Annotated in this window: 74 protein-coding genes and 2 tRNA genes (2 of these 76 cut by a window edge); 32 read left to right on the top strand and 44 right to left on the bottom strand. The window is 50.6% G+C overall.

Translation table 11 applies throughout. From position 1 onward, the window contains the following. The 3 genes from truA to DEV76_RS23365 all read right to left on the bottom strand — a co-directional run. Positions 1 to 33, bottom strand: partial view of a tRNA pseudouridine(38-40) synthase TruA gene (gene truA, locus DEV76_RS23375; protein WP_109700371.1) — the 5' portion only. Its footprint begins 720 nt before the window's first position; the window shows 33 of its 753 coding nt (coding positions 1–33); the start codon lies at positions 31 to 33; the stop codon falls past the left edge of the window. Positions 34 to 116: 83 nt separating this feature from the next. Beyond that, on the bottom strand, positions 117 to 1,685 hold the full coding sequence (locus DEV76_RS23370; RefSeq protein ID WP_109700370.1) for a DUF4476 domain-containing protein: 1,569 nt from the start codon (positions 1,683 to 1,685) through the stop codon (positions 117 to 119). 20 nt (positions 1,686 to 1,705) lie between these two features. Beyond that, the gene (locus DEV76_RS23365; RefSeq protein WP_109700369.1) at positions 1,706 to 2,212 is read right to left on the bottom strand and encodes a biotin/lipoyl-containing protein; all 507 of its coding nucleotides are present in this window, start codon (positions 2,210 to 2,212) and stop codon (positions 1,706 to 1,708) included. Between the two features lie 125 nt (positions 2,213 to 2,337). Here DEV76_RS23365 and DEV76_RS23360 point away from each other — a divergent pair, with 125 nt between their 5' ends. The 6 genes from DEV76_RS23360 (at position 2,338) to DEV76_RS23335 (ending at position 10,581) form a co-directional block, all read left to right on the top strand. After that, positions 2,338 to 4,929 (top strand): M1 family metallopeptidase, encoded by a 2,592-nt coding sequence (locus tag DEV76_RS23360; RefSeq protein WP_109700368.1) that lies wholly within the window; start codon positions 2,338 to 2,340, stop codon positions 4,927 to 4,929. Positions 4,930 to 5,045: 116 nt separating this feature from the next. Beyond that, positions 5,046 to 6,374, top strand: coding sequence for a gluconate:H+ symporter (locus DEV76_RS23355; RefSeq protein ID WP_109700381.1), 1,329 nt, complete (start codon positions 5,046 to 5,048; stop codon positions 6,372 to 6,374). Between the two features lie 623 nt (positions 6,375 to 6,997). Beyond that, the gene (locus DEV76_RS23350; protein WP_109700367.1) at positions 6,998 to 7,462 is read left to right on the top strand and encodes a RidA family protein; all 465 of its coding nucleotides are present in this window, start codon (positions 6,998 to 7,000) and stop codon (positions 7,460 to 7,462) included. 7 nt (positions 7,463 to 7,469) lie between these two features. Then, positions 7,470 to 8,564: a D-TA family PLP-dependent enzyme gene (locus tag DEV76_RS23345; RefSeq protein WP_109700366.1), complete on the top strand. Its 1,095-nt coding sequence runs from the start codon at positions 7,470 to 7,472 to the stop codon at positions 8,562 to 8,564. Positions 8,565 to 8,590: 26 nt separating this feature from the next. Further along, positions 8,591 to 9,667: a dipeptidase gene (locus DEV76_RS23340; protein ID WP_109700365.1), complete on the top strand. Its 1,077-nt coding sequence runs from the start codon at positions 8,591 to 8,593 to the stop codon at positions 9,665 to 9,667. A 62-nt stretch (positions 9,668 to 9,729) separates the two neighbouring features. Beyond that, positions 9,730 to 10,581, top strand: coding sequence for an alpha/beta fold hydrolase (locus DEV76_RS23335; protein WP_157963071.1), 852 nt, complete (start codon positions 9,730 to 9,732; stop codon positions 10,579 to 10,581). An 83-nt stretch (positions 10,582 to 10,664) separates the two neighbouring features. Here DEV76_RS23335 and DEV76_RS23330 read toward each other — a convergent pair whose 3' ends face one another. From DEV76_RS23330 to DEV76_RS23310, 5 genes are all read right to left on the bottom strand, one after another. Next, entirely contained in the window at positions 10,665 to 11,132 is a 468-nt protein-coding gene (locus tag DEV76_RS23330; RefSeq protein ID WP_109700363.1) for a CHRD domain-containing protein, read from the bottom strand. A 48-nt stretch (positions 11,133 to 11,180) separates the two neighbouring features. Continuing rightward, positions 11,181 to 12,122 (bottom strand): hypothetical protein, encoded by a 942-nt coding sequence (locus DEV76_RS23325; protein ID WP_109700362.1) that lies wholly within the window; start codon positions 12,120 to 12,122, stop codon positions 11,181 to 11,183. Between the two features lie 86 nt (positions 12,123 to 12,208). Next, the gene (locus DEV76_RS26305; protein WP_109700380.1) at positions 12,209 to 13,021 is read right to left on the bottom strand and encodes a TPM domain-containing protein; all 813 of its coding nucleotides are present in this window, start codon (positions 13,019 to 13,021) and stop codon (positions 12,209 to 12,211) included. Between the two features lie 12 nt (positions 13,022 to 13,033). Further along, entirely contained in the window at positions 13,034 to 13,489 is a 456-nt protein-coding gene (locus tag DEV76_RS23315; protein WP_109700361.1) for a TPM domain-containing protein, read from the bottom strand. 87 nt (positions 13,490 to 13,576) lie between these two features. Then, positions 13,577 to 14,155 (bottom strand): LemA family protein, encoded by a 579-nt coding sequence (locus DEV76_RS23310; RefSeq protein WP_109700360.1) that lies wholly within the window; start codon positions 14,153 to 14,155, stop codon positions 13,577 to 13,579. A gap of 332 nt (positions 14,156 to 14,487) precedes the next feature. Between DEV76_RS23310 and DEV76_RS23305 the strand changes: the two genes are divergently transcribed. Beyond that, positions 14,488 to 14,952 (top strand): response regulator, encoded by a 465-nt coding sequence (locus DEV76_RS23305; protein WP_109700359.1) that lies wholly within the window; start codon positions 14,488 to 14,490, stop codon positions 14,950 to 14,952. Positions 14,953 to 15,185: 233 nt separating this feature from the next. Then, positions 15,186 to 16,559, top strand: coding sequence for a dipeptidase (locus DEV76_RS23300; RefSeq protein WP_109700358.1), 1,374 nt, complete (start codon positions 15,186 to 15,188; stop codon positions 16,557 to 16,559). A gap of 69 nt (positions 16,560 to 16,628) precedes the next feature. On the opposite strand, the gene DEV76_RS23295 is transcribed toward DEV76_RS23300, so the two are convergent. Then, complete coding sequence (locus tag DEV76_RS23295) at positions 16,629 to 17,825, bottom strand: phosphoglycerate kinase (protein ID WP_109700357.1); 1,197 nt, start codon at positions 17,823 to 17,825, stop codon at positions 16,629 to 16,631. 96 nt (positions 17,826 to 17,921) lie between these two features. Next, positions 17,922 to 18,938 carry a type I glyceraldehyde-3-phosphate dehydrogenase gene (gene gap / locus DEV76_RS23290; RefSeq protein ID WP_109700356.1) on the bottom strand — a complete coding sequence of 339 codons (1,017 nt, stop codon included), beginning with the start codon at positions 18,936 to 18,938 and terminating at the stop codon, positions 17,922 to 17,924. A 141-nt stretch (positions 18,939 to 19,079) separates the two neighbouring features. On the opposite strand from gap, the gene DEV76_RS23285 reads away from it, so the two are divergent. Then, positions 19,080 to 19,154, top strand: a tRNA-Glu gene (locus DEV76_RS23285). 170 nt (positions 19,155 to 19,324) lie between these two features. Here DEV76_RS23285 and DEV76_RS23280 read toward each other — a convergent pair. Further along, positions 19,325 to 20,092: a CHAD domain-containing protein gene (locus tag DEV76_RS23280; protein WP_198652192.1), complete on the bottom strand. Its 768-nt coding sequence runs from the start codon at positions 20,090 to 20,092 to the stop codon at positions 19,325 to 19,327. A 246-nt stretch (positions 20,093 to 20,338) separates the two neighbouring features. On the opposite strand from DEV76_RS23280, the gene DEV76_RS23275 reads away from it, so the two are divergent. Beyond that, the gene (locus DEV76_RS23275; protein ID WP_109700354.1) at positions 20,339 to 20,839 is read left to right on the top strand and encodes a hypothetical protein; all 501 of its coding nucleotides are present in this window, start codon (positions 20,339 to 20,341) and stop codon (positions 20,837 to 20,839) included. A 187-nt stretch (positions 20,840 to 21,026) separates the two neighbouring features. Here the strand turns inward: DEV76_RS23275 and DEV76_RS23270 are convergent, their stop codons facing one another. The 9 genes from DEV76_RS23270 to DEV76_RS23230 form a co-directional block, all read right to left on the bottom strand. Continuing rightward, positions 21,027 to 23,741 carry a hypothetical protein gene (locus DEV76_RS23270; RefSeq protein WP_157963072.1) on the bottom strand — a complete coding sequence of 905 codons (2,715 nt, stop codon included), beginning with the start codon at positions 23,739 to 23,741 and terminating at the stop codon, positions 21,027 to 21,029. A 94-nt stretch (positions 23,742 to 23,835) separates the two neighbouring features. Next, a complete protein-coding gene (locus DEV76_RS23265) occupies positions 23,836 to 25,275 on the bottom strand; it encodes a RagB/SusD family nutrient uptake outer membrane protein (RefSeq protein WP_109700352.1) in 1,440 nt (479 codons plus the stop codon). Positions 25,276 to 25,287: 12 nt separating this feature from the next. Continuing rightward, a complete protein-coding gene (locus DEV76_RS23260; RefSeq protein WP_109700351.1) occupies positions 25,288 to 28,404 on the bottom strand; it encodes a SusC/RagA family TonB-linked outer membrane protein in 3,117 nt (1,038 codons plus the stop codon). A gap of 543 nt (positions 28,405 to 28,947) precedes the next feature. Then, positions 28,948 to 30,210, bottom strand: a complete 1,263-nt coding sequence (locus tag DEV76_RS23255; protein ID WP_109700350.1) for a hypothetical protein — start codon at positions 30,208 to 30,210, stop codon at positions 28,948 to 28,950. Next, positions 30,170 to 32,638 (bottom strand): DUF2339 domain-containing protein, encoded by a 2,469-nt coding sequence (locus tag DEV76_RS23250; protein ID WP_157963069.1) that lies wholly within the window; start codon positions 32,636 to 32,638, stop codon positions 30,170 to 30,172. Before DEV76_RS23250 ends, DEV76_RS23255 begins: the two co-directional genes overlap by 41 nt. Positions 32,639 to 32,758: 120 nt before the next feature. Continuing rightward, a complete protein-coding gene (locus tag DEV76_RS23245) occupies positions 32,759 to 34,273 on the bottom strand; it encodes a DUF5689 domain-containing protein (RefSeq protein WP_109700348.1) in 1,515 nt (504 codons plus the stop codon). Positions 34,274 to 34,299: 26 nt separating this feature from the next. After that, a complete protein-coding gene (locus DEV76_RS23240) occupies positions 34,300 to 35,820 on the bottom strand; it encodes a SusD/RagB family nutrient-binding outer membrane lipoprotein (protein WP_109700347.1) in 1,521 nt (506 codons plus the stop codon). Between the two features lie 11 nt (positions 35,821 to 35,831). Then, entirely contained in the window at positions 35,832 to 39,089 is a 3,258-nt protein-coding gene (locus tag DEV76_RS23235) for a SusC/RagA family TonB-linked outer membrane protein (protein WP_109700346.1), read from the bottom strand. 646 nt (positions 39,090 to 39,735) lie between these two features. Then, positions 39,736 to 40,110: a winged helix-turn-helix transcriptional regulator gene (locus DEV76_RS23230; protein WP_109700345.1), complete on the bottom strand. Its 375-nt coding sequence runs from the start codon at positions 40,108 to 40,110 to the stop codon at positions 39,736 to 39,738. Positions 40,111 to 40,203: 93 nt separating this feature from the next. Between DEV76_RS23230 and DEV76_RS23225 the strand changes: the two genes are divergently transcribed. From DEV76_RS23225 to DEV76_RS23205, 5 genes are all read left to right on the top strand, one after another. After that, on the top strand, positions 40,204 to 41,460 hold the full coding sequence (locus tag DEV76_RS23225; RefSeq protein WP_109700344.1) for a serine hydrolase domain-containing protein: 1,257 nt from the start codon (positions 40,204 to 40,206) through the stop codon (positions 41,458 to 41,460). A gap of 3 nt (positions 41,461 to 41,463) precedes the next feature. Further along, positions 41,464 to 42,633, top strand: coding sequence for an MFS transporter (locus tag DEV76_RS23220; protein ID WP_109700343.1), 1,170 nt, complete (start codon positions 41,464 to 41,466; stop codon positions 42,631 to 42,633). Positions 42,634 to 42,952: 319 nt separating this feature from the next. Then, positions 42,953 to 43,552 carry a GNAT family N-acetyltransferase gene (locus DEV76_RS23215; protein ID WP_109700342.1) on the top strand — a complete coding sequence of 200 codons (600 nt, stop codon included), beginning with the start codon at positions 42,953 to 42,955 and terminating at the stop codon, positions 43,550 to 43,552. 46 nt (positions 43,553 to 43,598) lie between these two features. Beyond that, a complete protein-coding gene (locus tag DEV76_RS23210) occupies positions 43,599 to 43,907 on the top strand; it encodes a GNAT family N-acetyltransferase (protein ID WP_109700341.1) in 309 nt (102 codons plus the stop codon). Between the two features lie 5 nt (positions 43,908 to 43,912). Beyond that, positions 43,913 to 44,215: a GNAT family N-acetyltransferase gene (locus DEV76_RS23205; RefSeq protein ID WP_109700379.1), complete on the top strand. Its 303-nt coding sequence runs from the start codon at positions 43,913 to 43,915 to the stop codon at positions 44,213 to 44,215. Here DEV76_RS23205 and DEV76_RS23200 read toward each other — a convergent pair whose 3' ends face one another. From DEV76_RS23200 to DEV76_RS23165, 8 genes are all read right to left on the bottom strand, one after another. Then, on the bottom strand, positions 44,216 to 44,845 hold the full coding sequence (locus DEV76_RS23200) for a class I SAM-dependent methyltransferase (protein ID WP_109700340.1): 630 nt from the start codon (positions 44,843 to 44,845) through the stop codon (positions 44,216 to 44,218). A gap of 66 nt (positions 44,846 to 44,911) precedes the next feature. Further along, positions 44,912 to 46,705 (bottom strand): TlpA family protein disulfide reductase, encoded by a 1,794-nt coding sequence (locus DEV76_RS23195; protein ID WP_157963068.1) that lies wholly within the window; start codon positions 46,703 to 46,705, stop codon positions 44,912 to 44,914. Next, positions 46,695 to 48,080 (bottom strand): RagB/SusD family nutrient uptake outer membrane protein, encoded by a 1,386-nt coding sequence (locus DEV76_RS23190; RefSeq protein ID WP_109700338.1) that lies wholly within the window; start codon positions 48,078 to 48,080, stop codon positions 46,695 to 46,697. Before DEV76_RS23190 ends, DEV76_RS23195 begins: the two co-directional genes overlap by 11 nt. A gap of 20 nt (positions 48,081 to 48,100) precedes the next feature. Beyond that, positions 48,101 to 51,304, bottom strand: coding sequence for a TonB-dependent receptor (locus DEV76_RS23185; RefSeq protein ID WP_157963067.1), 3,204 nt, complete (start codon positions 51,302 to 51,304; stop codon positions 48,101 to 48,103). Between the two features lie 165 nt (positions 51,305 to 51,469). Further along, positions 51,470 to 52,657 carry a FecR family protein gene (locus DEV76_RS23180; RefSeq protein WP_109700336.1) on the bottom strand — a complete coding sequence of 396 codons (1,188 nt, stop codon included), beginning with the start codon at positions 52,655 to 52,657 and terminating at the stop codon, positions 51,470 to 51,472. A 90-nt stretch (positions 52,658 to 52,747) separates the two neighbouring features. Beyond that, on the bottom strand, positions 52,748 to 53,356 hold the full coding sequence (locus tag DEV76_RS23175; RefSeq protein ID WP_109700335.1) for an RNA polymerase sigma-70 factor: 609 nt from the start codon (positions 53,354 to 53,356) through the stop codon (positions 52,748 to 52,750). 341 nt (positions 53,357 to 53,697) lie between these two features. Next, positions 53,698 to 55,551 (bottom strand): M1 family metallopeptidase, encoded by a 1,854-nt coding sequence (locus DEV76_RS23170; protein ID WP_109700334.1) that lies wholly within the window; start codon positions 55,549 to 55,551, stop codon positions 53,698 to 53,700. Positions 55,552 to 55,585: 34 nt separating this feature from the next. After that, complete coding sequence (locus tag DEV76_RS23165) at positions 55,586 to 57,214, bottom strand: beta-N-acetylhexosaminidase (RefSeq protein WP_109700333.1); 1,629 nt, start codon at positions 57,212 to 57,214, stop codon at positions 55,586 to 55,588. Between the two features lie 75 nt (positions 57,215 to 57,289). Between DEV76_RS23165 and DEV76_RS23160 the strand changes: the two genes are divergently transcribed. After that, positions 57,290 to 58,330: an aminotransferase class I/II-fold pyridoxal phosphate-dependent enzyme gene (locus DEV76_RS23160; protein ID WP_109700332.1), complete on the top strand. Its 1,041-nt coding sequence runs from the start codon at positions 57,290 to 57,292 to the stop codon at positions 58,328 to 58,330. Here DEV76_RS23160 and DEV76_RS23155 read toward each other — a convergent pair whose 3' ends face one another. The 3 genes from DEV76_RS23155 to DEV76_RS23145 all read right to left on the bottom strand — a co-directional run bounded on the left by DEV76_RS23155 (position 58,331) and on the right by DEV76_RS23145 (position 61,346). Beyond that, positions 58,331 to 59,155, bottom strand: coding sequence for an RteC domain-containing protein (locus DEV76_RS23155; protein ID WP_157963066.1), 825 nt, complete (start codon positions 59,153 to 59,155; stop codon positions 58,331 to 58,333). Between the two features lie 32 nt (positions 59,156 to 59,187). Next, complete coding sequence (locus tag DEV76_RS23150) at positions 59,188 to 60,351, bottom strand: hypothetical protein (RefSeq protein WP_157963065.1); 1,164 nt, start codon at positions 60,349 to 60,351, stop codon at positions 59,188 to 59,190. Positions 60,352 to 60,503: 152 nt separating this feature from the next. Then, positions 60,504 to 61,346: a hypothetical protein gene (locus DEV76_RS23145; protein WP_109700329.1), complete on the bottom strand. Its 843-nt coding sequence runs from the start codon at positions 61,344 to 61,346 to the stop codon at positions 60,504 to 60,506. Positions 61,347 to 61,614: 268 nt separating this feature from the next. On the opposite strand from DEV76_RS23145, the gene DEV76_RS23140 reads away from it, so the two are divergent. Continuing rightward, the gene (locus DEV76_RS23140) at positions 61,615 to 62,739 is read left to right on the top strand and encodes a FecR family protein (RefSeq protein ID WP_109700328.1); all 1,125 of its coding nucleotides are present in this window, start codon (positions 61,615 to 61,617) and stop codon (positions 62,737 to 62,739) included. Between the two features lie 111 nt (positions 62,740 to 62,850). On the opposite strand, the gene DEV76_RS23135 is transcribed toward DEV76_RS23140, so the two are convergent. Continuing rightward, positions 62,851 to 63,591, bottom strand: a complete 741-nt coding sequence (locus tag DEV76_RS23135; RefSeq protein WP_109700327.1) for a 3-oxoacyl-ACP reductase family protein — start codon at positions 63,589 to 63,591, stop codon at positions 62,851 to 62,853. Between the two features lie 134 nt (positions 63,592 to 63,725). Between DEV76_RS23135 and DEV76_RS23130 the strand changes: the two genes are divergently transcribed. Next, the gene (locus DEV76_RS23130; RefSeq protein WP_232827027.1) at positions 63,726 to 64,013 is read left to right on the top strand and encodes a winged helix-turn-helix transcriptional regulator; all 288 of its coding nucleotides are present in this window, start codon (positions 63,726 to 63,728) and stop codon (positions 64,011 to 64,013) included. Positions 64,014 to 64,088: 75 nt separating this feature from the next. Then, positions 64,089 to 64,160, top strand: a tRNA-Glu gene (locus DEV76_RS23125). 35 nt (positions 64,161 to 64,195) lie between these two features. Here DEV76_RS23125 and DEV76_RS23120 read toward each other — a convergent pair. Beyond that, positions 64,196 to 65,284 (bottom strand): PDDEXK nuclease domain-containing protein, encoded by a 1,089-nt coding sequence (locus DEV76_RS23120; RefSeq protein ID WP_109700325.1) that lies wholly within the window; start codon positions 65,282 to 65,284, stop codon positions 64,196 to 64,198. 313 nt (positions 65,285 to 65,597) lie between these two features. Between DEV76_RS23120 and DEV76_RS23115 the strand changes: the two genes are divergently transcribed. Both DEV76_RS23115 and DEV76_RS23110 read left to right on the top strand, forming a co-directional pair. Further along, positions 65,598 to 66,659: an endo-1,4-beta-xylanase gene (locus tag DEV76_RS23115; protein ID WP_109700324.1), complete on the top strand. Its 1,062-nt coding sequence runs from the start codon at positions 65,598 to 65,600 to the stop codon at positions 66,657 to 66,659. Positions 66,660 to 66,808: 149 nt separating this feature from the next. Beyond that, positions 66,809 to 67,555, top strand: coding sequence for a sulfite exporter TauE/SafE family protein (locus tag DEV76_RS23110; RefSeq protein ID WP_109700378.1), 747 nt, complete (start codon positions 66,809 to 66,811; stop codon positions 67,553 to 67,555). A 151-nt stretch (positions 67,556 to 67,706) separates the two neighbouring features. Here DEV76_RS23110 and DEV76_RS23105 read toward each other — a convergent pair whose 3' ends face one another. Further along, entirely contained in the window at positions 67,707 to 68,321 is a 615-nt protein-coding gene (locus DEV76_RS23105) for a hypothetical protein (protein ID WP_109700323.1), read from the bottom strand. Between the two features lie 278 nt (positions 68,322 to 68,599). On the opposite strand from DEV76_RS23105, the gene DEV76_RS23100 reads away from it, so the two are divergent. After that, on the top strand, positions 68,600 to 69,382 hold the full coding sequence (locus DEV76_RS23100; RefSeq protein ID WP_109700322.1) for a hypothetical protein: 783 nt from the start codon (positions 68,600 to 68,602) through the stop codon (positions 69,380 to 69,382). A 485-nt stretch (positions 69,383 to 69,867) separates the two neighbouring features. Next, positions 69,868 to 70,170, top strand: a complete 303-nt coding sequence (locus DEV76_RS23095; RefSeq protein ID WP_109700321.1) for a DUF1330 domain-containing protein — start codon at positions 69,868 to 69,870, stop codon at positions 70,168 to 70,170. Between the two features lie 66 nt (positions 70,171 to 70,236). On the opposite strand, the gene DEV76_RS23090 is transcribed toward DEV76_RS23095, so the two are convergent. Further along, entirely contained in the window at positions 70,237 to 70,740 is a 504-nt protein-coding gene (locus DEV76_RS23090; RefSeq protein ID WP_198652190.1) for a DUF4268 domain-containing protein, read from the bottom strand. 75 nt (positions 70,741 to 70,815) lie between these two features. On the opposite strand from DEV76_RS23090, the gene DEV76_RS23085 reads away from it, so the two are divergent. Together DEV76_RS23085 and DEV76_RS23080 are read left to right on the top strand one after the other, a co-directional pair. Next, on the top strand, positions 70,816 to 71,781 hold the full coding sequence (locus tag DEV76_RS23085) for a dimethylarginine dimethylaminohydrolase family protein (RefSeq protein WP_109700319.1): 966 nt from the start codon (positions 70,816 to 70,818) through the stop codon (positions 71,779 to 71,781). Positions 71,782 to 71,911: 130 nt separating this feature from the next. Next, positions 71,912 to 74,359, top strand: a complete 2,448-nt coding sequence (locus DEV76_RS23080) for an outer membrane beta-barrel family protein (protein ID WP_109700318.1) — start codon at positions 71,912 to 71,914, stop codon at positions 74,357 to 74,359. Between the two features lie 65 nt (positions 74,360 to 74,424). Here DEV76_RS23080 and DEV76_RS23075 read toward each other — a convergent pair whose 3' ends face one another. From DEV76_RS23075 to DEV76_RS23065, 3 genes are all read right to left on the bottom strand, one after another. Further along, the gene (locus DEV76_RS23075; protein ID WP_109700317.1) at positions 74,425 to 75,582 is read right to left on the bottom strand and encodes a PepSY-associated TM helix domain-containing protein; all 1,158 of its coding nucleotides are present in this window, start codon (positions 75,580 to 75,582) and stop codon (positions 74,425 to 74,427) included. A 71-nt stretch (positions 75,583 to 75,653) separates the two neighbouring features. After that, positions 75,654 to 76,871: a hypothetical protein gene (locus tag DEV76_RS23070; RefSeq protein ID WP_157963064.1), complete on the bottom strand. Its 1,218-nt coding sequence runs from the start codon at positions 76,869 to 76,871 to the stop codon at positions 75,654 to 75,656. Between the two features lie 18 nt (positions 76,872 to 76,889). Next, positions 76,890 to 79,247 (bottom strand): TonB-dependent receptor, encoded by a 2,358-nt coding sequence (locus DEV76_RS23065; RefSeq protein ID WP_109700315.1) that lies wholly within the window; start codon positions 79,245 to 79,247, stop codon positions 76,890 to 76,892. A 304-nt stretch (positions 79,248 to 79,551) separates the two neighbouring features. Between DEV76_RS23065 and DEV76_RS23060 the strand changes: the two genes are divergently transcribed. Both DEV76_RS23060 and DEV76_RS23055 read left to right on the top strand, forming a co-directional pair. Then, positions 79,552 to 81,699, top strand: coding sequence for a GH92 family glycosyl hydrolase (locus tag DEV76_RS23060; RefSeq protein ID WP_109700314.1), 2,148 nt, complete (start codon positions 79,552 to 79,554; stop codon positions 81,697 to 81,699). Between the two features lie 19 nt (positions 81,700 to 81,718). Then, positions 81,719 to 82,195 carry a hypothetical protein gene (locus DEV76_RS23055; RefSeq protein ID WP_157963063.1) on the top strand — a complete coding sequence of 159 codons (477 nt, stop codon included), beginning with the start codon at positions 81,719 to 81,721 and terminating at the stop codon, positions 82,193 to 82,195. Between the two features lie 5 nt (positions 82,196 to 82,200). Here the strand turns inward: DEV76_RS23055 and DEV76_RS23050 are convergent, their stop codons facing one another. Continuing rightward, on the bottom strand, positions 82,201 to 82,674 hold the full coding sequence (locus DEV76_RS23050) for a GNAT family N-acetyltransferase (protein WP_109700312.1): 474 nt from the start codon (positions 82,672 to 82,674) through the stop codon (positions 82,201 to 82,203). A 181-nt stretch (positions 82,675 to 82,855) separates the two neighbouring features. On the opposite strand from DEV76_RS23050, the gene DEV76_RS23045 reads away from it, so the two are divergent. Together DEV76_RS23045 and DEV76_RS23040 are read left to right on the top strand one after the other, a co-directional pair. Further along, positions 82,856 to 83,293 carry a nuclear transport factor 2 family protein gene (locus DEV76_RS23045; protein WP_109700311.1) on the top strand — a complete coding sequence of 146 codons (438 nt, stop codon included), beginning with the start codon at positions 82,856 to 82,858 and terminating at the stop codon, positions 83,291 to 83,293. A gap of 39 nt (positions 83,294 to 83,332) precedes the next feature. Next, positions 83,333 to 83,584, top strand: coding sequence for a hypothetical protein (locus DEV76_RS23040; protein ID WP_198652188.1), 252 nt, complete (start codon positions 83,333 to 83,335; stop codon positions 83,582 to 83,584). Positions 83,585 to 83,645: 61 nt separating this feature from the next. Here the strand turns inward: DEV76_RS23040 and DEV76_RS26035 are convergent, their stop codons facing one another. From DEV76_RS26035 to DEV76_RS23025, 3 genes are all read right to left on the bottom strand, one after another. Next, positions 83,646 to 87,395, bottom strand: coding sequence for a glycosyltransferase (locus DEV76_RS26035; protein WP_198652186.1), 3,750 nt, complete (start codon positions 87,393 to 87,395; stop codon positions 83,646 to 83,648). Positions 87,396 to 87,407: 12 nt separating this feature from the next. Beyond that, positions 87,408 to 88,748 carry a glycoside hydrolase family 2 TIM barrel-domain containing protein gene (locus DEV76_RS23030; RefSeq protein ID WP_109700310.1) on the bottom strand — a complete coding sequence of 447 codons (1,341 nt, stop codon included), beginning with the start codon at positions 88,746 to 88,748 and terminating at the stop codon, positions 87,408 to 87,410. Between the two features lie 168 nt (positions 88,749 to 88,916). Next, a complete protein-coding gene (locus DEV76_RS23025) occupies positions 88,917 to 90,347 on the bottom strand; it encodes a Gfo/Idh/MocA family oxidoreductase (RefSeq protein ID WP_109700309.1) in 1,431 nt (476 codons plus the stop codon). A gap of 132 nt (positions 90,348 to 90,479) precedes the next feature. Here DEV76_RS23025 and DEV76_RS23020 point away from each other — a divergent pair, with 132 nt between their 5' ends. The 3 genes from DEV76_RS23020 to DEV76_RS23010 all read left to right on the top strand — a co-directional run bounded on the left by DEV76_RS23020 (position 90,480) and on the right by DEV76_RS23010 (position 92,826). Then, complete coding sequence (locus DEV76_RS23020) at positions 90,480 to 91,142, top strand: hypothetical protein (protein WP_109700308.1); 663 nt, start codon at positions 90,480 to 90,482, stop codon at positions 91,140 to 91,142. A 75-nt stretch (positions 91,143 to 91,217) separates the two neighbouring features. Further along, positions 91,218 to 92,282: a tetratricopeptide repeat protein gene (locus DEV76_RS23015; protein WP_157963061.1), complete on the top strand. Its 1,065-nt coding sequence runs from the start codon at positions 91,218 to 91,220 to the stop codon at positions 92,280 to 92,282. Positions 92,283 to 92,295: 13 nt separating this feature from the next. After that, positions 92,296 to 92,826: a metalloprotease family protein gene (locus tag DEV76_RS23010; protein ID WP_109700306.1), complete on the top strand. Its 531-nt coding sequence runs from the start codon at positions 92,296 to 92,298 to the stop codon at positions 92,824 to 92,826. Positions 92,827 to 92,830: 4 nt separating this feature from the next. On the opposite strand, the gene DEV76_RS23005 is transcribed toward DEV76_RS23010, so the two are convergent. Next, positions 92,831 to 93,913 carry a family 10 glycosylhydrolase gene (locus DEV76_RS23005; protein ID WP_109700305.1) on the bottom strand — a complete coding sequence of 361 codons (1,083 nt, stop codon included), beginning with the start codon at positions 93,911 to 93,913 and terminating at the stop codon, positions 92,831 to 92,833. After that, positions 93,906 to 94,829 carry the 3' portion of a carbohydrate-binding family 9-like protein gene (locus tag DEV76_RS23000; RefSeq protein ID WP_157963060.1) on the bottom strand. Its footprint extends 147 nt past the window's final position, so 924 of the gene's 1,071 nt are visible here — the last part of the coding sequence; the start codon falls outside the window, past its right edge — the gene reads right to left on this strand; the stop codon is at positions 93,906 to 93,908. The genes DEV76_RS23005 and DEV76_RS23000 overlap by 8 nt, the downstream gene beginning before the upstream one ends.

Below are 94,829 nucleotides of genomic sequence, written 5' to 3'. Positions count from 1 at the left end.
CATATAAGCTACTTCAATAAAATACCTGGCCATAATGCGCGAAAGTAGACATTTTTAAAAAGACAAATGGTGAACAGATACCTCCGTTCACCATTTGCAATATTCATGTATCATTACTACCGTTTCAACATAGCCTTGAACCGGTTCTTATAGTAACTATCCGTCAGCAGATCCGCCAGCTTTGCGAAATTGTCTGAATCGTACGTCCGCGCATAAGCCGCATCCATCAGCTGGTAACGATTCTCATCTGTCGAGATCAGTTGGGTCAAAGCCCTTACCTGCTCCGTACTCACACAGGTATTGCGCGTACCTTTCCTGAAGGCGTCCACCATATCCGCATCCGTTTTCCGGCTGTTCATGGTACGCAGCAACTTACGGAACGCTTCAGTTTCCAGTACTTTCGGGCAATCGCTGTTCACCATTTTCAGGTCATCCTTCTTCTCTTCTTCTTTCTTCTCTTTCGCTGCCGGTGCAGTTTCGTGCCAGCCTTCATTGGCTACACTGTCACGCGCCAGGGCGGCGCGGTCTTCCGCTTCACGGGCAGCTTTCCGCTGCTGCCTGCGGGCTTCCCGCGCATCTTTGGCACTGCTGCCTCCTTCTTCCTGCACCGCTTCTTCAGCAGCCGGAATGGTTGCAGGAACCGTTGCGGGTGCAGTAGCAGGCACTGTAGCGGCGGGCGCTGTACCGAAATCTATAAACTCAGGCTCACTGCCTTCCTTCTTCTTTTTGGCTTTCTTCGGCTTTTCTGCAGGCGCCTTTTCTTCGGCAGGCTGCTCTTTCACCGCTTCTTCCACTGCCGGAGCAGCCTCTGCTTCTTTCAGGGCTTCATCAGCCGCAGCACGCTTTTCATCCTCCAGCACGGTACTCAGCAGGGCCTTTTCCTCTTCCGTCAAAGGTTCCCGCTCCCCTTTCTTCCGCTTTTTAGCAGGTTTTTCTGCTTCAGCAGGCGGTGCCGATGCATCAACCGGCACTTCTGTTACCGCAGCGGGCTTGGGCTTGGGAAGCTCCATTTCTGCCGGCCGGTCGTCCGTCACCACTTTATCGAGCGATTCCGCGAAGCTGTTTTTCTTCTTCGGCACAGTGCCTGGTTCTGTTTTCGCTACCACGGGAGTGGTATCGGCAGGTATTTCGGCTTTAGGTGTTTCAGCTACAGGCTTTTCTTCTGCCGGAGCAGCTTCCCCTTTCTTCGCCAGGGCTGCTTCCACATCGGCCTGTACGTTATTGATAAGTTCTTTCTGTTCGGGTGTGGCGCTGTCGCTCGAGATGCGGGTGACGGCCACTGCTTCTCCTTCGGCGGGCTTTTCTGCCGGTTCAGCACCTCCGGCTCCGGAAGATTTAAGGGAGGCGAACGTCTGCAGGTCGTACAGCGCCCAGTCCTGATCCCCGGTATTTTTCAGCAGGTAGCCATAGTCGCGGTTACCGGCGAGGCGGATGGTAAATTGCTGCTCCCCGCCTTCCCCTTTAGGGAAACCGATGGTAACCGGAATCTTACCGGCTTCCAGCTTGGGAAGGATTACATACCCTTTCACGGAGGAACTATGCAGTTTCCCGTCCAGTTTCACGTAAAATGGCTGCTGCTTCTCGTGCTGTATATATACAAAATACGACGCATCCTGCGCGGCAAGGCCCGTGCAAGTCAGCAGGCCGCACGCCAGATACAACAGTTTCAGTTTGATTGATTGCATAATGATGTCTGATACAAATATTATTCCAGCACAATAAGGACTTCCCCTTTTTCCACGGCTTTTCGCTCGGAAACCCGGATCTCCTTTACCACCGCATCTGCGGTGGATTTAAATACATTCTCCATTTTCATCGCTTCCAGGATGAGGACGGGATCCCCTTTCTGGATGGATTGCCCCGGCACCACGAGTATTTTCAGGACCATGCCCGGCATGGGAGCCTTGATATCGTTTACCTTCCTGGTGGCAGCTTCGCTGAGGCCCATGGATGCCAGGAGGCGGTCCATCGGCCCTTCGAGCCCTACTTCGTAAACGGATTGCCCGATACGGAGGGTTACTTTTTTCTCCGTGCGGTCGGTACTCACCACTTCCGCCACGAAGCTCTTGCCGTCCATCAGCACGCTGAACCCGCCCGAGGGCAGGGGTTCCGCGCTCCAGGATACGGCCTTTCCATCGCATACAGGCGAGCCTTCTGCGCCGGAAGGGATTATTTCATACGGCTTGCGGCCGTTAACGGTAGCTTTGATCATATAAAAAACAGGTCCTATCTGTACAAAAATAACAATTTTAACCGCTTGCGTCGTTTTTGGGCCATTTGTTTAAATTTGACCCCTGCCCTCCCGGAGGGCGCTTATTTTTGATCAAATCGTTTTGCATGTATTTAAACTCAACAAAAATTCCTGCGCTTCTTGTGGCCGGAATCGCCATGATGGGACTTTACTCACCCGTCTTCGCACAATCCGCCCCCGAAAAGGAGGATCCGTTACTCAAAATCTACCGGGCATCCCCTACCAAAATCAACAATGTAATCCACACCAAGCTTGACGTTCGCTTCGATTATGCCAAACGCCACCTCATCGGCAAGGCATGGATTACGCTTAAACCCCACTTTTACCCGACCGACAGCCTGACCCTCGACGCAAAAGGTATGGACATCCGAGCCGTATCCCTCGTACAAACGGCAGGCGCCTCTGTAGCAAAGTTCCCTACAGACGGCCTTCTTAAAACCGCGCGCACTACGCCGCTTCAGTACAAATACGACGGACAGGAGATCCGCGTAAAGCTTAACAAAACATACAGCAGCAACGATTCCTATATTGTTTATGTAGATTATACCGCCAAGCCCGACGAACTGAAAGCCGAAGGCAGCGAGGCGATCACCGATGCCAAAGGACTTTACTTCATCAACCCCGATGGCACCGATCCCAACAAACCTGTTCAGATCTGGACACAGGGCGAAACAGAAGCTTCTTCTGCCTGGTTCCCCACTATCGACAAAACCAACCAGCGCACCACTTCGGAGATCTCCATGACGGTAGACAAAAAGTATGTTACTCTCTCCAATGGTAAACTGGTGAGCCAGAAACCCAACGCCAACGGCACCCGTACCGATACCTGGCGCATGGAACTCCCCCACGCTCCCTACCTGTTTATGATGGCAGTGGGCGACTTCGCCGTTGTGAAAGACAGCTGGCGCGGCAAGGAGGTGAACTATTACGTGGAAAAGGAATACGCTCCCCACGCTAAAGCCATCTTCGGTAACACACCCGAAATGATGACCTATTTCTCCAAAATTCTCGGATACGACTACCCCTGGGTGAAATACAGCCAGATTGTAGTACGCGACTATGTTTCCGGGGCTATGGAGAACACCACGGCAACCATTCACGGTGACTTTGTACAGAAAACCGACCGCGAACTGCTCGACGATGACGACCGCCTCGGCGAATCAGTGATCGCACACGAACTGTTCCACCACTGGTTCGGCGACCTCGCCACCTGTGAATCCTGGAGCAACCTCACCATGAACGAGTCTTTCGCTGACTACAGCGAATACCTCTGGTTCGAACATAAGTTCGGTAAAGACGCGGCAGACGAGCACGGGTACGCTTCCATGCATAACTACATGGAATCTGCCCAATACCGTGGCGATCATCACCTCGTGCGTTTCCACTACAACAACAAGGAAGAGATGTTCGACGCCATCACTTACCAGAAAGGCGGCCGCATCCTCCATATGCTCCGCAACTACCTGGGTGATGAAGCCTTCTTCAAGGCCATGAACCTTTACCTGAAAACGAATGCCTTCAAAGCCACCGAATCCCACCATTTCCGTCTGGCTGCAGAAGAAATATCCGGACAGGACCTGAACTGGTTCTTCAACCAATGGTATTTCGGACAGGGCTACCCTACACTCGATATCTCCTATGATTACAGCAAAGCCGGCGAGGCCGTTGTGAACATCGAGCAAAAGGGTGATAAGATCTTCGATCTGCCAATTGCCGTTGATGTGTATGAAGGTGGTAAAAAGACCCGCCATGCTATCCGCATCAAAGAAAAGACCAATCAGTTCAGCTTCCCGGTTAGCGGTAAGCCCGACTTCGTGAATGTGGATGCCGACAAAATCCTCATCCTCGAAAAAACGGACCGCCGCAACCTGGCCACTTATGTGTTCCAGTATAAAAATGCGCCTACTTACCGCGACCGCCGCGAGGCTATCGAGGAATGCCTGAAGCAGCAAACCAGCAATGCAGATGCCCGCGCTACCGTGATTGCAGCCATGAAGGATAAGTACGAAGGCCTCCGTGCACTCACCATCGCAGGCATCAAAATGGATAATAACGACGTTAAAACCGCCGCCCTTCCCATTCTGCTCGACCTCGCGAAAAACGATCCTGCTGCACCGGTACGCGCCGCTTCCCTCAAGCAGATCAGCAAGCTGAAAGACGCACAATATGCTTCTCTCTTTGAAGCCGCGCTGAAAGACCGCTCTTACCTCGTGGAAGGCGCCGGCCTCGTTGGCCTCGCCGACCTCGACATTAAGAAAGCCTACCCGCTTGCCAAAGCCATGGAAAAAGACGCGCGTGGTGCACTGGGTACCGCTATCGCCAATGTGTATGCCCAGAACGGCAGTGAGGAAGATGTAGCTTATTTCGCTACTAACCTCGCCAACAGCACCGGCCAGGAAAAAATCGGTGCCGCCATCCTTTACCTCGGCATCCTTGGCCAGGTAGATAATACCGCACTGGTGAATAAAGGTGTGGACCAGGTATTCGAAAGCATCACCCAATTCAACAACAGCTGGGTGAACAACTACATCGTAAACCTGATGCAGCCTATCGCCAAGAAGAAACAGGAAAAAGCAGCAGCGGCTTCTACTACCGAGCTCCGTAACGAACTCAGTAAACAGGCTACGCACATCCTGCAAACCGTACAGAAAATCAAAGAAAACACGAAGGAAGACTAATACTCCCTTCCTATTTCTTATTCCTATTGAGCAGCTCTCCAACCGGGGAGCTGCTTTTTTTTGTGGTTTTTCTTCCCGGCGATCATTATCTTCAGTGCAACAAATTCCACCGGCTGATGCTATCACCCCTGTTGCTCGTACTGCTATCCATCCTGCTGCTGATCCTCCTGATCATGTGGGCCAAGCTCGACACCTTCATTTCCTTTATCATCGTCAGCATCCTGCTGGCTATGGCCTGCGGACTGAACGGACCTGCCATCGGCAAATCCATTACCGGCGGTATCGGCGCCACACTGGGTTCGCTCGTCACCATCCTTGGCTTCGGCGCCATGCTGGGCAAGCTGGTGGCTGACAGCGGGGCAGCCCAGCGCATCACCTCTTCCATGGTCAGTATTTTCGGAACCCGTTATATTCAATGGGGTATGGCACTGGCCGGATTGCTGGTGGGCATCCCCATGTTTTACACAGCAGGCTTCGTTATAGTGGTGCCCCTTATCTTCGCCACGGGCCTGTCTACCCGGCTGCCCCTCCTCTACCTTGGTATCCCCATGATTTCCGCCTTATCCACCGCCCACGGGTTTCTGCCGCCACATCCCTCACCTACTGCTATCAGCCAGCAGCTGGGGGCCGATCTGGGAAAAACGCTGGTATACGGCCTCATCATCGCCATACCTACCATCGCCATTGCCGGACCGCTATTCGGCAGTACACTCCGCAAGATGGAAGTAACTCCGGAGCAGGGTTTATTGCAAATCACTCCGCGGACCAATGCAGAGATGCCCGGTCTCGGCATCAGTCTTTTCACGGCATTGCTGCCACTCATCCTTCTGACCATCACTACCGCCCTCGATCCCGTTATGGGAGCAAACAGTGCACTCAGGCCGGCCATTTCCGTTATCGGTGATCCCAATATCGCCATGCTCCTGTCTGTACTTGCTGCCATATACTTCCTCGGTCTGCGCCGCGGGCAATCCATGAAGCAGGTCATGAAATCCCTCGAAACTGCTTTTAAGGATGTAGCACCCATCATGCTCATCATTGCCGGCAGCGGTGTTTTCATGCAGGTAATCAAAGATGGGGGCATCAATACCTATATCGGTGAATCCATGCGGGGCCTGTCTTTATCACCCATCGTACTCGGCTGGCTCATTGCCGCTGCCATCAGGGTTTGTGTAGGATCTGCCACGGTAGCCGGCCTCACCACGGTAGGCATCCTCCTCCCCCTCATCCAGCAACAACACGTACACCCTGAACTGATGGTGCTCTCCATCGGCGCGGGCAGCCTCATGTTCAGCCATGTAAACGATGGCGGCTTCTGGCTCTTTAAAGAATATTTCAACCTTACCCTCAAACAAACGTTCGCTACCTGGTCGGTCATGGAAACGATCGTATCCGTTTGCGGGCTCCTCGGTGTACTGGCACTTCAACAGTTTTTACCGGCATAAACTGCCGCCCCGCATGGGTGATTTTGTGGTAAGTAATGTCAAGATTAAGGAATCTATAGGGCGGGTGAAGGGAGAAAGCTTGTCAAATTAGCAGAAGGTATATACTCCAATGGAAATCGAAAATGAACAGAATGAACAGGTAACAGTTTCGGAAAACCATGATGATCGTCATTTCCCAAAGGCCCGCATTGCCTTAGTTTCGATCTGGTACCTGTACAATTTTTTTGCATAGGGCCTCTATTATTCACCATTTCCGGAATTCGGACACCAAACGGGGCATAAAGGTATACTTAAGGTCAAAATCCTCCAGCTTAAAGGGTCCTTAATGGGTACTTAAAGGGTACTTAAAGCGTACTTACTGTATATATACAGTATATAAATAGTATGGAAAACCGCTACAGTATTGAAAGAAGTACAGTTATAGCTACTTAACATATACATTACAGCAGGTACGGAGTATGTATGTATTATATCAGGCTTTACCGTAATGATGCTATGCATATACCAATAATTGCCAAAACTGCAATAAATAAATCGTGACAAATGCAGAATTATTGCAAATACTGCAAATAATTCCATTGGAAATGCAAAAAATATTAAGTTAACTTTAAACAAATTTCGTGATGACCGCAGCCGACAATTTCGCAGCACTGGGTATGGTTTTACCACCTCCACCCGCGCCCAAAGGGGTTTACAAGCCATTACTGATCGTAGACCGCTTCGTTTACGTTTCCGGCCATGGCCCTGTTTTACCCGACGGCTCACTTTTGCATGGTAAAGCTGGCGTAGACGTAAATGCCGACGGTGCGAAACTGGCCGCCCAGCAGGTAGGGCTCACCATCTTATCCACCCTCGTTTCCCAACTCGGATCGCTCAACCGCATCAAGCGGGTCATTAAAGTGCTGGGTATGGTGAACGCCACCCCGGAATTCGGTACCCATCCCCACGTAATCAATGGTTGCAGTGAGTTGTTTGCCAAAATCTGGGGACCGGAAAATGGCATTGGCGTACGCAGTGCGGTAGGCATGGGATCTTTGCCCGATAACATCACGGTTGAGATTGAAGCTATTTTTGAATTATCAGACTAATCTTTTCATGCAACCTGTCGAACAGCCAACAATCCATTCTCCGGCGGAGCTTCCCTCTCCGGCTCTCCTCGTTTTTCCTGACCGGATTGCTGCCAACATCCGCCGGATGATTGACATAGCCGGTGGTCCTGAAAGGCTCATGCCGCATGTGAAGACCCATAAAATGGCGCCCGTTGTAAAGATGCAGCTGGAGCAGGGCATTACCCGTTTTAAATGCGCCACACTGGCTGAAGCCCGTATGGTGGCAGAAGCCGGTGCTTCAGACATACTGCTGGCTTATCAACTCAATGCTCCAATGGCAGCGGCTTTCGTAGATCTGCAACATGCATATCCAACTATTAAGTTCGCCTCTCTGACAGACAACCTCGCTTCGGCCCGGCTGATGAACGACCTGCATGCTACCTACCCGGGCAGCAAAGCCAAACTGTACATTGATATAGATAATGGCATGCACCGCACCGGTATTGCTCCGGATAAAGCGGCAGACCTCTGGCATGCGCTGCAGTCGCTCCCTAATGTAACACCTGCCGGTCTCCACGTGTACGATGGCCATATCCGTGATACAGACCTCACCCAGCGTACCCGCGTTTGCGACGAAGCTTTTGCGCCGGTAGAAAAACTGGCCGCCGAAATAAAAGCACCGGAAATTATTGCCGGCGGCACTCCTACTTTTCCCATTCACGCCCGCCGGAAGCAGGTGACATGCAGCCCCGGTACCTGCCTGCTGTGGGACGAAGGTTATGGAACCGGCCTCCCCGACCAGCCTTTCCTTGTAGCCGCACAGCTCATTACCCGCGTGATCTCCAAACCACAGGACGGATTTGTTACGCTCGACCTGGGACACAAAGCCGTATCGGCCGAAAACCCAATCGGCAAACGCGTCTTTTTCCACGGCCTGCAGGATTATGAAGTGATATCTCAAAGCGAGGAACACCTCGTCGTGAAAACACCTGCCGCCACTACGTTGCAGGTAGGTGATGTACTCTACGGCACCCCCTGGCACGTATGCCCCACCGTGGCATTGTACAACGAAGCTATCGTGATCGAGAACGGAGAAAACGGCGGCTCCTGGCCTATCGCACGCGGACGAAAACTTATTTAAGACACTATTTCAACCAGAATAAACCTATGCAATCATTGATCTTCGACGCGCACCTGGACCTTAGCATGAATGCCCTGGAGTGGAACCGCGACCTTACCAAATCCGTACAGTCCATCCGCGACCGCGAACATGGCCTTACCGATAAACCCGACCGCACCCGCGGCACCGTTTCCCTTCCCGAAATGCGCAAAGGCCGTGTTGGCCTGTGTGTGGCTACGCAGATAGCTCGATATGTGGGGCTGGATAATCCCCTCCCCGGCTGGCATTCGCAGGAACAGGCATGGGCGCAGACGCAGGGACAGCTGGCCTGGTATCAAACCATGGCAGCACGCGGTGAAATGAAACAAATCACCAATGCCGACGAGCTTTCTGCCCATATCAAACTCTGGGAAAACGCAGAAGATACCAGCTCACTCCCGGTAGGCTTCATCCTTAGCCTCGAAGGAGCCGACTCTTTTTATGAACTGGCCTGTGTGGAAAAAGCCTGGGCTTATGGCCTCCGCGCCATCGGTCCCGCGCATTACGGGCCGGGTGTGTATGCATACGGCACCGATTCTACCGGTGGCCTCGGCACCAAAGGCCGCGCATTATTGAAGGAAATGGACCGCCTCGGTTTCATCCTCGATGCCACCCACCTTTGTGATGAAAGCTTCTCAGAAGCCATGGATATTTATACCGGTCCGGTTTGGGCCAGCCATCATAACAGCCGCGCCCTTGTGCCACATAACCGCCAGTTCAGCGACGAGCAGTTTTCCCTGCTCATTCAGCGTGGTGCTGTGATAGGGACTGCCTTTGATGCGTGGATGCTCATCCCCGGGTGGCAGCGTGGTGTAAGCACACCGGAAAGCACCGGCGTATCGCTGGAACATGTGGCCAACCACATCGACCGTATCTGCCAGCTGGCAGGGAACAGTCAGCATGCCGCCATAGGCTCTGATCTCGACGGGGCTTTCGGTACCGAACAATCTCCCAAAGACCTCGGTACTATCGCGGGCCTGCAGAAAGTACCCGACATCCTGCGGCAGCGTGGATATAAGAATACCGATATCGATAATATCATGTACAAAAACTGGATCCGCTTTTTGCTGGACGCCTGGAAATAACATTAATAGCAACGGCTATGCTTCACAGCATGGCCGTTCTTCTTCATCCCCAATACCAAACCATGTCAGCAACCCCATTGATCGATACTGTAACGATCCATTACAACAACAAACCTTTCCGGATCGAGTATTTCCACCGGCCCGGTAATAAAGGCGAGATCCTTTTCGTGCATGGCCTTGGCGGAGCAAAAGAAAATTACTGGGAAGCCTGCAAATCTCCCGCCCTGGCAGGTTATTCACTCACGGCATTTGACAACCCGGGCACTGGTAACAGCACTTACTACAATGACATGCCGCTCCAGGTCGATGATCTCGCTGCCATCACGGCACAATTCATCGATGCGGTTGGGCTGCAGCAATTCCTATTGACCGGCACCAGTATGGGCGGCCTCACTACATTACTGTACCTCCGTACACCAGGCCTTTCCCGGGTAAAAGGATATGTGAATATTGAAGGAAACCTTTTACCGGAAGATTGCATGTTTTCCAGTAAAGTCGTGCAATTTTCGCATGCAGAATTCGTGGATGTTGTTTTCCCGAAAACGATCCGGGAAATGAAAACCCGGGGGAACACCGGCTACCATATTATTGCCAATAACCTGGAGTTAAATACAAATTCCACAGCGTACTATCACTATTCTTTCCAGACAGTTCAGTATTCTGCAGACGGTGGTTTGCTACAGCAATTCCTGCAACTTCCGGTACCACGCATCTTTATTTACGGAAGCGAAAACCGGGCGCTTTCATATCTCCCGCAACTGACTGCTGTGGATGTAGCCATGGCTGAAATCCCCGACAGTAATCATTTTGTGTTTTATGATAATCCTGCACAGCTTTACAGGGTGATCGGCTCATTCGCAGACAATTTGCTGGTCCGAAGTACTGGCATGGCGATACAGCAAAGTGGGGACTGAAAAGATCAGCCCCCGTTGCTTCTTTGGGGTTTGTACCTGTTTTTCGAGTTACCGACGTGTCTTTTAATGGTATAGGCTATGTGTTAGTAAGTCAGTTCGATTTGTCCACGTATTTCACCGCCGGGATGGGCAGCTGTGTGGATATTCACATACCATTTCCCGCCCAGCAGGTCTTCTTCCTTCTGGTTTGTTCCATTGAGGGTAAAGCTGGTGGAAAATGATCCCGCTGGTGTGAGTGAAAGAATGGGGGTGAAATTCTGCAGAACACCTGCATTTGCCCCTTTGGCCGCCGGGCCGTGAATGTGGGCAAGGGTGGCATTACCGCTGAGGCCCTGCCAGCGAACGGTAATGGTAAGTTGTTTGGAATCGCGGTTGTACGATGCATCGAAGCTGCCGGTGGCAGTGGTTGTTACGGCAGGAAATTCCTGCGCACCGCTCATTGGGGCGTTATTCACGGTGTAGAGGTTATCTTCTTTATCCTTTTTACAGGATATCACCGGCAGGGTGCAGGCAACGAGCAACACGAATGCCCAGGCTTTCAAGTTTTTCATATCGCATTTTCGGTGAATACGCAGCCTGCGGACAAAAGGTTGCCTGCGCTATACTTTCACCACCCGGCTTTCTTTGTTGCTCCAGCGCCAGGGCGTACCATCGAGCGGTATGCCGCCGATCCAGGAATTATCTGCCGGAGCATAAGCCAGGAATGCCTGCTCACCCCGCAATACTTCGCGGCCAAGGTCTGTAAGCCGGATCATTTCATTATCGCGCTGCAGCACTCCGGCTCTTGCCATGCGCTGCAGGGTAACGTCGAGCTGGAAGTCGCCGAAGCCATAGATCTTCATTTCGTTCCAGAACTGGCTGTAAAGGGCACGTTCGCTGAGGGGGCCGATTGTTATTTTTTCGAGGAAGAAGTGTTCTATACTGTTAAGCCCTGTTTCGAGGGAAGGAAGTCTTTGCAGGTGTGCCTGTATAGCCCCTCCAAGAAAGGGGAGATTGGGCGCGGCGCGATGGGTAAGTGCTTCCAGCGCCAGGGGATCGCGGCCGGTATATGCTTCCCATGCTGCGGATGCCAGCTGCCAGTCGGCCGCTTCGAGGTAGCTTCTCTTTTCGAAAAGCGCAGGCAGATGTTCCGGTTTCAGCATACCCAACCCTTTGAAATCCGGGACTTCGGGATGGTTACCGGGCTGTACCACGCTCACGCGGGGCATGGGCGTATTCAGTTTGAGCAGGTAAGTGATGAGGAAGATGAGGTTGACCTGGCAAAAAAGGTCGAATTCGAACCAGAGCACGATTTCTTCATAACGGGGGGCATGCTGGATGGTTTTACGTGCGCCGGCAATGTCTGCCTGGTAGGTTTGGGCATTGATCCCGTATTTTTCATGAAGATATGCCGCTCTTCTTTCAAAAAACAGGCTTATGTCACAGCCGGGCGGGGTCAGGCCTTCGCTGAGCATTTCGCGCCAAACAAGCGCTTCTCCGGGGATACCACTTTTATCAAAGACAGTGCGTGTCGCGTCGCCGTTCAGGATTTGGAGTAACATAAAAAACGGATTTTCAGTCAGATAGCGAATGTAACGATTCTTTCACTATACGCCTGCTGAAAATCCGTTGAATTATTTATACCGGGTTACCAGCTTCCACTGGCGCCGCCTCCGCCGCCGGACCCGCCGCCAAAGCCGCCAAATCCGCCGCCGCCGAAGCCTCCGCCTCCACCGCCTCCCCAGCTGCTGCCACCGCCGCCACCAAGGCTGCTGCCGATCATGCCACCGAGGATACCGCCGAATACACTATCGCCCCGGCGGGACATTACCCTTCCTCCCCTGCCACCTCCGCCGCCACGGCTGCCGAAGATGATGAGGATGATGATAATGAAGATGATAATCCCGAAGATGCTGCCGCCACCACCGCCATCGCGGGAGCTGCGGGGGACACCTTTATATTCACCGGCCGCTGCAGCAATGATCTTATCCGTAGCTTCATCCAGCCCCTGGTAATAATGCCCCTGCTGGAATGCCGGCTTAATAACTTTGTTAATAATCCCGAAAGCCACGGCATCGGGGATGGAACCTTCCATACCGTAACCGGTTTCTATTCGGATGCGGCGGTCGTCCATGGCGGCCAGGATGAGCACGCCATTGTTCTTTTTACTGCCGATGCCCCAATCCCGAAGGATCTTCAGACCATATTCGGAGATATCGTAGTCGCCGGTAGTTTTCACAATAACGATGGCGATCTCGGTGGAGGTGCTGTCGTTATAAGCTACCAGTTTCCTTTCCAGTTCGTTAATTTCTGACTGAACGAGAATACCCGCATTATCGTTGACGAGCCTGGGCGGCACGGGTTTCGGGGGAATTTCCTGTGCGGAAGCACCAAGCCCGAGCCAAACAAGCCCCAGGGCGAGGAACCAGCGAAGAAATAATATGTTTCGTTGCTTATGCATCATTATCCGTATCTACTTACCAAAAACAATATCATCCGGCAGCTCGTTGGAATCGCCGGATTCGTAAGGGAAATGCCGCAAGAGGGATTCCCCGATCTCTTTCACGCATACCTCGATGCCTTCCACGATGCGCTGGCCGGAAAAATGGCTGCGCAGGAGGTCGGCTTCGTGCTTCCAGAAGTCGTCGCCCACTTTTTCGTGAATCCCCTGGTCGCCCAGGATGGCGAACTGATGGTCGCGCAGGGCGATGTACAGGAGTACGCCGTTGCGTTGTTTTGTTTTTTCCATACCGAGGGAGAGGAAAGCTTCGCGGGCACGATCCATGGGATCAACATATTCGCAATGGCTTTCCACGAAGAGGCGGATTTCGCCTGAGGTGAGCCTTTCGGCGTGGCGGATAGCCCCGATGAGGCGGTTCTTCTCATCGTCGGTAAAGAATTCTCTTTTCTTAAAGGGGAACAGTTTCATAAGAAACGTATGTTAGGCATCCTGTAAAAAGACGGCCGGGGGCAGTGTTAGCTGCCCCCGGGCCGCCCTTTATGGAGGCGTTATGTACTAGAATTGGACCTTGGGTGCCTTTTCAGCGCCTTCAGCCGCTTTGAAGTATCCTTTCTCTTTGAACCCGCCGAGGCCGGCGATGATATTATTGGGGAAAGTGCGGATACTGCTGTTGAAATCGTTCACGGCAGTATTGAAATCGTTGCGGGAAACGGCGATCCTGTTCTCCGTGCCTTCGAGCTGAGCCATCAGTGTCTGGAACTGCTCGGTAGTACGCAGCTGAGGATATTGCTCCACGGTTACGAGTAAACGGCTGAGTGCGCCGCCGAGCTCGCCCTGAGCCTGCTGGAATTTAGCCACATTTTCAGGTGTCAGGTTATCTGCATTTACCTGAACGGAAGAAGCTTTGGAACGGGCTTCAATCACTTTGGTAAGGGTTTCCTGCTCGAAGTTGGCAGAGCCTTTTACAGTGCTTACCAGGTTATCGATCAGATCAGCCCGGCGTTGGTATTGGCTCTCTACGTTGCCCCATGCTTTTTTCACTGATTCTTCGCTCTTAACTATTCCATTGTACTTGCTGCAACCGAAAAAACCCAGGAGTACCAGGAGAATGATCACAATGATTCCAGTTTTCATATTGATTCTATTTTAAATGAAAATAACGGGTATGCTCAAACCTACAAGAAATAACGGAAAGCACAAAAATAGGTTTAGTGTAAAAGCGGTTACTGCCCAACTTCCAGCGGTTACGAAAACATTAACAGCGATCGTCAGAAAGTTGGAAGTGGGATAACGAAAAATATCTATGTTTGAATCGGTTTTCCTGCCGACACCACTGAAAAGAACGGCCGCAGGAAATTTGCCGGAGAATGCATTAACTGTGTACATTATTTTGACACAGGCATAACAGTTCGTTGTTGCTAACTCGCTTATTTTTATTAACTTACTTAAAGTCTACTGCATACAGAATGAGTGCACAACATATTCACATCCTCTATATAGATGATGAGATTCACAATCTGAATGCTTTTAAAGCCTCTTTCAGAAGAATTTATACGGTGCAGACCGCAGAATCGGCCGAAGACGCGTACAAACTGCTGGAAGATCATGAATTTCACATCATTATCTCGGATCAAAGGATGCCCAGAATGACGGGTATCGAATTTTTCGAGTCGATTCTGAACAAGTACCCGGAACCCATCCGGATTTTGCTTACAGGATACGCCGATATCAACGCGGTGATCGACGCGATTAACAAGGGACAAGTATATAAATACTTCTCCAAACCCTGGAATGATGAAGAACTGCGGCACAATATCGAGAAGGCATATGAAGTGTACGCCCTCCGTAAAGAAAACCGCGAACTGACAGAAAAGCTCCTGAGCGTAAACGAACAACTCGAGTTCCTCCTCCGCCAGAAGCTCATTTCCTAGCGCAAACAATTCCATTATACCGATGAGGAAGGGTAAACGCCCTTCCTTTTTTTATGCCCCACAGCCCCGGATACACTGCCCGGCAGCCCCACAGCCGTACAAGGGAGTGACACAACGGCGGCCCGGGCAGCATACAAATGCCGGCTCCAATCATCATTTTTCCTGCCACGGAAACGGGCCGTCTGCCTATTTCCTTTAAATTGCGTCCATTGTGAACGTTTAATAGCTCAAAAATGCAAGTTTGGAAAGATTACCAGGCCCAGCACAAAGACCGTTTCCTGAACGAGTTGCTGGAACTGTTGAGGATCCCCTCCGTTAGTGCGGACTCCCGCCATAATGATGATACGAAACGCTGTGCCGAAGCCGTAAAGCAAAGGCTCATCGAAGCCGGTGCTGATAACGTAGAGGTATGCCCAACTGCCGGTCATCCTATTGTTTACGGTGAAAAGATCATTGACCCCAAGCTCCCTACCGTACTGGTTTATGGCCACTATGACGTGCAGCCGGCCGATCCCCTCAACCTGTGGGACAGCCCTCCGTTTGAACCTGTGATCAAAGACGGTAAGATTTATGCCCGCGGCTCTGCCGACGATAAAGGACAGTTTTACATGCATGTGAAGGCATTTGAAACCATGTTCCGCACCAATACCCTTCCCTGCAACGTGAAATTCATGATCGAAGGCGAAGAAGAAGTAGGCTCCGGCAACCTGGGTAAATTCCTCACCGAAAATAAAGACCGCCTGAAATCGGACGTGGTACTGATCTCCGACACCGCCATGATCAGCCTTGACACGCCTTCTCTCGACACAGGGCTGCGCGGCCTGGCCTATATGGAAGTGGAAGTAACCGGCCCTAACCGCGATCTGCACTCCGGTGTTTATGGCGGCGCAGTGGCTAACCCTGCCACCATCCTCGCCAAAATGATCGCCTCCCTCCACGACGAAAATAACCACATCACCATCCCCGGCTTCTATGACGACGTGGTGGTACTCTCCGAATCAGAACGTACCGCACTTAACAGCGCGCCGTACGACGAAGCGGAATATAAAGAGGACCTCGGCGTTAACGAACTCTGGGGCGAGAAAGGATATTCCACTTTCGAGCGCACCGGCACCCGCCCTACCTGCGAAGTAAATGGCATCTGGGGTGGTTACACCGGCGAAGGAGCTAAAACCGTACTGCCTTCCAAGGCTTTTGCGAAGATCTCCATGCGCCTCGTACCTAACCAGGACTGGGAAACTATCTCCAACCTGTTCGCCAAACACTTTGAATCAATTGCCCCGGCATCCGTTAAAGTGAAGGTAACGCCCCACCATGGCGGCGCTCCTTATGTTACGCCTACCGACCATGTGGCATTCAAAGCTGCCTGCGAAGCCATCAACTCCACCTTCGGCAAAATGCCCATCCCGGTACGTGGCGGCGGTTCCATCCCCATCGTAGCACTGTTCGAGAAAACCCTCGGACTGAAAACAGTACTCATGGGTTTTGGCCTCGACAGTGACAATCTGCACTCTCCTAACGAGAAATACGGGCTCGATAACTATTATAAAGGCATCGAAACCATCCCTTACTTCCACAAGTTTTTTGCGGAAATGAGCGGTAAATAAGCATCCCGTAAACGAAAAAGCCCGGCATGGATAACTCCTGCCGGGCTTTTTTATGGTTTATAAACCTTACTATTTTCTAACCGCCGCAATACCGGGCAGCTCTTTACCTTCGAAGAACTCCAGCATAGCACCACCACCGGTGGATACATAGCTCACCTTATCGGCCAGGCCGAACTGGTTCACTGCCGCAACAGAGTCTCCACCACCAACGAGGGAGAAAGCACCCTTTTCAGTAGCTTTTACGATAGCATCAGCCACTGCCTTGGTTCCACCCTGGAAAGCAGGCATTTCAAAAACACCCATAGGACCGTTCCAGAGGATGGTTTTGCTGTTGGCGATCACTTCGCTGAACTGCGCAATGGATTTCTTTCCGATATCCAGGCCCATCCAGCCGGCGGGGATATTGTCGTTAGACACTTCCTGGGTATTGGCATCGGGAGCGAATTTATCTGCCGCGATGGAATCTTCAGGAATGAGGAGCTGTACGCCGAGAGATTTGGCTTTGGCGAGCAGTTCGTTTGCCAGATCGAGCTTATCATTTTCCACGAGGGAATTACCGATCTCTTTACCCTGGGCTTTCAGGAAAGTATATGCCATACCGCCGCCAATGATGATGTTATTGGCTTTGGACATCAGGTTTTCAATGATGAGGATTTTGTCAGACACCTTAGCGCCTCCGAGGATGGCGGTAAAGGGTTTCTCCGCGCTGTGGAGCACCTTTTCTGCGCTGGCGGTTTCTGCTTCCATGAGGAGGCCGAACATCTTTTTATCTTTAGGGAAGAACTCAGCGATCACGGCCGTAGAGGCGTGGGCGCGGTGCGCGGTGCCGAAAGCATCGTTTACATAAACACTGCCCAGTTTGGAGAGTTTTTCTGCGAAAGCTTTGTCGCCTTTCTCCTCTTCTTTATGGAAGCGGAGGTTTTCCAGCAGGAGCACTTCACCCATCTGGAGGTTATCAGCCGCGGTTTCAGCAGCTTCGCCGATGCAGTCTTCCGAGAATTTCACGGTAGTGCCGTCGAGGAGCTTGATGAGGCGGTTTACGAGGTGGCGGAGGGAATATTTCTCGGTGGGACCATCTTTCGGGCGGCCGAAGTGGCTCATGAGGATCACGGCGCCACCATCTGCCAGTATTTTCTTAATGGTGGGTACGGCGGCCTGCATACGGGTATCGTCGGTAATTTCGCGCTGATCATTGAGGGGCACATTGAAATCTACGCGTACCAGGGCTTTCTGGCCTTTAAAATTATGCTGGGAGAATTGGCTCATGTTGGGTGAGTTTTAGGAGAGTAAGACAAAAAACCCTCCGCACAGGCTGGAATGCAGCATGATGCGGAGGGTTGGCTGATATGTTCGTTGGCTTGATTATTTGGAGATCAGGCCTGCGAAGTGTTTCACGGTGCGTACGAGCTGGGAAACGTAAGACATTTCGTTATCGTACCAGGAAACGGTTTTCACGATTTGAACGTCGCCCTGCGTCATCACTTTGGTCTGTGTTGCGTCGAACAGGGAACCGAAGTGGATGCCGATGATGTCGGAGCTAACGATTTCGTCTTCGGTGTAACCGAAAGATTCGTTGGAAGCTGCTTTCATGGCGGCATTGATTTCTTCTGCAGTCACCTTCTTGTTAAGGATGGTGGTGAGTTCGGTGAGGGAACCGGTGATGGTGGGAACGCGCTGAGCGTTACCATCAAGTTTACCTTTCAGCTCAGGCAGAACCAGGCCGATGGCTTTAGCAGCGCCGGTGCTGTTAGGCACGATGTTGGCGGCTGCGGCACGGGCGCGGCGGAGGTCGCCTTTCGGGTGCGGTGCGTCGAGCGTGTTCTGATCGTTGGTGTAGGCGTGGATGGTGGTCATCAGGCCTGTAACGATACCGAACTGGTCGTTCATCACTTTCGCCATGGGGGCGAGGCAGTTGGTGGTGCAGGAAGCGCAGGAGATTACGGTTTCGCTGCCATCAAGGATATCGTGGTTTACGTTGAATACAACGGTTTTGAGATCACCGGTAGCAGGAGCGGAGATTACCACACGCTTAGCGCCTGCAGTGATGTGTGCTTCTGCTTTGGCTTTATCTGTGAAGAAGCCGGTGCACTCGATTACCACATCGATATCGTGGTTTTTCCAGGGAATTTGGGAGGGATCCTTCTGAGCATAAATCTTCACTTCTTCGCCGTTTACAACGATCGCGTTGTCGGTGTGCTTCACATCCTGTCCAAATCTGCCTTGTGCAGAATCATATTTCAGCAAATGAGCTAATACCGCGGGGCTGGTCAGGTCGTTGATCGCAACCACGTCGATGCCGGGCATATTGTAAATCTGGCGGAATACCAGGCGGCCGATGCGACCGAAACCATTAATACCAATTTTAAGAGAAGTTCCCATTTTACACTGTAGTTTGTAGATGAAAAATTGAGTAGCGAAATTACAAGGTTAACGGGGATTAATCAATAGATATTTACTTTACACAAATTTATTTTGGAATTATCAAAATGGGGATTACCTTTGCAATCCCAAACGGGAAATGCCGCGTTGGTCAATCGGCTAAGACGCCTCCCTTTCACGGAGGAATGACGGGTTCGACTCCCGTACGCGGTACCATAAAAAAGAGCTGTCAATTTTGTCAGCTCTTTTTTATTCCCTTAATTATTCCCCACATAGCACCGTCCACCAACTTCCTCCTGTTGAAAAAGCCCCACGAATCAAAAGCCAGCTTTTTTACTTATACTTTCATCGGACTACGACTGCGTTTCAAATATGAAGAAGGGCACTCAGCCTGTTACCTTACACCAAAAATCCTGGCTGGTATCGAAAATAGCCGCACCAGTTTGATCACGCTGTGCCCGTAACTTGTCAAGACCTTTCTTATTTTCTGTATTGTGTGCATCCAGCAACCTGACCGCTACATCCGCATCATGCCATTTACCTATAAGATCCTGCAACTGGTCCAGATAGTCAGCATTTAGCGCTAACCTGGCCTTCAGGCGATTAGAACATATCTCATATATATATCGCAGATTCTTTATTCTCTTTCTGGCTGAATGAAGCTGGTCTGTCTGCACTATTGTTACAACTGCCGCAATCTTTTTTAATTGCCGGTTCACCCAACCTGTTAGCTTCCTGTCCCGCAAAGGGCGCAAAAGCTTCTGAAGCGATCTTACCATATCCTTTATGATTTCATCATAATGAGATACATGGGATTGGAACTTTCCCGGCTCCTGCCGGAGTATAAGCCCGGCCCTGGCTTTAACAGCAGGCTGACTGATATGAAACTGTTTCATCATTTGCAGGTTAAGATCTGCTTCTCTGATAATACCTGCGTGATGGAATAATTCCCTGATTGAGCGCAAGTGTATGGTAACCTGTTTCCTACCCCTGTATAGCTGTACCAATTTTATGAAAGCCTTTATTCTCTTCAGCTCAACACGCAGTTTATGTAATTCCTGCTGATCTCCGGAGCGGGCAAAGGCAGATAAGCTGCTTCTCACCTTACGCCGCCTTTTTATAAGATACTTACATTGCCTTTTCCGTTTAAGCATAACAGGTACTTTGTAACTAAAGTTAAGATTAATCAGATTGATAATCAATATGTTTAATGCTTCCCTGCCTTTTCATTTGTTATTTCCAAATATCTCCCGGGCAAGGCATGCACCCTTACTTTAACCACACTGTTGCTGTACCTCTATCTTACCGTTGCTCCCTGCATCCACTCTGCAGCATGCCAGCCTGATCCAATATTGCTTATATTTGATTAAACCTCATTCCTTAACTCAATTTTACAGCTTATGAAAACTTCTGTTATATTCTATCTGGTATTTTCATCTTCCTTCCTTATTCAGCAATCATTGTATGCACAACAGGGATGTGATGAAATAAAAAAAGAAAATGAATACCTTAAAAATGCTTTAAAAATAACCACCCCAGTCAAAACTGCTTCCGCAGCCAATATTGATTTCAATATTATCAAAGTGGAGGGAAATACGAAAGATCAAACAGTTACATTGGTTATGACGTTTGTAAATCATAATGCGAATGAAGCCATTCAATATTATAATACCCGGGCTATTGATGTAGAAGGCAATGAATATAAAGGTTCCGATCATTCAATTGGCAGTGAAGGAACGAGAAATACACTTTATACGGACACCCCTATGAAATCTACTGTTACCTTTACAAAGGTCTTACCTTCCGTAAAAATACTCAAGCTGGTACCTATCAATTTCCTTTATAACAAACCGTTAAATGTGGATATTGAATTTAAGGACCTCCCTATCACATGGAAATAAAGTTGGAGCATTGCTCATTCGTGCAACAATTGCCGGGAGGCACATTGATAATGCCTGCGTAATGGTAAGATTCCATTACTGTGATTCCTGATGTAGTAACTATTGAATACGAACTTTGGAAATCCTGAATATAAAAAAGCCCGGCGCTTCACAGCAACCGGGCTTTATATCTTCAACAGGTAAATTCTTACTCTACATCCTTCGCTCCATACACTCTTCCGGGAGTAACAGTATACTTCCCTGCACCGGCTGTGAAATGCACTGTATTCTTACCATCTACTACATTGGTATTAAATTTCAACTGGTCTCCCTCCTGCCGGATGTTCCAGAAGCCTGGCTTCAATCCTGCAAGCACCACCTGCCAGGATGCACCTGCAGGAACCTCTATGGTAAATGCTTCCTGCGCAAATTCAGCTCCTGCACTCATACAAACAATACGGTCGGCCACCCTGATCTGGTAAACACCTCCATTCTCCCGGAAACTCACCGGCAATGGTTTGGCATCCCCTTCCGCCATTTGGAATACCGTCAGGAAGCGGTCGCGGGCATTGGCCTTATCAGGTGTCACCATCATCCGGAATGCACTTGCCTCCGGCTTGGCAGACTTCACTTCGAAGCGGGTACCAAATGTACTGTTGGCATCCGGGCCGCCGAGCACCTCCAGCTTACGGTCACCGGCAGCAGGGAGCAGCATCTGCACATGTGTTTTACCTTCCTGTCCATTCAGGGAATTGTGCAGCACCCAGCGATCGCTATCCGTCTGAGGTTTATTCAGTGTATTGATCTGCCAGTATTTTTTAAATGCCGGATCAGCTGTTGTCATATCATCGGTCAGGATGATAACGGCAGGCACATCGTCCCGGAAAAGATTCAGGAACATAAACCCACGGGAATACTGTGCCATCTTAGATGAATACGCTCCCGTAAGGTCGGCTTTGAAATAACTGAATGCAGGCTTCTGTTTAGAAGGACCAAAATCCGCAGCCATCACCTTCCCGTAATCGAACCATGGATCGGTTGTAGTTTCTTCCTTGCTCTGCGGGAACCGTTGATTGAAACGCGTACCGCCATCCTGTAGCTTTGTACGGAAGCGAAGCTTCTCATTCGGATCTACTGCCAGCATCATGCTGTGCGCAATAGATCTTTTATTAAAATTGAAATCGTACGGAGGGCCGTAGGATAGATACAACCCGATATCCCCCACCTGTATGCCGTGGTGATATATCTGCAGCGCACCGGCGTCGGCATGCTGATGGTTGGCAAAATGATACCCGCCGCCCTTGATCTCTGCAATTACATCCTTGCTCTCCGGTTTATTATTCCAGCCTGTACGGGCTACCACACCACCGAGCACTTTGCCGAAGTCCATGGTTTGCGGGAGCTTCGACAAGTCATGGTCTGCAGGAAGTGCAGGATCGTTCACCAGTAAAAACAATACAGGATTATCCGGCAGTCCGCCCTGACGCTGGAATTCCCCTTTCAGCAACGGGTCATTCGCATAAGCGTAACTCAGCAGCATCTGCATGGGCTGCTTCCAATACAAGGGCGCATTGGTACCTCCTTTAACGGAAAACATGTCTCCATCGCGGAGCATGTAACCGTCGGGCAGGCGCATATAGAGCCAGTAGTAAGGCAGATGCTTTATGTTATCATCGAATACAGGATGCCCGGTCATGCGGTAGAACAGCCATACGGCATGCATCTCCCATCCCAGGCGGTAAGCGCCATAATCCACACCCTGGTTGTGGCGGGGCGATTCATATTCAAACTTCCGCATGGGCACCAGCTCTTCCAGCACCGTATAGGCGGTGTATTTGTAGGGTAAAGGATCTTCGTCGTACAGGGCTATAGACATGGCCAGCAGATCGCGGCTCACCTGCGCTTCGTTACCATGCCCATTGATGATGCTATCCATAAAGGGCGGCCACCCTATTTCCATATCCCGCGCAAGGCGCAGCATATGATGACGAAGATCGGCCAGCTCGCTTTCAGAAAGTAGATCATAGCACCAGTCGTATACCAGTGCCGCTACATAAATAGACCGGCCTATTTCACGGGTAATATCGCCGTAGGTGACGTTCCCGAATTCCAGGACGGAAAGGTAGTCGCGCATCAGCTTAGACGCTTCGCGGCCTACGGTTTTATCACCGGTCATCAGGTAATAAAAGGCTTTTGTCTCTACCGCCTTCTCCACATCTTCCCGGTAAAAAATTTCTTCCTGTGGATTAAAGTCGAAGCGGAAGGGCACGATGGCCGAGGCACGCACCTTATCCCATGCTGCTTTATTCTCACCCTGTGTAAGCCTGGCTTTAATGGCAGGTAAAGTTTGCGGCGTTGTCCATATGCGGGGATGGCTGGCGGGAGGCTTGATAGCAGGAGTATACCGCTGCGCCTTTTCAGGAATGGCAGGATCGTTGGCATTCTTCCATTCGATATAGCGGAGGCGCATACCCTGCGGGAGCCATATCTTCACCTGCTCTTCCTTTGCTTCCATCTCGAATTTACCGGCAACCTGATGGCCGCCATGGTAACTATCGAACAGGATACGTTTTGTAGGACGGCGGTTACCAATCTGAATCTTTACATGCTCCGGGCCGGTAGCGCCTTCCGCAACAGGAATTGCTTCGGTAGACAATTCATAGAATCCGGCAGCAGGTACTTTAATGGTAAAGATGAGGTCCGGAGCGGCAGAAGCATCAGCATTAACGCCTTTCTTCCACCCCACCAGCTTATCCTTTCCGGTACCACTTACCACTTCCACCGACTTACCGAGCTTAGCACGCGCAGCCGGTTGCCGGTTTACATACTTATCCCCCACCACAGCCGGATAAGCCTGTGAGAAAACTGCCACTGAAACGAAGTTCAGTAACGCCCATAGAACAATTCCTTTTTTCACTTTCATATGCATTTGCTGTACCATCTCTCTTCTGATATGTAAAGCCGGATTCCCCGGAGCTTGTGCCCACGGGGAACCGGTAAAAACTACAGTGCTTTTCTTAATATCCCAGGTTTTTCGCCATATTCGGATTAGCGGCTAATTCCGTTTCTGGAATGGGCTGCAATCTTCTGAAGTCGGTTGTTTTCACTTCCACATAAGACGAGTGTGCCTTTGCGCCCATATTGGGCCTGTTAAAGGTAACATTCATCCGGAAGAGATCGAACAGGCGGAGCCCTTCGAAAGCCAGCTCCTTCCGGCGCTCCACGATTACCGCATCTACGAGTGCCTGACCCGTGTAAGTATACGCTGTCAGGTTCGGGTCGCGGTTTTGGGCTACCATGTTGAGGTATTTCAGTCCTTCAGCGGTGTTATTGAGGCGCGCTTCCGACTCTGCAAGGATGAGCAGCACCTCTGCATAACGCAGCATCTTGATCTCATCACGGTCGGCATTAGCCACATTCTGATATTTATTCACGTAATGAACGGTATTGGTTCCGCGTGCTGCATCTACGATCAGGCTGCGGCGGCGGTCAGTGGCAGTATATAGATCATACAGCTCATCGGTTGCCAGCATATCACCAAGACTTTTAGAAGAGTAGATTGCGTCCAGCCCTTCCACACCCGCATTGGCAGCGGCATTATTATTCAATTCAAAAAGCGTCTCCTGCTTGTCTGTCCGCATAACGTTCGATGCCCAGTAGGCAGTGAAAGCCGCTTCGGTAGCTGCGAGTGTATAACCGCCTTCGTCCACCACCTTTTTCGCTGCATCCCGTGCTTTGGCGTAATCACCCATATAGAGATAAGCGCGGGCCTGAAGCGCCTTTGCGGCGTATTTAGACAGGAAGTTAGTATTGTAAGGATGGATCGACATTCCGGCAGCCGGCATCAGATCGAATGCCTTGTCCAGATCGGAAATAATCTGCGCATACACTTCCTTCACCTTGTTGCGGGCTGGCTTTATGAGTGAGCCACCCACGCTGGTAGGCAATGTAACCACAGGCACACCATTCGCCTCAGGATTTACAGCGTAAGGTGTAGCATAGAGGTTCACCAGGTAGAAGTAATTCAGCGCACGTAATGCATAAGCTTCGCCCAGCATGTGGTTTACATTACTGGTGGCAGTCAGGTTTGTGTTGATAACACGGTTAGTCTGCTGGATAACGAAATAGGCCGACGACCAGATATTGGCTGCTTCAGCGGAAGAACCCACGAACGTATAATTGTTCATAGGTATTAGGCGGCCGGAATTCTGGCTGGAGAGATATACGTTATCCGCCAGCAGATCCCCGAACAGGGGAACGTTGCGTCCGAAATACAGGGAACCTGTCATATTGCGGTACGCACCATTCATAGCTTCCAGCATGCTGCCTTCGGAAACAATGGCGTTACCTACAGACACGCTCGTGGAAGGCTCTTCGTCCAGGAAGCTCTTCCCGCAGGATGCCGCTGCAAACGTTGCGGCAGTTAATATGGCGATATATGCTTGTCTTTTCTTCATGTGTCAGTGTTTTTAAAGTCCCACGTTAATGCCGATAGTAAACGTTTTGTACTGGAACATATCCTGCGAGTCCAGACCGCTGTAAGAAACTTCCGGATCAAACGGCAGGCGCTTGTCGAAGGTTTTGGTGAAGAGGTTGGTAGCCCTTCCGTACAGCGCCAGTTTGGAAACACCCAGTCTTTTCACGAACGCCAGGTTATTGAAATCATACCCCAGCTGGATATTCTTCAGGCGGATGTGATCGCCTTTGTAGAGACGGTAAGTACTCACTGTAAGGTCCGACTTGGTGGTGAACTTCGGCACATCGGTGATCTGACCGGGAGTAGTCCACCGGTTGTCGTAGATGTACTGGTATTTGTTATTGATATAATAGTTACCCAGTGTGAAGTACACGTCCTGCGAGCTGAGGATGTAATAACCCAGGCTGAAGTTGAAATCTATCCCGAGTGAAATTCCCTTGTACGTGAACATATTATTGAAACCACCGGTGGCTTTCGGAACAGAAAGACGGTCAAGCGGAATCATCTTCGCATCGCCCGGCTTATTGGTAGTAGCGGAATGTGTTTCATCCGTATAGTATAAAGGATCACCATTCTGAGGATCCACGCCGGCATACTCACGCATGTAGAATGTATTAAAGCTGTAACCTTCTTTCAGATAGAAGTTACCATTCAGCACGGGGGTATTGGCAGGGAGCTTGGTGATTTCGTTCCGGTTGAGAGCGGCATTCATATTAGTGTTCCAGGTGAAGTTCTTTGTACGGATCACATCGCCACGGAGCATAAACTCCCATCCTTTGTTAGCCATAGCCCCCACGTTCTGCAATACGGAACCAAAGCCGGTAGTCAGCGAAGTAGGTACGCTGCGGATCAGTCCGTCGATATTGTTATAATAGTAGTCTACAGAGAACATGAACCGGTTATTGGCAAATCCGAAGTCGGCCCCTACGTCGAACTTACGGGAAGTTTCCCAGGTGAGGTCGATGTTACCGATCACGTTATACGCCTGCCCGATCACACCGCCGTAAGAAGAACCCTGTCCATAGCTTACCTGCGGCAGCCATTGGTAGTTACCCAGACTGGCATTGCCTGTTGTACCGTAAGAAGAACGGAGTTTCAGTGCGGAGAAGACAGACTGCTTTTGGAAGAAAGCCTCTTCATGCAGGTTCCAGGTACCGCCCACCGACCAGAAGGTAGCATAGCGGTTATTGGATGCAAAGCGGGAAGAACCATCGCGGCGGAGCGATGCATTCAGTGCGTATTTGTTTTTATAGTTGACGCTGGCATTACCGTAGGTAGAAACAAATGCATAGTTGCTGTAATCAGCATACACGCCTTGCGGGGTACCTGCGTTACCCAAAGCCGAAAGACCGGGGTGTGATGAAGGGAATCCAATACCATCGGCCGACATCTTGTACTCTTTCGAACGTTGCGCTTCGTAACCTACAGAAGCATTTACATAGAAGTCGTTGGATGCGTCGATATCATACCTGTAATCGAACTGGTTACGGGTAAGCCAGTTGAAGAAGCGTGAGTAATAGTTACGGCTGCGTCCTTTAAGGGTACCGCCGCCATCGCCCATCACGGGGTTCAGGTAAGTCGTTTCTTCCAGGGTATTATAATCAGCGCTCACATAGGTAGTGAAGAACAGCTTATCCCAGATGTTATATCTCAGTTTGGCATTACCCAGTGCTTTGAACATGGAAAGGAAGCGCTTATCGTTCTCCGTCGTCCAGAGTGGGTTATAAATACCGGGGAAGTTGGTATTGCCGGAAGTGGAGTTGTTGATAGAACCATCGTCGTTATACGCCAGCTGGAACGGGCGGAGGCCGCGCGCAGCCCAGATGGGGTTCGACGAGAAGTTGGTAGTGGTAGGCGTGTTCTGCCCTACGTTAGAGATATTAAGACCTACGGATAATTGCAGGCGCTTATTGATCTGATGATCGAGATTGAGCAGGCCTGATATTCTTTTCATATCGGCACCGATGGTGGTGGCTTCCTGTCCGAAGTAGCCCGCAGAAGCGAAGAATTTAGTTTTCTCTCCGCCGCCATTAAGGCTTACGTTGTACTGCTGCTGCTTGCCTGTGCGAGTGATCAGATCGTACCAATCGTTACTCTTACCGCTGTTGAGGCCGTAGCTGTTGGCGAGATCTTCTACCTGAGTGGGGGTACTGCCACCATTGGTGAGGGCTTCACGGAACATAACCGCGTATTGCCCGGCATTCAGCAGGCGCCCTGCTTTCGGCAGTTTTATCTGGCTGGAAACACCGCCCTCAGCATCTACACGGATCTGGGTTTTGCCCGACTTACCGCGTTTAGTAGTGATAAGGATAACACCTGCTGCGCCACGGGAGCCGTATACCGCTGTAGCCGCTGCGTCTTTCAGCACATCGATGCGCTCAATATCGTTCTGGTTAAGACCGGCAAGGGCATTGGAGGTAGTGGAATAGGTGGTGAGCTGGCCGGAGTTCACAATCATCCCATCGATCACGATGAGCGGGTTGTTACTCAGCTGCAGAGAGCTTACGCCGCGAATACGGATATCCATATTGGCACCGGGCTGGCCGCTGGTGATGGGTGCGGTAAGACCAGCTACCTGGCCCTGCAGCGACTGTGCAAAGTTAGCGAAGGGTTTATTCTCGAGGGAGGTACCATTTACTGTGTTGATAGAACCGGTACTGGTAGAAGAAGTGAAGTTGCGGTAACCGTCGGTAATCACTACTTCCCCGAGGGTTTTAATGTCTTTCTCCAGTTTGATGTTGATGACAGCCTGATTAGCCGGCACCTGGCGGGTTATGTAACCCACCATCTTAAAGGTAAGGGAAGCGCCTTCAGGCACGTCTTTAATAATATAGGCCCCCGATGCGTCTGTGATTACTGCTTTGCTGGTGCCGGTGATGGCAACAACTACGCCCGGCATAGGGGCGCCTTCGTCGTCAGTAACGGTGCCGCTAACCACGATGGCAGCATAAAGCGGACTGGCAGTAACTGCTGCCGGACGGGCCTTAGCCGCATCGGGCAATGCACTCATGCTCATCACTGCAATGCATAGCGCTGCAGCTTTTAACACTGCCGAATTGCAGGCCGGCACCTGACGTGCTTTTTTCCCGATATGAATTGTACGATCCATACTTCAGTGAAATAGAAGATTAAATAATTGAATAATTACCGTATGCTCCTTTGAATAACCGCAGCGTTACATACGGAGAAATATGCCGCTGCCGCTTCCTCAATGTCTAATGATGTATCATAGGCTATCTTTAAGCAAACCCTCCCCTTCGGCCGGTTAAGGAAAAACATCCCCTGTCTGGCCATGTGTCCAAATCAAAAAATCAGTCATCGAATTTGAAAATGATAAGATGCGTACCCGTCTCCCCTTGACGCCTCTGGTGGAATTTGCGTTTTACTTTTGGCTGAATGACTATGTAAACAAATATATTACTTTTATGTAAACATTCTAGCCTTTCGGTTGATTTCTTTTAAAAAATATCTTAACCATACTAATTCACTGTATTTCAATTGTATTAAACGAAAGTACGGTTTAAATGTATACAATAACTGACTTATAAAGTAAACAGGAGGAATGGGAATATACTTCAGCTTCAGGCATTAAAAAAGCCTGTAGCGAACGGTTGATACCATTTCCTACAGGCTAATCCCTATTAATTGAAGACTAGTTTTTCTCTTTCTTCATGTCTTTAAGCATACCTCTTACCACAAAAGCAAGCAGCCCCACTACTATAATAATCCCCGCCCATATCCAGTTCCGCGTAGTGAAAAAAGTAGGTGAAGCCTCTGCAACCTCATTGCCCTTTACTACCACAGGATCACCAGGCACCAGATCCTTCCCGGCCTGCCGGTGGTATGCAGTGGAGAAGTAGGTAACGTCATACTCCGGCGTATGCAGGCCGGGCGCACCTCCTTTCATATTATAATTACCCGGTTCCAGTTTGGCCACCAGGCACCAGGCGCTTTGCCAGGCCTTTACCTGCTCTGGCTCCAGCGGCGGACTATCACCATTCTCCACAATCATCACCAGACTATCGTATAGCATACCCTCATCCAGTGAAAAGGAGTTAACACCGGCATCGGAACGCAGTGTTTGTGAGCCGGCAGATTGCTCTTTCCCGTTTTCAAGAATCCACAGCGAAGCTTCACGATGGTATAATTGCGGACGGGCAATGGAAAGCGAAAGTTCTTTCAGCGGATATTGCTGTGGCAGGGTAATCAGGAAGCGGTCGCTCCGCCGGTCTTTACCTGCCAGTAATTTCACTACCGCACCGGGCACTTCCTGCAACAGAGGCCTCTCCTGTTTTTGACTACGGAAGCCTATACAGTTGATCTGCAGGGGTGCACTGGCCGAATCATCAATCACCAGTTTATAATATTTGAACCCGGATGCAGGTATCGTAATCGTTTCTTCGAGGATCGTTTCTTTCCCGGGAACAGGCATGGCGGAAGAAGGATCAAGCAGGAATGGCGGGCGGATGGCATACCACTGTATCTGGTCGGGACTACCGGTCAGCACTACCTTTTTCGGCACAGCCGTATTGGCGTACCGCAATCCGAATTCCCTGATGGTGGCATGCGGCTCCTGTTCGAAAACAATAACTGTTTCCTTACCCGCATGCGATTCCAGCACCGGGGTGGGATAAGCTTTGAAATCGCCCGGAGATATGGTCTTAAACGATTGTAATGCCACATACGGCACTTCTGCCGAATCTCCGAAAATCCTTACATCCCATGCGCCGTTACGGAAAGCTTTTGCGCTGAGTGCCGGTGTTACGGGTATACGATAGAAGCCGGGAGAATCTACACGCGGTAGTTTCGCCTCCCAGGTAAATGCCGGGGCTTTTTGTGCTATAGCGGCCGGAAAGCAGGCCATGAGCCCGATGCTAATCAGGCAGCTTCGTTTCTTCCTGAACAGGTTGATCATCCGTGAGAATTATTTTTTTCAACCGCTGATACATGAACGATATCAGCAGCAAGAGAATACCTAAAGAAATAAATGCCGCAATCTTACCGCCTTCACCCAGGCCCCGTAAATCGAACAGGAAGAGCTTCAGCAGGGTGATCCCGAATACGGCAATGGCCATGATCCGCAAATCGCGCGACTTGATACGGATACCGATAAACATAAGTACAAATGCAAAAATACCCCACAGTAATGCATATCCCGTACGGTGAATCATTGACAATGTAACTGATGCCACCTCAGGCGCGCGGAGGATAACAGCGATATGATCGAGTTCCGCACTCAGGAGATAAAGCGCCATGAATGGCAGAAACCAGTTGAAGGCAGTTTCTATTGCATCCTGCTTAAACTCTGGTAATGCCTTTCTCATTTCAATGAGCAGCCAGCACAGTAAGCCTACCTGTATATAATGTGCCAGGAATGCCAACATTGGCAGCTCACCTTTCAGCACCGCCGTACGGACCTGGATCACAGCGGGATTGTAATACGCCAGATATGCCAGTACGGCCAGCATGCCCAGTACAACAAGCACCCCGGCTCCTTTATCGTTCCGGCGGCGGGCAATCCATAACAGTACAGCCAGGTAAGCATAGTTGAAGCAACCCGCTACCAGCGCAGTAAGCCCGCGGTGGTAATTACCCATATGCTCGCTGATCTCTAATATTATCACACAATACAACAATACTAAAAATAAGACCTGCAATACCCGGGCGGTCATTTTACGGGATACTCCCGGGAACAGATCTCCATCTTCCGCAATACTCCTTACCTGCCGCAAGAGAAGATACACTGCCGCCACGGCTACTATCCCGGTAATGAAAGCTTTATTGATAACCGGCACTTTTACCGGAGCTATGAAATACAAGTGGCCCCAGTCCATTACAAGACTAATGAGCATGAGCACCAATACAGCCATGGAGGCGTACTTCATCTGTACAATCCCGGATTTGCGGTAGAGCCAGAAGATCAGTACCGCCTCTGCCGCCCAGAAGAGGGTGATATAATTCCCCTCCAGCTGCACGGGTGCGGCAAGACTCATAAACGTAAGCACCAGACCTATGAGCAGGTAAACCAGTGTACGGTCTGCCCGGCTATTACGGAACAGGAACCATGCAAATACACAGTTAAATATTGCTAACAGTGCAGTGAAAAGGCCCTGCCAGCCGTTCCAGCCGAGTGTATGGAGCAATACCATCCCCGCACCATAATATAAGAAGGTGTTACTCAGCAATATCCCGATTTCCAATGCACCGAAACGCATGCCGTTGCGCACATTGTTAATCACATTCATGAGGAAGAACACGAAGTAGTACAGCGTTGCAAACAGCAGAGCGGTTCGCACATCAGCCAGATCCACGAACTCTTCTTCCAACGCGCCAGACATCATCCATCCGCCAAACAGTAATACGGTAATGCCATAGCATATGATATTGACAATATTCCATTTCTTGAAATACGCCAGCACCAGCATACCACAGTTCAGGATCAGCAACCATGAGAAGAATATCGGCAGATTGGCCTTGCCTGTTGACACCATGAACGGTGCGCCAAAGCCTCCCAGTATGGCTACTACAGCCAGCTCTACCCTATTGTAACTAATGGCCAGGAATACCGTAAATGCCGTAATCAATATGGAAAGCAGGAACGCTGCCGTCTGACTGATCAGGTGATACTGATGGAAAGCAATAGCTACGGTGATATACAGGATCGCCACACCGCCGCCTACCAGCACAGAGCTGAAAGCTGCAAATGATTTGCGCATCCGGTGGGCAAGACCAATCAGCACACCGCCGCACAGGAAACCAATAAAGGTGCGGCCAATTTCGTTGATCCAGTTTTTATCGATGGCGAACTTGAGAAAGAAACCAATACCTAAAACGAGAATGGCGATACCGATTTTATTGAACAGGTTTTCACCGATGAACTTCTCGATATCGGGGTTCTTTTCCATGAATTTTTCCCAGAAAGAAATTTCTGGTTCAGCAGGCTCAAACTTCTGTTGCACCTTTTCTTCTGCTGCTTCATAGACGGATTTCATCTCTTCAGCAGAAATAGTCTTCATGGTACCCCACGATTCCTGCGTTTCCAATACGGGCTGCTCTTCTTTTACAGGGTGTGGCTCCGGCTGAGGAGGAGCAGGTTGTTGCACCGGCTCAGGTGCAGGAGGTTCAGGTTGTGAGGGAACGCCATACAGGGTTCCGGCATCCAGTGAAATTTTGGGCGGACTTTTACGTTGTACGGTTTGAACATCTTCCTTATTGTCCAGCTCACGGCGCAGGCGTTCCAGCGCTGCCGTGATTTCAGACAATCTCTCCGAGGTCCTGCTCTGGTTCAGAATCACAATGATTAAAATAGCCAGGCATAACAAAAAGATGAGTGACATCAGCATAGGGTGATGGGGATTATGGGGGTAAATATAATCATTTGCTCCTAACCGCCTATTTGCATGGAAAAGCCGCCCCATACGGGAGCGGCCTTTTTCCTTCGTTGCATTACGCAGGTTAAATGGTTAACGGAGTGTGGTTGCCCCCTCTCCTTCAATTTCTGAAACCTGGGAATCAGCAGCCAGTTTCACATTCACCTGGCTCCTCGCTTTACGCCAGCGGCCCAGTGCCGGGTTGTAAATACCTCCCATCTTAAAGAACACCGCTGCAGTATAAGTAACGCCAAGGGTATTACTACCGCTGCGGAAGAATGGTTGTGATTTCTGAGATAGCGGATGAATCACATCATACCAATCGGTATTGGTGATCCGATAACCAACGGGGTTAGCTCCTTCAGAAAGGATCACTCCATTGAGGCCAACCATCACCACATCCACCGGCCGGGAATCTTTCGTTACTGTTGTTCCTGCAAATACGGCCATGCCCGAAGCATTACCACTGTTAGCCAGCAGGTTGCCGGTTTTACCACCAAAGCCTTCGCCATCGGTAGTGGAGTAATTGTATGCGCGGATCCATTTGGAAGTGCTCATGCTTGTGGAGCCGGAGCCAAAGATGCGGCGGGCGGTGCCACCCACATAGAAATATTCTCCTTTAGCGACCGTGCCAGATGTAAGATTGAATTTGTAGGAACGAAGTCCGCCGGTAGCCCAACCGTTAGCAGGCAAGCCCCCGGGTGTTGAAGCGCCTGCATTATTAGTAGTTACCACTGAGAATGGGGTAACCGAGAAATCAATGTCCTGCGTAGCCAGCAGCTGGATGTATTCATAGTTCCCTTCTGTACCCGGAGGATCTGTAAGGAATCCGGAGATCACGATGGGTGCTATTTCCACCACGGAGCTGAGCAGCACAATATCCGATGTTGCTGCTACACGCAGTTCTGGCACCCATGTTTCTCCCGCCCCCTGCTTCATGCCTACAATACCTCTGTAATTTGCCATCACCGGCATAGCCATGTTGGCAAAGGCAGCATTGGCATTTGTATGCAGCTCAATATCCCCATAACCATCGCTCAGCATCTTATCGCCGGAAAGTACATCGCCCGGTGCCGGCAAAGGATCAAATCCTCCTTTCACCACTACAGCCAGCGTGCTTTCATACACTTCCGGTTTATCCAGAATCTTATTGAGTGCCACTACGTGCATGGGCAGCCGGTTCCCTTTCGACAATACTTTAATACCTGCGGGATTAACGCCCACAAGCTGATGAATACCGTTTCTCCGGGTCAGGGTAGCCCCTGCAATATGAATGGTAACTGAATCACCGGCTTCGTATTGTGCAGCTGCTGTACCTATTGGGATGGCGATACCCCGTTGTGCCAGGCGGTTGGAGTCCTGTACGATCAGCATCCCTTCCGGCATATTGCCTTCACGGTGATCGGAGATAACGATGCAGCGGATCTGATCGGCGCCGAACATGTTTTCGGTAGTAAGCGTTACATCCTTTCCCCGGTACATGGAGCGGATATCAAAAAGGGCAATGTGGGCGCCCACTTTACCTCCGGGATAGGTATTGTCTTTCTGACATCCCCAGAAGCCCGCGGCAGTCACCAGCACTATTATATATAAAGCGATTCTTTTCATGTTGCGTTTTTTAAACAATGACGTTATTACGGTTTCTGCCACCACACTTCCGTAGAGATCACATCCGCTCCCTGGCGGGCTACGGCGATTTTGTAATTGGTAGGGTTGGTGGACTGAACATATACCGGGTATGTCATCCGCGCGGGCATCACACCATTATTGCGCAACCCGGCTCCTTTCGGGATAACAGGATGCCCCGTACGGCGGTACTCTATCCATTGCTGCATATCCGTCATAAACAGGCAATAGTATTTCTGCAAATGGAGGCGCTCCATCTTATCTTCCAGTGGCGCTGCTTCATCCCAATGGATATCGGCCTTATCGATGTAATCATCTACCTGGTCAACCCATTTCGGCAGCCACAGCTGAATGCTTTGCTCGATGCCGTTCTTATAATACAATGCCGCATCTCCTGTTATCCATCCTTTAATGACCGCCTCTGCAAGTATAAAATTCACTTCTCCGCTGTTCATCATGATACCGGTCATGGCATCGGTCTGCAGGTTAAAGAGTGTAGAATTGGTCTGTGAATAGAAGTACGACTGCTTTACAGGCGCCTGCCCCGATACATACCCGCTGGGCACACCGGTATAGCCTCCCTGATAAGCTGCAATCCGCCATCTGTTCACACTGTTATTACCCCATGTAGGCACATCTATCCGGGGATCGTTCCAGGTTACGAGGTTGCCAATGAAAAACGCACCTATTCCCGGTGCCCTGAAGTCCTGCTCCCGCACACTCATAAATGGTGAAACGAATGGTCCCGTGCCCGTCCAGCGCAGTACGGCAGACTCTTCAGGCGTAGTCATCAGCGGATAATCCGCCTTTTTCGTCACCGCGATCTCTTTAAACTTCGCAATTACTTCATCACTCACTTCCGCCTTCCCGGATATCCGCATCAGCAACCGCAGGTATAACGAGTTACCAAAGCGGCGCCATTTCGTAACGTCTCCGTTAAATACGGGATCATTATTAGAATTGATACCGGTTCCGGTTTTCAGATAAGTATTGGCGGTATCCAGCTTTTTGAAGATATCCATGTAAATATCCTTCTGCGCATCAAACGGCGGTTCAAAGATACCCGAGTCGCGCGCGAGGTTGGATTTGAAGTAGGGAACATCACCATAAGTATCCGTCAGTAGGGAATAAATCCACGACTGGCAGATCAGCGCTATCCCTACATACGACCTGTTCAGGTTCTTAGGATCACGCGCCACCTTCTCCATATCCTTAAAGTTGGTCAGCTCCGTGTACCAGGCGTTATAGGAATAATCTGCCCAGGTAGCGCGAAAGTCGTACCGGAACACTTTGCCGTCGGCATCGGAGATATCTACCGTAACCTGCATCAGCTCATTGTTGAAGTTGCGGTTACGCAGCATATTAGCCGTGAGCGTATTCACCAGTGCAGGCGCCATCAGCGAGGATGCAGTGGCTATCGGTGTTTCGTTCGGGTTTGTATTGATGTCGGTGAAATCTTTGGTACAGGACTGCATAAACATTCCCAAAAGCACCAGCACACCGGTTATTGTAAGTTTCATCTTCTTCATGTTGGAAAAAATTAAAAGCCAATTACCAGGTTTACACCAATTGTTCTTGTAGAAGGGAACTGCCCCACTTCGAAGCCCTGCACGATGTCTGTACCGCTGAGGGTTCCGAATTCGGGATCAAAGCCCGGCCAGTCGCTCCAGATAGCGAGGTTACGGCCATACACGCCCAACGTGGCTTTCTGCATGCGCAGTTTTTTAGTGAGGCGTGCAGGCAAGCTGTAATCCAGCCTTGCTTCCCTGAACTTGATGAAATCAGTACTGAAGGTGCTGCCCTCCGCATTATCCTGCCCGAAATGCGAACGGTAATACTCGTCGATATCGGTAGCCAGCACATCATTGGGACGGAACTTACCATCTGCCATCTGGATCACACCATTACCAACAATACCGTTGTAGCGGCCGGGAAGGGTATTCTTTGTTTTACCCTGTTCCGCCAGCTTATGGTGTGTAAGCGAATGGGCTACTGCACCAAACTGCCCGTCGAAGAGAAGGTGCAGGCGGAACTGGCCATAGGCGAACTCATTCGTCCATCCAATTTTATATTTAGGGATGGTATTACCAAGGTAGATCACTTCTTCCGTGAGCTTGGCCCAGCCGGTTTTCTCATCGTAGATCACCTGTCCGTCGGGGGCACGCTGGTAGCCACGGCCATATACCGCACCCATGCTGCCGCCGGGCTTGGCTACAATCTGTCCGCCGCCAACAGGGCCGGTTGCGAGTACTACAGAACTATCGTTCAGTTCCTTTATCACGTTTGTATTGGCGGAATATACCACGCTGGTATTCCAGGAGAATTTACCGCGCTTATAAGGCGTGCCGTTCACGGCTAATTCAATCCCTTTGTTCCCTACCTTACCCGCGTTGATCATAGCGCGCGACCAGCCGCTGGCACGGTCAATGATGCGGGATAGTATCTGATCGTGGGTATTACTGGTGTACAGTGCCAGGTCAAAGCCCAGCCTGCTTTTCAACATCTTCATGGCCAGCCCCGCTTCATATGTAACAGTACGCAGCGGCAACAGCTCTGGATTCGCCAGTATCGATGGGTTCCTCAAACCACCGGAGTACAAACTGCCTGCAGTAGGGTAAGTAAATTCTGTGAGGTAGGGAGATGATCCCCCGCTGCCCACGCCCGCCACTGAAAAACGCAGCTTCGCAAAATCAATCGCTTTCGGAAGATTCATCACCTCATTGGCAACAAAGCTCACGTTGAAAGACGGGTAGAAGAATCCGGAATTAACCGTTCTGCTGGGCGTTGCCAGTACACTGTTCCAATCCTGCCGGCCGGTAATATCCGCAAACAGGAAGTTCTTGTAAGATGCGGAGATCATACCGTAGAAACTGTTCACCTGGTAGGCCGAGCGGTATGGCATAGTTACGAGCGGACCGAGGTTATTGGCAAGGGAATAAACGCCCGGGTAGGCCATGGAGTCTGCCCGCACCTCATCACGGATATACCGGTTACGAAGGGCACTGCCACCTGCAGTGAAGTTCAGCTCTACATCCTTCCCGAACTTCAGGTTGTAACGCAGCAGGAAGTCCGAATTGAATTCCTGCGACATGATGTTCTGCGTACGATAGCTGCCTTTCTGGAATTTAGCACCGGCATCATAAGGCCGCTGCTGCCCACGGTCTTCATACGAAAAGTCCATTGCCGTGCGCAACTGGAGGCTTAGGTTTTTAGTGATATTGTAAGTGGCGGAAACGTTACCCGTAGCCCCGTGGCGGCTCGATTTGTTCAGGTATTCGTACGCCACGGCGTATGGATTGGATGGGAAGCTGCTGAAGGGGAACATTATCCTTAGCTGCTCCTGCCCGTTCTCCCAGTAGTTCTTCAGCCAGTCGATATCCGCACTGGGCTGCCAGAAAATATACCAGTACATAACAGATTGGTTGCCGTAACCCGCACCGGGGAGGTTATCACTGTACTTATGCGTGTAATTCACTTTAGATGATACCTGCAGCCGGTCGTTGATCTTAGAGTTCACGGAGAATGCCACGGTATTACGGTCGTAACCGGTGTTGGGCAGTATCCATGTGTTGTGCACATTGGTAACGGAGAAGCGGGCCGTTGTTTTATCAGTACCGCCATCCAGACTAATAGTGTTGGTAAACGTTTTACCATCGTCGAAGTACGAATTCAGTTTATTGGTATATGGCTTCCAGAGCGATCTTTCTTTTGCCTGTGTTTGGGTAACAGGGTCAAACTGGTAAAACATCTGTCCTTCGAAACGCGGGCCGTAAGCGGAGCTGGTAGATGCGGTATTACCACCATCCGGACCGGCGAGGTAAGAATAATGCGCCGCACCGTCTGTTCCCTGACCGTATTCAAACTGCAGGTCGGGCCAGCGGTTCACCTGCTCAACAGATGCATTGGAATTGAGGGAAACACCAATGCCTTTACGTTTGTTGTTACCGGCTTTGGTAGTGATGATGATGGCACCGTTTGCGCCACGGCCACCATAAAGTGCTGCAGCACCCGGACCTTTCAGTACGGTGAGCGATTCAATATCTTCCGGGTTAATATCGTTAAGCCCGCTGCCATAGTCGGCCGGCATGTTATCGCTGCCGGTACCGTAGGTAGCTTCTCCGCTGATGGCGGAGCGGCGGCCCGAGCCATGATTGATCACCACACCGTCTACCACAATGAGCGCATCATTTTCGCCGGTGAGGTTATTTTCTCCGCGGAGGATGATCTTGTTGGAGCCGGTGGGGCCACTATTGGAGCGCACAAGGTTTACACCGGCTACTTTACCGGAAAGTGCATCCGTCCAGTTACTGGAAATGGCTTCCGTCAGCTGTTCACCTTTCACTACGGTAGCGGAATAGCCGAGGGCTTTCTCATCGCGTTTAATACCCAGCGCGGTTACCACTACTTCGTTGAGGCTTTTGGGGTCTGCGGCCAGTTGTACGTTTACCTGTTGTGTTTTCTGCACGGCAATTTCCCGGGTGATGAAACCAACGTAAGAAAAAACCAGCACGTTATGATCGGAAGTGATGCTGAGGAAATAATGACCCTTTGCATCGGTTACTGTACCCTTGCTGGTACCTTTTGATTTGATGTTAACACCGATGAGCGGCTCGCCGTTCACGTCAGTTACACGCCCGCGGACTACAATGTCCGTATCCCGCAGCAGATGCGGCCTTGCAGTAATTTTAGTGTAGGCTGCCGGCGGGATGGCAGCAGGGTTCCCCGATGCATCCTCCGCGGCTGCATGGGCATAAGCACCTAATTGCAGACCGGCAATGAGTAAGAAAAAATGTTTCATTCAACAAGTTTTATAATGTAATGATTCCCCTTGTGGCAATGGTTCGGGACACGGCAATGGCGGCAGCATGTTCCGGATGAACAAACTGGTAGCACAGCATTTCTGCGGAAACTTACCGTGACAATAATTCTATAGTGTATGGATAGCCGTTATACCGTTCTTATGCAGCATAGCCATAGCAACGGATTAGCGGAAGGATGATTTTTTTCATACGGTGGATGATTTTGGACTTTAATAAGCGCACAGGCCGGTCACTTACGGACATAGATTTTCCGCACCGGTCCCCGACCAGCTTTTTTTCCTGATTGATAACTCCCGGCGGCGCCGCCGGATTTTTCCCATAAAACCTTGCTATTGATTCAACCGGAGATAACCGGGTTGATCGTGGAACTTACACTTCTTCAAAGGGATATCGCTAAAGTAGAACAAAAAGGAAATTAAACAAAATTAAATTAGTTGTAAATACTTACAACCAAATATGAAGCATAGTGAAAGGATCAGTACATAACAATGGCTTATAACCCATCAAGCAATTGGTTATCAATCCATAATAGTAACAGCCGTATACAGTATATACAGGAAATAATGCCGTTCCGGGAGGGCTGCAACGGCGGATGAAGCCTTTCAGATGAAACTATCAGGCAGATTAACCGGCCTTCACAACAGTCATCTGGCAACCGCGGTGGCGTGCCCCCCAATCGCTCAGTTGCTTCCAGACAGGGATGAGCTCCTTCGCAGTATGGGTAAGTTCATATTCCACACGGGGTGGCACTTCGGCATATACGGTGCGGCGTACGAGGCCGTCCTGCTCCATTTCCTTCAGCTGAAGGGTGAGCATCCTTTCCGTGATGTTGCAAATAGAACGCCGCAGTTCACTGAAGCGAAGTGCACCATCTTCCAGCCGGCAAAGTATCAGCAGCTTCCAGCGGCCACCTACCATGCTGATGGCATAGGTGAGATCGCATTCGATGATGTATTCCTTATTGATGCTGTTCGATGAGGTTTCCTTACGCTTGCTCATTACTTACATTTTTGTTAGTACCATACAACAGGTTGTCTACCCACAAATGTAAGGGCAACCGGTCTACATTTGTTCCGCTAAATTATTAAATCCGTGAAAAAGATCACCATGCTGACCCTGGGAGCTTTCCTGTTTACACAGGCAACATTCTCCCAATTAACCGCTCCGGCCGAATTTCAATCTGCCAAAATTGACTCCCTTGCACAGCGGCTCGTTCGTGAAAACCGTGTAACCGGCCTCAATCTGCTTTTCGCCCGGAATGGGAAAATCATATACCGCAAAGCGTTCGGACAGGCAGCTGCCGGCCGTCCCATGCAAACGAATGATATATTCCGCATCGCCTCCCAAACCAAGGCAATTACCAGTCTTGCAGCAATGATGCTGTGGGAAGAAGGGCGCTTCCTGCTGGATGATCCCATCTCCCGCTACATTCCCGCTTTCGCAGACACCCGCGTACTGGATAAATACCATCCTAAAGATACCAGCTATACCACGGTAGCACCCCGCCGCGCCATAACTGTGCGCGACCTGCTGCGGCATACCTCGGGCATCTCCTACCCCGTTTTCTCCGTTGACCCGCGGCACAATGCCATATATGCAAAACACAAAGTGCCTACGGGCATCGGCAGCGCGGGCAACCTCGACAGCTTCGTACAGCTCATTGCAAAACAACCGCTGTCACATCACCCCGGTGAGGCTTACACCTACGGCCTCAACATCGATGTATTGGGAAGGCTCATTGAAATCTGGAGTGGCCAGCCGCTGGAAACTTTCTTCCGCGAGCGCATCTTCTCCCCCCTTGGCATGCACGATACTTACTTCCGTATCCCCGCAGCCAAAGCCGCCCGCCTCGCTCCGGTATTTTCTTTTGTAAACGGGCGTTTCGAACCGGTTACCACCCCGATCTATGAAGGCAATGATCCGGATTATCCGCTGCGCGGCGGCATCATCCCTTCCGGCGGGGCAGGCCTCAGCTCCACCGCGGAAGATTACGCCCGCTTCCTGCAGTTATTCCTCGACGGCGGCACGTACAAAGGCAAGCGCCTCATCAGCCCCGCTGCCATCCGCCTTATGACCACCTCACAGATCCCTGCAGGGGTACCTGCTAAGTGGGACTGGCCGGAGTTCGCATTTGGACTGGGCTTTAGCCTTGTAACGCCTCAAAACCAGGCGAACGGGCCGGTACCGGAAGGCACTTTCTTCTGGGGTGGCGCATTCAATACGCATTACTGGGCCGATCCTGCAAACAATGTGGTGGGCATCATCCTCACGCAGGAATATTTCCCCGCTTCCTTCTGGGATCTGGGCTTCCTTTTCAAAAACGCATTCTACACCTCACTGGAAAAATAGGACATGAAAAAAGTAGCATATATCGGATGCCTTGGAATAATAGGCATTATCACAACAGAATTTGGTGTAATCGGGATACTGCCACAACTGGCGGCTCACTATAACATACCCATCGAAAAAGCGGGATGGCTGCTGAGTGCTTTCGCCATGGTAATCGCATTTTGCGGGCCGGTGGTAACACTGCTCTTTTCCCGTGTTAACCGGAAACTCATTATGAGTATTGCCATGGGTATGTTCATCATTACGGGAGTAGTATCCGCACTGGCGCCGCCTTTCTGGCTGCTGATGACCGTGAGGGTACTCCCTGCCATTCTTCATCCCGTATTGATTTCATCGGCCATTGCCGCGGCTATACAGGCGGCCCCTCCCAAAGAAGCCACGCGGATGATGGGCATTGTACTGGGCGGTATTGCCATTGCGATGGTGACTACTGTGCCATTTGCAACCTGGCTGGCGGGAAGGTTTAACTGGCAGGCTGCCTTCTGGGCACAGTCGGTGATCAGTCTTTCTGCACTGCTGGCCATGCTCTGGGGGCTTCCGCAATTGCCGAAGAGCGAAAACGAATCCTTCAGCAGCCAGGCTGCCATCCTGCGCGATCCGGTGTTTATTACCAGCAGTGTCACCAATGTGCTGCTTATTGCCGCATGGTTCTGCACCTATAGTTATTTCGCGGATTTTCTGGGCAAAGTAAAAGGGATGGATGAAGAGCGGATCAGTTACATGCTGCTGGTATTTGGCCTGGCAGGCATCCCCGGCAACTGGATAGCCGGGCGGTTATTGGGAAAAAATCTTTCCCTTACCACGGCGGTATTTCTCAGCGGGGCATTGTTCATTCCCTTCCTGAGCCTGTCTGTTGGTGGCGGCTGGACTGTAAATGCCCTGATCCTCGCACTCTGGGGCCTGTTTTACGCCCCCTGTTACCTCACTGCCGCCGCTTACCTCACATCTGCCGCCCCTAACGCCATTGCGTTCGCCAATACCCTCGCCATTTCCTACGGCAACCTTGGTATTGTGGTGGGCACTACCGCCAGCGGATGGGTAATTGCCCATTATGGAATTGCCAGCTCCCCCTGGGCAGGGGCATTTTTTGCACTAATGGCACTGGGAACAATGGCAATCAGGAACCAACTGGTTACCCGGCGCAATACGGCGAGTGCCTGTGTCCCTTCCTGAATACTGCCTGCCAATCACCAGAAGGCGGTAAAGTGTAAACCACACAAGCCGGCATTTCGCCACCTTAAAGGCCGGGTTCCGGCAATTCAATCTACAATTTCCGGTATAGATAAGCCGCCCTTAAGCCGCCTATATCCCGCCCTTAAGCCGCCCATAAGCCGCCCCTATATAGAGGCGGCTTATGGGCGGCTTGTATACGGGTAAAGGGCAGGTTAGCGGCGTATAAACCAATACATTGACAAGGGTTTACACCGGCTTACCCCTGCCTGTTCCTTAAAGCAGTATGTGTGAAAGGGGGAAAAGTCAGTAAGTTTAGGATATGAAACACGCCAATCGTGCAGATAAAGAACTGGTAGTCAATATCCTCACGCGTTCCTTCGCGCAAAACCGCAGTGTACTGGCCGCAGTACGCAGGCATGGTAATGCGGAAAAGAACATCCGGGGATTGATGGAATATGCGTTCGACCTTTGCATCCGGTATGGCGAGGTGCTGATTTCTGCCGACAAACAGGGCTGCGCCCTTCTCCTCTACCCGGACAGGAAGCCTGAAAATGGGTATACCATGTGGCTGGACATCCGGCTCGTATGGCAGGCCATTGGGTGGAAGAACCTGCAGAAAGTGAAAGCACGGCGGCAGCTCGTACAATCGGTAAGGCCCGAGGTGCCGATGTGTTACCTGTGGTTTATTGGCGTGATCCCTGAAAACCGGCGGGGCGGCACTGGAGGAACATTGCTGAAAGCGGTGATGGAAATTGCAGATAAGATACAACGCCCCGTTTACCTCGAAACCTCAGCCCCGGAAAACGTTGCATGGTATCATAAAGCAGGTTTCCGCACCTATGCGGTTACCGATGCAGATTACAAATTGTATTACCTCACGAGTTCTGCCAACGCCATCCCCTGGCTGCCCGGGGCATGAACTGGCCGCTGGCGGACCGTGTTATTTTTATCATTAACTTGACGGCATGAAAGCAGAATACATTGCGCTCCCACTGGTGAAGAATGAAGCCATCCACCACTTTGAATTAACGGTAGAAGGCCATACGGCTTTCATTGATTATAAAGAAAGCGGCAGCAAGATATGGCTCATCCATACCGAAGCTCCTGCAGAACTGGAAGGTAAAGGGGTAGCTACTGCACTGATCGAGAAAACGCTGGCATACATCGAAGAAAACAAGTACTCGCTGGTACCGCTCTGTCCGCTGGTTGTAGCCTACCTGAAGCGCCACCCAGAATGGAAACGCATCGTAGACCCATCAGCCAATAATCTGTAATGGCTATGGAAGCGGCATATACTGTAGTGAATAATGAGGCCAACCAGCAGCTGGAGGTATGGCTGGACGGAGCAGTGGCCACACTCACTTACCGGTTTTATAAAAAAGATATTGCGTTTATGCATACCACCGTACCGGCGGAACTGGAAGGGAAAGGCGTGGCTACCGCATTGGCGAAGGAAGCTTTCCGGCTTGCCACTTCCCTGAAGAAGCCGGTGATGGTATATTGCCCGTTTGTAGCGGGGTTTGTGGAGCGGCATCCGGAATACCGCAGTCAGCTCGACCCGCAGTATTACGGCAAACGGTGATCAGGTATTTAATTCCAGTACCGATCCCTTCAGATAACGCAGCTTCTCAAAGCCGGCCGTTTCTTTCCAGCCCGCATCCAGCCACAGCTCTTTGTGTTGCGGATTGGCATACAGCACTTTAATGCTTCGTGGCCTGCGCTGCAGGCTTTCCTTTACTCTTTCTGTAAAATCGGCCATCGCGGTTTCGTTGAAAGGATTGAACAGAAAAATGACGCCTGCTGAATCGGGCACTTCCATCTTCCTTGCATCCACACATAATACATTATACTTGCCCGGTGGAATTGCTGCGCACAGGGAAGGCGAAAACTCCACGCCTGTTATCTCTTTAAATCCATACGCTGCTGCTACTGCCAGCATCCGGCCTTTTCCGCAACCCACATCGAGGAAGCCTGTCTGCTTTTCATTTTCGGTAACATGATCCATCAGCCATTCGGCGGTGTAATAATTAACAGGCTCATATTGCGTAGCCTGGGCTTTGGCTTCGGAAGAGATGGCATCTCCCAGGTAATCTGTGCCAATGGTGCGTATACCATACTTCTTCTCCCCGGCAATTTCACGTCGAATGATAAACCATGCCAATTCAAGGTCCCAATGCCAGGCGAGATAGAGAAAGTACCGGATGTAGCGCATGCGGGGAAGATACAAAAAACCCCGGCGCAAAGGTGCCGGGGTAATTCAATTAGCATAGTTTCCGTATCAAGGTGTTAATGCCATCGTTAGTTGAACGCGAAGGCGAGATTCCACCTCCGGTCCCTCGAATCCTATATTGGCAAATCGTATCCTGCCCTTTTTGTCGATGACGTAAGTGGCGGGAATAATGTTGAAACCGAATTTTTCTCCGATAGCGGAATCCGTGTTGTAATACACGGGGAAAGAATACGTTTGGTTGCCTTTCCAGTTTTGCGCGTCGGCCAGGGTATTTTTAGCACCGCTGTTAACGATCATGAACACCACATCGGGGTTGGATTTAAACTGGTCGTACAACTTCTGCACGTAAGGCATTTCCTGCATGCAGGGCACGCACCAGGTGGCCCAGAAATCGATGAGGATCACTTTACCGAGGAGACTGTCCGGACTTACCGGATTGCCTTTCAGGTCCACAAAAGAATTCAGCGCCGGAGCCGGCTTGTTGATCATTTGTTTGGCCACTGCGGCTTTCAGTTCTTCAAGGCGTAATGCGTCTACATCAGCGAGTTCCTTTGTCCGGCCCGTTTGCCGGTAAAAGCGGCTCACGTTTTCCAGTGTTTCATGATCGTGCGAAGCTGCCAGTGCAGCACGCATATGATCTGTCCCTGCCGCATCTTTCCCTTCCAGCATATCAATGACACCTAACATGGACAGCAGGTTGCCCCGTGCAGTGGAGGTCACGGCATTGCGGGTGGAATCATCTACCAGCGGAATGATGAAGCCGGTTTCGGGGAAGAAACGGATCAGTCCGGCAGGCCATTTATCTGCCATCGCCAGCGCCTGTTCTGTATAGGTACGTGCAAGCGGCAGGGCCACTTCGTTTTCGATCAGTGTTTCTGCCATTCCTTTATAGATACGTGGCAGGTGGGGACTTTCCAATTCATGCTGAATCTTTCCGGCATGCAGCACGGTATTGGCGGAATCTTTTGCTTTAGCGTAGAGGTCGAACAGCTTCTCATGAATGGGTGAGAAATCGGCCTGATTAGCGGGCGTTTCTTCTTCCAGCGCCAGTTCCAGCAGGCGGATGCGGCGGGCAGAATCTTTTTCCCTCGCCAGGAAATCGGCCTGCAGGCTCCGGCCCACTGGTGTTTTCGGATAGCGGGCGCCTACTTCCTTACGGATGGAATCGAGGCGTGTAGGCTCCCCGATGATGAGGTAGCCCATCGTAACCCGGTTGATGTTCCCCCTGTCAGCAGGAGCTTCCATCCATTTGGCGGCGATCACTTCGTGAGCCTCCCGGCGGAATTTCTTTTTATCGGAGAGCAGTTTAGCCTGAGATTCTTTATACATCAGCAGGCGGAGTTTGGCTTCGTAGTTGTCGGGGAAAGCTTTCAGTTCCTGTTCGTACAGTTTGGCCTGAGCAGCCGCGGCACCTGCGCCTTTCCCCATCTGGGTGGTCATACTGCCGCCGCGGTAAAGCAGCGCATTGCGTACGGGTTTGCCATCCCTGTACACCATCACTTCAAAATGTTTATCTGTAGCAGGTTTCTCTACCACATCGCCACTTGTAAGCGTGAAGCTGGCGAAGGCTGCGTAGGGAGCTACTTTAAAGCTGGTGGTCCATTTACCATTTTCCTTCCGCATGGGCATGCGGTAGGGAAGGTCATAGAAATTGGAGGTTGTGAATTGCAGCGTAACGGCGGAAGCATCTGCCGGGATGGTGCCTCCCGGAATGGAAGGGTCCAGCGTTACCGTCACTGTCTGGCCTGCTTCCGGCTTAGCCGGCAAGAGCACCACACGCTCCTGGGAGCGCGCGGTGAAGCCGGTTATGAGGAGGAGGATTACAATATACTTACTTGTCATATCCATCATTTTGGGACAGATTGATATTGGTGCTTCTGGCATTGGAAGGAATGGGATACAGGGTATCCGTAGGAGCCCAGGTAGCGCCTTTGATAGGTCCGAGCACTGCTGTGGAACGCTGCGTGCGTTTCAGATCAAACCAGCGGTGGCCCCATTCTGCGAATAATTCCAGTTTTCTTTCCTTCTCCAGTGCCAGCAGCAGCTGCCCCTGATCCAGTGTAGTATTCAGTACAGGCAGGTTTGCACGCAGGCGGATGGAATCAAGATCACTCCGGCCCTCTGTCAGCTTATTCTGCCTGATGCGTGCTTCGGCACGGATGAGGAATTGTTCTCCGATACGGAGTACCATTGTGTTTTCCTGCACGGTGGGACTGCTGCGCACTTTGTATTTAGCAGGCCAGTAGTATGTGGCGCCGCTGGCCAGTGTGCGGTTGCCTGTCCAGTTAACGAGGCGGGCATCACCGGCTTCGAATTTCGGGATCAGGTTAATGGTATCCAGCCGGAAGAGCGGGCCTGCAGTAGCATTGGCTGGGATAGCCACCTGTGCTTCCCATGTATTTCTGCCACCTGCCACGTTCACAGACTGCAGCTGGAAGATGGATTCACGGCTGTTTGCAAGGAATACATTGTTCAGATTCTTAAGCAACTCGTAATTACCGTTTGTGATAACACTATTCGCTTCCGTTTCTGCCAGCGCCCATTCGTGGCGATAGAGGTATACCCTTGCCATCAATGCTGAGGCTGCAGTTTTATTAGGGCGTACACGGTTACCGGTAGCATAGTTATCACCCAGGAGCTCTTTGGCTGCTTTAAGGTCTGCCATCACCTGATTATATACTACTTCAGTTTTTTCACGGGGTAAAGTCTGTGAAACACGGTAGTCGGTAGTGAGTACCAGCGGTACATCTCCATACATATTCACGAGGTAGAAATAGAAGAAAGCACGCATAAAACGAGCCTCACCCAGCAATTGATTCTTTACAGCGGGAGAAAGCGTTTGTGAAGCCGTCAGCCCTTCCACACAGGCATTAGCGGTGTAGATGTATCCATAAATGGCACTCCAGAAGCGCTCTACATATGTGCTCTGAGGCACAAGGCGCGCCTGCCTGAACACATCATAGTCTTCGAATGCGCTGGCGTAATACACATCATCGGCATGTATCCCTGCCAGGAAGTTCATCATAACATTCCCCCACATATAGTTGAGGCTGTTCATGGAAATATAGATCCCCGTTACCGCGGCGGTAGCGGTTTTATCGTCTGCAAACACCTTTTCATCAACTACTTCCGTTTTGGGAGTAGGCGTATCGAGGTATTTATTACAGGATGCCGAGAAGGTGGCAACAAATATGATAAGAAGCGATAGTCGTTTCATCTTGTTCTTTTTGATGATGGTTATAAACTCAACTGAATGCCTGCGATGATGGTTTTAACCGGCGGCAGGCGAATGCCCTGCGTTTCGGGGTCCATCCCTTTGTAATTGGTAAACGTCAGCAGGTTTTGTGCATTCACGTACACCGAAAGGCGGCTCAGTTTGATACGGCGTGCATATTCAGACAGGTCGTAGCGCAGCGATACGTTCTTCAGGCGTACGTAGCTGGCATCGCCCCATACGGCAGACGATAATCTGTACACATCAAACAACGTAGTGGCATTCGCAGTAGTAGCGCGGGGAATATCCGTCACATCACCCGGCTTCTGCCAGCGGTCGAGCGCTTCACGACCCTGGTTATAACGGGTGCCATAACCATTCGCTTCTCTGCCGTAGTTATATTCCTTTCCTTCCTGCTGCACGAACTGTACGAGGAAGTCGAGTTCCAGCTTCTTATAGCGGAGGGAGTTTTGCAGGCCTCCGTAGAATTCGGGCATGGTAGAACCGAGGATAACGAAATCAGTAAACTCTGCCGGGCGGCCGGTAGCACCATTTTTACGCCAGAAGGTAGCCACACCGTTTTCGGGATTCACACCGAGGAACTGGTAACCTTTCACGATGGTCAGCGGCTCGCCTACTACATACGCATCTTTATATACCGACTTCTCGATACCATCGAATTTCTTCAGTTTGTTTTTTGGAAGGGTAATGTTGAACATGGTGCTCCAGGTAAAGTTGTCGCGCTGCATGTTTATGGTGGTTATATCAAACTCCCAGCCGGTGTTCTGTACAACGGCATTGAAGTTATCGCGCATGCTGGTGAAGCCTACCTGTGGAGTGAGCGCGAGGTCGATCAGTTGGTTGTCGGTCAGGTTATGATAATATCCGGCGTTGAAGAGGATCCTGTTTTTGAGGAAGCCCAGCTCGATCCCCCCTTCTGTTTTCCGCGTTTCTTCCCACTGGTATTCGGGATTGGCAATGCGGGAAGGGGTGATGCCGTTGCTGCCATCGTATATATATGCCGAGTTGGCACTGCTCCAGCTGGCGAGGTAATCATAATACCCGATGTTATCGCTGCCGACAGAGCCGTAGCTGCCGCGCAGTTTACCATGCGAAAGCCAGGAGAATTGTTTCATCCATGCTTCTTCGGAGAAGACCCATGCTGCACCTACCGCACCGAAATTACCCCAGCGGTTATCCGGTCCAAACTTGGTAGAACCATCGCGGCGGAAGCTGGCGTTTACGATGTATTTCCCTTCCCAGCTGTAATTAACACGGCCGAAGATGGAATTGTAACGGTACATCCCGTACGTGAGGAAGTTCGCAAACCGGGTGGCGGAATCAATCAGGTGCAATACATTATCGCTGGAGAAGCTGCTGGCATCGGTACGTTTACCATCGCGCACATTCTCCTGCCAGGTAGCACCAGCCATTAAGGAGAAGTCTCCTTTACCAAGGGTACGCTTATATTCCAGCTGCGGCTCAACTACATAGGAGTGCGCTTTCATATTACCGAAGTATGTGAAGCTGCCCGTAGATGTAGTTGGGTTCAATGAACTGTTCGGCGTGATCTGCACCTGATCCATACTGTTATGGGTATAACCACCGGTCACCTTTGCTATAAGTCCGGGCAGTACGGTATAACGGATTTCTCCATTAGTGATCAGGTTGCGCGTTTTTGACTCATAGGTACGGGAAAGCGGTGCGATAGGATTCTGATCTGATGCAAACCAGTAGAACTTACCAGTATTGTCGTAGATGGGATAATTGGGCGCATGGTTATAGACATACGACATATCATTGGGCATGGAGTTATTCTTTTCTCCGCTATAGCTGGCAGAAGCTCTGAAACCGAAGCGTCCGTCCTTACTATTGTGATCGAGACTAAAATGACCTGTACCACGATTGTATGCAAGATCGTTGGGCAACACGGTTGTTTCTTTTCTCCACGTGCCACTCAGCATATAGCGCGTTTGCTGCGTACCACCGGAAACAGAGAGCTGCGCTTCTGTTTGATTAGCCGTATTGCCGATAAGGCGTTTCTGCCAGTTATTGTCTTCGGTCTGGCTCCATGTCAGCAAATCAGGAGCGTTATCCACAGTAGGGGTAATGTTATCGTTGGTAAACGCTTCTTTACGCATCTGCAGATATTCCGAAGTACTCAGCACAGGCATCCGGTTTACCACCTTACTGCCACCGCTGTATACGTTAGCGCTTACCGCCATTTTACCTGACTTCCCTTTTTTGGTAGTGATCATCACCACACCATTAGCCGCCCGCGAACCGTAGATAGCTGTTGCATCGGCATCCTTCAGCACATCGATCCTTTCAATATCAGCAGGGTTCAGTGCCGCCAGCGGGCTTTGGAAGCCTCCGGCCACAGGAATACTGGTATTCATGGGCGCATCGAGGTAAGGAACACCATCGATCACATACAATGGAGCATTTGCCTGCAACAGGGAGTTCTGGCCACGGAGGGTTACATTGAATGTGGTACCGGGCAGGCCGCTGTTGGATGTGATAAATAAACCGGGAACGCGGCCAGCCATAGCTGCCAGCGGGTCAGTAACCGGGCTGGTAGAGAGGTCTTTGCTTTTCACGGAAGACACCGAGCCGGTGAGGCTCTTACGCACTGCGGAACCGTAACCAATCACCACAGCTTCGTCAAGTGCACTGGTGGCAGGTTTGAGGTTGATATTTACCGCCCCGCTGCCCACGGTAAATTCCTGGGCTTCGTAGCCGATATAACTGATCACCAGCACATCGCCCGGTTCTGCATTCAGCTTGAATTTACCGTCTACATCAGAGGTGGCACCCAGCTGGGAGCCCTTAATGCGGATGGTCACTCCCGGGAGGGGCGTGCCGTCGGTACCTTTAACAGTACCCGTAATTTCCTGTCGGATCTCTGTGGCGGAAGGAGCGGCGGGAATCTGCGTTTTCGGCTTAATGAAAATCGTTTTGTCTTTTACGGAATAATCCAGCGGCTGGTCTTTAAACACTGCCACAAGGAAAGATTCCAATGGTTGGTTGCTGGCCTGGATGGTAACCTTGCCCGCATTACGGAGCAGCTCCCTGTCATAAAAGAACAGGTAACCGGTTTGCCGCTTAACGGCCGAAAACACTTCTTCCAGCGAAGCGTTGTTCAGCTTCACGGAAACCCGCTGGGCATAGGTTGCGGCAGATACATTGAGGCACGCCGCCAGAATAAGAAATGCTGTCCATCTCATGATTCGTCTGAGTTTGGTTGAGAGCAGCCCCTTCAAAAAACAGGGACCGGCATGATCGGTCAATTGCATAGATTTGCATTGTCTGGTTAATAGTAAATCAAGTTCGTTGCTAAGATGCCTGACATTCGCCGGGGGTGGGTCCAATCACCTCCGGTTTCTGTTTTTTTATAATGGTTGTATAATGATCTTCGATCCTTCTATTGTAAAAGATAATCCGGATACCCTCAGTCCTTCCAGCACATCCTGCAGTGGCAGGTTCCTTTGTATTTCTCCGTCGAAGCGGCGGTTAGGTACTGTACCCCTGTATTCCACTTCCACATCGTACCAGCGCTGCAGCTGGCGCATTACCGCCCTCACATCGGCATTATTGAAATAGAAGACGGCATTTCTCCATGCCAGGGCTTCTTCAATATCTGGCCGGGTCTCCACTTGCGGAGCGCCATCAGCAATAGCAGCCTGTTGTCCCGGCTCCAGCTTCCTGGTAGCCCCTGCTGCCGTTACCGCCACCGAGCCTTTCACCAGTGTGGCGCGGATAGCCGGCTCGTCGGTATAGGCATTGATGTTAAACTCCGTTCCCAGTACTGCTACTTCCGCCTTCCCTGCTACCGCCACTTTAAAGGGCTTCGCAGCATCGGGGCGCACATCGAAATAAGCCTCACCTGTCAGCTCCACTTTCCTTTCCCCATTCCCGAAGGCTACGGGGAACCGAAGCGACGAAGCTGCGTTCAGCCATACCTGCGATCCGTCGGGTAAAGAGATGCGGAACTGTCCGCCCCGCGGGGTACGCAGGGTATTGTACTGCAATGCTCCCATGGACTGGCCTGCCTGGTACACCAGCGATCCACCGTTCTGACTGGCTGTTGCCCCCTGCTGTGCAAACGTCTGGCTTCCGGCACTATCCAGCGGTATGGTAGACCCGTCTGCCAGTGTGAGCACTGCTTTGCTGGTGGCTGGCATAATAATTTTAGGCCCCTCTGCCACGGGTGTATTCCCTTTCTGTTGCCCCGGCTCTGGCTTCCAGAGCCATATGGCTGCTGCAGCGGCGATGGTGACAGCTGCGGCAGCCCACCAGCGGTAATGCATACGCCTCACTTTCACTGTTTCCTGTTCCGCCGGGGCGGGAAAGTGTTTTTCAGCAAAGCGTTGCCAGGCTGCGTCTTCATCCGGCTCGCCGAACTTCGACAGCCGGGCCTGCAGCTCCGGTACGCTGTACATCTGCTCATAAAAAGCAGTATGCTGCGGATCGGCAGCCTGCCATTCCTTCAACTCCCGGGCTTCCGGCTCCGTGAGCTCGCCGCGCATCTCCTTCAGGATCAGTTCAGCAAATCGTTGTATCAGTTGTGGGTCCAACATCAATTTTATTATATGGATTACTATAGAAACAACAGGTTTGTTATTTCGATGAAAAGAAATTCCGTCTTTTTTTGAAAAACTTTAAATAATTCAGGAGAAGTAACGGGTAAATGCCAGCCAGGCATAAAAAACGGGCAGGAGGTTGCGTTTGAGAAGCCCTGCACGGATCAGTTTGAGGGCGCGGAGCTTTTGGGTGCGCACGGTATTATAGGAAATAGACAGTTCCCCGGCTATTTCTTCGTTCTTTTTCCCTTCGAGGTAGCTCATTTTGAAGATACGGCGGCACTGGGCAGGCAGTTCTTCTATTTCGCGGTAAAGACCGGCAATGATCTCCGTTTCTGCGAGGCGTGGGTCGAAAGTGCTGATATCGGGTAATGTTTCGCCGGAGAGGTAGGCATAATCCCGGTCGCGCTCGTGCTGGCGCTCTTTTAGTTTGATATGGTTGAGGCAGGCGTTGCGTACTGAAACGTACAGCCACGATTTAAGGGCCGCGGCGTTGGGGAATTCGGGCCTTTTATCCCAGAGTTTGGAGAATACTTCCTGGATAAGGTCTTCCGCCTCCTGCCAGTTATCCACGATGGTACCGGCATAATAGCAAAGCGCCTTGTAATGCTGCTGAAAAATCGTCCTGAAAGCTTCCTGATCTCCCAGGGCCACCCTGTCCAGCAATTCCCTGTCTGTATATCTGTTAGCAGGCATTCCCCTTGATAAAGCCCTCCCGGTTGTTTTAATCTCGATACGAAACCTTAAAAATACCAAAAATCACCCGTTTTTCTTGCACTTTGTCCGGTTTTGAAAACGCAATGTCCGCATTTGAAAACTGCTGTAATGCCCGAACCGGTCGTCAGGCAAAGTCAGTAACCGGCCGCTTCAGAATATTAAGGAACTGCCCGTCCCCTCCCCCATCCGTCCTAATTCGCTTGTCGTCCGCCTGCCACAGTACTAACTTTATCAGACAGTTATAGATAGTTTAACAGAATTTTAGTGTAAAAAAAGGGCAGCCATCAGGCCGCCCTTTTCTCATTATTCAAGGTAACTGATTACTTGTTGATGATCTTATCCAGCGTTTCCTGTGCCAGCGGGTGGTAATTGCCGCGGTACTTCCCGTAGATGGAACGCGCCATGGCAGCATTCTCCTCCGATTTCATCATTTCGGTATAAAGCGGTGTGAGGAACTTGCGGCGGCCCACCTGGCTGAGGAACTTATCCATATTCGCGAAGGCAGGCTTATATCCGGCTGCTACAGACATGATGAACCATTGGTTGGCCACTTCACTATTGCCGGTAGCCGTAAATTTAAATGCACCATCCAGCTGCTCCATCTGAGGCAAGCCAAGCGGTTTGGGCATTTTGCGGAGGAAGTGCAGCCACTCGTGAGAGGTCCAGTCCTTAGTTTCCAGCGTACCTGGTGCTTCGCCTTTCAGGAATTTCTCCCGCGCGGCATCCACTTTGGTAAACCGGGCCTGTGGTACACGCGGACAATTATCAGGTATACCCGGGCCATACACCCACTCCTTCACCCGGATCTTCGCTTCCAGCGTAGTGTCTCCCTTCAGCAGCTCTTCATCGAAATAGCGGAGGAACTGTTCGGTAGACATGGTTTTGAAGGCATTACCATTGAAATACTGATACAGGAAGGTGTCAATTTTCTGGCGGCCTACCGTTTCCTCTACCCTGCGCAGGAAGTGCGCGCCTTTCTCATAGGCAATATCCGTTAGCCCGTCTTCCGCATCGCGCCCTTTCAGCGCCAGCTTCAGCCAGGTATCGCGGCTGTCTTTACCCAAACTGGTTACGGTTTCTTCCAGATCCTGGTATCCCAGTTCCCAAAGCATATCGGCATAATCGGCACCCATCATGGCTTCCATAATGCGGCGTTCGAAATACACGGTAAAGCCTTCGTTGAGCCAGAAATCTTCCCAGGTGGCATTGGTAACGAGGTTCCCGCTCCAGCTGTGCGCCAGTTCGTGCGCAATGAGCGATACCAGTGAGCGGTCGCCCGCTATAATGGTGGGAGTGGCAAACGTCAGGCGAGGGTTTTCCATACCACCCAGCGGGAAGCCCGGAGGCAGTACCAGCACATCATATACTCCCCAGCGGTATGGACCGTACAGTCCTTCGGCCGTGGTCACCATTTTACCTACTTCCGCGAATTCGTAATGCGCCTTATCAAGCATGGCAGGTTCTGCATACACACCGGTTCTGCCGTCTATAGCCTTATACGCCACATCCCCTACGGCCAGGGCCATCAGGTAAGCCGGCACGGGCTGATCCATCCTGAAATGGTATACGCCGCTGTCATTCGCCATGCGCGGGTTTTCGGCACTCATGAGTGCTACAAGGCCCTTAGGTACGGTAACGCGGGCGGTGTAGGTGAAGCGGATGCCCGGCCCGTCGGGTCCGGGAATCCATGTACGGGCATAAGTCGGTTCCGATTGGGTATATAGGAAAGGTTGCTTCTTACCCAGGGTTTGCGCAGGCTCCAGCCATTGCAATGCCGTAGCGTTACTGCCCGTTTTATACCAGATGCGTACGATGGTATCTTTTTTCTCCACCGGTATACTAAGGCGGCTGCCGAGGAAAGCAATAGCTGAATCAAGCGTATGGGGCACTTTACGGCCGTTGGCGGTAACACTGTCTATGGTGAGACCGTCGGTATCGAGGCGTAGTGTGGGCAGCTCTCCCGGATTATCGAAACGCCATTCTGCCATACCCTCGATACGGCGCGTGGTAAAATCCACGGCAATGTCGAGTGCCAGGCGGCGTACCAGGATGCTGTCGGCATTAGAAAGTGTGTGGAGATCTTTGGCCGGTGCATTATCTGCAGCGGGCTTCCGGTCTCCGGTGGTTTGACAGGCGGCGGCAAAGAGCGCCCCGGCCAACAATGCGTATCTCATATATACAGGTTTGTTTTGGTAAGGATGTGGTTACTTAACGCAGCGGCTCCGGTGTTTTTCCGGGCGATTCCATCACGTAGAGCCCCTGTTGTTGTAATAAAGGAATGAATTTCGCCAATCTTTTCCCGAATCCTGCAAAATCCTTCTTTTCCGGAACAGTCCAGGCCGCTTCCGCCATGGCCAGCAACCGGGGGAATGTCATAAAGTGCAGGCGTTCTTTGGATCGGATCACCTCCGTCCACTGATTAGCCTGGAAGCCGATGATCTGCGATCTGTTCTTATCTGTGATTTCCGGATAATTATTCATATTGAATTCGTAAACACGGCGGAGCGGATTGAATTCTTTACCCATACGGCGTCCGGAAGTATGCGAACTATCCTGCACAAAATCGAAGTAGAAAGGGAGCCGGGGACATAGCACTACTTTATATCCTTTTTCGAGGGCAGTTTTCAACTGATCCGGCTTTTCCTGCCGCCACCAGAATACGATGGTTTCATCAACAGGTAGTTTTGCGGCAGTCACTTCATCCCATCCCAGCACTTTGCTGTTGATAGCCTGCAGCGAATCTGCCATCCGGCGGATGAAATAGTGTTCCACATCCACCAGCGATTTCAGATTCTCCCGCTTCATCAGGTTTTGAACATGCACATCCGTGTTCCAGCTGGCAGAGCCGAAGCTCACTTCATCACCACCGATATGGATCATACCTGCGGGGAAAAGCACATTCACTTCACGGAGTATGTTAGTCAGGTATTGGTAAGTGCCTTCCTTTCCGGGATTGAAGGTGAACTCAGGATATTTGGCAGTACCGCCCCCGCTGAACTCAGGATAAGCCCTGTTGGCAGCTGTGGCATGGCCGGGCATATCTATCTCAGGTATAACAGTGATCTGCCGGGCTGACGCATATGCCACAATCTCAGCAATCTCATCCTGTGTATAATAAGATGCCGGAGCAAGGGAATCTGTACTGTTGCCGATACCACCCACCAGTGTGAGGCGGGGATACTGTTTGATCTCAATACGCCATCCGGGAGCATCGGTCAGGTGCCAGTGGAACTTATTGAGTTTGTATAAGGCCATCTGGTCGAGGAGCATCTTCACAGTTTCCTTCCCGAAGAAGTGCCGCGACTCATCCAGCATGAATCCCCGCCATTTCATCACAGGCTTGTCTTCGATTCGCCACCCGGCGATAGTTGCCTGCTGATGTTGGGGATTCGATAGCCTGGCCAGTTGAACAAAAGACATGATGCCGTACACCAGTCCTTCTTCGCCTCCGGCATCTATCGTTACCCGGCTATCGTTCATATTAAGAGCATATGCATCTTCTCCCTTGTTATTCTTCCCTAATACTATCACTGATGGAAACTTGTTCTTATCCATCGACCGGGAATTGAGGTAAGCAGCATTCACGCCTGCAGCAGCCATCTGCACACGGATTCCGGTGTATTTCAGCAGCTGCTCCTGTAACAGGGCTGCCTGGTTACGGAGGGAAGGGTACTGTAAAACGATCACGGTACGGTCGCTGAGCAGAAAATTACTGTTGGTAGCGGTGGATGATACGGGAGCCGGTATTACCGGGCAAACGTCCTGCGCACGGGCGCACAGACTGATACTAAACGTGGTAATGAAAAGGAGCGTTCTGAACATGGGTAAGCCTGGCATTTGATTGAAGTTTTAAAGATAATCATCTAATCCGAAGGAACATATTTACTACCTTCCTTCTTCAAATGCCAAATCATGCTGAACCTTAGCCTCAACTACCCGTCTGTACCAAAAGAAATGGAGATATTCAGGGATTACATCAACCAGGTGCCTCCTCAGGAGCAATTTACGTTGCTACACCCGCCCTACCAGCCGCTGGATGCTTTCGGGCTTTCCACACTCGGTACCCACCTCCGGTACGATCCTTCAGTGATGGCTACCACTCCTGTTCCCAGTGCCAACAGCGGACTGTTCACCATCGCTAAATGGCACCGCCCGCTTACACAGCATGTAGCCATAGAGCCGTTCACCTTCCCCGGATGGCGGATGGTGGCAGACGATGCGGGGTTTAACCTGCACGTGGTGGAGAGTGATGAGGAAGGCATGATTCCCGAAAAACTGGCAGAATGCCTTCAGCGCTTTGGCTGTAAACTCATCTACCTTCAGCCCACCCTTCATAACCCTACCAATGCCGTAATGAGCCTGGAACGCAGGATGGCCATTGCTGCAGTGGTAAGGTCATTCCCGGAAACATATATCATTGAAGACGACGCTTACCGTTTCCTGCATGCCGATCCCCCGCCGTCGTTCCTCGAATTGGCGCCGGATATAACATTGCATGTGTATAGCCTGTCAAAACCATTCAACCCGCTCTTACGCTCCGGCTACATCATTCATCCGCCCCAGCTGCTGAAAGGAGCTGCCAACTATATCAAAATGACGTGCAGCGGTACTTCTACCCTGTTCACGCAATTCGGCATCTATCTTATGGCCAACGGTATGTTGCATGTACTGGCAGAGCAAAAGCGGGAAGCTGCGGCAGCTGCACGGCTGCTGATGGAAAATTACTTCAGCGCAAAAGATTACCGCAGTCACCCCAACAGCTTCCATTACTGGATTCCCTGCAGCGAACCGGAAAAAGCGGCAGCAGCCATGCAGCGCCATCAGATAGATATCAGTAACGGTAAAATGTTTTCTCTCACGGAAGATGATCAGTACATCCGTCTTGCACTGGGCGGGGCTTACGATGCTCCCAATCTCCCGGAAGCGCTCCGTGCCATCGCGGAACTGACCTGATCAGTCCATTTCCTCGATGCGTTTCAGCAACCCGTCTTTCAACCGGGTAAGGAAAGTAGCCATTTCTTTCTTCCGCATACGGATGTCGCGGAAATTACTGTAAACATTTCCAAAATCCACATCCAGTGAGTTCTCCAGCCATTCAAACACCTGTTTGATATCGGCTTCTCCATTGTTAAAACTGCCCACCAGGTGAAGGGCATAGCCCAGTTCCACGAGGTCGGTTTTGGATTCCGTCCACCGCAGGCGTGGTTTATATTGCAGGTTTCGCGGAAGCGCATACAGGTTTTCCAGTTTTGTGATCAGGTATTTGCTGACATCTTCCAGCGCTATCAGCTCAGCCAGTTTGAAAGAAGTAACGGTGCAGAACCGGGTATCGAGCATCCCGTCGAGATCTACCGGGTATTCATTGTTGTACGTACTGTTGCGGAGAAAGTACTGCTCATCGCGTTCGGTAGCGCCGCCGCGGAAGTAGAGGAACAGTGCGTTGTGCACCTCAAAGAACATGGTGATACGCTGCAGTTCCTGGTCAAGGAATTTGCGGTAGTCGTCGCGGATACTCTTAGGCCGGTCGGCCTCGATCCGGAATAGCTGGCTGTAATAAATCTTTTTAGAGAGGATATGCGGCTGAATGTGTTTAAAGAAATAAATTTCATCGCGGGTATTACCGAAATTATCCGGTACGAGGGGCTTTAGATGGGCAACAGCTTTATCTGCCAGCAGGGCGCCGGACTTAAACCTTTCGAGTAGATTGGGTATAGTGGCTTCCATAGACGAAAGCTCTCCTTCCAGTTTAGACAGGATTTGCCTGAAATCGGTTTTCATTTGCATGTAGTTTTTCCGGATATGAGAATGGGTTATAGGTCGCCGCTCGTGCGCAGCTGCGATTCATAATCGTTCAGCCTGTCCAGCACTTTACCAATCCATTGCTTACAGGCGGTAACGGTAGACAGGCTGGGGTTCTGGAATTTAATCCGGAACGCATCTTCTTCCCCGGTGTCGGTTTTCCGGAGGTGAAGTATTCCGGCCAGGGTGGCAAATACCTGCTGCAGGGATGCGGTTTTTACCAGTCCTTCTTCCATATACACCCGCGCCATCAGGGCAGCCTGAGGTACGGTAAGGCGGGTAGACCAGGTATTTTCTGCCCCTGCCGGCAATGCAGGAGTCATAAGGTGGCGGATAAAGATGCGCTCTTCCTTCAACCACACCAGTAATTGTTCTCGTATAGGGAAGCAACCCGGGCGGAGGCCATTTTCGCGGCTTACCGGCGGAATATTCTTTAGTTCCCGCATACACCACCCAAGAAGTTTCATTCTTTCCCGCAATCCGGGAATGGTATGCATATGCTGCCTCAGGGCTTCCACACAATACACAAAATAGCCTGCAGCATTGAAATTGATGCTAATGAGCAGGTGATGAATATTGAGCCGGGCGTTGTCAGCAGCAGCATGGGCAGGATGAGCGAACAGGAGCAGCTTTGCGATGAGGTTGCGCAGGAAGATCAGCTCCCCGAAACTGATGCGCTCTTCCGGCCTTTCCAGGAAATTCCATACCGGGTCGAGGATAATGCGGCGCAAAGGCGCTTCCAGCGACAGGCGTGCCATCTCCCGGTCGGCCTGCAATAACCGGGGCAGCAGCATGGTACGAGCCGCGCGGGCATAGGCATGCGGCAGGAGCCATTCGGGCGACAGATCGTCCGGAAAATGCTGTTCCAGCCCCGTCATCACCTGCAGAAGCGAAGCTGCCACAGTGGTATAATGCGCTGAAAAGGCTTGCGAGCCGGGCACTTCTTCATAGCCGTGCAGTACATCCAGCAACCTTACGATGGTACGTTGCCAGAAAGATACTGCGGCTGTGCGGCGGGAGTTGCCGGCCGGGAGGTCCGACAGGCGGAGCATCAGCGCGGTAATGCGGTTCTTTTCCGCATGCAGCTGTTCCAGGCTTTGGGGGATGGTGTCGCTTTTTGCAGAAAGGGCCTGCGGACAAAGTTGCAGCGTTACAATGTGGTTGAGCAAAGTCATGACATAGAAATAGCTGGTGAATGATAGCTGCTGATGGATGATATGCAGCAATGCAATACGAAAATGGTGAAATGCCCGATTTTGCTTTCACAGGTGGGAAATATTTTCTCATGCCGGCCTGGGGTGGGTTAACTGGGCGAACACACAAACATTTAGGAGTTCCAGGTGGTGTAAAGGTTATTCATGAATTGTTTTTCTTCTTTAATCCATTGGAGGATCTGATCACGGATGGAGCCTTTGCCGGGGAACAGCACATACTCATTTGAGGGCAGGTGCCTTAATTCTTTCTCGTACCAGGAAAGGAGGCCTTTCTTTTCCTGCAGGGTGTGCAGCCTGGAAGTTCTTTTACGGAGGCATGTGGCGGCGTAGCGCAGCAGATCCGGACAGTTGAAGTTATGGGCAAAGAGGGTGAAGAAGGTCCGCTCTTCGGGGTCCATGTAGTAGTGATGGTCCTGCTCACGGAGGTCGCGCATGAGGCGGCGGAAGTAATGGGCGGTGCCGAAAGTGAGCGGTGCATTATTGTTGCGCATGGGCCGAAAGATCAGTTCAATGAGCTGAGGGGCGATCAGCCGCTCCTGAAGTGTAACTTCAGTTTCCTGCATGCGGGAACTCTGTTGCGACATGATATGCCTGGCATATGGCCCGGGCAGGAACAGATCTTTGGCGAGGTATTCGGGAAAATATTGTTCGAGCGCCATGATGACTTCCATCATCATAGTGGCAGCTTCCTGGTAGAAGCTATGGAAAGCAGGGCCTGCCTGGAGTTGGAAAAGATGAATGACATCTACGATGGCAACGAATTGTACCTGGCGGCGGCGAACTGTTTCGGCAATTACAGCAGGGTTATCTGTTTGCCCGTCTATTTCCAGCAGTTCAGCAGTTGTTCTCAGTTTGGCTGCACGGAGCTCACCGAGCAGGCCGGGAAGGTCGGCAGAATGGGTAGAGATGTGCGACGGCATAAGCCGTGCATAAACGAGCTGATTCAATCTTTCCATTACGAATACGTTTAATTGGCTGCAAAGAATTTGGGGCTTCCTATAGGGCAACATCAATTATGTATATGAGATGGGAGCAATCACGGAAAGGGTGAATTAACAACTATGGAAAATGATGGCCTGAAAGTGGATCTGTTAACAAAAACGAGGGTTTCAGCACCGGTATTACCTGTTCATTTTTTGATTTATTAACAAACGGAAAAAAATATCCTGTTTTTTTTCGTAACCATTCACCCCGGCCACCTCAAAAGTGTATCTATATAATCAGATGGAAAACGAAAATCACATACGCTTCCTTCTCAATAAAGAGTTCTTCGGTACGATTACACCCGAAGAGCAGGAAGCGTTGAATGATTTACTGGCCAGTAGTGCAAAGGCACGCGCCATCCGGAGTGAGATACGAAATGATGAGCCTTTTGATGGTCAGCATGTTTTTCCTTCAAAGGAGCTGGAAGCAGATTACTTCGCAGTACAGCAACGGCATCAGCGCCGTAAAATGCAAAGGATCTGGAACCGGAGGATTGCCGCAGGGCTGGTAGCAGGTGCTGTAATAACCGCATTACTCATCTGGCCAAGTGATCCGCCACACATTCCGCCGCCCGTTGTTATCCCTTCGGATATTCAGACGGTAACACTACAGTTCGCAAACGGAGAAGTGATACCATTCCAGGATGGAAGCCCGCAGCAATACCGCGTACAATCCACCGGAATATTCTTCGACAAAGGCATCCTCCGTTTTGAATCATCATCCCAGGGCGCACCCGGATGGAACAGCCTGAATGTACCGCCCGGCAAGGAAAGCACCATATTGCTGTCAGACGGCACTGAGGTGATCCTGAACAGTTCTTCCAGATTGCAGTTCCCTTTCCGCTTCGTCCCCGGCCAGCGGGAAGTATATCTTTCAGGTGAAGGTTATTTCCGTATCCGTTCAAAAGAGGGCTCCCCTTTCATCATTCATGCCGGACAGGCAGACATTCACGCTGTGGATGCCATATGTAACATCAACGCATATACTTCCACCAAAGTAATCGCTTCTCTCGTAAGCGGGGATATGGAAGTGAGAGCATCAGGCGGACCGGTTTCCCTGCAGCCGGGAGAAGAAGTAACCGTGGCAACAGATACTCCTTTACGATTAAGCCGCATGCAGGAACAATACACCGTGTCATGGATTAAAGGAGAACAGTATTTTAATAATTTACCCGCCACTGAACTGAGGGACATGATTGCACGGTGGTTTAATACCACGTTATACATCGATACACCGGAAGCAGAAAAAAAATTATTAATTGGCAAACTTTTTCGCAACCAAACACTCTCCGAATTTGTTGATATGATGAACGCGCAAAACGAAGTGGAGTTTTACTGGAAAAACGGGATGCTCCACTGCCGTTAAATAAGGAACTAAAAAGTTGTGTAGATATAACGATAGCGTCCTCCAAGGATGCTTAGACTATCAAAAAACCGCTCCCGTAAGAGCGGTTTTTTGATGTGGGTAATAGCCAGGTTAAATGTTGGTACCGCCATCCACAGTAAATCCTGCGCCGGTAATAAACCCGCTCTCCGGGCCCGCCAGAAATGCCACCATGGAAGCAATGTCTTCTGTTTTCCCAAAAGTATTCAATGCTGTAATTGAGCGCTGGTAATCTGCCGAAGGCCCATCCGTCGGATTCATATCGGTATCAATAGGTCCGGGGTGTACAATGTTCACATTGATCTTCTTCGGTCCCAGCTCCCTCGCCAGTGCCTTTGTAAGACCGGTAATAGCCGCTTTACTGGTGGAGTACAGCGCACATCCGCCGAAAGTAATACGGTCTACCAGGCAGGTACCAATGTTTACGATACGGCCACCGTTCTTCATATGGGGAACTGCCGCAACCGATGCCGCGAATACTGCCCTTACATTAACCGCCATGGTGTCATCGAAATCTTCAAGAGAACACTCTTCCAGGGGCTTTATGTTACCGATGCCCGCATTGTTCACCAATACATCGAGCCTTCCGAAGTGCTCCGCTGCCTGGTTTACCGCTGCCTGCACGGCATGCGGGTCTTTACTGTCGGCCGCAATAGCCAGGGCCTTTACACCCAGCGCGCTCACTTCCGCGGCCAGTGCTTCTGCCTTATCTTTGGACGACTGATAAGTAAATGCCACGTTGGCACCTTCACGCGCAAGTCTTCTTACGATTGCCGCGCCTATACCCCGGCTACCGCCGGTAACGAATGCTGATTGCTGATGTAGATTTTTCATACTGCAAAAATATTCCGGACACTTTATCTTTGTAAGTACTGACACGATTGTCAAGTACTAACATTTTGGTAAGTATGCGGAAAGAGAATTCAACGAACAGCCTTAATGAGACCCGGCTGAATTTGCAGTGCGGCATGTCGCACGCCTTATCGGTGATCGGCGGCCGTTGGAAGGCATCGATACTGTTTAGTCTTACGGAGGGCAGGAAACGGTACAATGAATTGCGGAAAGATATACCGGGTATATCGGAACGGATGCTGGTTGCGCAATTGCGGGAGCTGGAGGGCGACGGATTGGTGGAGCGCACCGTGTTCCCGGAAGTTCCACCCCGGGTAGAGTATGCATTAACGGATTTTGGCAGATCCACAGAACCCATGCTGCGGGAGATTTCCGCATGGGGAGCCAGGCACCGGAAAGTATGATTTTCAGTTTTTTTTAGAATATTTTTGGAAATGTAGAGAAAACACCTACCTTTGCCATCCCAAATAAACAACGATGCCGCGTTGGTCAATCGGCTAAGACGCCTCCCTTTCACGGAGGAATGACGGGTTCGACTCCCGTACGCGGTACAAAATAAAAGAGACGGTCTAACCAACCGTCTTTTTTATTTTTGCACCTTTCCTCTCTCCTCTTTCAAAATCCTTTCAAGTTCAACTTCACTCGGCAGATTTATCAGATACTTTGACACGAATAATTTGTGCGCCAAACCCGCTGTTGCATACCTTACCAATGCTTCATTCTTCCCGGAACAAAGTATGATACCAATAGGCGGATTATCTCCGGAGACGGACTCGTTTTCTCTGTAATAATTTAGATATACGTTCATCTGACCTGCATCAGCATGTGAAAAATCGCCCAGCTTCAAATCTACCAACACATGACATTTCAGAATACGATGATAAAAAACGAGGTCTATCCGATAGTGCGCATTATCAAAAGTGATGCGTTTTTGCCTTGCTTCAAAACAAAAGCCCTTTCCAAGTTCTAATAAAAATGATTGTAAATGATCAATAATAGCTGCCTCCAGATCACATTCGGTATATTGCGCTTTCTCTTCCAGCTGAAGAAACTCAAGCAGATAGGGATCCCGAAAAAATTGAGCAGGCACCAAAGTATCAACATTCGTCTGTTCGCAACGAATCTCCCTATGTTCGCTCAAACCTGTTCTTTCGAATAAAAGGCTGCTCATTGCACGCTGCAACTCTCGTACAGACCAGCTGTTCCTGAGAATTTCGGATTCGTAAAAGAAGCGGCTGGCATCAGAACTGGCCTTAAACAATTCAATAAAATGAGAAAAGGATAGCCGATCCAATAAATCCCCTGCGGGATGGCTAATTTCCGGCGGCTTGCATGCCGGAGAATCTACAAATATTTGATATCCAATATTTTCAAATTCAACAGACACTGTCTGATGAATCTGTGGATAGAGCAAATAGAACTGTCTGAACAATCTCAGGTTAGTTGCAGACATTCCTTTAATGCCGGCTACCTTTAAACTTTGAGACAACCGCTCAAATAAATGTTGGCCATATGCTGCCCTGTCTTCTCCGTCCTGCTCATATTCAACTATATAGTAGCCTATAATCCAGTTCCTAATAGTATACGCGGTATTTACCTGTTTATATGCTTTATTAAGAAAGTAAGTATTCGTTTCACGTATTTTTCCAGCTAGCAGTTGAAGATTCGTAATCATTAAAGAGAATTTTTCGGCAGGTTAACAATCGCTAATTATCAAATTTTCCTGCCTGAAAAAGTTAAACTTGTGTTATTAGAAAAAAGGATGCGAGTTGTTCTAATAAACTCCCGATCACGATTCAAAAAGGAAGGGTTGTTCATTGAGTAGCCCTTTTTCTTTTGGATTCAAACTGCGCTTGTATGCGTACAGGAAATAGGCAGAGAAATGCCAAATCTGATGCAAACAAGCGTATTCGGCTGAATGATGTTTCCTTACCGTTTCTCCCTAATTATTACGTAAAACAGTAAAGGGTTTGTATTTTAGATATCTTATGATAAGATCAAAACGCCTGTTCGTTTCAGTTATACTTTTATGTACATCAGTTGCAGCAAACGCACAGCAAACTGACAAAGGGCTAAAAGACTATTACAAAACACTTTTCCCGGTGGGCGTAGCCATCACACCCCGTCATTTGCAGGACTCCGCCACCGCCTCATTCATACTCAGGCATTTCAACAGCATCACGGCAGAAAACGTGATGAAAATGGAACCTATTCATCCGGAAGAAGACCGGTATAACTGGGGAGGCGCCGATGCGATCGTCCAATTTGCTACGGAAAATGGGCTGAAGGTAAGAGGACATACCCTCTGCTGGTATAACCAGGCACCCAAATGGATGTTTTACGATGCAGCAGGCAAACTGGTGAGCAAAGACACCTTATTGAACAGATTACGCAAACACATCCACGATGTAGTAAGCCGTTATAAAGGAAAAATATATGCCTGGGACGTGGTAAATGAAGCAGTTTCAGACCATCCTAACGAGTTTCTTCGCAATTCCCTATGGTATCAGATCTGCGGGGAAGACTTTATCGCACACGCATTCCGGTATGCACATGAAGCAGACCCCAATGCCGTTTTATTCTACAATGATTACAATACAGAAGATCCGGTAAAAAGAAACAAGATTTACCGCCTGCTTAAAAAGCTGCGCGATGCAAACGTACCGGTTCATGCCATTGGCCTGCAAGGCCATTGGTCCGTTAAAGATCCTTCAAGCACATCACTTGCCGCTGCTATCGAACAATATGCATCACTTGGCATCAAAATACAGATTACCGAGCTGGACGTTTCTGTTTTCACCAACAACAAAATGCCCGAACAGCGCAATTTCACTTCTGAACAGGAGCTATTGCAGGAGCAGCAATACACCATGCTTTTCGATACATTCAGGAAATACCGTCAGCATATCACCGGCGTTACCTTCTGGAACCTTTCAGACCGTTCAAGCTGGCTGGATAATTTTCCGGTAAGGGGCCGTAAAAACTATCCCCTGCTATTCGATGAAAAGCTTCAGCCCAAAAAAGCATACTGGAAAGTGATCGACTTCTAACCATTAGAAATACTATACTATAAAGGCATTCCAATAAACTTCCTATATGCGGCATAAAAGGGGCTGGAAGAAATTTCTGCCTCTTTTATTTCCAGCATGAATTTTGCCGGCTCATTGCACCTCTACACTTAACCATTTTGGATCAGATCATGCTTTCAACTGTTCTATGCATAATAGGCATTAGCTTTCTTGCAACACTGGTACGCTCTACTTTTGGCTTCGGGGAATCCCTGGTGGCCGTTCCATTGCTCGTGCTCTTCATCCCCCTTAACATAGCAGTTCCCTTATCCGTACTGATGTCTGTTTTCGTAGCAGTGGTAGTGGTTGCGCAGGATCACAGGGAGATACATTTTAACAGCGCCAGGTGGCTGATCCTGTATGCCATGCTGGGTATACCGCTGGGGTTGCTCATACTTACCTATGGGAATGAATACTGGGTAAAAATAGCGCTGGCCCTTTTAATCATAATGTACAGTACCTACGCCATGTTGGCAAAAAACACACTGCAGCTTGAACAGGATAACCGCTTCTGGCTTTTTGTCTGCGGTTTCTTATCCGGTGTTTTTGGCGGGGCTTATGGTATTAATGGCCCTCCGCTGGTAGTATATGGTAACATGAGAAGATGGAGTGCCAGGCATTTCAGGGCCACATTGCAGGCATACTTTCTGCCTGCCAGCTTTATTGGAATGATTGGCTATGCTATTCAGGGATTGCTGGGATGGGAAGTGATCAGGTATTTCCTATTTTGCATCCCTGCCATGGTGCCGGCTATCTATCTGGGCAGGTATTTCAATCATAAATTGCAGGGAAATTCATTCTTCAGATATGTGTATTGGGGTTTGATTCTTATTGGGGTATTACTGATCGTTTTTACACTTTCGGGATTGAAGAATTAAATCCGGAAGGGGTAATTAAACTTAGCAAGTAATTGTGCTACAAGTTGTGGCCAAAACCTATATTTACCACAAAGAATATATAGCATTGTTGCATTTAAACCCCTCCAATAATATCCATTTCTCTTCTGGCAACTTCTTTATAATCCAGTCATCAGGTATTACCGGATGTACCCAAAAAAGACTCAACAAATTTAGCATCTCCTTCCATTCGTTTTTGGCGACGGGCATTGACTACATTTAATCTATTAACCAGGTCTTCGTGCGGGTTCCAGTTGTTATATGTCTTCTTTTTTATTTCATACTTGTCACAAATATCGCCTACTAGTTTGTAAGCCGTAAGGCCAAACGAGCAGTACCAGTAAGCACGTTCGTCAAACCAAACTTTAAAATCCGGCGGATCAGAAATCTCATGCGTGCTACTAATAAGGCGTTCCGCTGCTTCTACTTCTGAGGGCAGAGAAAGTATTCTATACATAAGCTCGTGGTCTATACTTTTCCAATCTACATCTTCAGGGTATACCGGAGCTCCAGGAGATTTCACCTGCGCTTCTAAACATCCATCTGCATTTCTCTGTCCGTAGGAAAGTCCATTATCATACACAACATCTCCACATTTTTCGAGATACTCATCTAGAACACAAACAATCCGAATAGCAAGGTACCTCGCGCTTTTCCTTGTAGCCCTTTTCTCTAGCCAGTAAGTCTGGAACCATGGGACAAAAGAACCGATAAGTACTCCAATAATGCCAAAAATAGCTTCAGTCATATAAACAATTTATACTGTAACTAAATTTAGACTTTTTCGAATAATGTTTAGTAGCAACGCATCAATTGTGTTTCAAATCTTAAAATCCCCGACATTACTTTTTTTTAGAAAACCTCTAAACCCTGATACTCTCACCTTCGAAATTATTCAGGCCTCAATACTATTAGCCTGCGTCGTTATTCAATCCGTAATACTATGGCATTGAATATCCTCCAATTCCTCCGGCCGCCGCTCAGATACGGTTGTCGTAATTTCAGCAATAACAAAAACTTATTATTATGGCAATCTTAGATGCTATGATGCCGTTCACCGGTAAACTCGGTAATGTCATCTCTTACAAGCGCAACGGCAAGCACTGTTTGCGCACCGTACCACAAACAGTCCGGCAAACGGATAATACCCGCCGTGCTGCCAAAACATTTGGCGCAGCCAGCCGAAAAGGAGCCCTTATCCGCAGCGCCTTTACACCTGAATTAGACATCCACCCCGACCGGATGCTGGTAAACCGCCTGAACAGCTACATTGTAGCAGCCGGCAGAAACAACCACGCAGGCCTCAAAGGCTTCCGCTTCAATGGCCACACCGGCCTCTGTAAGTTCTTCGGAAAACTGCCTGTGTTCTCCAATGACGGTAAGCTCCACATCCCCCCACAGGCTTTGACAACATGTGAAGATGCCGTACGCATGGAGATAAAAGTAATCGCTTCAAGGATCGACTTCAGCACCCGTACCCTTACAGGTACAGATACCGCCCGGATCAACATTGATCTGATCCGGCCCGTTCAACACTTCCACCAATTCGAAGGCGCAGACCTGTGGGTAAACGTACCCGGCAAAGGCACCCTGGTAGTAGTGGTACAGATAAAGTTCTTTTGGGAAGATTTTGATATCCGTGACCGGAAGTTCGAAGTAGCAGATATCCTGGCCGTAGTTGAAGACAAACCCCTACAGGCGCCCATCACCAAAACAGCCCCCCGTAAGAAACTAACCCCAATACCAGCGGAACCTACCTGCAACACCGCTCCCGTTCAAAACGGACAGCCTCTCATCCAGCGGGAATAGCAAACCGCCATAATAGCGAGTTTTTGTTATAAGTAATTCATTATCAAATAATATGGAACCCCAATCTACCCGGCAGGCCACTCCTCCCCCAGCCAATGCCATGGGCCACAGGCACCCGATCTTCACTTTTACTGCCTGCTATCACTAACACCCCGCCTCCGCATCACTTCCGCATCACCTCCGCATCAAGTCCACCTCATCTCCAAACATTACTGCAGGTTCCCTCGTAGTTGTCGTGTAGACGCTACATAGACGCTACATAGATACCTGCTTCAAACAAGCTTGATACTGCTTTATACCTTATTCGAACCCCAATGGAATACAGGTACCCTGTATGATCTGGTTATAACCGGGCGTAAACGCAGTTCTCCTCCCTTTTTGAACCAATCCCTAACAAACCGCAATTATTCTTAAGCCGGGATAAACTTGCCTCTGTAACTTTACTAAACAACACCTAACCATTCATTACCCAAAACCGAATCAACATGCCAGTCTATTACATCAACAGTTACGATATCACCGATCCGGAATTGTTTAAAACTTACGGACCTCTGTTATTTCCCATTCTTAAACGATATGGCGCAGAGGTATTGGTTTCGGATACTGCCGCACTGGCCGTGGAAGGAAGAGCCCGCACCATGCACGCCATTGTTCAATTCCCTTCCGAAGAAGCAGCACTTCAATGTTATAGTGATCCGGAATACCAGCCCGTAAAAGATATCAGGCACAGGTCAACTACCAATTGCACGATGGTTTTGGTAAAAGCGTTCAGTATGGGCGGGAAATAGTATTTATAGCTCCCGGACGGTCAGGCCTGAAGAATGCCCGTACTCGCGGGAGTAATGGGGTTAATTTTATCCATTAAATATCTCAAATGCATATTTCGCAGTACTCCAAAAATCATCCAGCGCCATAATCCTCGGTTTGAAGAATGAGATCAGCGCAGGCCAGTCTTCTTTTCTGAAAACACTCACATCATCTATCTCCCGGTAAATACGGCTAACAATTTTCCCCTGCGCGTTTTGCACATGCGGCTCCCATATCCACTCTTCCTGCAGGCTTTCGGCCAGCATATTCTTCAACACAGTAAACTGCTCCATCACCAGCTCCTGGATACCCTCATCCGGGTGCGTGCTCTCAATGGCAATTACCCCGCCACGGCTACCCGCTTCCATTTTGAAAAACAGGTGCCGGATACCGGTTTTATAATTGATCCAGTTGATCCGAAGCCCTTCGGCCGAAGGCTGCGGTGCTATATACTGGCCAAACGTGGTCCAGAATTCCTCTCTGATCCGGGATGCTTCCTCTTTCGAATACAATACCTGCAGTTTAAGTGAATGATCGAAATCTGCGTACAAAACTAACCGATATTTGTGGTTGCCGGTACAGTTCAAATCTTTAAACATTTCTCTCCCACCGCTGTTTTTAAGAATATGATATTTGTTTCTTCTGAATTTGCACCTTTGCAAACCGTAGTATTGGCGGAATCAGAATTCGCCTTCCCGGAAATCCCCCGCCCGGAAGATCTCCGCTTCCTTCCTGATACCGCAATCACGGAGGTGCTGGAAAATAAAGGCAAAAACTATGCAGATGCGTTCCCGGATTCACAACGCGCCTGGGAAGGGGAACGCGCCGCACTCGGCAAGGTGCTTGAAAAGTATAATGTAAAAATCCTCCGCCCCCGCAAACTCACCGAAGCAGAAAAAGCAGCCGGCGGACCAGACGGCTACTCTAATTTCTTCGCCCGGGACCCGTTTTTCACCATAGGGAATTATGTAATTGAGGGATCGATGCGGTTCCTCCACCGCCGCAATGAAATACTCCCCCTCCGCAACATCTTCCGTGATCATGTATACCCGGAAGAATGCCGGTATGTAGCCACTCCACGCCCGGAAATAGCAGCGGCAAACGATGCCACGCTGGGACCGGGCCCGTTCCTGGAAGGGGGCGATGTGCTGGTGCTGGATAAGAAAATCTTTGTGGGGTATTCCGGCCTCGCCTCCAATCCCACTGGTGCTGCGTGGCTCCGGAAACTACTGGCCCCTGAAGGCTACGATGTGGAAACCGTGCGCCTGCATCCCAACATCCTCCACCTCGACTGTGCCCTCGGCCTCATCCGCAACGGACTGATGCTCGTTTGCGAAGAAGCTTTCCCTGACGGCATCCCACAAAGCCTGCAGCATTGGCAACGCATCCCCGTATCCCTCTCAGAAGCCGCCTTACTGGCCACTAACGGCTTACCCGTAAACCCCGATGTGTACATCACCGATCCCGAATTCAGCAAATTCGGTGAACAAATAGCAGCACATGGCGTGAAAGTGGAGTACATCGACTTCCGGATCAGCAGAAGCTTTGGCGGATCTTTCCGTTGCAGCACACAGCCGCTGCTGAGAAAATAACACTCTTCTCCTTCTCTGCAGATAAGTATGGCAAAGCATTTCCCGTTTTCGCAAATCATTCTCCCGTTTAGATAAACAGTCTTGTTTGTTTAACACGAATTTTGCGACCCATAACAATATAGAACGGACCATGCTAACCAACTATCGTGCAATACTTCCGCTTTTTGCAGGCTTGCTGCTGAGCGGCCTCCCCTCCGCATTTTCACAATCGGCTCCCGGAGCTCCTGTGATCCGTGCGGTGGTAGCCGATTCTGCCAGCCGGCAGGCGCTACCGTATGTAACGGTCGGAGTGATGAATGACAAAGACGCTCCTGTAGCAGCAGCTTATTCCAAAGAAAACGGTGCTTTCAGCATCCAGCTCCCCGGCCCGGGTGCTTACCGGCTGGTAATTACTTCCGTAGGCCACCGCCCCCTTCAGCTCGCTATTTCGGCTACAAACGGCAAGGTTTCCCTACCCGATACCATGTTCCTCTCCGGCAGCACCCGCCAATTAGGCGAAGTGCAGATCGTAGCGCGTAAACAGCTCATAGAGCAGAAGCCGGGTATGCTTGTGTATAATGCCGGAAACGATATCGGTAACAAAGGCGGTACCGCGGCAGATGTGCTCCGCAAAGCACCCGCACTGAATGTAGACCCTCAGGGCAACGTTACCATGCGTGGCAGCGGTACCCTCCGCATCCTGGTAGATGGTAAATACTCCGGCCAGATGGCGCGTAGTGCCGCTGATGCGCTGAATATGATGCCTGCGGATATTATCCAGTCTGTAGAAATCATCACCGCCCCCTCTGCCCGCTACGATGCAGAAGGCGCAGCCGGTGTGATCAACATCATCACTAAAAAAGGCAGCAAACGCTTCAGCGGTGCGCTGGAAGTAACGGCCAGCAACTGGGAGCAGGCTATCAACCCGCGCGTTTCCTTATCGCGCGATAAATGGAACATGAGCTTCCATGGCCACTTCCACCGCCTGCAGGATAAAGCCGCTGCCATTACGGAACGCACTTCCCTCAATCCGGCAGGCCACACCACACAAACCCTCTTCCAGGAAAAGCGTCAGAATAACGTGATGCCCCACACTTCCGGCGAACTCACCGTTGGCTTCACGCCTGATTCCGCCAGCGAGCTTAGCCTCAATGTGAATGCCTGGCTGGGCTCCTGGCCCGATGGCAGCACACAAACCACCCGCATCCGCATGGCCAACGGCACTTACGCAGACGCCTATCTCCAGGATGCCCGTAAAAAAGAACGCTTCCATGGTGCAGACATCTCCCTCGGCTATACCCGTAAAATGAAGCGGCCCGGACAGGAATTTACCGCCATGGCACAGGTATCTCCCACCGGCGGCAATTCATTCTATAATAGCAGTCAAACCACTGAAGACGGCAAGTTCCGCTCCCGTGAAGAAAACAACAGTCAAACCCGCAACACAGAATACACCCTGCAGGCCGATTACAGCCACCCGCTCACTGCAGATGGCGCCTTCTCCCTCGAAAGCGGTGTTAAATCCATTTTCCGGGATGCCAATAACAACTACGATGTTTGGTTTGCTGATATACCGCCTCCTGCAGCGATGGAATTTCAGGCAGACCGGTCCGACAGGTTCAGCTATTCACAAACCGTACTGGCAGGCTATATACTCATGAAAATGAAAATGAAACACGGATGGTACGCCGAAGCCGGTGCACGCCTGGAGCATACGGATATGAAAGGAAAATACCGGGGCGGGAAAGATGCATTCAGCAACAACCTGCTGAACTTTGTACCTACAGCCACCGTTTCCAAAAAACTGAACGACGCCCAATCGCTCAGTCTTAGCTATACCAAACGGCTTACCCGTCCATATATCTGGGACCTTAACCCTAATGTTGACGCCAGCGATCCCAGCAACATCGTGATGGGTAACCCTTCCCTGCTGCCGGAGATCATGCACCAGGGAGAACTGTCGTATGCTTACACGCCTTCTTCGGGATTGTTCCTCAACATCGCGGCGTTCTATAAGCAAACCGACCAGTCCATTTTCGACCTTACCACTACCGATGCCAATGGCATTGCCACTACGCAGAAGCAGAACCTCGCCGGTAACCGTATGTACGGGCTCAATTTCAGCAGCTCCTTCCAGCTTACCACCAAATGGAACATGAACAGCAACCTGAATGTGAACCGCCTGGATTATGAAAGCCGTGCACTGATGGTGGCCAATAAAGGCTGGGCTACGGATGTGAATATTAATACGATGTACAAACTCCCGGGCAACGTATCGCTGCAGGCATTCGGGGAATACTCCAACCGCAAGGTCACCTTCCAGGGGCACCGTACTCCTTGGTATTTCTATAGCTTCTCTGCCAAAAAGGAACTGAAGGAAGCAAAAATGACCATCACACTTTCTGCCATCAATCCTTTCAACACTACGCTCAGCCAGACAGAGGTGATAGAAACGGCAGCATTCCGCTCCCGCGTACTGAACCGCTACTATGACCGCTCGCTGAAGCTGACACTCAACTGGGAATTCGGTTCCATGTTCGAACAGAAAACCCGTAAAAAGATCAGTAATGATGATGTGAAAGTGAAAGGCGCAGAATAAGAAAATGCCGGAAAAGAAAAAGGCCGTTGTCGCAGGTGCGACAACGGCCTTTTTCTTTATGACTATCAGGCGGTGGCAGTCTCGGTCTGCTTCGCCGGTTTCTTTTTCTTCTGTTTCTTCTTTTTCCCCCACCAGATAATAAACCCGGTAATAGGTAAACTGGCAGCAATCAGGGAGCCGATAAAGTAAATGATTTTGGAAGGGAGCCCCAGGATGAGCCCCGTGTGCAGCGAATAGTTCATCCGGCGCCACCTGGTACCGAAATTCGCTTCCGCAAAAGGTACCACATCCAACCCACCGGCCTGTAACTTCTCACCGGTATACTGATCGAAGAAATACCCCGTGTAAAAGGCGCCTTCCATATTTACATAAGTATATACCGGAGCTACAGGCTCATCATCTTCCGGAATACCGATCAGCACGGCGGAGCTTTTAGGAGCAGACAGTTCATTCACCGACATGCGCCACACATCGTCTACCACCCGCAACTTCGGAAGAGCATCTGCACGGGTAGTATCGGAAAGCGGTTCGTAATAAGCAGGCATTGCTTCTCCACCGGTAGTGATCCAGTAAAACGGTTTCGATATCCAGCCAAAGCCCATATAAATGCCGGTAAAAGCCATGAGTATGGCTACAGGCAGCGTGTAAAAACCAAGCACATTATGCAGGTCGTAATTCACGCGTTTCAATTTTCCTTTCCAGAGGATGGTGAAAGCGTTTTTGATATTATGACGGTTCCATTTTTTAGGCCACCATAAAACCAAACCGGTAATGCACAGGAAAAGGAAGATCAGCGTACTCCACAGCACAACTTTAGTTCCCACATCATGCGGCAGCCAGAGCGTAACATGGCCCTGTTCCATATAACTGAAAAAATCTGTCTTATTCACAATGCCATTCACCTCTGCTGTATACGGATTAACATACACCACCGAATCGGAATGGAAGGTAATCTCAGCGGCCTTCCCGGGGTTATGGTATTGTATGGAATGAACGTGGTAGCCCGGCATCACCGCTTCAGCAGCGGGCACCAGTACAGATGGTGGCAGTTGTACCGCACCGGCCGGCGCCTTGGCCATCCTTTCGGGTATTATCCAGTCGCGCAGATCGGATTCAAACACCAGGATGCAACCGGTGATGGAAACGATGAACACAATGATCCCTGTCACAATACCTATCCAGAGGTGAAACCAGGCGTTAAATTTTAAGAATGCAGATTTCATAGTCGTCGTACATAAAAAAACGACACTTTCCCGGTGTGCGGGAAAGTGCCTTGTCCGTTTGCGGGACGTGATTATTTCAGTTTATCCACACGCAGCAGGTAATCGTACCCGCCGGCGATTTCCAGTCCGGGAGTGATCGCGTCGCGTTCAATATCGTATACCCAGATATAGTCTTTCCCTACCTGGGAGTTTACCATGATATAAGCGTTGTTGCCATCCAGCGATACGGTTTGCAGCATTTCGCCCTTATCGAGGGGCAGCTCTGTCAGCTTACGCACCACGGTGCCTTTCGCCAGATCTACCACTGCATATCCCATAATGTGGGTTGCATCCGTACCATCATCGAACGCTGCTTTGTATTTCACGAGCGCACGGCCGTTACCCAATCCGTAAAGGGCCACGCCACTGCCTCCCAGCAACTGATCGAGGTTCACAAAATACGAAGCATCAAATACAGTTGTACCCTTTTTTATCCTGTAAAGCACGGAAGGCATGGTGGTAGAAAGCCATCCGGGATAAGATAATGCATAGTAATCGCCTTTGTTATCCACCGCAGTAGCCGACATCCACATGTTAGAAATGCCCGCTCCAACAGAACGGCTGTCTTCCACCTGGTTCACCAGTGAAAGGGTAGGATAATCAAAAATGGCGACAATAGCCTTGGGATAAGCGGGAGCCGGCCAGGTGGCGGTATAGGCCATGGTCAGGAAAAGCTTACCATCCACATAATCCAGACTGCGGGCTGCAAGAGAGGCATACCCTGCCGGTATGGGATTCACAGGCAGCTCGGCATTCTTTACAGACAGATCTTTCGTATTCACGATGGAGCAAAGCATTTTCATACGGGTACCGTCTGTCCCTACAAACACCAGCGTGGTATCGTTGATCCAGCAATAGCTGGAAACGCTGGACTGGTACGTGAACGGCACCTGCTTCACGGTAGTCAGCTGATTATCTTTTAAGGAAAACTTCGACAGCTTGCTGTTATTGGAGCTGGTGCTGGGGTAATAGTAAAACCCGTCGCGGCCAACCACTCCGTAATCTGCCTTACCGGTTACTTCCACCCCGTTGCCTTTCAGGCTAACAGCCCCTTTCAGCAGCGATTCTGCTCCCACCACATACTGCGCGGTATTGGGCCAGGAACCCAGCTGTATCCAGATGGCGAAGTTCTCGGAACCGTTACCGGGACCGACAGAGATTTTATCGTCGTATTTCACACAGGCGCCGAGGGTAGCCATTCCCATCACGAGGGCGGCAACACGGCTCCATTTTGTAAGTAAAGTGTTCATATCGGAAAGATGACAGAATTAGTGAATGAAGTAACGCAGTTTAACGAAGAAGGAGCGGCCGGGCTTCTGCAGGCGGAAGTTATCGTAAGCACGCTGATCGGTGAAGTTCCGGCACTCGGCAGTAATGTTGTACTTGCCGTTTTGCATGGAATAAGTAAGTCCGAGGTTCTGGATATACTGGTCAGGAACGTAGTCTTTATTAACAGCAAAATCTTCCCAGGTCAGGTAAAACTGGTGAACATACTGCATATCCCAGTTCAGCTGGATGCGGGTGCCTTTACCAAGCAGGTTGTTTTTACCTAAGCTGGCGAGTGCATTCCCAAAGAGCCAGGGCTGGTTCGGGATCTTGTTGCGGTAAGAGGCTTCTTCCGTTTCATCTTTACCTGCGCCTCTTTTCGTGTTGTTGACAGCGTTCTGGTAAGTGGCGTTCACGGTGAAGTGGAAGAGGTCACGGAAATCGTATTGCAGCTCAGCTTCCGCACCGGTTACTTTCACTTTGGAAGTGTTTTCGTAACGGATCACCTGGGAGTTAGACTGGTAAGTTTTGGCGTAGATGAAATCTGCCGCATCCCTGAAAAATCCTCCGCCTTCTGCAAAGAAGCGGTGATCGCCAAGCTGTTTACCATAATAAGCGCCCAGGTTCACGTTGTTGCTGGATTCAGGTTTCAGCAATGGGTTAGCGATCTGATCGTACCCGTTACCGAACATCTCACCCACTTCCGGTATGCGGTAAGCCTTTTCATAAGATGCCTTCACACCAAAGTCGGGCAGGATCTTAAACCGGGAAGCCACGCCATAGCCGTAATAGCTTTTGGAATCGTTGCCGGAAACATACTCCCCGTTAGACTGGAGAATTTCATCCTGCCGGAGTTGCATACCGTAGAACTTACCGAAGAAGGTGTTGGTCCACCGGGCATTTAGCAGGTTCTGCTGGTAACCGAGGCCAAGGATGTGCTTCCCGATCTTACCGGGGTTATCATCCCTGTCGGAAACCAGGGCGTTATAGGTTTTATTCGACATCTCGTCGAACGTATAGTTCAGGTTGAAGGAGTGCTGCGCGTTCAGCGTATAGCTGAAGTTGGCGCGGGCGTAATTGCGCGGGCGAATAACATTGGTCAGCACTTTGATCTGGCCCATTTCCGCCTGGTTCAGCGGTACACGGGAGCCATCCCAGAAGTAGCGGTAGCCTGTGGTATCGGTTACCACGTATTTGTCGCGGGTATGGGATGCGAACACGTTCAGATCTAACCCGTCAACAAAGATGTTGTTCTTTTTATAACGCAGGGTAGCATTGAAGGCTTCGCCGTTCTGAAGGGCGGCGCCATATACCCTGTCCTGGTTGGAGCCGGTCTGTATCTCGCGGTCGGTATTGGAGAAGCCTGCGCCTACGAAGAACACATCTGCCCATTTCTTATTGGCCACGCCAATTTCGCCCTGTACCATGGTAGAGCGGTATTGATCATGGAAACGGCGTACGTCTTTCAGTTCATACTCCCCCTTATCCTCATTGTACAGTTCCATGGCCTTCATCTTATAATCGTTGTCGGAATAGTTGAGGAAAGCGCTTACACGGCCTACGATACCTGATTTACCTGTTACCTGTCCGGTAACCGCGGCACGGTGGGTATTGAAAGAGCCGAAGCTGTAGCTGGCGTCGAGGTAGTTTTTGATGTTTTGGTTGGTAACGAGGTTTACGGCGCCGCCCAGTGCATCTGCACCTAGGGAAACCGGGAGTACCCCTTTATAGATCTCCACTCTTTCCGCGAGGTTCACGGGAATGTTGTTCAGCGTCATGGAGCTGCCCATTACTTCCATGGGGATGCCATCAATGAAGTAGCGGATGGCTTTGCCGGAAAGGCCATTGATGGAAAAATGGAAATCGGACCCTACACCGCCGGACTCCCGTACTTTCACACCGGTGGTCCGGTTAAGGATGGTATTGATATCGGAGGAAGAGTTGGCGAAGCGGCGGGTATCGATGGCATTAACGGCGAAGCCGCTTTCTTTCAGCTGGCGGCTTTGCCCTTTCGCGGTTACCGTAACCCCTTCGCGGGTCTGGGTTTCTTCGTTGAGTACAATCTCTACCGTAAGGTCGGTGCTGCCGAGTTCAACTGCCTGCTCGTGGCGGTAGAAGCCGAGCATAGACACCACGAGGGTGTATTTTCCCGCTTTGATGCCTCCAATGCGGAAACGGCCGTCTTTCTTAGTATAAGCGCCGGTGTTAGTGCCCTGTATGGTTACAGCGGCATCGGTAAGGGGCTGCCCTGCTGCAGAGCGGACCTGCCCCGTAATGGCGGAGGTAGATTGCCCCAATACAGCTGAGGTAATACAGCAAAATACGATCGGGATAATAAGTAGTCTAATGTGCTTGAACATTGATGGTGGTTCTTTATTCGACGGGCAAAGGTCGGGCAGAATGGTAAGCCGGGTTTATCAATTAAGGAAATACATTGATCCAATCGGGAAAACTGCAGTTTTAAACATGGCCGATTGCACAGATGTTTGTAATTAAGCGACATTCGTGGTACTATCCGGAAATATGATGGTGAATTTGTCGTATATCCGTGCATTCACGAAATCAAACATCTCCTTACCGCTGGTACATATTTCTTAAAATTTCCGCATTGCGTAACTATATTGACCTCGTTTACCAGATTACTGAATCGATTTAGCAAACGTTATGAAAAGGAACAGACTTGTCGTTTGCCTCATGGCGATATTATCCCTGCAGGCTTCCAAAAGTTTCGGACAGTCCAATGGCTTTACCCGGTACGTAAACACTTTCCTCGGCACCGAGCCGCTGAACGACTCTGCCGTTGTAGGGTACAGGCTTCCGGAAGGCTGGCGCTCCTGGGCAGGACTCACCTTCCCCGGCAGCTCGCTCCCCAATGCCATGGTGCAGCTTAGTCCCATGACGGAATATGGCTCCGGCGCGGGGTATGAATACGAAGATTCCGTCATCCTTTCGTTTACCCACACCAACAAAGGGCACTGGAACCTCTGCAATATTCCCGTACTGCCCGTTTCAGGAAGCGCCCCGGCCACAGGGTCCCGCTTTTCCCATCAACGCGAATCCGCCGAACCGGGGTATTACCAGGTATACCTCAGCGATTATAATATCGATGTTAAGCTTACATCCACCCTCCGCTGTGGCTTCCATCAATACTTCTTCCGGCAGCCCTTCAACCGCCGCATCCTGTTCGATCTGGCAAAGTCCAATAACCGGGTGGGCGACTGGAAAATCGCACAGTCAGGCGATAACATCCTCCATGGCTACCAGCAAACCGGCGAACGGATTTACTTTTACGCAATACTCAACACCACCATCGAGCGACTGGAAAAGACTGAAGAAGGCAAACGCTCCGGCAACGCCATTGCCTGGCTGAAAGATGGCAACGGACTCGTGGAAATGAAGATCGGTCTTTCATTCGTGAGCGTGGAAAATGCAAAAGCCAACCTGGAGAAGGAAATCGGCAATAAATCCTTCACGGCCATACGTACCGCCGCCAAAGCGGAGTGGGAGCAGCTGCTTTCCAAAGTGGAAGTGAAAGGTGGCACTGATAAGCAACGGATGCTTTTCTACTCCAGCCTGTACCGCTCATTCCTTTGGCCAGCACTCCGAAGTGATGTGAACGGCGATTTCACAGATGCCACCCGCAAAAAGGATAACCATGGTTTCCGCTATTATACCGAGCCCTCCCTGTGGGACACGTACCGGAATAAAGATGTGCTCCTCTCCCTCCTGTCCCCTGATGTGGCGCTGGATGTAATTAAGTCTATGAAAGACGTAGGAGATAAAAAGGGCTTCATCCCCACCTTCTTCCACGGCGATCATGGTGCTTCCACCATTGCAGGGGCTTACCTCCGTGGTATAGACGGGTTTGATGTGAAAGGGACGTATGAGATACTCCTGAAAAATGCCAATGTGGAAGGCGGCGCACGCCCGCATATCAAATCATATATCGAAAAAGGATGGATACCCGACCCGCATGTAGACAAGCCCCATGTGGAAACAAAAGCCAATGCCGGTGTATCCAAAACGCTGGAATACGCCTACGACGATTACTCACTGGCTCAGCTGGCCCGTGCGCTTGGCGATTCTGCCAATTACCGAACCCTTATGCAGCGCTCCCGTAATTACCGGAACATGTTTGACCCCTCTACCCGCTTTATGCGTGGGCGGCTGGAAAACGGTGACTGGATCACGCCCTTCAATCCGCAATACCCTTACTACGAATACATGTACCGCGAAGCCAATGCATGGCAGGTTTCGTTCTACGCTCCGCACGATATGCAGGGCCTGATTGAACTCTATGGTGGGCCTGCAGGCTTCGAATCCAAGCTGGATTCATTATTTACACTCCCCTGGAACCCGAAGCATATTGCCCGCAACGTGGAATCCATGATCGGTCAATACTGCCACGGCAACCAGCCCGACCATGAAGCGCCTTTCGCTTATTACTTCATCAACAAACCGGAGAAGTCGCAGCGCATTATTGACACGATACTGAACCACTATTATGGCATCGGGGAAGAAGGCCTTGCGCTTTGCGGGATGGATGATGCGGGAGAAATGTCTGCCTGGTACGTGTTCTGTGCAGCGGGGTTATACACTTTCTCCGCTACCGATCCGGAGTACCTGGTAACCGTTCCCCTGTTCGATGAAGTACGCTGGAAAGCAGCCAACGGCAAATGGCTAACTATCCGCAGGAAAGGTAACAGCCGGGATCTGAAAAGCATCCGTGTAAATGGAAAGCCGCAGCAGGGATGGTTTGTGCCACATGCATTGTTTAAGAATGGCGGGGAGGTTTTGGTGGAAACGAAATAAATATTACCTTCAAAAAAATATGATATTCAAATACAACGTGTGCTTATTGGGCGATAATCTACTCCCTAAAAACATCATCCCAAAAGTCCAGGGTAATTTTATTCTTGAAGATTACCATCATCCCGATGATGACATAATGGATTACTTCAAGCCGGAAATCAATACCGGAAAAAAGTACGAATATGGTAGCATGACGTTCATGCATCCCCTGAAAGCTACTAACGACGACTGTTTATCGGAATATGAAGTGGCTATTGTCGATTTCGTAGAAAAAAATCACACTTTGTTCCGGGAAAATGATGTTGAGAGAATTAGCATCTTCATTGAAATATTTCACGAAGCAGGCGGGCAATGTAATTTTAGAATTTTTGATTGGCTGCTGCTGAAACGGCTTACAGCCTGCAACGTTCATTTTCCCGTAAGCGTATATGCCATTGAAATGGATCGTTTTCTCGAATGGGAAAAGGAGGTACAACTTATTTGGGAGCAACACTAAGCTTTTCACAACTCCGCTTCCATATAGATCGCGCCTTCATCAGGGTTATACCTGTAAGGCGCGATTTTCTTGAACCCATGTGCTTCATAGAGTTTGATAGCTGAAGTCATGGCAGGCAGGGTATCAAGTTTCATATTTGAGTAGCCCAGCTCTTTAGCTGCTTGGAGTGCTGCCAGCAACAGCGATTCTCCCAGTTTAAGACGGCGGTAATCCGGCAATACGAACATTCTCTTCAGCTCCGATTGCCCTTCCGCAAACTTTCTCACACCCACACAGCCAATTACATCCTGCCCTTTGCAGGCCAGTATGAGTGCTCCTTCCGGGGGACCGTATTGCTTTGCAATGTTCACCAGCTCTTCTTCAAACCCCTGAAAGCAAAGATCAAAATCAAGGGAAGCTGCATAAGCCCTGAATATTACGCGGCCCGCTTCATATTGTTCCGGAGATACCGCGGTTTGTAAAGTGATACCGTTTTCCATATCCTGTATTTTCTACCCTTTCGTAGTCTTTCCAAAACTAGGTATTTTAGTTGCTTTTGGCAAGTATTTTCACAATACCACCTAAGTCGTTGTTTATCAATTATAAATAACAAAACTACCGCAGGTATAATACAGGGATTTTCCGTAAATTCAGGGTATAATCCCCAACAATTCCACCCTTATGCAACATCCTATCCTATTAACAGCATGTTTCCTCACCCTGTGCCTGTTTTCTGCCCAAGCGCAGGACGCAGACCAGAATGCACTGAGAAATCACAATGCCGACTGGATCCAGGCCTATCCTGAAAAAGACACCTCGGTAATTGCCCGCATCGCGGCCGATGATATGGTAATGATTTCTGCCACCGGCACCCGTATGAGTAAAAAGGATCTGATCCGCAATGTGGCAAAGCCGGTTAATCCCATCACTTCCGCTACGATCGATAATGTAGACATCCGTGTCAGGGGAAACATCGGTATCGTTACGGCAGAAGTGGAATTCACCATCATGGTGAACGGGAAGGAAACGATCGTTAAAAACAACTATATGGACGTGTATGAGAAGCGCGATGGCCGGTGGATAGCTATCGCGGCACACGTTACCCGGCTAAGCAAATAGCGAATAAATTCACCCCACACCCCGAATAACTACTCTTTTATGCACACCAAAACCATGTCCGGCATGCAGCCCTACATCAACCTCAGCGGCATTTCCGCCGTGCAGGCATTTGAGATCGGAGACCGGTATATCGATATCCGCTTTAAAGACGGAACGGTTTATCATTACAGCTATGTGATACCCGGCCGCGCCAGCGTTGAAGACATGAAACGCCTCGCATTGGTGGGCCTCGGCCTCAACACATACATTAATCAGCATGTACGCCGGAAATACGCAACACGGTTGAGTTGAAATACTTTTCAGCTCAAGACACCCTTCTGTAATTCAGGCTGATTTTTTATTCCCCGCTGCATTACAGCGGTGTATTCAACGTAGCTGCCGCCACAGACACATCTCTTCCCTTTACAGCGGTAACATGCAGCCGGTAGGCAGCAGGGTTAAAAGGAATCTCCACTTTCATGACGGTTCCCTTTCCCAAAAGATCCCTGCGTATGGGTTTACCTTTCCTGTCGAGGCGGATAAGGCTCCATTCAAACTCCAGGTCACCCCCTCCGGCATAATGCCATTCATTATTCTCCCGGATAAGTGCCCGGTATTCCAATGTTGAATTCTCCCGCACGGTTACGGCAGGGCGAAGTATACTGACGGCAGGAACCGGCTCCCGCAGGGGAATCTTTTTCCATACATGCAGTAACCGGTGCCAGCCCGGCTTATGACGGCCCTCATGATCGAGGATTCCATTGAAGCTGATACGGTTCGTTGCTTCCTCATCCTGCCAGGAAGCCATGAACACCCCTCTTTTATCAGGACCGGCATTGGCATACAATTCAACACTTACCCCGCTGATGAAACAGGGAACGGGCACTTCCTTCAACTGCACCAACCCTTCACCTCCCGGGGGCAATACCACCCCAAAGGCCGCCACCTGCGGTATTTCATCGTGCAGGTATTGCAGTAATCCCGAAATGTCGGCAACACCATCCACATCCACCGTTACCGGCCTTTCCGGATCTGCCTCCCGGATCTCTTTTACCAATTGGCGTAACCACGCCGTATATGCTTTCTGCTGATATAAATAAGCCGGCTTCACAAAGCGGTATTGCAGCAACTTGTATCCCGTATTGGCAATACTCCACGCACGGATCTCCGGATTCCCTTTCAGAGCTTTCACCTGGTCTATAATTTCCGCAGTGCGCTTCTTCAATACTGCCGCATCTGCCACTGCATCTGCCACAGTTGGGAGCCAGAAGCCATAATGCAGGCCCAATCCGGTCTCCTTTGCGGCTGCCAGTACATTCCGGTCGTAAGCACCGGGCCCGTACCGCCTTACGGTATTTACACCCACCGCTTTCATTTCCCGAAAATCCTCCACCACTTCGCGCCTTGTAAGTGTATGCAGGTTCCGGAACCAGTTACCGCCTTTCTGGTAATGCATGCCTTTCAGGGTATCCGTCCAGCGGGGCTGCTGCGTTACCGCCGGCTCCGGATGGATGTACCGCAATTGCTTAACCGGTTCCTTTGCGGAACTACCTCCGCCTGCAGTTACTTTAAAAAAAGTGCCGGCATCCGCCATCCGCCAGTCGATGGTTTGCACATTCCCACCTGCCGGTACATTCTTATCGAATCCTGAATGGAAGAGAACAAATGCCTGAATTTCCCGGTAACCTGTAATGCTCTTTGCCGCCCCTTCCATCCATTCCCTTTGCTTCCCCGTACGCACCGATCCGCCTTCTGCAACCATTACTGGCAACCCCGAACGGAAGATGGGTTTACGGCGGAATGGTTCATATAATTCCGTGAACGAATATGCCTTTGCCTGTGTGCCGATGGTATCGTAACTCAGCATCGTTACCCCCAGCCAGTCTACATACTGCCTCCCCGGAAAATAAGCCTCTATTGCTGCGGGCTTCCAGGGGTTCCAGACCCATACGGCATTATAAGCACGCTCCCGCCGGAAAACATCATGCACATGGCTCCAGGCGGCTTTGCTTTCCTCCGGTGTATTCCCTCCCGCAGGCGACCAGGGATATGCAGGATTATCCGCCTCATGCGCGAAACGGATAAACACCGGCCGGTTCAGCGCTCTTACCTGCCGCGCTATTTTCTGAACATAAGCATCAAACCTCCCATTGGCAATATGTGCCATCACTTTCCGCTCTTCCCGCAATTCCGGATCTGCATCAGAGAATGCAAACCCCGATGCCCAGGGCTCCCAGGTGATCATAGGCACGGAGCCGTTGCGGAAAATATCCTCCGCCAGTTGCTGCGGTACTTCGGATGCCGGTGCATCGCCCCATGGAATGTAAAGCGATACAATATCCGCATGCACGGCAAACCGCTGCTGAAACTGCTGCCAGCCCTCTTTGCCAGTAATACCGCCCGCACTATCCGGATTAAAAATGCCGGTATAAAAGATATTGGCCCGCGACTGCTCCTGCTCACCAGACCGCGCTGCAAGCTGCGAGCTGCCAAATAAATAAAGCGTGGAGATCCCCATCATCAGCATCATCGGGAATGCGAACTGCCGCAAGCCGGCATAGATGCCGTGCCTGAAATTCCAGAAATGTTGCTTCAGCAGCCTGTAATAGACAAAACTGTTCCGCAGCACACGGAACTCCGTACGCAGCTCCTGCACATCTTTCTGTCTGCTGATGGCGATGTTGAACATCATCACAGTGAAGTTGAGCCCTGCGATGCCCGCCATAATCCAGGTGTAGGGGTTCCAGTCTATATACAATCCATACACGATAGCCGCCAGGGTACATGCTGCTACAAGTATATTGGGCAGGTTGAGGGCCCAGTTGTCTTTTTCCTGATCATCTTTCGGCGTGGGTATATAAGGCACTTTTTTCCGGATGATGGTATAGACAAGCCCCACGATATGCACCCACCACGTACCGATCAGGAGGAAGCCTCCCAGCACATGGTTGCCCTGCTCTCCCCTTCCCATTACCCAACGCTGTACAAAGTGCCGCACAGCCAGTACGCTGCACAGGAAAGGAAGCCCTGCCAGTGCAAACAGCAGCAGGTCCATCTTAAAGGGAATGATCCCCAGCGAAAGCGATAGTACCGGTACGAGGAAATTCAGCAGGAAAATAACGCCCGAGAAATAATGCAGGGGTATAGTTCCGTAATGGAAACGCTGTGCCCACGTAAATTGCCGGAACAACTTCGGATAGGTCACGAATAATAATTCAAAACTCCCGCGTGCCCATTTTAATTGCTGCTTGTAGTAGGCCGATAAAGTAGAAGGCACTCTCCCTTCCGTAAGCACCACAGGCAGGTAGGCCGATTTCCAGCCTTTTGCATGGAGCTGCATAGCGGTATGCATATCTTCCGCCAGGCCGGCAGCATGCCCGCCAATGGAATCCAGTGCGCTACGGCGGAAGGTGCAGTTAGCCCCGATCGCAAGCACCGTTCCGTACCGGTTCATCGTCATCATCATGGGGCCATAGAAATGAAATGTTTGCTGCGCAGCGGCTTTAGCGATGAGACTGTCGCCCAGGTTGTAGTACGCCTGCACTATCTGCACATACCCGATCCGGGAATCGTTGAAGAATGGAACAATGGGATTGAGCAGGTCAGGTGCGGGTATATGATCGGGATCGAGTATCACGCAAAGGTCGCCGGTAGCATATTGCAGCGCATTATTGATGTTGCCCGCCTTGGCATCGCGGCGATGGTTGCGGGTTACATGACGCACGCCAAGCCGTTTGCACACTTCTTTCAGATAAGGATCATCGGCTTCATCACACAGCCATGAAGTATGCGGATAGGTAACAGCCTGCATGGCTTCCAGCGTTTCCACAATCATTTCATAAGGTTCTCCCGGACAGAATGTGGTGAGTATATCAACGGTGAATTGTTTATCACCGGGCAGCGGTTTGGGAACGGAGATGAAAAGATAATGATACCATTCGTGCAGGATGCGCAGGCAGGCGAATATGGTGGCACTCACAAAGAGCCAGTATAACAACGGATGCCCGATATGCGAAGGGCGCAGCAGGCAGATGAGGAAGCAGCCCAAACAAAGCGTGCCGATGATAATCATCAGCCGCAGCGAGAGCATTTCGCTCCGGGTGGGTTGGGGGGCTTGTTTCAATTCAGGCATACTTTATTCTACTACATAAAACGGCGTGTTGGCAGTAGCTGCACGCCCTTCCCGGTCTGTCACCTCTACAAAAATGCGGTAAGGCCCTCCGCGCCGGGGTGCGTGGAAAGCCAGTGCCAGCCCGTCTTCCGCATGCACCAGTGTATCGAGCAGGCTAACGGGCCGCTTATCACGGCCGGGGCCATGGTACCAGTCTTCCCGCACCACCTTCCATTGCAGCGAGGTAATCTGTGCCGTGTTCAACGAATCCAGCAGCAGGGTGGCGGTATGCCGGCTGCCGGGTGACAGTAAAATATTATCACGGGCGCCTTTACCGCTCAGCAGCATGTATTTCACTTTAGGCCACTGCGTACCGGGCATGGGTTTGCCCCATACTTCGTGCAGTGCCTGTACCGCTTCTGTTGGCCTCCCTTCCTCTGTAAACAGGCTGAACCAGGTACCGGTAGCTTCCTGCTTGCTGCCCCAGTAAAAGGCAAGGGCCCCCAGGCAGCGGGGGCTTTTAAGGGGAAGATCGTTGGCATACATATTCCGAAGGTGTTCCGCTTTCTTACTACTTGTATTCTCTACCGGTGCCTGCCAGGTGGTAATGCCCGATTCCCAGGGCCCGTATGCTCCCCATTCCGCAATGAGAAACGGGCCGTTCCACAAGCGGGAAAACCGTTCCAGGTTGTTACCCAGCTCATGCAGCTTCCCGAAGGAATTGAATGCAATCAGATCGAGGCCGGGTACTTTCTGCCGTATCATCCAGATCTGCGCAATATTGTAATTGGGAATGGTAGTGGTAACAGGATGATCGGGGTCGAGGGTGTGCAGCATGGCGAGCAAACGGTTGTAAGTACTATAAAACGCACTGTGGCCCGGCCGCCATGTCATTACGGGTTCATTACCCAGGCACCACATGAGCAGGGCCGGGTGATCTTTATACCGCTGCACTGCGCTGCGCAGGTTCTCAAAGAGGGTATCCGTTTTTGCACGGTTGCGGTAGAAGAATTGTTCATAAGCACTGGAAGGCAAAGGCAGTCCCACAATAACGGCAATCCCGTTGCGGTGTGCTTCATCCAGGAATGCACCCAGCTGCAGGGTATCGTAAGTACGGGCCGTATTGCCTCCGGCTTCGCGGAGCGCACTAAGGCTCCCCCTGCCGGCAGCTCCCTGTATAAAGAATGGTTGTCCGTTGCGGTACAGTGTATACTTCCCTCCTTCGTGACGGATGTGTACTTTGCCACGGTTACGCAATGGAGATGCCAGCGGGCCGCTTCCGTTCAATAACGGAAAAGCCCAGGCTATTACTATTATAAGCGCCGCCCCTGCACCGGTCCATTGCAAAATTCTTCGCAGCTGCATATTATCGATCCGGCATTTATTACCGGACCGAAAGTTACCGACAGGCGGGGCTTCAAAAGTTTACTTATTCAAGTAGTGTGGCGGGGATACTGCGAACGGCCCGTTACTCGTTTGAATATGGGGCCTTAAAAAGAAAGAGACGGCCCGTGGACCGTCTCTCTGCAGGTGCTACACCTTGTAGTATTGTTCCCATCCCTTGCGCGGGGGAGGCCCCACGAGCAGTTGATTGGCATTTTTGTCGTTGGTAATAATTTTCTTCTCGCGGTCGAATTCAAGCTTACGGCCTGTCCATTGGGCAAGCACACCAAGGCAGAACACCTGGCTGAGCGGGCCTGCGATCTCGAAAGGAGAACGCGCTTTCTCTTCACCTTTACAGGCCAGGAGGAAGTTAGCATAGTGGTTGGAAGGACTCTTAGGTACTTCAGGCAGTTTACCGGCCATTTCCTTCGCTTTTTCTTCCGGGATGATAGACAGCGTGCTGCCATGCGAACCTCCTTTGAAAGTGAGGTCCTTACCGTAAATGATCTTACCCGGGTTCAGCTTCGCGGGCTTGATGGCACCGGTGCTGGGAGGCGGGATGTTAGGATCGAGGCCCGATACGCCGTAACCCGGAGGGATGGGAGGCAGATTGTCCACACCATCGTACCACATCACTTCCACCGCCGGCATTTGCTTGCGCGCAGGGAATTTGAATGACAGGGTGGTAGACATGGGGTAGAAGAAATCATTATGCCCGTCGAGCTTAACAGGATTTACTTCATAAGGCAGGCCCAGGTCCAGGAACTGGTGTGCGGTATCGAGGATATGCGCTCCCCAGTCGCCCAGTGCGCCCATTCCGAAATCGAACCAGCAACGCCATTGGCCATTAACGAAGTCTTTGTTGTAAGTATGTCCTTTGGTCTGCATCTGCCAAACGTCCCAGTCGAGGGTTGAAGGAACGGGCTCTCCCGCAGGGAAAGATTTAATCTTGGTATCCCACCCGTGCCAGCGGCGGGGTGAGTTCATATGAGCGGTGATCTTTGTAACGTCTTTGATAATACCCGCATCCGTCCATGATTTGAACTGGAAGTAGTTGGCTTCGGAGTGGCCCTGGTTGCCCATCTGGGTCACCACCTTAGGGTTCTTACGAGCGGCTTTCATCATCAGCTCCACTTCCTGGAAAGTGCGTGCCATGGGCTTTTCCACATATACGTGGATGCCCAGGCCGATGGCCATCATGGTGATGGGGAAATGCGCAAAGTCGGGTACGCCAACAGAAACGGCATCTATCTGTTTGCCCATTTTGTCAAACATCTTCCTGAAATCCTGGAAGCGGGGCACGTCAGGGAACATTTTCATTATACCTTCTGTGTGGGGAGCTCCCATATCCACATCGCAGAGGGCTACGATATTGGCAAGACCGGTTTTGTGCAGTTCGCGGATGATTTCTGCGCCGCGGTTACCGATTCCGATCACGGCGAGATTCACTTTTTCATTCGCTCCGATCTTACGGGGCTGTGCCGCGCCGCGGGCCATGAGAATTCCGGGCGTTGCAAGAGCAGCAGAGGCCAGCATGGCCTGTTGGAGGAACCTCCTCCGGGAATATTCGTTGTTTATCATACCAAATTACATTCGATTGCAAAAACAAGATACAGAAATAAAATCCAGTATTCGCACAGTTTTTGCAGACAGGAAGAAAATTTTAACCCGGGTACCCGGAAGGGTGCCTTTCAAACAGGTAAATCGAGTATCATGAAAGCCATATCCACTTTATTGCATTTCCTTAGCCAGCATCCGGCCTGGTCGTTTTTAATTATCGTTGTTCTTTTCTTTGGTATTGCCCTGCTTACAAAACGGCTGTATTGGTTAATACCGGGTTTCATCCTGGCGCTGGCCAATATATTCACGGCTCCTTTCCTCAATGCCTGGTTCCTGCAGGCTTGGGGCACACCGGGTACCGCCGTCATTATACAGGCAACGCAAACCAATTCCACTTTCAATGACCAGTACATCTTCGATTATACCGTGATCGCCAAAGGAGCCAACGGTAAAGACGTAAAAACGGGCTTTTCGAGCATGTCTGCAGCTATCTGGCCCATCCGCAACGAGGTGCTCCTCCCTCCTGCCGGACAAACCTTCGTCACCCGTTACATCCCCGGCAATGAGGAAAACATTGTTATCATGGCCGAAGAATCGCTGTACGGGAAAATGCAGGAGATTGCCAGTAACAGAACGGTGGTAGATGTGGCGCGCAACCAGCTGGCGGCCAGTCCCGGTAACGAAGCCTTCCGGGAAGAATACCGCCAGGCGCTGAAGGTTTTTCTCTCAACACCATCCAACCAGCTCGACTCTGTAAGCATCCGCCAGTTCCGCGACGCACTCTCTCAACTGGAATCGGCCCAGCCTGTCCCCTAACACGAAATCGCCATGTCCGCAGGCGATTTTTACCCTAATTTGCGCCCCAATCCCTTTACCTGTAAACCATCGCTGATGGAAGAATATACCTATACCCCCGAAGCCCCGGCTTTAACATCCGCTGCCTGCGCCAACTGTGATAATCCGCAGGTGGAGCACGGCTATGCAACACCCTTATGTACCGAATGCCGGGAGGCACTCATCAAATATCCCATACCACGCTGGCTCTGGCTCTTTGCAGCCGGGATCGCGCTGTTACTGGTATATAACATCGTGAAGCTCCCCCGATTCCTGAATGCCGCCCGCCACCTCACGCTGGCCGAACAGGGCGTGCACGACCGTAATTATCATACCGCCTATAAGGAGGCCGGTCTGGTTTTGCAGGATTTCCCGGATCATATAGAAGCACATTCCTATCGACTCATTGCCGCGGCCTATAACATCGATCAGGATGATTTTGCAAAAGAAGCCATCTATCTGCTCGACAAACCCGTAACTGATGAGAACCTGTTCGCAAAGGTCAATACCGCTGTGGACTACCTTTCTTCAATTGCCTCTACCGATTCGCTCTTACTGCAGAAATTACCGCTTACCACAACCCTTCCGCTGAAAGAGCAGATCCGGTTCTTTGATTCTGTAGCGGTAAACGACGGGTCGGTTGCCAATATCTCCTATTGCGGTGTGTACATCGCCGGCAGCCTCATGGATGCGGAAGAGCTGCCGCAGGCCCGCCGTATACTGGAAAAGTCGCTGGATGCTTCTCCCGGCCACTACGCTGCCACCATGAGCTACATCAGCACCCTCCGGCAAATGGGCGATCTGGAAAAAGCGAATAAGATGTGTGATGAGATACTGGAGCGCAATCATGAAGATGCCTACGCCATGTCAGCAAAAGCGCGGGTGGAAATGCGCCTGAAACATATGGATATTGCGGAAGAGCTGGCGCTGGAAGCCATTAGGCTCGATCCCATGTCCGACCATGCCCTGGCATCTCAGGCCCTCATCCTTCATACCAAAGGGAAGAAAGCCGAGAGCCGTCAGCTGCTGTCTGCCGTTTCGCAAATGGGTACCCTCAACGGCGATTCCTCCACTGCCGTTCACCTCCGCAAAGTGCTGGATGGTGTTATCGTTTACCGTTAAAACTTATAGAAAGATGTTTATTCCCGGTCTTGTTATATCTCTCCTTACCTTCCCCGGTGTTATCGTTCACGAACTGGCCCACCAGCTATATTGCCGCTGGCTGAAAGTGCCTGTTTTTAAAGTGGTGTATTTCCAGGTGGGTAACCCCGCCGGCTACGTGGTACATGAAAAACCTAAGTCTATCGTTCACACCGCACTGATTTCCTGCGGCCCTTTCATGATCAATACCCTGCTGGGATTCTTCATTGCACTGCCTTCGGCGATATTACTCCGGCTTGGCGGCGATATCGGATTCATCAACTACCTCATGCTGTACCTCGGCATCTCCATCGCCATGCACGCATTCCCCAGCACTGCTGATGGCGAAGTACTGTGGAATGCCGTAAAGGAGCAAAACAAACCATGGTTTGTAAAAGCCCTGGTGGCTCCCATCGTAGGTTTTATTTACCTCGGCGCATTGGGTTCCATGTTCTGGCTGGATCTGGCATATGGCTTCGCCATTGCTATAGGCCTGCCATGGGTGTTCCTGGCCTGGGGAGTATAATCACTCACCCGGCCGTTTCGCGGAGTATTTTCAATAGCGCAGGGTTCACTGATCCGAAGATGGATACACCTGCCGCCCCGTTCTGCACAGCCAGCTGAATGGCTTTGCGGATATCTTCATTGTTCCCGTTAAAGTCGGGCAGGTACAACCCTGCATACAGCGGGAACTTCCCATTAAGGGCATTCACCCCTTCCGCCACGGCATCCCCGATCCACTGCACACCTTCACGGTAAAAGCCATGGTAGATCATGGGGCACACAGCATCCAGCGGCCAGTTCACCCAATCCTGCCGTACAATACGCTTGGCGATCTCCGGTGTGGGGAACACTGCTGCCGTAATGGGCTTCTTCTTCGCATGGGCTACTTCAGAAAGGTTACGGACAATGTTGGTGATACTGTCGTACCGGAACTTACGCCACGAAGGACTCTGATCGGGATGCTCCATCTCCAGCGGGTCTTTCCCGTATTTGGCGGCGTATTTATCACGGCAGTTCTTACAATAGCAGAAATCATATTCCGGCAATTCCTTCGACTGGTCTATTTTGTAATTCGACCAGAGGTTAACCGGCAGTATCACATCCACGAAGCGCACATAATCCAGGTGCAGTCCGTCGATATAATCCTTTGCCACCTGCTCTTCCGCTTTCGATTTCAGGTATTGTAATGTACCCGGGTGATTGGGGCAGAGGAAACGATAGTAGCCTACATATGGCGGTTTATCTGCACAGGATTCCCCTTTCCGGTTTACGGAAAAGTATTCAGGATGTTTTTCACGCAGTTCTTTTTCGTTGCGGTTCATGGTCCAGAACCAGCGGTGCGCCTCCATACCGGCGGCCTTGGCGGCGCGGAAGTGGCGTTCACTGTCTTCTTCGAAATAAATCACCCCGATCCCGGCTGCACGGTATTCCGCATAACGCTGCTTCAGTTCTGCATCGGTATCCTTCTCGCCGGGGTTGATCCAGATGCGGTGGCGCACCGGGCCTGCAGGGGCTTTACCTTCCTTCCGTTCTCCGGCAATGGATATAGCGGGCGCTGCCAGTGCAAGGCTTCCCAGCCCGAGGGATTTCAGAAAATGACGTTTATTCATATCGGGTGATTTTTCCTTCGTGATCAATTACAATAGTACGGCGGCCCTGTTTAATAGCAGCGCCAAACAACCGCTTTGTGGCTTCCATCTCCACATCCCATTTCCCTTTCTCCAGCTGCAGCTCACTCAGCTCTGTCGCATACTTGCCAGACTTCCTGCGATGCTGCTGCTGGCGGTAATATATTTCCCATAAAAACTTTTCCGCTTCCGCCCATTCAGGTTCCCTGTATGCCACAGCTTTACCTGCAGGCTCCGTCGTGAATTGCAGCATGCCCCATCTTTCCGGAGCATGCATATCTACGATGCCCTGCGGAGACCATACCCAGTTATATTCCGGTGTGCCTTTGCGTTTGCGGTACTGGTTCCCTTCCACATCGTGCTGCCACTGTACCCGGGAGAAGTTCACCCGCCAGGTATCCCCTTCCCGGGGCCGGGAGCGGGTATGGTAAGCCGCCAGTGCATGAAAGGGTATGGCCATCTCTACCGTCCAAGAAGTATCGGTATCGCGTGGGTTATTCAATGTTCCTTTGATATGCACTGCCGTACGCAGGCCCTGCACATCCCAGTTGAGCATGGCCCTGCCACCGGCGCGGTAGGCACGTGGCATGAAAAGGTCCATGACGGTATTGAGGGTATTCACTTCAATCTCAAAATATTCGTGGGCATTGCCATCGGGGTCAATGAACATTTCGAAATCATTATCGGCATAAATGATGGTATCGCGCTGGCGGAGGGTACCCCACACATGCGGTTCTTCCATTTCGGCGAACACATACAGATGGGTATCATCCCAAAGCATTTTTGCACGGGTACGATAGAAAGGTGCGGGCTTCGCAGCCCCTTCGATATCAGCAAAGTCGCTTGTCCAGGCGGCATCCTTCCACACGGCCTCCCCATCCCTCCCATCTATCACCAT

Origin of the sequence: Chitinophaga deserti (assembly GCF_003149455.1) — a bacterium.
Lineage (GTDB): Bacteria > Bacteroidota > Bacteroidia > Chitinophagales > Chitinophagaceae > Chitinophaga > Chitinophaga deserti.
The sequence above is the reverse complement of the archived record's forward strand: the minus strand, read 5'-3'. Positions and strand labels throughout refer to the sequence as shown.

What these genes read in the sequence shown, in the direction of transcription:
- DEV76_RS23370 (WP_109700370.1), bottom strand. Translation starts at nt 1,685, where the DNA reads ATGCAATCAATCAAACTGAAACTGTTGTATCTGGCGTGCGGCCTGCTG.
- DEV76_RS23365 (WP_109700369.1), bottom strand. Translation starts at nt 2,212, where the DNA reads ATGATCAAAGCTACCGTTAACGGCCGCAAGCCGTATGAAATAATCCCT.
- DEV76_RS23360 (WP_109700368.1), top strand. Translation starts at nt 2,338, where the DNA reads ATGTATTTAAACTCAACAAAAATTCCTGCGCTTCTTGTGGCCGGAATC.
- DEV76_RS23355 (WP_109700381.1), top strand. Translation starts at nt 5,046, where the DNA reads ATGCTATCACCCCTGTTGCTCGTACTGCTATCCATCCTGCTGCTGATC.
- DEV76_RS23350 (WP_109700367.1), top strand. Translation starts at nt 6,998, where the DNA reads ATGACCGCAGCCGACAATTTCGCAGCACTGGGTATGGTTTTACCACCT.
- DEV76_RS23345 (WP_109700366.1), top strand. Translation starts at nt 7,470, where the DNA reads ATGCAACCTGTCGAACAGCCAACAATCCATTCTCCGGCGGAGCTTCCC.
- DEV76_RS23340 (WP_109700365.1), top strand. Translation starts at nt 8,591, where the DNA reads ATGCAATCATTGATCTTCGACGCGCACCTGGACCTTAGCATGAATGCC.
- DEV76_RS23335 (WP_157963071.1), top strand. Translation starts at nt 9,730, where the DNA reads ATGTCAGCAACCCCATTGATCGATACTGTAACGATCCATTACAACAAC.
- DEV76_RS23330 (WP_109700363.1), bottom strand. Translation starts at nt 11,132, where the DNA reads ATGAAAAACTTGAAAGCCTGGGCATTCGTGTTGCTCGTTGCCTGCACC.
- DEV76_RS23325 (WP_109700362.1), bottom strand. Translation starts at nt 12,122, where the DNA reads ATGTTACTCCAAATCCTGAACGGCGACGCGACACGCACTGTCTTTGAT.
- DEV76_RS26305 (WP_109700380.1), bottom strand. Translation starts at nt 13,021, where the DNA reads ATGCATAAGCAACGAAACATATTATTTCTTCGCTGGTTCCTCGCCCTG.
- DEV76_RS23315 (WP_109700361.1), bottom strand. Translation starts at nt 13,489, where the DNA reads ATGAAACTGTTCCCCTTTAAGAAAAGAGAATTCTTTACCGACGATGAG.
- DEV76_RS23310 (WP_109700360.1), bottom strand. Translation starts at nt 14,155, where the DNA reads ATGAAAACTGGAATCATTGTGATCATTCTCCTGGTACTCCTGGGTTTT.
- DEV76_RS23305 (WP_109700359.1), top strand. Translation starts at nt 14,488, where the DNA reads ATGAGTGCACAACATATTCACATCCTCTATATAGATGATGAGATTCAC.
- DEV76_RS23300 (WP_109700358.1), top strand. Translation starts at nt 15,186, where the DNA reads ATGCAAGTTTGGAAAGATTACCAGGCCCAGCACAAAGACCGTTTCCTG.
- DEV76_RS23295 (WP_109700357.1), bottom strand. Translation starts at nt 17,825, where the DNA reads ATGAGCCAATTCTCCCAGCATAATTTTAAAGGCCAGAAAGCCCTGGTA.
- gap (WP_109700356.1), bottom strand. Translation starts at nt 18,938, where the DNA reads ATGGGAACTTCTCTTAAAATTGGTATTAATGGTTTCGGTCGCATCGGC.
- DEV76_RS23280 (WP_198652192.1), bottom strand. Translation starts at nt 20,092, where the DNA reads ATGCTTAAACGGAAAAGGCAATGTAAGTATCTTATAAAAAGGCGGCGT.
- DEV76_RS23275 (WP_109700354.1), top strand. Translation starts at nt 20,339, where the DNA reads ATGAAAACTTCTGTTATATTCTATCTGGTATTTTCATCTTCCTTCCTT.
- DEV76_RS23270 (WP_157963072.1), bottom strand. Translation starts at nt 23,741, where the DNA reads ATGAAAGTGAAAAAAGGAATTGTTCTATGGGCGTTACTGAACTTCGTT.
- DEV76_RS23265 (WP_109700352.1), bottom strand. Translation starts at nt 25,275, where the DNA reads ATGAAGAAAAGACAAGCATATATCGCCATATTAACTGCCGCAACGTTT.
- DEV76_RS23260 (WP_109700351.1), bottom strand. Translation starts at nt 28,404, where the DNA reads ATGGATCGTACAATTCATATCGGGAAAAAAGCACGTCAGGTGCCGGCC.
- DEV76_RS23255 (WP_109700350.1), bottom strand. Translation starts at nt 30,210, where the DNA reads ATGATCAACCTGTTCAGGAAGAAACGAAGCTGCCTGATTAGCATCGGG.
- DEV76_RS23250 (WP_157963069.1), bottom strand. Translation starts at nt 32,638, where the DNA reads ATGCTGATGTCACTCATCTTTTTGTTATGCCTGGCTATTTTAATCATT.
- DEV76_RS23245 (WP_109700348.1), bottom strand. Translation starts at nt 34,273, where the DNA reads ATGAAAAGAATCGCTTTATATATAATAGTGCTGGTGACTGCCGCGGGC.
- DEV76_RS23240 (WP_109700347.1), bottom strand. Translation starts at nt 35,820, where the DNA reads ATGAAGAAGATGAAACTTACAATAACCGGTGTGCTGGTGCTTTTGGGA.
- DEV76_RS23235 (WP_109700346.1), bottom strand. Translation starts at nt 39,089, where the DNA reads ATGAAACATTTTTTCTTACTCATTGCCGGTCTGCAATTAGGTGCTTAT.
- DEV76_RS23230 (WP_109700345.1), bottom strand. Translation starts at nt 40,110, where the DNA reads ATGAGCAAGCGTAAGGAAACCTCATCGAACAGCATCAATAAGGAATAC.
- DEV76_RS23220 (WP_109700343.1), top strand. Translation starts at nt 41,464, where the DNA reads ATGAAAAAAGTAGCATATATCGGATGCCTTGGAATAATAGGCATTATC.
- DEV76_RS23215 (WP_109700342.1), top strand. Translation starts at nt 42,953, where the DNA reads ATGAAACACGCCAATCGTGCAGATAAAGAACTGGTAGTCAATATCCTC.
- DEV76_RS23210 (WP_109700341.1), top strand. Translation starts at nt 43,599, where the DNA reads ATGAAAGCAGAATACATTGCGCTCCCACTGGTGAAGAATGAAGCCATC.
- DEV76_RS23205 (WP_109700379.1), top strand. Translation starts at nt 43,913, where the DNA reads ATGGAAGCGGCATATACTGTAGTGAATAATGAGGCCAACCAGCAGCTG.
- DEV76_RS23200 (WP_109700340.1), bottom strand. Translation starts at nt 44,845, where the DNA reads ATGCGCTACATCCGGTACTTTCTCTATCTCGCCTGGCATTGGGACCTT.
- DEV76_RS23195 (WP_157963068.1), bottom strand. Translation starts at nt 46,705, where the DNA reads ATGACAAGTAAGTATATTGTAATCCTCCTCCTCATAACCGGCTTCACC.
- DEV76_RS23190 (WP_109700338.1), bottom strand. Translation starts at nt 48,080, where the DNA reads ATGAAACGACTATCGCTTCTTATCATATTTGTTGCCACCTTCTCGGCA.
- DEV76_RS23185 (WP_157963067.1), bottom strand. Translation starts at nt 51,304, where the DNA reads ATGAGATGGACAGCATTTCTTATTCTGGCGGCGTGCCTCAATGTATCT.
- DEV76_RS23180 (WP_109700336.1), bottom strand. Translation starts at nt 52,657, where the DNA reads ATGTTGGACCCACAACTGATACAACGATTTGCTGAACTGATCCTGAAG.
- DEV76_RS23175 (WP_109700335.1), bottom strand. Translation starts at nt 53,356, where the DNA reads ATGCCTGCTAACAGATATACAGACAGGGAATTGCTGGACAGGGTGGCC.
- DEV76_RS23170 (WP_109700334.1), bottom strand. Translation starts at nt 55,551, where the DNA reads ATGAGATACGCATTGTTGGCCGGGGCGCTCTTTGCCGCCGCCTGTCAA.
- DEV76_RS23165 (WP_109700333.1), bottom strand. Translation starts at nt 57,214, where the DNA reads ATGCCAGGCTTACCCATGTTCAGAACGCTCCTTTTCATTACCACGTTT.
- DEV76_RS23160 (WP_109700332.1), top strand. Translation starts at nt 57,290, where the DNA reads ATGCTGAACCTTAGCCTCAACTACCCGTCTGTACCAAAAGAAATGGAG.
- DEV76_RS23155 (WP_157963066.1), bottom strand. Translation starts at nt 59,155, where the DNA reads ATGAAAACCGATTTCAGGCAAATCCTGTCTAAACTGGAAGGAGAGCTT.
- DEV76_RS23150 (WP_157963065.1), bottom strand. Translation starts at nt 60,351, where the DNA reads ATGACTTTGCTCAACCACATTGTAACGCTGCAACTTTGTCCGCAGGCC.
- DEV76_RS23145 (WP_109700329.1), bottom strand. Translation starts at nt 61,346, where the DNA reads ATGGAAAGATTGAATCAGCTCGTTTATGCACGGCTTATGCCGTCGCAC.
- DEV76_RS23140 (WP_109700328.1), top strand. Translation starts at nt 61,615, where the DNA reads ATGGAAAACGAAAATCACATACGCTTCCTTCTCAATAAAGAGTTCTTC.
- DEV76_RS23135 (WP_109700327.1), bottom strand. Translation starts at nt 63,591, where the DNA reads ATGAAAAATCTACATCAGCAATCAGCATTCGTTACCGGCGGTAGCCGG.
- DEV76_RS23130 (WP_232827027.1), top strand. Translation starts at nt 63,726, where the DNA reads ATGTCGCACGCCTTATCGGTGATCGGCGGCCGTTGGAAGGCATCGATA.
- DEV76_RS23120 (WP_109700325.1), bottom strand. Translation starts at nt 65,284, where the DNA reads ATGATTACGAATCTTCAACTGCTAGCTGGAAAAATACGTGAAACGAAT.
- DEV76_RS23115 (WP_109700324.1), top strand. Translation starts at nt 65,598, where the DNA reads ATGATAAGATCAAAACGCCTGTTCGTTTCAGTTATACTTTTATGTACA.
- DEV76_RS23110 (WP_109700378.1), top strand. Translation starts at nt 66,809, where the DNA reads ATGCTTTCAACTGTTCTATGCATAATAGGCATTAGCTTTCTTGCAACA.
- DEV76_RS23105 (WP_109700323.1), bottom strand. Translation starts at nt 68,321, where the DNA reads ATGACTGAAGCTATTTTTGGCATTATTGGAGTACTTATCGGTTCTTTT.
- DEV76_RS23100 (WP_109700322.1), top strand. Translation starts at nt 68,600, where the DNA reads ATGGCAATCTTAGATGCTATGATGCCGTTCACCGGTAAACTCGGTAAT.
- DEV76_RS23095 (WP_109700321.1), top strand. Translation starts at nt 69,868, where the DNA reads ATGCCAGTCTATTACATCAACAGTTACGATATCACCGATCCGGAATTG.
- DEV76_RS23085 (WP_109700319.1), top strand. Translation starts at nt 70,816, where the DNA reads ATGATATTTGTTTCTTCTGAATTTGCACCTTTGCAAACCGTAGTATTG.
- DEV76_RS23080 (WP_109700318.1), top strand. Translation starts at nt 71,912, where the DNA reads ATGCTAACCAACTATCGTGCAATACTTCCGCTTTTTGCAGGCTTGCTG.
- DEV76_RS23075 (WP_109700317.1), bottom strand. Translation starts at nt 75,582, where the DNA reads ATGAAATCTGCATTCTTAAAATTTAACGCCTGGTTTCACCTCTGGATA.
- DEV76_RS23070 (WP_157963064.1), bottom strand. Translation starts at nt 76,871, where the DNA reads ATGAACACTTTACTTACAAAATGGAGCCGTGTTGCCGCCCTCGTGATG.
- DEV76_RS23065 (WP_109700315.1), bottom strand. Translation starts at nt 79,247, where the DNA reads ATGTTCAAGCACATTAGACTACTTATTATCCCGATCGTATTTTGCTGT.
- DEV76_RS23060 (WP_109700314.1), top strand. Translation starts at nt 79,552, where the DNA reads ATGAAAAGGAACAGACTTGTCGTTTGCCTCATGGCGATATTATCCCTG.
- DEV76_RS23055 (WP_157963063.1), top strand. Translation starts at nt 81,719, where the DNA reads ATGATATTCAAATACAACGTGTGCTTATTGGGCGATAATCTACTCCCT.
- DEV76_RS23050 (WP_109700312.1), bottom strand. Translation starts at nt 82,674, where the DNA reads ATGGAAAACGGTATCACTTTACAAACCGCGGTATCTCCGGAACAATAT.
- DEV76_RS23045 (WP_109700311.1), top strand. Translation starts at nt 82,856, where the DNA reads ATGCAACATCCTATCCTATTAACAGCATGTTTCCTCACCCTGTGCCTG.
- DEV76_RS23040 (WP_198652188.1), top strand. Translation starts at nt 83,333, where the DNA reads ATGCACACCAAAACCATGTCCGGCATGCAGCCCTACATCAACCTCAGC.
- DEV76_RS23030 (WP_109700310.1), bottom strand. Translation starts at nt 88,748, where the DNA reads ATGCAGCTGCGAAGAATTTTGCAATGGACCGGTGCAGGGGCGGCGCTT.
- DEV76_RS23025 (WP_109700309.1), bottom strand. Translation starts at nt 90,347, where the DNA reads ATGATAAACAACGAATATTCCCGGAGGAGGTTCCTCCAACAGGCCATG.
- DEV76_RS23020 (WP_109700308.1), top strand. Translation starts at nt 90,480, where the DNA reads ATGAAAGCCATATCCACTTTATTGCATTTCCTTAGCCAGCATCCGGCC.
- DEV76_RS23015 (WP_157963061.1), top strand. Translation starts at nt 91,218, where the DNA reads ATGGAAGAATATACCTATACCCCCGAAGCCCCGGCTTTAACATCCGCT.
- DEV76_RS23010 (WP_109700306.1), top strand. Translation starts at nt 92,296, where the DNA reads ATGTTTATTCCCGGTCTTGTTATATCTCTCCTTACCTTCCCCGGTGTT.
- DEV76_RS23005 (WP_109700305.1), bottom strand. Translation starts at nt 93,913, where the DNA reads ATGAATAAACGTCATTTTCTGAAATCCCTCGGGCTGGGAAGCCTTGCA.